Consider the following 91,736-nt stretch of genomic DNA (forward strand, 5'->3'; position numbering starts at 1 on the left):
CTCGAAACCTATACGGGCGAGGTGGGTTACAGTCTTCAGCTATTGGGCGATGCAAGAAAGACCATCACGCTGAATGCAGGGCTAACAGCCGTTGCAGGTTATGAAACGATTAACCGGAGCGAAGCCATGCTACCGGACGGCTCGACCATCCTCGACAGAGACAATTTTGTTTACGGCACAGGCGGACGGCTCACGCTCGAAACGTACCTGTCCGACCGCTTTGTGTTGCTCCTGCAAGGACGTACCAAAGTGCTTTGGGGTACGGATTTAAAACAGTTCCGTCCATCGGCAGGGATTGGACTAAGGTTTAACTTTTAAATTGATTTACGATGAAAATATCAATCAGAAAATACCGCCTACATTTACAGGCGATGTTCATGCTCTTGGCAATGTTGGTCTGCGCCGTGGTGCTGACCTCCTGCGAAAAAGACGAAATCGACATACAACAAAATTACCCTTTTGAGGTACAGGTAATGCCTGTACCCAAAGAGGTGACGAACGGGCAGACCGTTGAAATACGGATTACCATTGAACGGTCGGCCAATTTCAGCGATGCGAAATACTTTATCCGCTATTTCCAGTTTGACGGACAGGGAGCATTGCGGTATTACAGCGAACCGCCGTATATGCCCAATGACCTGTACCTCTTGCCACAGACACAATTTAGGTTGTATTACACCTCGCAATCCACCGTATCACAGGCGTTTGATATTTGGATTTCGGACAATTTCGGAAACGAAAAGCAAGTCAGTTTCCAGTTTAACAGCCGTGATTAAAGACAGAAAAATCCTGCCCGATGTGGCGGGATTTTTTAGTAGACTTAAAATGTAGTGTACTTTGCTCTTAAAGGACACGATTATAATATTGTGTATAATAAATCGCTTCGTTATCTTTGCTAATAGAAAATATTAAAATACTTAAAGTGTTTTTGCTTTAAGTCTCGATACTGAAAACTGGTAATTTTTAAGACAACGAGACAATAAGTAGGAATACTCACGCCATAGGCGTGGGTGCTCGCTTATTCGTTGTCAGGCATACCAGTGCCCCAGTATCGGTAAGTGTAGTTGCCTGCGCTTTTTTTATTGCAGGTCGCTACTTTTAAAACAGATATTATGAATACTGGAAAAGACAACAAAAACAATGTCTATGTAGCGGTCATAGATGACAATCCAAAGCTTCGGGATATGTCTGTAAAGCAACTTGAAAATTCGGGATATACGGTATTGTTCCAATCGGGTTACGGGCAGGATGCCCTACAAAAAATAAAAGAGGGTGGCAAGTTGCCGGATGTCTGTCTCATAGAGGAAGACTTTGCTACTGCTAAACTTTTTCTCGAAAAGTACCCCGATTTAAAAGTTCTAATTTCCAGTACGGACGATAACGAGGAAAGTGTAACGAGTATGCTAAAGGCAGGTGTTTCGGGCTATATACTGAAATTCGCTGACCCCGATGGAATGCTAACCGCCGTTAAAGCATTGAGTGAAAATAAAAAATATTTCAGCATGGGGATTAGGGGGGTAGCAATGGAATACTTTAAAAGTCAATCATAAACGTAGGTTTCTTTGCTACTTTCTTTTTCGTCTCAACTCACGAAAGAAAGTAGTCTGTTTCAAGCACAGCTCTTTTGAAAAATGCAATGGAGGAAACTGCGGGATGCGAGCATTTGACCAAGGGGGTGTTCCACTTTTCGCAAAAAAGACTGTTCCGACCTGGGGAGGATCTGTCTTTTTTGCCCGAACAGATTTTAATAAAAATGGGAACGGCGCACCGTTCCCTAAAATTCACGAATTACAAAATACATGACCACCATCGCTCCAATAATCACCACAAAACAGGTCACGGGCAAAAGCTTCATAATCGAAGTACCTTTTTGCAAATTCGGGTAAGTCCATTTGCTCAACCTGTTCATAGGCAAAATCTTCCTCGTCCTTGTATTCGCCTATATAGTCATCGTCAAAGTCGCTTATTAGGTCGCTTATATCCCCCTCGGATAGCTTACGGTGTCCGTTGTCGCACCATATTAGGAATGCTTCTTTTCGGGTTTCGTCCATATCTTCCAAAGCCTCCAAAACTTCAAATATGTTATCACTTATCCAACACTCACCGATTAAGCCCTTAGGTATGTTTTCGTAGTCTTGAAACATAAATTCGGGGTCTTCCTCGTTATCGTGTAGCTTCTTGCAAGCGGTGTAAAATTCCTCGCTGTTCGCATAATCGGAAAGGTCAAGCCATTTCCCGAAGATTGAACCGTCATTGTATTTTCTGTATGTGCCGACATATACCCTTGCTTCCGATGTGTTTATTTGTTGTATCATTTCTTTACCGTTTTAAATTGTTTTTGATTTATTCGGCAATGAGAGGTGGTGCTGTTGTTTTGTTTCAATACCATTTCCAATGCTTTTAATTCTCATGTCTGACATTTTTTTTATTCGTGTAAAGAGCCGGAGTATGCTGTGTTTCGTTTCGGGAGCAGTTTAGGTTAGTGTTTAGGAGGCACAAGGTTTTGGAAAACAAATACTACCCAACGGGTGGAGATTTTTTTTCAAACTTGCATGACCTTTTGCCTCCGTTAAGAACACGTCCAACCTTTGCTCCATGAAACGTGAACAACAGGCATACTCGCTTTTTACATTAAAACCAATTGTGGAAGTAAGGAGGATAGTGTGTGGAAAATGGTTCAGAAAGAATTTAATATCTGTTAGTACGGCTACAGGTGATTGAAGTTTGGAGTGGAACAGCCCAACCTGTGGAACGACATCTTCAATTTCCTATTCCCAATCATAGCCCTAAGCTCTTTTGCGGTCAGTAGTGAAGCGAATGCCGTAAATGTGCTTTGGCTATTGTAATGCCACGCGCCAATCTAAGCCAAGTAATCCAGTAAGAAGACATATTCTAATGCTCGTTCCATCAACTCGATAAGTTTGTTTATGCGGATTAATCTGCACGGTTAGCAGGCAAAAATGAGTTGAGATGGAGAAAGAAAAAACGAACGATTTAACTCCCGAAAGAGTTGTGCAAATCTTGAAAAAGAAAGGAACAGAGGTCGATTTAGAGGAAGCAAAAACCATCTTGGAGTTTGTCAAGAAGATAGCTGACATTGCAGTTAACCAATATCTAAGAGGAAAACTTTAATCTAATGAACAAAGAAAACTGTTGTGATGAGAAAGGCAGATTTATACATACGTGTATCGACAGACGAGCAAGCGGACAAGGGATATTCGCAACGTGACCAAGAAGACCGATTAAGAAAATATTGTGAGATAAAAGGCATTCCGGTAAGGGATGTTTACATAGAAGACCATTCGGCAAAATCTTTCAAACGTCCGGAATGGCAGAAATACTTATCCAACCTACGCAAAACAAAGAACAATAAAGCGGGGTCGATAATACTATTTACCAAATGGGATAGGTTTAGTAGAAACGCAGGGGATGCCTACCAAATGATTAACCAGTTACGTACACATGGCGTTGAACCTGTGGCAATCGAACAGCCCTTAGACCTTACCATTCCCGAAAATAAAATCATGCTTGCGTTCTATCTTGCTTCACCCGAAGTGGAAAACGACAGGCGTGCGTTAAATGTTTTTCACGGAATGCGCAGGGCGAAAAAAGAAGGGCGGTATATGGGAACAGCGCCTTTGGGGTATGTCAATAAGATAACAGAGGGCAAAAAGAAATTCATTGCACCCCATGAATTTGAAGCACCGCTTTTAAAGTGGGCGTTTGAACAAATCGTTTCCAATAACTTCAATACGGAACAGATATGGAAAATGGTTCGGGAGAAAGCCGATGGAAAAGGTCGGTTCAGCAAAAATAACTTTTGGGTAGCCGTCCGAAACCCCTTGTACTGTGGCAAAATATTCATTCCTCCCTACAAAGAGGAAAAGGGATATTTTGTCAAAGGACAACACGAGCCATTAATCAGCGAAAAGACGTTTGCCGATGTCCAGGATATTCTCGATGGGAGAAAAAGGGAAGTAAAGCCTAAAGTTGTAGCTATGGAGAACCTACCGCTTCGAGGCTTTCTCAAATGCCCTAAATGCACACGTATGCTGACTGGAAGTGCTTCAAAAGGAAAGATGGGCAACTACTATAACTATTATCATTGTACTTCCTCATGCGGTGTACGGTTTAGGGCAGAACCTGCAAATGAAGCTTTTCTTAAACAGTTACAGTATATGTCGCCAAAAGAAGGTATGGTCGATGTCTTTATTGAAGCTTTTATAAAAGACTTCAATAACAAAACCAAAGCCCAAAACACGGAAAGGACAAATATCATAAGCGAGATTGATGCGTTGAACAAACGCTATCAAAACGCACTTTTAAAGAATGCCGATGGAGAAATGGCAGATGACGATTTCCAAGAAGTAAAGAGATTGACCAAAGGCAAGATTGAAGTTTTCGAAAGAAGATTAAACGACTTGGCGGTTGTGGGAACAGAGATTAAAGACTTAGTGGCTTCCACCTTAAAAAAGGTCGCAAACATTGATAGACGCTATGAAAACGGCGATATTGAAGAAAAAAGGCTTATAGTGAGTTCGATGTTCCCCGAATTTTTGGAATTTGACGGAACACGACATCGAACTCCAAGGCTAAATTCTGCAATTGCTCTTATTTATCAGAATAACAGCAAGTTACAAGGCAAAAAAAATGGGACAAGTCTATCTTTTCTAGACTTGTCCCAAGAAGTGATCCCGCTGGGATTCGAACCCAGGACCCATACATTAAAAGTGTATTGCTCTACCAGCTGAGCTACGGAATCCTTTCTGTTTTTGAAAGTGATGCAAAGGTATGGAAATAAATTTCTTATACCAATTTTTTTTACCCTTTTTTTTGAAATAATGATAACTGTTTAAAAACTAAAGAATTAATTTTTATTTATTATTTCACTTCGAGAATTGACTAAAGGGCTGATGGCCGTGAAAGCTTATTTTATATATAAAAATACCTGTTCTAGGGGTAGAATAATCAAAAAAAAGCCAGTGGTCAGCTGGCTTTATATGATTAGATACATGTTAAGGGATGTTATTCGGTTACAACACCCATTTTACTAAACTTATCGATTCTTTCAGAAACTAATGTATCGCTATCTTTAGCCGTCAATTCGGCAAGATCTTTTAACAACTGATTTTTTAGGTTAACAGCAGCTGCGGCTGGGTCTTGGTGAGCACCACCAAGAGGTTCGGGAATAATGCCGTCGATCAGTCCATTGCCAAGCATATCTGTTGATGTCAATTTTAAAGCCTCAGCAGCTTTTTCTTTGTGATCCCAGCTTCTCCAGAGGATAGAAGAGCAAGATTCCGGGGAAATAACCGAATACCACGTATGTTCCATCATGTAGACTCTGTTTCCAACACCAATGCCCAAAGCTCCACCTGAAGCTCCTTCGCCAATAACAACGCATATAATTGGCACTTTCAATACAGCCATTTCCATCAGGTTACGTGCGATCGCTTCTCCTTGTCCGCGTTCTTCAGCTTCCAATCCTGGATAGGCTCCCATTGTATCAATTAATGTGATAACGGGTTTATTGAACTTTTCAGCCATTTTCATCAAACGCAATGCCTTTCGGTAGCCTTCCGGATTGGCCATTCCAAAATTGTGGTATTGACGCTCTTTTGTATTCTTGCCTTTTTGATGACCAATGATCATAACCGCATTACCATCTATAGAGGCCATCCCACCGACAATCGCTTTATCGTCTTTAACAGTCCTGTCGCCGTGCAATTCGATGAATTCATCACAGATCGCTTCTATGTAATCATAAGTCTGCGGGCGATCAGGGTGGCGTGACATCTGTACATTTTGCCATCCGGTTAAATTGCCGTATATTTCTTTCTCTGTCGAAGCAAGCTTTTCCTCCAGTTCACGAACGGTTGCGCTCATGTCAACTTGAGTCTTTTCGGCAACTTGAGTTACCTTCTCAATTTGCAATTGCAAGTCCGCAATTGGCTTTTCAAAATCAAACGTGGTTTTCATATATCTATTTTATGAAAATATTCAGAGGGCTAATTTAGCGCATTTTTTCTGAAATTAAAATTAGGGAGGATAATATCTTTGGAATTCCTTTGTTACATTTGCGTTATAAACGTAGTGGTGGCTTAGTTTTTGATTGTAGCCCTGTGAAAAATGTTGACTTATGCTGAAAAAATATTTTTACTTTATTTTGTTATTGATCTTGCCTTCTTTGGCCAGATCCGAAAGTTATCCTGAAGTTTTATTTGACAATAGCGTTATCAACGGGAGCTACGCTAAAAGTATTGCACATTATACAGGTGAGTCATGGATACAGAATGTAAGTTATAGCTTACCTGTCTCGGACAGCTTGTTTTTTACGCCGGGCAATTCACTTTCACTGCGGTACGTTTCTTCTCCCAATGGGAAATGGGAAGCAAGTATTTTAAACGACAAGCAGAAATTTCCTTACTTAATTACTAAAGACGATCATCTGACGTTCAAACTATTTATTCAAAGCAATACTGAGAAGGGACAACTCCCTAAAGTTACGTTGCAACAAAATGATACACGGACAAATGCTGTGGATATTGCCAGCTATATCGATGGGTTTGATTATGATACCTGGCTTAACGTATCTATTCCGGTGTCTAAATTTGCTGGAATTTCAATCGGCAAATCTGTATCGGCCTTAATCCTTGAACAAAATGGAAGTTCTTTGCAGACCAATCAATTATTTATAGATCAAATAGAATTTTTGCCCAAGAACTTTCCGAAAGTAAAACTATCATCAGCTGCCATTTTGTCCAAAATAAGTTCGGTAGATAAGCAAGTTGAGCTGGTATGGCAATTGCCTCTGACACCAAGTATTCGCTACGTGAAAATTTATCGCTCAGAAGACAAGCTTAATTATCAGCCAATAGCAATTTTGCCCATCTATGTACAGAAATCGCTGGATCGGGTGGACGAATACAACAAACCATATTATTACAAAATAGCATGGGTAGACTATAATTATGTTGAATCGCCTTTCTCTGAAGTTAGAGAGGTACAGACAAAAAAGGGAACGGATGCGGAGATGTTAAATTTTATCCGGAATGCCCATGTCAATTATTTTATAGACAACTATGATGTAAACAGTGGTATGTTTCTGTCTGATCGAGGAAATCGGCAAGCAATTGTATCCACCAATGAAACGGGCTATGCCATACTGGGATTGCTTGTTGCAGGAGAGAATAACTTAATATCGAGGCAGGCTCTATTGGGCAGGTTGACGCGGATTGTCAAATTTCTGAGTGGTGCTCAACAACACCAAGGTGTTTTTACAGCGCTTTACGATGGTCGGTCAGGGGTGCCTTACTATCGCGATTCAATTCCAAATTATGACTTACGCGGGACTTCTCATATCATGGAGTCGCTCTTAATCGCTCGACAATATTTTGCTAAAGATAATCCTGAGGAGCAGACCTTAAGAACTAATATTACAAAACTTTGGGAGCGTATAAATTGGGGCTACTTTACTGATGCAAAGAATGCCGATGTACTATGGGATAAGTGGTCTCCAGTGGATAGTACTGCTCGATCCAGGCCGATGGGTGGATTTAATGAGAGTTTGGGTACCTACTTGCTTGCAATGTCTTCACCTACTCATCCCTTACCGATTTCAGCTTATACCAATGGATTTGCAACCAAACATAAAGGGAATGAACTGTATTTTGGGGATGAGTCAAGTGATTTGGCCCCAGAGCTTAAAATGAAGTTAGATGACTCATTAGCACACTCGATAAGCACCAATCCATTAATTAGTGATCTAGGAAATACGGCAGCTTCGATCTATTCCGATGATAAGGTTATTTTTGCCAAGAATATTGCTGGCGGGAGTTTAAATGAATCATTAATGGCTGTTTATCGCCCTTTCTTGATTATGGATCCAAAAGGTAAAGTAGATGATTTTGTAGATTATAAAAAATATTTGTCAGACTATATCCTCGCTTATAAACGCAGAGACAATGAAATGAGCATAGGAACGCGATTTACAGATATTTGGGGGGTAGAAAAAGTTGAAGATTCATATCAAGGTTATTTGGTGAATCCAGCGATATCAATTGCAGCTTACCCATTTGAAAAAGAGATTGGTCTAAAAGCATTGCGTAAATTTTATGAAGAATATGCCGATGTGTTATTTACACAGTATGGCTTCAGAAGCTGGATTGATATTAAAAACAACGATGTTTCTGAAAGCTACCGTGCAAGAAATCAGGCTACAATCGCGGTGATGATTGAGAACGCAAATTCAGGTATGATCTGGAAATTGTATGAGAATATCCCTGAGGTCAAAAAGACCTTGGAAAAAGTATATGCCAAGAAATAGATTTGTTACTTTAGATTTGGAAGAAACGGGTAGTCTTATTGACTTTTTTCGCTATATTTACTTGCTTAAATGGATATTAAATACGTAAGAAACGACATGCTTAGAAAAATCAATTTGGGAATTTTAACCTTATGCGCAAGTTTATCGTTATTTTCTTGTAAACAACAAGCTATTGTAGTCAATCCAGGTGCAGTTATAACAAAAGATGGCACTGATGACGGTTTGAAAAATGTGAAAAAAGATTTTAATGATGCAAAAAGAACGGATGAAGGAATTAAATTTAGTATATCTTCCGATCTATTATTCCCAACAAACTCTTCTTATTTATCTGAAAAGGCAAAAACTGAAGTAAGCAAGTTGGCTTTGATTTTGAAAGAAAGCAATAATAAAATCAAAGTTGACGGATATACGGATGCCACAGGCACTGTGGAGTATAATCAGTGGCTTTCTGATAAAAGAGCTGCGTCAGTAAAGAAATTCTTGGTAGATTCAGGTGTTGCGGAGTCTCGTATCACGGCAAAAGGCTTCGGCCAGTCAAATCCAGTTGGAGATAACAAAACTCCTGATGGACGTCAAAAAAATAGAAGGGTAGAAGTTACTATTTTGGATAAAAAATATTAGTTCGAGCCTGTTCATTGTATTGAAAGCGGAATATCCTATATATTCCGCTTTTTTATGCCTATACATTTTATATATTCCTAGATCATTTCCATGAACGAAATGTGTTAAGCAATAGGGATCGGAATACTTTTTTTTGGGATCAATTTCTAGTTATACTAGAAATCTCTTGGAAGCATTGCATTTATAACAAGAAAAGCCCATCGTTAGATGAGCTTTCTTGTACCTAGGGCGGGAATCGAACCCGCACTCCCTTAACGGGAACAGGATTTTAAGTCCTGCGTGTCTACCAGTTCCACCACCTAGGCAGGTGAGCGAAAAACGAGATTCGAACTCGCGACCCCAACCTTGGCAAGGTTGTGCTCTACCAGCTGAGCTATTTTCGCATTGGAATTTTATTTCAATTTTAAAGGATCATTGCGTTCCTTTTTGGTGATGCAAATATAGAGCGAAAAATCAATATTGCAAAATATTTATTTACTTTCTTGTAGTGTTTTTTATAACTCCTTTGAATTCAGTATAGAAAAAATTAAATCACTTTCAAAACCACGAGATAATGCAAATTGATAAAGTTTATTTTTTACAGTATAAAAATCTTTGCTACCTATTTCACGCCGTTTCTTATCGATTAGGTCACTTAATATTTGCTCATATTCATCTAGGTCGATCTGTCTAAATGCAATTTTTATTAATGGTTCGGATACTCTTTTTAATTTCAGCGCCTGTTTGATCTTTATTTTACCCCAACCTTTCATACGGAGTTTTCCGTTGCAATATGCAATGGCGAATCGTTCCTCGTTGAGGAAGTTTTCAGCAATTAAATCGGCAAGCACATTCTCAACTTCTTCTTCGCTCAGTCCCCAACTATAGAGTTTATCGCGAACTTCCTGTTGGGCACGTTCCTGATACGCACAATAGCTCTCAGCTTTTAACTGAGCCTGGCGCTGTGTCAATATCTTTTTGTTTCTCTTCTCTTTATCAAACATAATGTCAAAATTTCAAAAATAATATGAAATAACTAAAAAAATGTTCAGTTTTGACACAATTAAAGAAATATCAAAAGAATGTACAAAATATCCGAAATCGTTCAGATTTTTCATCCTAATCGCACATTTATAACGGATCCCAATTCTTTTGTCCAACATTTATTTTACGATAGCCGTAAGATCGTTCAGGCTGATAATGGGATTTTCTTCGCATTGCAGAAAAATAGAGACGGTCACCATTATTTGAAAGAGGCCTATGCTAGAGGTGTTCGGAATTTCGTATTGCAAGTTGACGAACAGCAGGAGGTAGAGTTATCGGGAGCAAATATTGTTTGGGTTGAAGATAGTTTGGTCGCCATGCAAGCATTAGTGACCTTTCATCGACAAAAATTTCATTATCCCGTCATAGGAATTACAGGTAGCAATGGTAAAACAATTGTCAAGGAATGGCTTTTCCAGTTGATGTCGCCAGAATACAAAATCTATCGAAGCCCCAAGAGCTACAATTCGCAACTTGGCGTGGCGTTGTCACTTTGGGGATTATCTGATGAATATAATCTCGCTATTATCGAAGCTGGAATTTCAGAAAAAGGTGAGATGACACGTCTCGAGCAGATGATCAAACCTTCCATTGGTTTATTGACCAATATAGGTGTGGCACATAAGACAGGTTTTGAATCGAAGGCGGAGAAGATTGATGAAAAGCTTCAGCTTTTTACACATGTGGAAACCATGATCTTTCCATATAGTTATCTCGAAAATGTTCAGCTGCCTTATCGACCGCGTAAGTTTTCTTGGGGACTTGAGGAAGGACTTTCTTTAGAGGTTTATTCTATCAAGCAGATGAATGATCGATTTACAATGGTTACCTTCTATTATATGAGTCGTACGTTCGCTGTTGAAGTGCCATTTGTGGACAAAGGGAATGTAGAAAATGCAATTAACTGTGTCGCGGTGATGTTGCGGTTCGGATACGAGAGTGCGGTAATTGCTGCTCGAATTAAAAACCTACAACCCGTGGCTATGCGTCTCGAGTTAAAAAAGGGAAAAAATAATAGTTCAATTATCGATGACTCCTATAGTAATGATTTGGATGCACTGCAGATCGCGCTCGAGTTTTTGAATCAGCAGGGCCAACATCCATTGAAGATGTTGATTTTATCAGATATCTCAGGTGTCAGTATAGATGATGTAAAAAGTTTGGCCAAGCTTAAACGTTTGCTTAGCGAGTACCGCTTGGATCAATTAATATTGATTGGTAAAGTTTTGCCAAAAGTGGCGTCGCAGTTCGATGTACCTTCTATTTCTTATGTGGACACAACTGCTTTTTTAGCTGATATTAGATCCGTTTCTTTTGAGAATGCCACCGTGTTGTTGAAAGGAGGTCGGGAATTTCATTTTGAGCGTATCAGTCGGCAATTAGTGGCTAAATCACACGATACGGTACTTGAAATTAATCTGAATGCACTGGAAAATAATTTGAATGTATACAGACAATTACTGCCCAAGCATGTCAAGCTGATGACCATGGTAAAAGCTTTTTCTTATGGGAGTGGCAGCTTTGAAATTGCCAATCTTTTGCAATTTAATCGTGTGGATTATCTTACCGTTGCTTTTGCCGATGAAGGAGTTGATTTGCGGGGCGCTGGTATTACACTACCGATTGTTGTGATGAGTCCCGACGAAAGTTCTTTCGATTCCATCGTGCAATATAATCTTGAACCGGAGATTTATAGTTTTAGGATCTTGTTCTCCTTTTTGAATTTTTTGAAGGGTAAACAGGTAACCTCCTTCCCAATTCATATTAAAATTGATACAGGTATGCACCGCCTCGGATTTATGCCTGATGAGGTCGATCAATTGATAACTTTTCTCAACACTGCATCCATTTTAAAAGTAAAGTCGGCATTTTCCCATTTGGCGTCTGCAGGAAATGAAAAAGATAGCGAATTTACTCAGCGACAAATTGATCTGCTTAATGAGTGCACAAGACGTTTGCAGGATGGTATAGGATATTCTTTCCTCCGTCATATTGCTGCAACTTCAGGTATCGAATTGTGGCCAAATGCTTATTTTGATATGGTCAGGTTGGGGATCGGTCTCTATGGAGTTGATATTGAGCGTCATGATTTGCCAATCCGTGAGGCAAGCATACTAAAAACCAATGTAACACAGATAAAATACCTTGCAGCCACTGAGACCGTTGGATATAATCGTCATGGTGTCCTGCACAGAGATAGTAAGATTGCAACGATAAAAATTGGTTATGCAGACGGGTACGACAGGCGTTTTGGGAATGGGGTAGGTCAAATGATGGTCAACGGTGTTTTGGTTCCTACGATAGGAGATATTTGTATGGATATGTGTATGCTTGATGTAACTGATGTCGAGGTAGGTGAGGAAGACGAAGTTATCGTATATCCCGATATAAAGTCGTCGGCCAAGGCAATCGGGACGATTCCCTATGAATTGCTCACGAGTATTTCTCAGCGAGTAAAAAGAGTATATTTTTATGAATAATAAAGGATATTCTGCATTTTTGAATAGTATTTTATTTTGAGATCATGTTTAGAAAATTAATTAGGGGATTCATTAATTATTTGATTCGCGGGATTTTGGTTGTTGTCCCATTGGCGGGTGCGATCTTTCTAATTGTCTGGATTGTGGCATCAATTGATTCTTCGTTAAATCTGACCGAGCATTTTTTAGAGGATGAAAAGGGACATCCGCTCTATATTCCGGGTATAGGTATTTTGACGGTCATTTTGGTACTGGTTTTGGCCGGTGTTATATTTACAAATTTTGTGACCGATCCAATTAAAGTTTGGATTAACCACCAAATCAAACGGATACCACTCTTAAACACATTGTACACCTCCATAAAAGACTTTACTGAGGCATTTGTTGGTGATGCGAAGAAATTTAATGAGCCTGTATTGGTGACTGTCAATGAATTTGGTCTGAAGAAGATCGGTTTTTTGACGCAGCATGATTTGAAAAGTATAGGTCTTGAGGAGGAAGTGATGGTCTATTTTCCATACTCGTATTCTTTTGCAGGACAGGTGGTCATTATCAGTGCGGATAAGGTGAAAAAATTGGATATGTCTCCCACAGACGCGATGAAGTTGGTCGTTTCTGGTGGCGTCAGTGGGATCGACCATTAGTTGTTTATTCAGTTTATATTGGGATGCCCACCAGAAAAGGCTGCAAGTGATTCATGATTTTAAGCCTTTTCTGGTAAATATTTGTTGTGTCAGCATGTTAAACTGCTCTCCTTCAATTTGATGATATTTTGATTTTCAGTATGATTTTACTGATCCTTTTTTTTGCTCAAGGTTGGATTTGCTGGTGGGATGGGAATATAGCCATTATCGCCTGGAACTTTTGGGAATTCATGATTTTCCCATTTGGCTCTTGCTTCCCGAAGTGTTTCTATATCTGAGGCGACAAAGTTCCAGTCAATATAACGTTGCTCAGGAAATGGAGTTCCTCCAAAAATGTATACCGAAGTACCTGCTTTCATTTCGAATTCGCATAGTTTTGCGTCTTTAGCGACCAAAATTTGTTTTGGTCCGAATTCCTGACCTTCAGCTTTTACAGTTCCATCCAAGATGTATAAGCCACTTTCGCCGTAGAGATTATCGCCCAGTTTAACCGTCGCGTCTTCTTCCGCTTTCATTTCGATCAGATACAACGGACTGTAAACGGGGACTTCGGAGCGATGCTCCTTAATTTCTCCGGCAATTAACCGATAGGACACACCATCCTCAGTCCAGTGGGGAAGCTGGGGTTCTTCGATGTGTACAAAATTAGGCTCCATTTTTTCGAGCTCTTTAGGTAGAGCAACCCAAATTTGCAGTCCATGCAAATTATGGGATGTGGATCGCAATTGTTGCGGCGTTCTTTCAGAGTGTGTAACACCTTTTCCTGCCGTCATCCAGTTTACTGCGCCAGGTTTGATTTCCACGGCATTTCCCAGGCTGTCACGGTGCATAATATTGCCTTCGAACAGATAAGTCAGCGTTGATAAGCCGATATGTGGATGTGGGGCAATGTCCATGAAGTGCGGTTCGGTAATCGTATCAGGTCCCATATGGTCGATAAAGATAAAAGGGCCTACCATACGTTTTTGCCTGAAGGGAAGAAGGCGTCCAACCAAGAAATTGCCTATATCGGCCGCCCTTTCTTCAATAACTATTGCAATATTTGACATAATGTTTTTCTATTTTTGTATTTGGAATCTATAGCAATTTAACAAATGTCTGGTATAATAAATCGTTTTTTTGGTAAAAAGGTCTTAATAAATGAGGAGCTTTTGGCACTTGCGGATCGCTTGTCTTTTAGGAACAGTCAGCTCGATAGTTTTTTGATGGGGCATTTTTTAAAAGGTGATAAAACAAGTCTGGATGAATATTTTGCTTTTCAAAAGCAGGTGCTTGAGCTGCAGGTCGACCGGTTTGAATCGATCCAGATCGAGCTTGACTTGTTGAAGCAGTATTTGAAGCTAATAGAACATGTTGTCGCGGACGGTTTTTCGGTAAAATGGGAAAATAAACTTCCATGCCACGAGGAGATTATGTTGCCACCACTCATTTTTTTCCCTATGATACAGCATGCCGTTAAAAATGGTTATAATACGATGTCCTCCCATCCTGTCCATATTCGACTATCGGGTTCACCAAAGGTGCTAATATGGGAAGTTAGCTATCGCGTAAACCATTATTTGGAAGATCAGTTTAGTGACACATTATTAGTTGATTTCCAAAAGCGATTAGCCTATCTCTTCCCACAAAAGCATAATTTATTGTTAAATAGTAACAGCAATACCGCTCGAATAACATTGTCGGTCCAGCTGTTTTAGATGATGTTGAAGTGTTTTAGTGCATTCCAGATACCATTATCATCGACGCTGTCTGTTATATAATCTGCAATTTCCTTGACCTCGGGATTTGCATTGCCCATAGCAACTCCAATATGTGTGTGTGCTAGCATGGTGATATCATTGCCTCCATCGCCAAATGACATGGTTTCTTCCGGGGTGAAGTTGAAATGATTTAAAAAAACATCTATTCCTATTTTTTTGCTCTGCCCCATGGGGTTAACATCGGCGAAAATTGGTGTCCATCTTGATGCGACTGAGTTTGGCATCACGTTTCTCATAAATTCGGCTTCTTCTTCCGGACTGATGAAAACATTAATCTGCATCACCGTGTCCAGATCAAAATCCCGTTCGTAATCGCGAATAGGCGGAGTAGGGACATTAACCTGCTGGTACATCGCTAATACCTCTGGTGTAGCCCGATTTAACGAAATTTCTTTTTCTGACATAAATGAAAAAGTCAAGTCTTCACGTTTTTTGGCATAGTGCAATAAGGAGCGGATATCTTTTTCCGGAATATTATTTTTATAGATAACTTCCTGTTCCTTTGTGACGCAATATCCGCCATTGAAAGTTATGTAACCATCAAAATTAAGATAATGAATATGCTCCAGCTGATTGTATGATCTTCCTGTTGAAACAAATACCTTAATATTTTTTTCTTTTAATAATTGAAATGCACGTTGAGTAGATTCAGGAACTTGATGTGTTTTGAAACTTAGTAAAGTTCCATCGATGTCAAAAAAGATAGCTTTAATCATGAACTTTTGGGTCAAAGTCAAATATACTAAATACCTAGGATAGTGTAACTATTACAGTATTGAATTTGATGTATTTATCCCTATAGGAAGATTGTTTTTTAGACGATTTGAGCAAGGATATGTTTGCATCCCTCCTTAGCGAAAAATTTATGACGACAGACTGTTGATGTACGATAGGTAGGTCTCAATTCAGCTTTCTGTTAGCGTTAGTTTAAGAGATCTTCTTCTGTAATGTGCTATCTCGATAGTTTATTTTCGCAAAAATCTGACACAATCTTCTCTAATAATTTCGTAAATTTCAAATCCAAAAAAATAAAAATTGTATTGTGTTTAATGTGTTGGATTAAAAGGGTTTAGAATTTTATGTATATTATTTTCGATACGGAGACGACAGGTTTACCTAAGCGTTGGGACGCGCCAATTACGGATACGGACAATTGGCCTCGCTGTATTCAATTAGCTTGGCAGATTCATGATGAGATGGGGAATTTGGTCGAACATCAAGATTTCTTAATTAAGCCAGATGGATTTGATATACCCTATGACTCTGAAAAAATACACGGTATATCCACTGCATTGGCGGAAGAGCAAGGGTTGCCAATTCAAGAGGTGCTGGAGAAATTCAATATCGCATTAAATAAAGCTAAGTTTGTCGTTGGGCAGAATATTGGTTTTGATTTGAATATCATGGGCTGCGAATTTTATCGCTATGGTGTCACATCCGATATGGCGAATATGCCTGTTTTAGATACCTGTACGGAAGTAACCGCTGAACTACTGAAGATTCCTGGTGGTCGTGGCGGGCGGTTTAAGTTGCCCAATTTGACCGAGCTACATTCCTATTTATTTGGAGTGCCATTTGCCGAAGCACATAATGCCACTGCCGACGTAGAGGCGACAGCACGTTGTTTTCTGGAGCTGGTGAGAAGAGAAGTGTTTACGGCCGAAGAACTTCAGGTAGATACTGGTTACTTCGTTGATTTTAAAATCAATAATCCGGGTCCGATACCTACTGTAGGGCTGAAGCATGTAAACTTAAAAGCCGCCTCTGATGAAATTAGACGGCAGTCTGAGCCTGAGGAGGCTAGGGTTGTTGTGGATGCTGAAGCGCTGGCTGCCCTAAAGGATGCTAAATTTACCCATTTACATAACCATTCTCAGTTTTCGATCCTTCAGTCCACGATGTCGTACGATAGGTTGGTTTCGGCAGCGATCAAGGATAATATGCCGGCTGTTGCATTAACGGATCATGGCAATATGATGGGGGCTTTTGAGTTTGTTTCTCGCGTTATAGGTCATAATAAGGAAATTGAAGCTCAAAATGCGGAAGCTATTGAGAATGGACAAGAACCTACTGGTCAGCTCTTAAAGCCCATTGTGGGGTGTGAGTTTTTTGTCTGTGAAAACCACAAAGATAAGTCCAGAAAAGATAATGGTTATCAGATTGTCTTGTTGGCAAAAAATAAGCGCGGTTACCATAATCTGGCGAAGCTAGCTTCTTTCGCCTACACTGCAGGATTCTATTATGTGCCGCGGATTGATAAAGATCTTATTCTTCAATATAAGGAGGATGTTATCGCTTTGTCAGGAAACCTGCAAGGAGAAGTTCCCAATAAAATACTGAATATAGGGGAGAGCCAGGCCGAGGAGGCATTGCTATGGTGGAAGGAGCACTTTGGTGATGATTTTTATCTCGAGTTAATGCGCCACGGCCAGGAAGATGAGGACCGTGTGAACCAAACCTTGCTTAAATTTTCCCGCAAATATCAGGTTAAAATTGTCGCGACCAACAATACATATTACGAGAAGAAAGGTGACGCTCATGCGCACGATATTTTATTATGTGTGAAAGACGGGGAGAAGCTTTCGACTCCAAAAGGTAGGGGCCGGGGATTCCGTTTTGGTTTGCCGAATCAGGAATATTATTTCAAGTCTTCTGACGAAATGAAGGCGCTGTTTAAGGATCTTCCCGAAGCAATTTTGAATATTCAGGAGATAGTTGACAAAGTTGAGATTTTTAAACTAAATCGCGATGTTCTCCTGCCTAAATTTGATATACCCGAAGAGTTTCAGGTTGAAGCGGATCTTGAGGATGGCGGAAAACGAGGCGAGAATAAATACCTCGCGCACCTCTGTTATGAAGGTGCTAAAAAACGTTACGGAGAAATCACGGATGATATTCGTGAGCGGCTAGACTTTGAGTTGGCTACTATCGAGAAAACCGGCTATCCTGGTTACTTTTTGATTGTGCAGGATTTTATTGCAGCCGCACGAGCGATGGGAGTGTCGGTGGGGCCTGGACGGGGATCTGCTGCTGGTTCAGCTGTGGCCTATTGTCTTGGCATTACCAATATCGATCCGATTAAGTACGATTTGCTTTTTGAGCGTTTCCTAAATCCCGACCGTGTATCTATGCCCGATATTGATATCGATTTTGATGACGAGGGGCGTGGACGCGTCATGCAATATGTAATCAATAAATATGGTGCAAGTCAAGTTGCTCAGATTATTACCTACGGTACAATGGCTGCTAAATCATCCATTAAAGATACAGCCCGTGTACTTGATTTACCTTTAGGTGATGCTAATGAAATTGCTAAGCTGATTCCAAATCTTAAATTATCCAAAATTTTTACGCTAGATGACGCTGGTTTAAAGGAGAAGCTAAGGACAGAGGAAATTGAAGCCGTCAATAGATTGAAATCTATTGCCGATGGTGCTGGGCTCGAAGCTGAAACAATTCGGCAAGCCCGGGTATTGGAAGGTTCTGTACGAAATACCGGTATTCATGCCTGCGGCGTTATTATCACACCCGACGATATTACTAACTTTGTTCCTGTTTCTTTAGCAAAAGACTCTGACCTTTATGTAACCCAGTTTGATAACCACGTGGTGGAAAGTGCTGGTTTGCTAAAAATGGACTTCTTAGGTTTAAAGACGCTGACTTTGATTAAAGATACCGTCGAGAATGTCAAATTAAGTCATGGTATTGTACTGGATCCAGATCAGTTTCCAATTGATGATGAACTTACGTATGAGCTCTTTCAACGTGGGGAAACGATTGGTGTATTTCAGTATGAATCTCCAGGGATGCAGAAGTACATGCGTGACCTTAAACCTACGGTATTCGCAGATTTGATTGCTATGAATGCACTCTATCGTCCAGGGCCAATTGAATATATCCCCAGTTTCATTAAGCGTAAGCATGGTATAGATCCGATTGTTTACGATTTGGATGCCTGTGAGGAGTATTTGAAAGAAACCTATGGTATTACAGTATATCAAGAGCAGGTAATGCTTTTATCTCAAAAGTTAGCTGGATTTTCGAAAGGTGATGCCGATGTACTGCGGAAGGCCATGGGTAAGAAGCAAAAGGCTGTACTTGACAAGATGAAACCTAAGTTTATTTCGCAGGCCGAGGAGAAGGGACATAATGCCAAAGTCTTGGAGAAGATATGGACCGATTGGGAAGCTTTTGCGAGTTATGCATTTAATAAATCCCATTCCACATGTTATGCGTGGGTGGCCTATCAGACAGCTTATTTGAAAGCACATTTTCCTGCTGAATATATGGCGGCTGTACTTTCTAACAATATGAATGATATCAAGCAAGTAACATTCTTTATGGAGGAATGTAAGCGTATGGGGTTGGAAGTACTTGGACCTGATGTGAATGAATCCTATTATAAATTTACAGTGAATGAACGAGGTGCTATTCGTTTTGGAATAGGCGCTGTAAAGGGTGTTGGAGCAGGGGCCGTGGATGCTATTGTTCAGACAAGGCAATCGGGTTTATATAAATCCGTTTTTGATATGGCTAAGCGTATTGATCTACGTGCTGTCAATAAAAAGGCATTTGAGAGCTTAGCTTATGCTGGGGGATTCGATAGCTTCGAAAATACACATCGTGCACAATATTTCCACTCCGATGAAAATTCAACCGGCATGGAAAAGGCGATACGTTTTGGACAGCGTTATAAGGAAAATGAAAGTTCAGCCCAGGCAAGTCTTTTTGGTGTTGATGGAGGAGCCGAATTGCCAGAGCCCGTGTTGGCGCCATGTCCACAATGGGGGTTAATTGAGAAGCTTAAATATGAGAAAGAGGTCATTGGTATTTATCTAACTAGTCATCCATTGGATACCTATCGTTTTGAGATCGAGCATTTTTGCCAGAATTCGGTTTCAGACTTAGCATTGATCAATAAGGTTAAGGCGGCGGAGGTTGATGAAGAGACTTTACTTGAGTTTAATCGAATCAAAAATAAGGAATTAGTAATAGGGGGTATTATAGCTTCTGCAAATCATCGATTGACTAAGAATGGTAAGCCCTTTGCTTCTTTTATCATTGAAGATTATAGTGATTCCTATGATATGGCTGTATTTGGGGAAGAGTATGTGAAGTTAAAAGGATATTTGCAGGAAGGATACTTTGTGCAGTTAAGAGGCTTGGTGCAGGAGCGTTTTAGACAAGTCGGAAATTGGGGCTTTGAGCTACGCAGTGTACAATTGCTTTCTGATCTTCGTGAAAAGATGGCTAAAAGTTTTACGATCAATATTCCTTTGCCTAAATTGGACGAAGCATTTTTAGATGGAATTAAGGATATACTTGCGCAAAACGAGATTGAAGGTGTTGTGCCAAGTTGTCAATTGAAGTTTAAAATTTGGGATCCGCAGGATGAGATATCTGTCGAAATGCCAGCTAAAAGTCTGAAAATAAACCTTACAAATGAATTTTTGGAATGCATTGATAAGTTTGAAGGTATAAATTATAGATTGAACTAGTTTGGATTGGAATTTGTGTAATTAAGATTACAATTACATTAATAGTTGTTATTATCTTTGTTTATAGATTTTAGCAATTAAAAAATATAAATATAACTTCGGTTTATAAAAATTAAAAGATTATGGCATTAGAAATTACAGATAGCAACTTTGAAGAAGTTGTTTTAAAATCAGACAAACCAGTATTAATCGATTTTTGGGCAGAATGGTGTGGACCATGTCGGATGGTAGGTCCTGTAGTGGAGGAATTGGCTAAGGATTATGAAGGAAAAGCGGTTATAGGGAAAGTGAACGTGGATGAGAATCCAGAGATTTCAGTACGTTATGGAATTCGTAACATCCCTGCTTTGTTATTCTTCAAAAATGGAGAAATTGTTGATAAACAAATCGGCGCTGTTCCAAAGTCTGTTTTGAACGAGAAATTAGAAAAGCAACTGGCTTAGCGAGTTATAAAAATCAAAAAGGCCTGAAACATATGTTTCAGGCCTTTTTTTTTGGGGGTCTTGTATTTTTTTTAGTTCTTTTTGTGAAAATGTATGCTTTTTATATTATTTTTTTTTAAATTAATCCTTTTTGCTTTTGATAAGCAGTAGTTTTATATGTTTTTTTTTGTTTTATTGATTTAATCATTCTTTTTATGTTGATTTATATCTATTTTTTGTTATTATAGCTATGTTTTTGATCTTTTTGTTTGATTTTTTTTGTTTTTTTATCAAAAAAATCAATTTTATTTGTAAAAATGGATATTTTTCACTTTCTTTGAATATGAAAAATGAGTAAATATTGATTTTTTAGTTATTACTTTCTTTTTTAGATTTTTTACTCCTTTTTGGGTGGTTTTTTAGATAAAAATGAATTAGATAAAGATTTTCCCTTTCAAATACCCTAGATTATGCCTCGCGTTGCTCTCCGTAACGCGAGTTTTTTTTTTTTTTGAGGTATGCATAAGGTTAGAAACAAAAAAACGGCTATCCCCTGGGATAGCCGTTTTTATATTGTTTACTAAATAAATAGGATTACTCAGCAATAACTTCGAAAGGAACTTGAACTTTTACTTCCTTGTGTAAGTTTAAGTTAGCGATGTATTCACCTACTTCTTTAGGTTCTACTTCGAAAGTGATACGACGACGATCAACGTCAAAACCTTTTGCTTTCAATGCATCAGCAATCTGAATACTATTTACTTTACCAAAGATTTTACCAGATTCACCTGCTTTCGCACCAATTGAAAGTTTGATAGCTTCTAATTTACCAGCTAATTCAGTTGCGTCTTTTTTGATTTTGTCTTGTTTGAACTGAGCTTGTTTAATGTTCTCAGCTAAAACTTTTTTTGCAGATTCAGTCGCTTGGATTGCAAATCCTTGAGGGATTAAGTAGTTACGACCGAAACCTGGTTTTACGTTAACGATATCATTTTGCTCACCTAAGCCTTTGATATCTTGTTTTAAAATTACTTCCATTTTCTATCGTCCTCCTTATTTAATTGCATCAGCTAAGTAAGGTAACAAGCCGATGTGACGAGCACGTTTAACAGCTTGAGCTACTTTACGTTGAAATTTCAAAGATGTACCAGTTAAACGACGAGGTAAGATTTTACCTTGATCATTTACAAATTTCATCAAGAAGTTAGCATCTTTATAATCGATATATTTGATACCATTCTTTTTGAAACGACAGTATTTTTTACGGTTGTCCTCTACTTTAGGAGCAGTTACGTATTGGATATTTTCGTTAGCCATTAGTTTGCGCCCTCCTCAGTTTTAGTTTCAGCTTTTTTGTTGAATGCACCGCTACGTTTTTTCTCGTTGTAAGCTTTAGCATGTTTGTCTAAACTTACAGTCAAGAAACGCATAATGCGCTCATCACGTTTGTATTCAACCTCTAATTTATTGATTAATTCACCTGGAGCCTTGAATTCAGTTAAGTGATAAAATCCAGTAGTTTTTTTCTGGATTGGATACGCTAATTTTTTCAAACCCCAATTGTCTTCAGCGACAATCTCGGCTCCGCCTTCTGTTAAGATGTTTTTGAATTTTGCGATTACTTCTTTCGCAGCATCATCAGAAAGCAACGGGGTAAGAACGATTACAGATTCGTACTGTTGCATTGTGTTAATTAATTTTGTTGTTTAAAAACCCACTTTTGTGGAAGTGCAAATGTAGGTATTATATTGTTATGTTGCAAAGCATTAAAACAAAAAAGTTTAGATCTTTTGAGGATCTAAACTTTTCTTAAGTGTATGCTACGGTATTTACTTTATTTTTTTTAATTCTTCTTTTATCGCAGCCCGTGTATTTGTGCTTATACTCACTAAGGGAAGCCGTAATATATCTTTTCCAATACCCAATTCCTGAAGTATATATTTTACGCCAGCGGGATTTCCTTCAATAAAACATAGTTCGGTAATCTCCAATAGTTCTTGATGTATCGATCTAGCGTCGATATAATTCCCCTCGGCACACAGTTTTGTTAAGGTTGCTACTTTTTTCGGTAAAGCATTTCCGATTACTGAAATGATGCCGGCAGCACCAAGAGCCATCATCGGCAACGTAACAGGATCATCACCAGAAATCAGTAGAAAATCTTTTGGTTTATCCCGTAAGATTTCACTGAACTGAGCAAAGTTACCCGAAGCTTCTTTGATAGCAACGATATTTGAAAAATCATTCGCTAATCGTAATGTTGTCTGTGCAGAGATATTGCTCCCCGTACGTCCAGGTACATTGTATAAAATAATAGGCAGGGGAGATGCCGCTGCAACAGCTTTATAATGTTGATAAATTCCCTCTTGAGTCGGTTTGTTGTAATATGGAGAAACGGATAGGATTGCACAAAATCCAGTTGAATCAAAATTTTTAATTTGCTCCACAATCTCAGCAGTATTGTTTCCACCGATACCAGCAACCAAAGGTAATCTACCGTTCACGCGCTTGACAGTAAAATCCCAGATGCGCTTTCGTTCATCATTGGTCAATGTGGCAACTTCTCCAGTTGTACCTAAAGAAACCAAATAGTCCATACCTTCGTTGATCTGCAAGTCAATAAGCTGACCCAATGCTTCGAAATCAACAGATTCATCTGAGTTAAAAGGAGTGACTAATGCTACTCCTGCGCCGTGAAGCTCGTTCATCTTGTCTTTGTGTTTATATTAATTTAATTAAAAAACTTATTTGGGATTAATGAGTTGGAATAGTTCTGTGTCATTAATCATCGGGATACCTAATTTTTCTGCTTTCGCAAGTTTAGAAGGTCCCATTTTATCTCCTGCCACGAGATAACTTAATTTAGCAGAAATCGCTGAAACCATCTTTCCGCCATGACTCTCAATCATTGCCGCTAATTCTTCCCGCGAATGGTTTACGAAGACACCGGATATTAAAAAAGTCTTCCCTTCCAGTGAGTTGCTGGTCAAAACGATTTCTTTTTCCTTAATTTCAAAATTTAAGCCGTAATTTCTTAAAGCCTTAATCTGTTCTTGATGAATCGGATTGTCCAAGTATTCTCTAACGCTTTCGGCAATGCGACGTCCAATATCCTGTACGCTTTCGATTTCTTCTGCTGATGCTTGTGCCAAGGCATCAATATTTTTAAAGTGCAGCGCTAATTTCTTTGCGATCGTTTCACCAACGTGACGTATGCCCAAAGAGAATAGTACTTTTTCAAACGGTTTTTCTTTAGACTTCTCAATGCCTTTCAGCATATTTTCTATGGATTTCTGACCGAAACGTTCCAGCTGCTGTAAGCCTTCCTGATGGTCTTTTAGTCCATAAATATCAACGATATTATGTAATAAACCTTTTTTGAAGAAGTTGTCAACCGTTTCGTCGCCCATACCTTCGATGTCCATCATTTTGCGTCCGATAAAATGCTGCATTTTACCAATAATTTGGGGGGGACACCCTGTTTCATTAGGGCAGTAGTGTACCGCTTCGCCAGCTTGGCGTATGAGTTCGGAGCCACATTCGGGACATGATGTTGGGTAGACAAAGCTTGTTGATCCAGGCAATCTCTTGGTGTAATTAACGCCAATAACTTTGGGTATGATTTCGCCCCCCTTTTCCACGAATACTGTATCATGTTCATGCAGATCCAGGCGAGCAATTTCATTTGCATTGTGCAGGGATGCACGTTTGACGGTAGTCCCTGCCAATAGTACAGGTTGGAGATTGGCAACTGGAGTAACAGCACCTGTACGGCCAACTTGATAACTGATGGAGTTCAATCCGGTTTCTACACGTTCAGCTTTGAATTTATAGGATATTGCCCACCTTGGATTTTTGGCCGTAAAGCCAAGTTCTTCCTGTTGTGCATAATCATTTACTTTAATAACAATTCCATCGATTTCATAGCCAAGATTATGGCGTTCGACCTCCCAATAATAGATAAATGCAAATACATCGCTTATATTGCTACATTTTCTACTATGTTCGCTGACATGGAATCCCCATTCTTTTACATGGTTCAAGCTATTCCAATGGTCGTGAAAAAGATTTGTTCTGTTGTCGCAGTACAAAAAGTAAAGGAAACAGTCTAACGGTCGCTTTGCAACCTCAGCAGAGTCTTGCAGTTTAATCGTTCCGGAAGCGAAATTTCTCGGATTGGCATACGTTGGCTCCGCATTATCTTCGCGCTCTTTGTTCAAACGCAGAAAAGCTGATTTATGCATAAATATTTCGCCGCGTATTTCGAATTGCGCTGGATAAGCTCCTTCTTTGAGTTTGATCGGAATTGATCGGATTGTCTTAACATTGTTGGTAACCACATCGCCCTGCGTGCCATCGCCACGTGTAACAGCCTTACTTAGCTTGCCATTTTCATACGTCAAGCTGATGGATAAACCATCGAATTTTAATTCACAGACGTACTCAAACTGATCGCCGATGATTTTGCGGATACGCTGGTCGAAATCAAGCAATTCCTCCTGACTGTATGTATTACCTAAAGAGAGCATGGGCCAGCGATGTCGTTCCGTTTGAAATCGGGCAGTTATATCCCCGCCAACACGCTGTGTAGGAGAATTGGGATCGGCAAACGCTGGATATTGAGCTTCCAGGGCTTCGAGCTCCTTTAGTTTAAGGTCGAAGTCGTAGTCAGAAATAACACTGTTCGCCAATACATAGTATTGGTAGTTATACTGATTAAGTTCTGCGGTTAAGTCTTTTATCTTTTTTTCAATATCCATCGCCAACATTTTGCAAAATTACAAATAAAAAGTACGTTTAAATAAAATAAATAAAGAATCTTGTTGTAATGACTGCTTTATTTTTAAAATGCGTTTTTCTGCATTTTGTATTTTGGGAAAATAAGATGCTATTTGAAATCACTTGGATTTAGCTGAGAAAATTTATGTTTGCTATTCGTGTAGAAATCCACAATGATTGACTTCTTGTACTGTCCTTTTGTATTTCCCCTGTGGTTGTATTTTTTACGTTTTTTAGCATTTTTAAAAATGTTTAAGAAGAAATACTGATGCGCACGGCTGATTGCCCAGGCATCTTTGGGTTTTCGATCGATAAGGAATTTGGCAAGCGCAGCAAAATCAAACCATAGTCGAATGAAAATAATAAATATCGCTTTGCCTATGGGCAGGTTCTTTTGCAGCATAACCATATTATTCCTAAAATTAAGATAGGTTTTTTTGGGATTGCTAGCGTTGAGCGTTCCGCCTCCAACGTGGTAAACGATAGATTTGGGGCAATAGCCAATTCCATAGCCCATCTTTTTCAATCGCCAGCACAAGTCAATTTCTTCCATATGCGCAAAGAAATCTTCATCAAGACCCTCCGCCTCCTTCCAGGCTTCCGAACGGATAAAAAGTGCAGCTCCAGAGGCCCAAAAGATCTCTGATTCCTCCTCGTACTGTCCTTCGTCGTCTTCTACTTCATGTAGAATCCTTCCTCTGCAGAAAGGAAATCCAAAGTAATCCAAATATCCCCCAGCTGCTCCAGCATGTTCAAACTTCTGCTTATCATGGAATGAACGTATTTTAGGCTGTGCAGCTGCCAAAGAAGGGTTCCTTTCCAAGTATTCTATGACAGGTTCGATCCAATTTTGACTCACTTCAACATCCGAATTGAGCAACACATAATAATCTGCTTTTACACGCTGCAATATCTTGTTATAGCCGCCTGCAAAGCCATAGTTTTGATCATTTTCGAGAATTGTAATGGTAGGATAATACTGTCTCACAAATGAAATTGAATCATCATCGGAGGCATTGTCACCAATTACAAATTCGACATTTGGGTATGAGCTATTATAAACAGATGGTAAAAATTTTTCTAAAAAAAATCGACCATTCCAATTGAGGATAACAACAGCTACTTTTGGTAATTTACTCATTTTCTACGTTTTCTTTTCCAGCGGTTATGTGACCATAACCAATATTCTGGGGTTTCACGGATAAGCTGCTCAGCGAGCTGATTATGTAAATTGGTTATCTCATGTTCTCCAAAGCCGCTTGGCTCTTCGAGTAAAGTGAAAAATTTACAGGAATAATGACCTCTTTTAGGTTTTCTGTTGATTGAACAATAAACGACCGGCGCTTTACTAATTCGAGAAAGCCTTTCGGCTCCGGTATAGACCAATGTCTCTTGATTTAGCCAATTAATAAAGTAATCGGAATCCGAATATAAAGGGGTTTGATCGGCGACCAGTATGCTAACATTGGGTTGGCCCTTTAATTTTACGATATGACGGAGTATCTGTTTCATAGGTACCATTTCGGCACCAAACCGGCCCCGCATGCCATTGTAAACCGTGTCAATATCTTTGTTATTGAGTGGTTTGTATACAATCAACGTTGGAAAGTTTGTGATTAAACTCAAACGATGTATACCGAGCTCCCAGTTGGCATAATGCGATGTTACCCCTATGACATTCTTGCCGGCCTCAAGGTGTCTTGTCAATTCCTCCTCATTTTCCAACATCATTCTTTTCTTCACTTCCTCAGCGGTAATTGTTTTCAATTTGATCGACTCGACAATGAGGTCCGGAAAAAAACGGTAAAACTTTTTAGCAATAACAAGTCGCTCTTTATCCGTTTTTTCAGGAAAAGCATTTTTTAAATTCTGAAATACAATATTCTTTCTATATTCTATGATATAATAAAGTATGTAATAAAGCCCATCGGAGATCAAATATAGAAACCAATAGGGGAGAAGAGATATAATATAGATTAATGCGTTTAACGCTCTTTGTTTCATGCTATAGCTAAAATTCCCAGTTGTTCTTTACAAATATCCTTAATTTAAGTTATTTTTGCGTCACTTATAACAAAAATCATCAGTTTTTATGGAATCGCAGTTATTACTTCCGGCATGTTATCTTCCACCGATATCTTACTTTCATACGATACAAGAGCATAATCTTCCTTTAATCATCGAGAAATATGAGCATTTTCAAAAGCAAAGTTATCGTACAAGGGCACGTATTGCTTCTGCGAATGGTGTGCAGGATTTGATTGTACCGATTCAACATGGCAATAAAGATCGTGTTCCGATGAAAGATATTCGTATAAGTTATGAGTTTGACTGGCAGCGTCTACATTGGCTAAGTATTCAGACTGCTTATCGTAGTTCTGCTTATTTTGAGTACTATGAAGATGATTTTATACAGTTTTACGAAGCAAAATTCGACTACCTCGTGGATTTTAATGTGGCGCAGTTGGAACTTCTTCTTAAATCTATCAAGCTTAAGCACGCTGTGAATTTTACCCAAGAGTACGTGGCAGCTCCAGCGGATACGATCGATTATCGTAATGCTATACATCCCAAAAAGGAAAGTATATTGGCTAATCCAAAAGAGTATTATCAAGTTTTTTCAGATAAGAATGGATTTTACCCGGATTTGAGTATAATCGATTTGCTCTTCAATCAAGGGCCGCAATCAAAAAGTTATCTATAATCAGCCATATTTTTTGAACAAAATACGTTTTATATTGTTGTTATTCAGTATAAAACGTATTTGAATGAAACGAATCCTATTAAGTTTTATTTTGCTAAGTGCTATTTGTGCCAGTGTTTTCGCTCAAGGGGGCGTTGACACGATACATTATAGAAAAGTATACTATTGGGGAACGACTGGCATGGGGTTTCCGATCGGAAAAACCAAAGAGATACTTTCGCCAAAATTTTCTGGAAGTATTGGCTTGGATATTTCCCTGAAAGATCCAAAGTTTTTTGTGTCTCCCACACTTTATACCCTTTCATTTAAGTACAAACAACCCTTGATTGATCCCGATTTCGAATATCGCATAGAAGATGCCAATACTAATTTCTATACTTTATCATTTTCTGGAGGTATTAGGAAACAGATGCGCCGACTAAACATGTATGGTTTTGCTGGGCCTGGTATTGGTCTGACAAGTGAGCCGAGAGCACGTGTGCTTGCGGATCAGAAGCTTGTTAAGACGGAGAGTAAAAATCACCTGAATTTCTCCAGTAAAATAGGCGCTGGCGCAGACTACAAGTTTAATGGATTCTTTTTAGGTTTGGAGCTCGGCTATCTTCATAATTTTAGAAAAATACAGAATATACCTGTCAATATCTTCACCGTCATGGTAGGATTAAAATCCGATATTACACAGATTGGAGACAAAGTCATTGATGTCATCGGTATAGATGGTTCCATCAGCGGAAAAAAAGACAAAAAGTAAATTATTGTTTTAAGATCTGAATGGTATCTCCGACGTGTGCTTCAGCATCGCTTCCTATTTTTTTAACTTTTTCTGTTTGTTCGACCGCTACTGCAAATGCGGAAGGTACAATTCCTGAGCCAAATTTAATGGCATAAAATTTAGTGAATTCTGCGCCAAAGTACAATATAGCAGCGGAATAGTAGATCCATAATAGCATGACTATAATGGATCCTGCAGCTCCATAAAAACTAGCCGTGGATGAAACGTTGAGATAGATTGAAATACCATATCTACCCAACATAAAAAGTAATCCTGTAAAGATGGCGCCGCCGAGCATATCTCTGAATTTTACTTTAGCATCGGGAAGGAAGGAAAAGATATATCCAAATAAGATGACAATGACTGAAAAGGTGATGCCTGTATTTACCCAAGAAATAAGGGAAATTGGAATGAAGGGGAAATACGTCATCACTAAATTGGTCACTGCGACAATAAGCCCATTGATCATCAGTGAGGCAATGAGTAAAAATCCCAAGGCAATAACAATAGAAAAAGATATCAATCTGTTGATGATCAGTTTCAGCCATCCCTTTTTCGGCTTGGGTTTTACTTTCCAGATATTATTGATCGAATCCTGTATATCAACGAATAAGGTCGTGGAAGATAGGATCAATGTAACTATACCTATCGTGATTCCCATATTGGATTTATTTTCGAATGTGATCTTCTGGAGATAAGACTGGATCTGGCTGGTAACATCCTGGCCAAAAAGTACCATGACCTCTTCCAACACCTGATCTTGAGCCGAAGATCCGCTTTGAAGATGTTCACCGTAAAAGAACCCTATACACCAGATCACGATCATAAGAAGTGGTCCAATGGAGAAAACCGTATAATAAGCAAGTGAAGCACTCTTTTTCATGCATTTGTCATCATTAAATCCATTAAATGCATCCACTAAAACATGCCAAATGTCTTTCCAATAAACGAGTGTAAATAAATCTCTCAGTGTAACGTGCTTCATAATACGATGATCAATCCCAATAATCGTGCAAATTGTTATTCTTGGTTCTGTTCCTGATACAATTTGTCGATTGCAGTTTCGTTCTCTTTTAAAATAATCTTTCGTTTTAAACTCAATTTTGGGGTTAATTGACCGTCATTAATTGTCCATTCCTTTGGAAGTATAATGAATTTCTTAACAATTTCCCAATGTCCAAAATTAGTGGATAGCCGGTTAATTTCATCCTGATATTTTTGGATTACTTCTGAGTTTTTAATGAGTTCTTCATTTGATGATAGGTTAATCCCTTTTTGGCTTGCCCATTTGGACAGCACATCAAATGCCGGAACGATTAAAGCTCCGGGAAATTTTCTGTTTTCGCCAAAAACCATCACTTGTCCTATTAAAGTGGATTCCATGAGCTTATTTTCAATGGATTGTGGAGCGATATATTTGCCGCCGGCAGTTTTGAACATTTCCTTCTTGCGATCGGTGATTTTAAGAAAACCATCTGCTGTGATTTCTCCAATATCACCTGTTTTGAAAAATCCTTGATCGTCAAAAGTTTCTTTGGTAGCATCTTCATTTTTGTAATAGCCTATGGTAATACTCGGGCCTTTCACTAGAATTTCTCCGTCTTCAGCGATCTTTACCTCTAAATTTTTAAGAGGTTTACCCACAGTTCCAAATTTTAATCCATTTGGTAAGTAAGAATTGACAGCGATTACGGGAGATGTTTCAGTCAGCCCATATCCTTCAAGTACTTTAAGTCCAGCCGCCCAAAATACACGCGCTAACCGTTCTTGAAGGGCAGCGCCGCCGGACACGATAATTTTAATATTTCCTCCAAGCGCTTCTTGCCATTTTGAGAATATCAATTTTCTTGCAATCGCAAGTTTAAGATTATAAAGCACTCCATTATGTTCAGGTTCTTGGAATTTCAAACCTAAATTAACAGCCCAGAAGAAGATTTTCTTTTTTACACCTGTTAGCGCTTTCCCCTTTTCGATGATCTTGTCATATACTTTTTCCAGTACTCGAGGTACGGTGGTGAATAAATCTGGTTTAACATCGTTGATGTCCGCAACAACATTGTCTAGGTTTTCCGAAAAATAAATCTGAATCCCTTTGGAATAGTACATGTAGACTACCATCCGTTCAAAAATATGGCATAAAGGCAGGAAGCTTAATGCCGTTTTGAAGTCGGCCCGGATCAGGTGGTTGCAAGCCAAGACATTACTGTACACATTTTTGTGTGAGAGATAGACTCCCTTGGGACGCCCAGTGGTTCCTGAAGTATAGATCAAAGTTAACAGATCATCTTCCGTTACAGCATCGCGAAATGGAGTTAAATCGGTGATGTCATCTTTGGTAGTTTCGATGAATGCTCTTAGGTGCGTATAATTTTCGATAGCATCAAATGTATACAATTGTGGGCGAATTCCATGCTCGTTGATCGCTTGTTCAATACGGTCTGTTAACTCCCTGTTGCTAACAAATAGGATGTTTACATCTGAATCATTTACAATGAATGAAAGGTCCTGCGCAGATAGGGTAGGATACAGGGGCACGGTTGCAAGGCCTATTTGGTTGCAGGCAAAATCAACTAAATTCCATTCAGGTCTGTTGCCGGACATAATTCCTACCCGGTCACCTTTCTTGAGCCCGAGCTTCAGTAGCGCCCTGCTTAAGGAGTCAATAGCATCTGTGTATTCTTTGGTAGAATACGTTTTCCATTGGCCATTTCCATCGCGACCCGCTACCATAATGTCCTTTGCGTAATTTTCTTTATATAAGGTTATAAAGTCAAAAATTCTGCCCATATCACTTGAGTTTATTGGTTATTACTACATGCTGTATTGTCTTAAATATAAAAAAAATATCAGAAATAAAGTTGGAGAATTTGGGATTAATGTCATAACAATTCAAACATTATGTCGTTATAGCTGTGATGTAATATTTATTTTACTTAAAATGTCTTTCTAATAGAAGGTTTGATAAATAGTCTTCAGGATATGCAATTGTATTGCATATAAAAAGCATTTTATCTATGTTTGGAAAAAAGGTAAAGCAAAAAAGCGTACGATTTTTATGAAGAAAATATTTTTAGCCGTTAGTGGAATGCTGATGTTTGGTGCATTATCCAATAGAGCGTTAGCTCAATTGGACAATAGAGGCGCTATTGGTGGACGATTTGGGTCCGCTCAGGGAATTACTTATCGTCATACGCTTAATTCGGATCATGCATTGGAAGGTATCATGAGTATTCAGAGCAATTCTGACTTCCGCCGTTTCCGTGTCGTAGGCTTATATGAAATATATAAACCGCTGGCTGCCGGATTCAATTGGTATTATGGTTTTGGCGGTAGCGTCGGTTCTTTTAAAGAGAAAGATAAAATTTTCGATGGTAAACGTCAGTCATTTGATTCACAGCTCAACCTGAGTATTGATGGTATTGTTGGAATTGAATTTAACGTTCCACAATCACCATTTCAGATCTCATTGGATGTAAAACCTTACTTTGATTTTCTAAATGAATCGAGTATCAAATTATTTGACCCGGTCGGTTTTTCAGTAAGGTATAAATTTTAATAAAAAAATAATAGCGGAAAACTCCGCTATTATTTTTTTACAGCAATATTTCAGTTTTAAGCCATCCAGATTTTACCCAATAATTCCTGTAGAAAGGTTTGATCTTTGAGCGGACGGATCTCATAAATCTTTTTAGTATTTTTTCTGATTTGAACCGGTATCTCGCGCACCAAACCATCCCGGGCCACCAAAAAGTTTAATAGTTCTCCCTCTTTGGCATGCTGAACAATGAAATCAATTTCTTTATCTTTAACATCGAGTCTGTTGTTGTTAATTGCAATGAGTTCATCTCTGACATTCAATCCGGCCTCGTATGCACCAGAATCTTTTTCCACGGTCGCTACTGAAATTAACCCGTCTACTTTATTTGTGGTAATCCCTAATGTTAAGGTGCTGTTATTAACATTTGTGTCAATAATTTCATAACCAACTAGATTGAAATAATCGTTATAGTCCAGTTCGCCATCCTGATGCGCCGCGTCGAAAATATCATCCAACGAAGTGCCAGCGATGCGTTCGGCGAGACTTTTAAATTCATTTTCTTCAAATCCGCGATCGAGTTTTAGGAAAAACTCTTCATAAGCCTCCCGAATAACATCATCCAGTTTTAGTTTACCTTCTGTAGCTGCGATAATTTTAATATCCAGCAATGCCGTCAGCATCGCACCTTTATTATAGTAAGATATACCTGAATTTATTGAATTTTCATCCGGTCTATAATATTTAATCCAGGTATCGAAACTTGAGGCAGCTGCAGACTGTATCGCATGCCCGGGACGATTCAATACAATATTAAAATCGTTAGCTAACAAAGAGAGGTATTCTTTTTCGCTATAGAATCCACATCGTTTAATAATGAGGTTATCATAATACGAAGTGAATCCTTCCATAATCCATAGTCCCGTGGTATAGTTTTCGGCATCGTAATTAAACGGTCCTAAAGCTTTTGGACGTAAGCGTTTCACATTCCAAAGATGAAAATACTCATGCGCCACAAGGCTCAGGTAATTTTTGTAACTGGTCTCGTTAAGATAGGCATTTCTTGACGCCCCCAAAACTGTGGAATTGAGATGTTCTAACCCACCACCTCCAGACTGATAATTATGTGTAATAATAACATAACGCTTATTTGGGTTAGAACCCCAAATACGGGTTTCTTCTTCAACAATACGGGTGATATCTTTTGTCAATCGTGCTTTATCATAACTTCCCCCTCCGACCATGGCACACTCATGTTCTACACCTGCAGCCTGGAATTTCCAGATATCCTGATTACCGGCTTCGATGGGACTATCGTACAAGATATCAAAATTTGGCGCATAAAATTTATGCTCCTCAATTTGCTCAAGCCCGGTTGATATGCTCGTCCAAGTATCTTTTAAATCTATGCTGACTGTAGTCGGATGGTCGATCTGGTTATCAATATAGAAGAACGTCGCTGTGGGTACAATAAAAGCATGGTCGCTATCAAAAAAATTAGTGCGTACTGAAGTTTCAAACCCATAGACGGCATAAACTACTTCAATTTGATCCAACGATTCTGTAGGTATTCGCCAGGTGTTTTTAGAAATTTTTTGATAGGTGATTGTATTTCCCGTTTTATCAAGTGATCGGAATCGTTCTACATTTTTAGCGTATTCGCGAATCAAATAGGATCCAGGAGACCATACCGGCATTTTTAGGTCGACATAAGGCTGGTTGAGATTTGTTACGCTCATTTTCACCTCAATGTAATGAGCTTGCACTTCGGGAAATGATACTTCAAAATGTATTTTGGGTATGTTTAAATGGTCACTATCCATGAAAAATAAATTTAGTATGAGCTCACAAAGCTAGAAAGTATCGTATGATTAATCAAACAAAAAATATATTATTGGTTCTTTAATAACTGTAATAGGTATAAAATAGTGCGCTATAGGGAGATATTTAAGTTCTCTCCAATATACTATTTTTCAGTAAGAAATATAATATAAATTGAACAATTATTATTGTTGCTTTCGACTGAAACCCTATTTATGAGGTTTGTTGAAAGACATAAAAAATCTGTTTTTTTATCAGAATTTTTGCTAAGTTTGATACAATAGTTTATTGGGGAAAATAATCAAGAATTTGTATGATCTTAGTTGTTGATAGCGGCTCTTCAAAGTCGGATTGGAAGTTGGAATTGCCAGATAGTGCGCCTATCTCATTCAGTACAAATGGACTTAATCCTTTTTTTGTCAATGAAAAGGAAATTACACGTGTTATTAAGGAAATACCCGAAATTATTCCATACGCTGATGAGGTTACAGAATTGTATTTCTTTGGTGCGGGGTGTATCACCCCTGATCGTAGGGAAATGGTATCGAATGCATTGACCCCCTTATTTGAAAATGCCTATATTTCGGTTGAAAATGATCTTTTTGGAAGTGCGTTAGCGACATGCGGTAATAAAAAAGGTTATGTAGCAACCTTAGGAACTGGGTCGGATCTCAGTTTCTTTGATGGAGAGGAGTTGATGCCTTCACACAATGGAAATGGCTATGTATTGGGTGATGAAGGTTCGGGAGCTTACTTCGGGAAAAATTTAGTCAGACTTTTTCTGTATGGACGTATGCCCAAGGATCTGAATGAAAAATTTGCGAATAAGTATAGAATCAATAAAGAGATTGTTATCAAAAATGTGTATCAAAAGGAGCGCCCAAATGCATTCCTAGCATCTTTTGCACCCTTCATGTCAGATAATATTACCCATCCATTTATCATTGATCTGGTAAAGAGCGGATTTGAGGAATTTGTTCAGGCATCAATTTTGACCTATCCGGATTATAATAAATATGAATGTCACTTTGTGGGGTCTATTGCATATAGTTTTGATCTAATTTTACGGGAAGTCTGTGATACACATCAGATCAAGGTAGGCACCATTTTAAAATCTCCTATTAACGAGCTGTTCGACGCAGTATTGGAAAGAGAGAGTAATTCATTACTAAGTCTTTAAACTAATTAAATATGATTATCGCTACTATTATGGTGTATATGTCAATGTTATTTGGCAATCCCAATTTTTATGATTTTAAGTTTACATCGCTTGACGGTAAGGAAGTCAAAATGTCTGATTTCAAAGGTAAAAAAGTATTGATTGTTAATACTGCATCTAAGTGTGGTTTTACAAAACAATATAAAGACCTCCAAGAATTGCACAAAACTTTTGGTGATAAGCTGGTCATTATAGGATTTCCGGCAAATAATTTCGGACAACAAGAGCCAGGTTCAAATGCGCAAATTCAAGAGTTTTGTGAACAAAATTATGGTGTTGATTTTCTAATGGCAGAGAAAGTAGATGTGAAGGGTGATCAAATTGATCCATTATTTAAGTATCTAACCGCACAGGAAAATCCCGATTTTAAAGGAGAGATTAAGTGGAATTTTGAAAAATTCCTAATCGATGAGCATGGTAAGCTTGTACACCGTTTCCGTTCAGCGACCAATCCACTCGATCCAGCAATTGTAAACTGGGTTAAAAACTAAAAGTAATACAATGAGCTAATAAAAAAANNTTTTTTTATTAGCTCATTGTAATTGATATGTTTATTTTGCCTTTATATAGACGTTGTAAAGCACATTTATACAATCTTTCAGTAAGGGATTGAATTCTTCACTATCGGGAATATTGCAGCCATTTGTGATGACTATAAAACCATATTTCTGCTTTGGGTGAAAGAACATGGCACTATAGAGCCCGTAAGCCGACCCAGTATGTCCGGTTAAAGTAACTCCCGGTACAATTTTGGTGTCATTCATAATAGCCAATCCATAGCCGGATTCTTTATTTACAGGTGTCTGCATAATCCTTGCATACTTTTTTCTGATGATGGTTTTTCCCTGGCTACGCCCATAGTTCATATGCATCATCATATAATTTGCTAAATCTAATGCTGATATTTTCATTCCACCTGTTGGGGAGAGTATGGGCGTACTATATCCCATCTTATACTGGATAAGTTCTTCGTGGCGAGGGTGATAGGCGCTAAGCTCCTCATGTGGTTTTCCTGTCTGATCATATGAATACAACGGGACAAATCTTGTTTTATCCAAAGAGTCGACACAGTATCCACCATAGAGGTTGAGCGGTCTAAGGATATGACGAACAACATAGTTGTCGAAACGATTATTGGTCAGTTTCTCAAGAACGGCCCCGGCCATATTAAAATTGAGATTACAATACTGGTACTGTGAACCAGGGGCATACAGATTATATGATTTTTGCCAATTTGGGTTCTTGACAGGGTTAATAACATCGAGATTAAAATAACCGTTCTTATCGTTGATACTGGAGGTATGGGAAAGAATCATCCGGAGTGTGATTGCTCTGTCTGGATAGTTTGGATTTCTGACAGGGAAACCTATGAGATCACCAATGTCGTCGTCTAGCCTACAACGACCATCTGCCAATAATTGCATAAAGGATGTTGCGGTGAAAGACTTTGAAATAGAAGCGATTCTAAAGATGTCATTTTCTAAGAGTGGAGTTTCTGTTTCCAAATTTTTGTATCCATAATTTTTGTGGTACTCAATCTGATTGTTTTTGACAACGACGACGCTGAGGCCAATCGCTTTATACCGACGCATCACTTCTGTAAGATCCAGATCCACCGATGCGGACTGTGCAGATAAAAATGTTGGAAGCAATTGAGTAATCAAGAAAAGGAGTAAGAGAAGATGCTTTCTCATGAATTGATTTGTTGAGATTTTAGTAATCGTATAAATGTAAGGAAATCCTATCTAATTAACTGCAATAATCATTGATTCAATGCTGTGAAAACCTTATCCATAGGTAGCGGATAAACAACATGGCGATTGATGCAACTGATTATTCAGCAGAGATACTGATGTAAATAATCAGTCCAACAATTCTTTAGGAGGCGTTGAATTTGCGGTATTCTTTTTGGATACAATCCATAAATTCGCCTAAAGCGCTGTTTTTACTTTTTTTATTGGAGACAAGTATAATTTCTGTTTTGCTATCTATGTCTTCAATTTCCATGGTTTTTAGTTTTAAATGTGGATACTGTTTGATAGTGGAAGCGGGGACTATTGCTAATCCCAGCCCTTGTGAAACCAATTCGAGAATAGAAGACATCGAGTTGCTCTGATGTACAATCTTAGGTTCGAACCCCATGCGATTACACGTGTTAATAACATGGCGATGGTATTCGGACGCATATTTTTGATTAAAAGAAATAAAACTTTCATTAAAGAAATTAATATCACTAAACGCTATATGTGTCGGGCCTACAATGACCATGGGGTCTTCGAAAAGAGGAGTGGTCAATAATTCGCTCGAATAAATTGGAGAACGCATTATACCTAGATCCAGTTTACCGTTTTCTAGTGCCAATTTCTGTTTGTGTGTCGAGGTTTCAAAAAGACTCACTCTTAAGTATGGAAATTTCTGTTGAATGTGTTTCAATACTGTGGCGAGCATTTTCTTAGGCGTTGAACTAACGTAACCCAATTTGAATTCTCCAGAAATATTGTTGTGGATCTGCTTCGTGATTGTTTTGCTGTGTTCTAAATTCTGAAGGATTTCCAAAACCTCCTCCAAAAAGTATTTACCCGCTTCTGTTAGTTCGACGCGTTTGTTGGTTCTGAAAAAAAGGATGACACCCAACTCGTCTTCAAGGTCTTTAATCTGCCGACTTAACGGCGGCTGGGACATAAATAGACGTTCTGCTGCTCGGCCAAAATGAAGCTCCTCGGCTACTGTTTTAAAATAAATAAGATGTCGTATTTCCATCGATACTTTTTTGGTATGAATTCTTGACAAAATAAATATTTTTAATGAATTCCAGTTAGTCTTACATTTAAATTATTAAAAAATAACGGGTGGGCCACAATACAATCAGTCTGCATATGGTCATGCCGTATGAGACTCGTCCGAATTAAAAAAAAAATAATTTACAGATGAATAAAGCAACTTTACAGGAAATTGAAGCACGGTTTGACAATGATGTAGAACGTTTTTCAAATTTAGAAACAGGCCAGGCCACCACACTTGATGCGGTTTGGAACATGGAGCTAATTACAGATGCCATTGCAAGTGTTTATTCAAATGCAAAAAATATATTGGATATTGGATGTGGCGCTGGAAATTACGATGTTAAGTTATTGCAAAAACTGAAATCTAATCCAAATTTTAGTCTTGTAGACTTAAGTCAACCCATGTTAAATAGAGCACAAGAGCGTGTAAGTGCTCTGACAAAAGGAGAAATTCAGTTGATAAAGGGAGACTTTAGGGAAGTTTCCTTGGAAGAGGAAAAATTCGATGTCATTATTGCTACTTCGGTTTTACATCACTTACGGGATGACGAGGATTGGTTAAGCACTTTTAAAAAGTTATTCCGTCTGCTAAAATCAGGTGGAAGTGTATGGATTTTTGATTTGATAGAACAGAATAATGTTCATCTTCAAAAGCTAATTTATAAGGAGAAATATGGCGCATACTTAACTAAATTGAAGGATGAGGAATATCGCGATCATGTTTTTGGCTATATTGAACATGAGGATACGCCTAGATCTCTAGTTTACCAGCTCAATTTATTGACCGATGTTGGTTTTAACAATGTGGATGTTTTGCACAAGAATTTATGTTTCGCCTCGTATGTAGCCTTTAAATAACGGGCTGGAGCAATAGAGTTAAATAAATAAGGCGATACGGGGAGTATCGCCATAAAATCACACTAACTATTAAAAAACCTATAGGACTAGGATTTTACATATTCAATAAACCAATTTCCGTCTTATCCCACGCTCTTCCAACATTATTCCCAGTCACATGTGAGATGTTAAATAAATAATAAAATGTAATTATTGAGGTCAATACTTTAAAAAAAAACAAGCATTTCCATTGGTTTACGTAAAGATATATCTTTATTTTTTAAATACAAATAAAAATCATGAAAATTGAAAAATTATTATTATCTAATCGTTTTCAAGAATTCCTTCCAAGCGATTTGATCTGTTTTGAAAGTTAGATCATCAATGAGTACCGATTCGATTGGCAACCATCGAAACGATTGAAGTTTATTGTCTTCCGGTTTTTGATCTGGATCAAAATCGAAAGCTCTGTTCGTAGTTCTGATTTGAATTGGTGAAGTGTTCTTGACCTGATAGTAAATGGATATTATTTGACTATCATTAAAGCTTGATTTCTCATAAAAGTCAGTGGTATAAATGTGCTTAACGACAGCAACTTCAAAATTACACTCTTCCTGATACTCCCGGATCAAGGCATTCAATAAACCTTCTCCATATTCTAAGCCCCCGCCGGGGAATTTGGTAAATGAAACATTTTCCGTCCTTTCGTCACTGATCAACACCTCCTGTTTTTCATTGATCAATATTCCGTACACTCTTACGTTAAATGGAAACATGAGTTAATTATGTTTGTATATATTTAAGTCTTTTTTATTTATAGTGGCATAAAGCCGTTGTCAATAGCAAGTTCGTCCAATCCAATATAAGAATAATGTCTAGGAAGGAACCAGCCTATCGCTTCCATAATGTTCGTAAACTCTTTTTCTGTGCTGAATTGGTTGGCAACGATATTGAATGCTAAATCTTGTGTAGCATTTTCTTCATCTTTATAATTGCGTGCAAGCAGCATAATTTTAGCATTCTTTACCCCATAGTAATCCAAAAATTCACGCAGTTGTGTACGTACTGTTTGCGGAAGAATAGTTTCAGCTGGCTGCCCAACTAATATTTCTTCATCTTCGCCAATAATTGTTGGTGTATTTTTCTTCGAAAAAATACTCTCATCCGTGTAAAATTCCTCATTCAGAAAGAAGTTGACCAAATCGCCATAGGTGAACACCCAATCTGGATTTTCATGCTGTGTATTAATTGCAATACCAAATCCCCTTGGTAACACAAAATCTTTCAGTCGATTTTTGATGACGAATGCTTGAAAGTTCTGATCTTTTGGAGCGCTTTCAAGTTGGAAATAAGGAAATCCGTCCGGACCAACAACTACTTCTGTCTCGGCTAATTTTAAGGTACATTCAGCAATATTTGTTAAAAATGCATCCCGCCATTCCTCATCCCGATCTTCAAAAGGAATCTCCATCAGACTATTCACGATGATTGTTTTTTCCAGGTCTCCTAGACGGTTATCATCGCCGTTATTACTATCATCAAATAAATGTATTGTATTCATCTCGAATTGTGATTTTATGATTTGCAGGTAAAAGTAAAAGAATATTTATTAATTAACGACGTTTTCTCGATTTTGAAGAGCCTTTCCGAGGATTGGTTTGACTACTGGAAAGCATTTTCTCCCAGCTTAGCAAGTAAGGGTGCTGATCGTCAATTCTAATTTGCCGTTTTAAGGCGAGTTGCAATTTGATCCATTTTTCGTTGTCTTCCGCGTCGCAAAATGTAAAGGCTTTTCCATCAGCCTCAGAACGACCAGTCCGGCCGATCCGATGGGTATATAGCTCTGGCGAATCTGGAACTTCGTAGTTGATGATTGCCTCCAGATCCGGAAAATCTACTCCACGTGCCAACAGGTCTGTTGCAATTAAAATACGTTCTTCTTTTCGTCTAAACTGAGCAATGATCTCTTCTCGTTTTTGCTGCGACTTATCGCCATACAAAGCCAAACAAGAAACACCACTTCGGTTTAATGCTTTTTCAATCCGTTCGACTCCTTGCACTGTTCGCGTGAAAACGATGGCCTGCCGTGAAATCCTGTTTTCAAGCAGATGGCCCAATAGGCTCTTTTTATCATTCTTGTCGACATACATTACAGATTCCACTATCCGGCCCTTTTTTAAGGCTCTATCAATAATGATCTCGACAGGGTTGTTTAACTTTTTTCGAACAATTTTTTCGATTTCGGCGGTTTTTGTGGCCGAACTAAAAATAGATTGTCTCTCAGCGGGTAATTTATTGATGATTTTGTTGATATCCGCCGCAAAGCCGAGATCAAGCAATTGATCGAATTCATCGACCACCAAGGTATCTATCGTCTTCAAATCAATACTCCCCCGATCCAGAAAATCCAGCAAACGACCCGGAGTGGCAAGGATCATATGCGCGTTCGGATAAACCTCCAATTGACTTTCATAAGTTCCACCGCCATAGAAGCTGGCGATGATCAAATCCATACCTTCGATAAGATTCGTTATGCGCTGTTGGGTTTGAATACAAAGTTCCCGGGTCGGGAGCAGTACAAGTACCGATAGACGGTCAGCGGTAATTTTAGTTCGTAAACGCTGAATAATTGGAATCGCGTAAGCCTCAGTTTTCCCCGTTCCGGTCGGTGCAATCGCTAAACAATCCCTGCCCTCTAAAATGGCAGGGATAGCTCTTTCTTGAACAGGTGTAAGCGAAGAAAGCTTTCGTTTTTCAAGATTAGCGCTAAGGGATTTATCGAGTTTTAGTATTGAAAAATTCAAAATAATGAATATAAAATCCAAAAATAGAAATTAAAAAGGACAAAGCTGGTTTTACGTCGTTATAGGTATAAAAAAGTCTATGTAAATTAGGATTTTTTATCAAAAAGTACTAATTTGATAAATTAGAATATTCTATTTCAAATGAGGACTGTCGATTGTCAATTTATTTGACAAACACCAATTATATAGAATAATATTTTTGTTAAATTTGTTGAAACAAAAAAGAATATGTTTGATACTGCATTTGACCAAAACAATGAATCTATTTCCACTTTGAGCTTTGATGAGTTCAAGAAGATTATTGTGAATGATTATCGAACTGCCTTGGAAAGTCGTTACGTGAGTTTATTGGGACGTAAAGAAGTACTTACAGGTAAGGCTAAGTTTGGTATTTTTGGCGATGGAAAAGAATTGGCACAAATCGCGATGGCCAAAGTTTTCAGAAACGGAGATTGGCGATCGGGATATTACCGTGACCAAACATTTATATTTGCTTCAGGCATCAGTAATGTCTACCATTTTTTCTCTCAACTGTATGCCCATCCCGATGTAGAGGCAGATCCTTCTTCTGCAGGAAGACAAATGAATTGCCATTTTTCGACACGCGTTGTGGATGATCAGGGAAACTGGTTGAATCAAATGGCTCAAAAAAATTCGTTTTCAGATATTTCGACAACAGGAGGGCAGATGGCAAGGCTGCTAGGCTTGGGCTTGGCTTCCAAACTGTATAAGCAGAATAGAAATTTAGATTACCTATCTTATTTTTCAAATAAAGGAAGCGAAGTTGCCTTTTGTTCTATCGGCAATGCTGCTACTTCTGAAGGTGTATTTTTTGAAGTCATTAACGCAGTAGGGGTTCACCAGATTCCGACCGTGATTTCCATTTGGGATGACGGATATGGCATATCTGTACCGAACGAAATTCAAACAACGAAAGGAGATATTTCAGAAGTGCTTCAAGGATTTCAGAAGGAAGAATTGACCAACGGGATTGAAATATTCAAAGTGAGAGGATGGGATTATGCAGGATTATGTGAAACTTATGAACAGGCTGCCCATATTGCCCGTGAGAAACATATTCCTTGTTTGATCCACGTGACCGAACTGACACAGCCCCAAGGGCATTCTTCTTCAGGTTCACATGAGCGTTATAAATCTCAGGAAAGATTACAATGGGAGACTGACTTCGATTGCATCGCAAAAATGAAAGAGTGGATAATAAGTTCGGGAATCGCCACCTTAGAAGAGCTGGAGCAACTGGATCAACAGGCTAAAGATCATGTTCGTCAAGAACAAAAGCGAGCTTGGACCGATTATATCAAAACGTTGAGCATAGAGGCAAAGGAAGCCATAGATTTACTTCAGGGTATTCCGAACGAACGCGCCGATTTTGCTTCCAAAAAATTGCAATCGATGGTTGAACCTTCTTTAAAAGAGGTGTACGGTCAGGTTCGCAAGGTGCTGCATGAGCTGAAAGGACAGCATAGTGAAGAACGTCAGCAATTATTAAGTTGGTACAAAGAAAAGCATGCGGTTAATGAGAAACGTTATAACTCGAAGTTGTTTACAGCTGGTGTCGATTCTCCTGCCCATGTAAAGATTGTTCCTGCTTTGTACAGTGAAGAGGCTAAAGTTGTCGACGGCCGTGAAGTCCTGAATTTATGCTTTGAGGAGAACTTTAGACGTGACGAAAGGCTGTTGGCTTTCGGAGAAGATGTGGGTAAAATTGGAGATGTGAATCAGGGTTTTGCGGGATTACAGGAGAAACTTGGTGTACATCGTGTATTTGATACCGGTATTCGGGAGAATTCAATTATAGGTAAAGGGCTTGGTTTGGCGATCCGCGGCTTCCGTCCGATAGCCGAAATCCAATATTTAGACTACCTAATTTACGGCATTACAGTAGCAAGTGACGATTTGGCAACTTTAAGTTACCGTACCTTTGCTGGACAGAAAGCACCCGTAATTATTCGTACGCGCGGCCATCGATTAGAAGGTATATGGCACTCCGGATCGCCGATGTCGGTAATTTTAGGCGCCCTGAGAGGTTTACATGTATGCGTGCCGCGTAATATGACCCAGGCAGCAGGTATGTATAATACCTTGTTTCGCTCAGATGAGCCAGCTATTGTCATTGAATGTCTGAATGGTTATCGTCTGAAGGAACGCTTACCAGAAAACGTCGGTGAATTTACAGTGCCAATCGGTTATGCGGAATGCGTGAAAGAGGGGGAGGATATTACTGTGGTATCCTATGGCTCAACTTTACGTGTCGTTGAGGAAGCGGCCGTTGAATTGGAACGCTTGGGAATATTTATTGAAATAATTGATGCACAAACATTACAACCTTTTGACAAAGGAAAACTTTGTGCGGAATCTTTGAAAAAAACAAATAAACTGTTAATTGTGGATGAGGATGTCCCTGGTGGCGCTTCTGCTTTTATCTTACAAGAGATATTAGAGAAGCAAAATGGCTACTATTTGTTGGATAGTCAACCACGAACACTAACTGCAAAGGCACATCGCCCGCCATATGGTTCAGATGGAGACTATTTCTCCAAGCCATCCTCCGACGATGTTGTTGAGACAGTTTATGCGATTATGCATGAAGCTAATCCAGAAAAATACCCATCTATGTTTTAATAGATGGGTATTTTTCTGAATGACCAATGCCAATATGCTAAGCGTTGGATTGATTTCTTAGCTGAATATACTTGCAGCACCGATCATTGCCGCTTTTTCGCCGAGTATGGCCGTGTAAATTTGGAATCTTTCAAATTCTTTTCGATCCGCGATGAAAATAGGCAGTGCTTTTGCAATATTGCCACCTACAATAAATAGTTCAGATGAATGTTTGTCCGAGAAAAACTGCATAAAATCAAATAGATGTTTAGCATATTCATCTTTGATGATTTGAAACTCCGCAGTTTCCCTATAATGATCTAAAATTTCTTTCAGTCCTGTCACATCCTTACCTGCTATTTCTTTGAAACGTTTTACGAACCATCGCGTAACCAGGAACTCCTCAAAGATACAATCTTCATAAGGGCTATTCCATAAGGCCGCATCAAAAGCCTTCTCGCCTTTATTCCAAACCGCAGACCCAAGCCCAGTGCCCAATGTAATTCCTAGTATCCGCTTATTCGTTTGCAGTTGTTGTACGAATATTTCGCCTTGTAAGAAAGCAGCTGCATCATTGATAAAGTGAATAGACATAGGAGAAAGTCCCAGTTCCTTAGCTAACAGAGTTTTGATATCTTGGTTGTAAAGATGGTCATATTTGCTTTGTCCTTGTATCTTGGATATTCCATTTTCGTAGTCAAATGGTCCTGGCATGGCAATTCCGATGAACTGAATAGGAGCAGGAGAGGTGGCTATGATATCACTAATAGCTGACGCCCAGGTTTGTAAAATCGTTTTAGCATCTCCTTGAGAAAAAACGTGGTTTCTGGCCACGTTTTCTAGGTATATATTCCATTGTTTTGTGTCAATGATACAGGCAGAAATATGTGTGCCTCCAATATCAACACCTACGACATAATTATCTTGCAGCATGTTTGTAACTTTGATTTTTAAGTAGATGATCCGCGATTACAAGTGCTGCCATGGCTTCCACAATAATTACTGCTCTCGAAACAACGCAAGGGTCATGTCTTCCCTTGCCACTAGCAATAGCAGGGTTGCCATGGACATCTACCGTCTCTTGATCTCTCATGATAGTGGCAACAGGCTTAAATGCTACTTTGAACGTAATATCCATACCATTTGAAATCCCGCCCTGAATACCTCCAGAGAAGTTGGTATGCGTGTGCACTCGAGTTAAATCATGGTCATCTGCTACAAATATATCATTATGTTCGGAACCTCGCAACTCTGATCCAGCAAAACCTGAACCATATTCAAAACCATGTACAGCATTGATGCTCATCATTGCCTTGGCCAGATCCGCATGTAGTTTATCAAAGACGGGTTCGCCTAAGCCTACGGGGACATGTCTGATGACAGCCGATATACGTCCACCAACAGTATCACCAGCTTTTCTGATAGAATCGATAAATTCAACCATTTCATTTGCTGTTGCTGGATCCGCGCAACGTGCGATGTTGGATTCCCGTAAATCAAGAAGGCTCTTTAGATCTTTTGTATCCACATTTTGTGCTTCAATAGTACCAACTCCAGAAACGTGGGCAAAGATTTCTATACCAAATTGTTTTAGAAAGCTCTTCGCAACAGCACCAGCAGCAACACGAGCAGCAGTCTCCCTTGCAGAAGAACGCCCTCCACCGCGATAGTCACGGATGCCATATTTCATCTGATAGGTGAAATCAGCATGAGAAGGTCTGAAAATATCTTTGATATGTGTGTAATCTTTCGAACGCTGATCTTCATTTGGAATGACAATCGCAATAGGTGTACCTGTTGATTTTCCTTCGAATACACCGGATAATATTTGCGCTGTATCACTCTCTTTCCTTTGCGTCGTGATTTTGGATTGACCTGGTTTTCGTTTGTCGAGCTCGGATTGGATAAAATCCTCGTCTATTATTATATTTGAAGGGCAACCATCAATAATTACACCGATAGCTTTGCCATGTGATTCGCCAAAAGTGCTTATTCTGAATAAGTCGCCAAATGAATTTCCTGCCATAAAAATTAAATTTCAATAAACTTAAATAAATTTGCCTTTATATGCAATTGTAAAGCTTGAGAAGGAATACAAATTTATGGATTTGCCACCTGTCCTAAACCTTAAGGATTGTATTGCATGATTTTGTCCCAGGCGAAAAGCCTGTTGGGGTACAATAGGTGGAAACAGGGATTAATGTTGATTTAATCCCTGTTTTAATCTACTAGTCAATGACAAAAGCTTGCGCTTGTAAATGATTCCAAAAATCAGGATATGATTTTTCTACAACTTGAGGTTCAGCGATCTTAATCTGGTCAAAAACTAATGCCAGTGGTGCGAACGCCATCGCCATGCGGTGATCTTCGTAAGTATCGAAGGTGACCTCTTCAGGCTGATATACCCGTGCTGTTTTCAGGTGGTAGGTATCGCCATCTTCAATCAGCTCGGCTCCAAATTTCGCAATTTCCTTCTGCAGTGCTGCAATACGGTCAGTCTCCTTGATTTTTAAAGTTTCCAAGCCCGTAAAGGATACATCGCGTTTTAACGCAGCCGCGACAACAACCACAGTTTGTGCGAGATCGGGACATTCTTTAAAGTTGAATAAGCTTATGTCCGAATCGATTAACTTTTTATTTAAATGTAATCCGTCTGATTCAAAGCTTGACTGTACACCGAAATGCTCCATAATGCTTATAATCGCAATATCACCCTGTAAGCTATTTTTTCTTAATCCAGGCAATACGATCGATGCATTCGCATCTGCCAGTGCGACGATAGCGTACCAATAGGAAGCAGCGCTCCAATCTGGCTCGACATATATTGTTTGTTTATCAAATGTCTGCGGCGCAATTTTAATCGCGTTGTTCGTCCACTCATGTTGAATTCCTACACTTTTTAACATATCCAACGTCATGGATACGTAAGGTTTGGAGGTTAATTCACCCTCAATCTCTAAAGTAAGCCCTTTTTTTAATGCTGGTGCAATTAATAAGAGGGCTGATATATATTGGCTGCTGATATCTCCCTTAATCTTGACACGGTCTTTTCCTTGAAACAGCCCGCCCTCAATCTTCAAAGGAGGGTATCCGACTTTCTTTTCATAGTGGATGTCAGCGCCAATCTCTTTCATGGCATCAACCAATATACCTATAGGACGCTGTTGCATGCGTTCCGTACCTGTAAGGATAAAATTTCCTTTGACAAGGTTGAGGTAAGCCGTTAAGAATCGCATGGCCGTTCCTGCGGGACCGATGTCAATCGTGTTGAATCCTGGTTTCGGATCGGAAGCAATCTGCAGCACATGGTTTAACGTTACCGTATCTGCAGCTTCAGAAAGGTTGGCTATTTCAACTTGTCCTTTGCTCAATGATTGGATAATAAGAGCACGGTTGCTCTCAGATTTTGAACCTGTGAGTTGAACCGTACCCTGTATTTTTTTTGAAGGATGCGTCAGCGTGATGACTTGTTGATTCATTATGCTTCTGCTGTTGGTTGTTCCTGAGTGTTCATGACCACATTTTGTTTGCGAATAGATTCGTTGTGAATTAATTCGAGGAATTTTGTCGCAAATTCACTTCCCAACGAAAGCGCCTCTGCTAATTTGGTGCGTTTTTGAACAATCTCATCCCAACGGTTTACTTGTAAGATAGTAACATTGTTATCCCTTTTGTATTCTCCGATTTTCTCTGCAATTTTCATGCGTTCCCCAATTTTTTGGATGATTAAGTCATCTAATTTATCGATGTTGCTACGCAATTCAGCTAATTTGTCTTCGAATGAAGGATTGTCGGACGCCGCCTTACGTAAAGTTAAGTGATCGATCAAATCGGCTAATGCAGCAGGAGTAACTTGTTGTTTAGCATCAGTCCATGCAACAGATGGGTCGATATGCGATTCGATAATCAATCCTTGCATATCCATATCCATTGCTTTTTGTGCGATATACGGTAGCAATTCGCGGTTTCCACAGATGTGACTTGGATCGTTAATGATTGGTAAGTTAGGACAAGCGGTTTTTAATTGGATTGCTAAATCCCACATCGGTTCATTACGAAATGCGGTTTTTTCGTACGAAGAGAAGCCTCTATGGATAGCACCCAATTTTTTAATACCAGCACGATTGATACGTTCCAATGCACCGATCCATAAAGATAAATCTGGGTTTACAGGATTTTTAACGAATACCGGAATATCTATACCTTGTAAAGCATCAGCGATTTCTTGGACAGTAAATGGATTCGCTGTTGAACGTGCACCTACCCATAGCACATCCACACCAGCAGCTAAAGCTTCTTCCACATGTTTCGCTGTAGCAACTTCAGTCGCTGTTAATAGACCAGTCTCCTCTTTTGCTCTTTTTAGCCATTCTAGGCCAATTGAACCAATACCCTCAAATTCTCCAGGACGAGTGCGTGGTTTCCAGATGCCGGCACGTAAAATATTTACTTTTCCTGTATTTGCCAACAAATGTGCTGTTGATACCAACTGCTCTTCTGTTTCAGCACTACAAGGGCCTGCAATGATTAAAGGTTTGTCTCCTGTGTCCAACCAAGATTTTAAAGGAGTGATGTCTAATGTATTTTTCATGTTAAGTTTGATTATCTATGTTATATATGCTATTGTTAATTATAATTTTTCGTTTTTGACATATTCGCCCATAATATTGAAATTGATACTATGTTTGAGAACTTTCCGGATAGCTGCTTCGTAGTCCGTCTGCTTTTTCCATTCCACGTCGACGAAAAAGTCATACTCATTGCGCTTCCCAATGACGGGCATCGACTGAATTTTGCTCAGATTGATATTTTGGTCTGCAAAACATTGTAAAATGGTTGCTAGAGATCCGACCGTATTGCCTGTTTGGAAAGATAATGATGCTTTATTTGCATTTTTATGTTCTACTACCTCATTCGATAATACCAAAAAGCGGGTAGCATTCTTTTTATTGGTTTCGATTCTCTTCTCCAGGATTTCAAGCCCGTAAACCTCAGCGGCCAGTGTGCCTGCGATTGCAGCTGTGTCAGTTAATTTGCGCTCAGCAATCATTTTTGCAGTCGCCGCAGTGTCAGAACCCTCCGTTATACGTACTCCTTCCAGCTCTGAAAGAAATTCTTCACATTGGCGAATAGCAATCGGATGCGATTCGATATGTTTGATATCTTTTAATTTCACTCCAGGCAATACCATGAGATTCTGCTGAATGTTTAGGTAGACTTCGCCAGTAATATGAAACTTGTAATCTCTTAGCAAATTATAGTTTGGTAATAGGCTTCCGGCAATTGAATTTTCGATCGCCATAACGATATAGTCGACTTTTCTCTGCTTCAGCAATTCACAAGTTTTCTTAAACGAATCACATTCGACAATTTCAACTTCTCTTCCGAAAAATTTAAATGCAGCTTCTTCATGAAATGATGCCTTTGCGCCTTGTATTGCAATTTTTAAACTCATTGTTTTTTTGTTTGCTGTTTTGTCTCCAAACAAAAAGAGTCCCGATCATTCGAACCGGGACTCTTTTGTTTGTGTTCTTATGACTTATACACAATCTAATCCCGGCTCTTATGGTTAAAATAAAAGAAGCTAAAATAGAAATATGTATATGTTTTGTTCATCCTGCTATTGTTTGATATTTCAAATGTACGAATGTTTTTTATATATCAAAGAAAAAATAAATTTTATTCTATTTTTACCTCTATATTATTGTGTTTTTTTTAAGCTTTTTAAAGTCTCATTTTTAATCATTTTTATAACATTATTTGTTGATTCAAATTTTTTTTATATTATTGATTTTTAATATTTTATGTGTTTTTTTAATTTATTTTAAGCTTTTTTTTGATTGATTTTATCGTTTAATATTTCATATAAATTATGTTTTTTTTATTATGTTTTTTTGTTTAAAAAATGTGTTTTTTATGCTAATATTTACAGTTTTTTATCCTTGTTTTTTGCGAAGAAGAAACTCATTTCCTTGGATCAATTTCTGAGTTGTATGTCAAGCGAATTCATTTTTATGGAATAAATAGGTTATTAAGGGTAGGGGTACGCCAATATTTCAATTCGATCAAAGGCAGATATCATGCGAAATTGATATTTAATCTAAGAAAGCACGATCGGTATGGAAGATTTATTGCTTATGTGTATCTTGGGGAAAAATTTATCAATCGGGATTTGGTCGGACAGGGCTATCTAATATCTTACACATCAACACAGCATATGCTGTGTGCATATTTATTTTTGAAATTGGAATATCAGCTCGTTCGGGGGAAATCGTGGACGCTGGAAATAAATAGATTTTGAATAATGATTTTTGTCTTATTAAGTGTTATTTGTAGTGTGACCGTAGCGGTTTTATTGAAATTGGGAAGACAAAATGGAGTCGAAACCAAACAAGTTATTGTTTGGAATTACCCTATGGCCGTTGCACTGACCTATTTCGTGCTGAAACCTGACTTAAAATCGCTAGCATGGGACGATATGCCGGTTACTTTGTATACATTCCTTGCGGTACTACTCCCGGGAATGTTTGTTTTTATAGCTTTATCCATTCGGTACAGCGGTTTGGTCAAGACAGAAGTCGCACAGCGTTTGTCGTTATTTATACCACTTTTGGCTTCTTTTTTTTTGTTTCATGAAAAAATGGAAGGCCATAAAATGCTTGGAATAGCGACTGGTTTATTGGCAATTTTATGTTCGATTGGTTGGCAGAGAAATAAGCCTAGTAGATTGGCAACAGATAGCCGTTATAAAGCACGTTATCCCATGTTGGTATTCATTGGTATGGGTATCATTGATATTCTTTTTAAGCAAGTCGCGCTACATGTCAGTATACCCTATATCAGCTCCATGTTTATTATCTTTGTAATGGCGATGTTTATTGCAATGTTACTGTTGCTCTATTTTCTTTTCGTGGAAAGGCAAGGTTTTTCGAAAAAAGCTGTGGGATATGGACTGGTTTTGGGAGTATTCAATTTTTGTAATATTCTATTTTATATGAAAGCACATCGGGCTTTGCCAGAAAACCCTTCTGTTGTATTTACCGGTATGAACATCGGCGTGATTTCCTTGGGCGCTTTAATTGGCGTCTTATTTTTTAAAGAAAGGTTATCGCTATTAAATTATCTTGGTATAGCGCTTTCTATTGTTTCAGTTTTAATCATAGCATATCTATGAGTTTATTTGAAGATACTTATCGGACTATTGGTGCAAAATATGAGGGGATTTTTAGGGATAAAGGTAGTAAGTTTATTGCCTACGCCTTTCCTTTTAAATCGGAAGATCAACTCAAAGAGTTGCTCTTGGAAGTGAAAGCAATCCATCCCAAAGCGAGACATCATTGTTGGGCTTATCGTTTAACACCAGACCGAGCTGTCTTTCGAGTGAATGATGATGGCGAACCGTCGGGAACGGCAGGACGCCCTATTTTAAATGTGCTATTGTCTATGGATGTCACCAACATTATCGTGATTGTTGTACGGTATTTTGGCGGTACATTGTTGGGGGTACCAGGTTTGATTAATGCCTACAAGTCGGCCACCCAGGACGCTTTAATTCGAGCAGAAATTAGCGAACGCACAGTCAATGACCATTATGGTGTCACCTTCGATTACCTCCATATGAATGATGTCATGCGGATAATTAAAGAAGAGGGGATCGACGTTGATAAGCAGGAATTTGACAATCAGTGTTATCTGGAGTTTGAAGTCCGAAAAATGCAGGTCAATCGAATTGTTGATCGGTTCGCTAAAATCGAGGGTTGTCAGTTAACTTATTTATATACGCTATGATTAACGAATCGGAATTAGTTTTAAACGCAGATGGCAGTATTTACCATCTGAATTTGTTGCCAGAAGACCTGGCCAATACCGTAATTACCGTAGGTGATCCAGACCGCGTGGCGAAAGTTTCGGCACACTTTGATCGCATTGAACTCAAAAAAGGAAAGCGTGAATTTATTACACATACCGGGTATTTGGGGAATAAACGGCTAACCGTAATATCCACTGGTATAGGTACGGATAATATAGACATCGTATTGAATGAACTGGATGCGCTTGCAAATATTGATTTTGCCAGTAGAACCGTGAAGTCCGCGTTGACCTCGCTGGATATAATACGCATTGGAACTTCAGGGGCTGTACAACAAGATGTTGAAATGGGAACTATTTTGGCCTCTTCTTACGGTATAGGTCTTGATGCCTTGATGAACTATTATAAGGCTGCTTATGACGATGAAGAGAAAGGGCTTCAGGCGGAATTAGATAAGTATTTTTCAGCATTGAACTTACAGCCTTACGTTGCCAAAGGCAGTAGGAGTCTTCAGGAGCAGATCGCTTTTGACCTACCCAAGGGGATCACATTAACTGCACCGGGTTTTTATGCACCCCAGGGGCGCCATTTGAGGGCAAATAATAGCATTCCTAATTTTGTGAGTTTAGTAAATTCTTTTCAATATAAAGCGCTACGCTTAACTAACCTGGAGATGGAAACTGCTGGTATTTACGCATTGGCCAAAATGTTTGGACATCAAGCTTTATCCATCAATGCTATTTTGGCAAACAGGGTAGATGGTCATTTTTCTTCCACGCCCGAACAAGTTGTCGACAAGGCTATACAGCTCGTTTTAGCGCGCATTTAATTTTTTTGGAGAACAACTTGTGTAATAGCCGCTTCGCGGCGGATGCGATAAAGGAGTTGATGCTGTGGACAAGATTCAAATAGAAAAGGAATTGTTTTAAACAATTCCTTTTCTATTTGAATCAAATTTAAGCATGATAAACAGCAAAATCGTAAAACTCCACAAAGACGAGCCCCCGTAGCTGATAAAAGGTAGTGGTATCCCGATAACGGGTACAATACCTATTGTCATGCCGATATTAATAAACAAGTGAAAAAATAGAATGGAGGCTACACCATATGCATAGATTCTGGCGAAGGCCGAACGCTGTCGTTCGGCAATGTGAATAATGCGTAACAGTAGCGTGAGATAGATCAGTAATAAGGTAACCGATCCGACAAAGCCCCATTCCTCTCCAACCGTGCAGAAAATAAAATCTGTACTTTGCTCAGGTACGAAGTTATATTTTGTCTGGGTTCCCTGTAAATAACCTTTTCCCAAAAGCTGTCCCGATCCAATTGCAATTTTAGACTGGTTCAAATTATAGCCCTTTCCCTTAGGATCTTCCATTTTGCCTAAAATGATGTCAATACGATCACGTTGATGCGATTGTAAGACATGGTCATACACGAGGTCCACACAGAGAATAAATACTGCACACGCCGCAAAAAGTATACTGAGATTAATAATGTATTTCCTTCTCTTGCGGTAGTTCCACATCACAAGGCCAATGAGTAATGCCAAAACCAAAATAAGTATCCATGGATTGACCAATAAAGCAAGGACGAAAAGCAAAATGCAGAGACCTCCAAATATCAGAAGCTCATTATTCACATAGCCCTCTCGGTAGAATACAAAAATCAACGAAAAGAATGCGAGCGCAGATCCAGTATCGGGTTGTAACATCACCAGAAATACAGGGAATAATACAATACCGGCTCCCATAGCCAAAGTCTGCATGGTTGGAGCCTTATTGCTTTGAGAACTTAAAAAGTTGGCCAGCAACAGGCAGGTCGAAAGTTTCGCAAACTCCGAAGGTTGTAAGCGGAAAAAACCGAGGTCGATCCAGGCCTGATTTCCACCAACATTTCGTCCTACGACCAATACGATCACAAGCAGTACAGCAGTTATACCGTAAAATATTGGTGAAGCCGAGCTGAAAAATTTAGCGTCTATGATCAAAATGGATACCCCCAAGATAATAGCGGAAACAAGATATAAAGACTGTTTTCCATAATTCGTACCCAATGTAAAGAAATTGGGCAGTTCGGGGTTAAACACAGCAGCACGGATATTGAATAAGCCAATTAAGCATAGCGCGAGCCAAAGGGTTATGGTCAGCCAGTCTATCTTCCCAAAGAAACTAGTTTTTTGATTATTCATATCTTCTCTTTATCTCGCTATGGTGAACAATTGTTTCTTTTGGTTTCGTCACAGCGGCCAGTTGCCGTTTAGATTTTAACGTGTCCGTTTTGGATTTGACTGAGTCTGTTTTTTTTACATCCTTAGTAGCCTTTGGATCCACCACTTTTTTAGGCGCAGGAAGAAAATTTGCATTATAGATGCGATCCTGGATATACTTAGGAGCAGTGATGGTGTCTTTGAGGTATTTCTCGACCATCATACTTGCAATAGGTCCCGCCCATGTTCCACCGTAACCTGCATTTTCAACAAAGACAGCAATGGCGATTTTAGGATTTTCCCGCGGTGCAAAAGCAAAGAAAACAGCATGGTTTTCCCCATGCGGGTTCTGAGCTGTACCTGTTTTACCACACATTTCGATCCCCGGAATACGATTGGACCAAGCTGTTCCCTCAGGTGTATTAACAGCATCGCTCATGCCCTGAATAACTACAGGATAGTATTTTTCATCGACACCGGCACTTATTTTTTCCGTGAATTCCTTCTTGGCAATTTTCTTTTCTCCAATTCCTTTAATCAAATGCGGTCTGTAGTAAAACCCTTTATTAGCAACGATAGCCATGATATTGGCCATTTGCAATGGCGTTATTCCCATTTCCCCTTGCCCGATGGATAAGGAAATGTTGAAACTTGAACGCCATTTATCGTTACCGTATCGTTTGGTATAAAAATCTGATGTCGGCAATAAACCTGGTTTCTCCCCGGGTAGATCAATGCCCAGTTTATGGCCAATCCCAAACTGGGTTACTGCATTGCGCCATAAATCATAAGCTTTAGGTCCCGAAAGGCCACGTCCATCAATCATTTTGGCATACGTAAAACCATAATAAGTATTGCATGATACGGCTACCGATCGCTGTAAAGTAGTCGATCCATGATAGTGCGTACAGCCCATCCATCCACGTCCACCGCCATAACTGTACCCATGCGGGCAGAAGAATACCGTGTTGCGATCAATCACACCCGCCTGTTGCGCTGTCAATGCAGATACCACCTTAAATACAGATCCTGGCGGGTAAGAAGCTTGAATAGGACGGTTAAACAGCGGTTTCGTTTCATCCTTCAATAATTTCATATAATTATTGCCAGATTGTCGTCCCACCATCATGTTTGGATTATAGCTCGGACTACTGACATAGGCCAAGATTTCACCCGTTGAAGGTTCGATAGCAACAATGGACCCCAATTTATTTTTCATCAGGTTTTCCCCTAGGATTTGAAGGTCTTTATCTAAAGAGGAAACCAGTCCTTCCCCTGCAACGGCGAGTGTGTCGTATTTCCCCTCCATAAATACACCTTTGGGGCGATTCAGCGCGTCGACCATCAGGTTATTAACACCGCGTTTCCCACGAATGAGGTCTTCATAGGAACGCTCTACACCGCTGCGGCCAATATAGTCACCACTTCGATAAAATCCATTGGAGCGTTCAATGTCCTTGTCATTTACCTCACTGACATAACCCAAAAATTGAGCCGCTATGCTATCGGGATAACTTCTGATTGTTCTCTTCTGCACATAGAAACCACGAAATTGATATTGATACTCCTGATATTGGGCCCATGTCCGTACAGAAAGCTGTTTTTCAAAGATAGATGCACGATAAGGCGAGTGTATTCTAGCCTTTTCCATCCGTTTGATAAAGCCTTCTTTATCGATATCTATCAATTTGCAAAACAGTGCCGTATCAATTTCTTTTACTTCACGTGGGGTGACCATAAGGTCATATACCGGTTCGTTCTGAACCAGCACCTTTCCTTTTCGATCCAGTATAACCCCCCTGGCAGGGTAAACAATGACCTTGCGCATCACATTACTGTTGGCAGAATGTATGTAGGAATCGTCTATGATCTGCAAATAAAATAAGCGGGCCATCAGAGTCAGTGTGATGGCGATAAAGATTCCGGAAACGACGTACTTGCGCGCAAAAAAACTGTTCATAGAAATGAATTTCTATCCATCGATCTACTATAACCGATCTTTCTTTTTGTAGAATAATATGCTAAATAATAGCATGATAATTACTGTAAATATACAACTTAAAACGATACTCAATAAGGTGTATTGGATGTGTTGGAAGGAAAAAGATTCCAATAAATACAAAAATGTATGATGAATCAATGTTCCGAAGAAGATATAAGAAAAGAACCAACGGATATTCATGAATCCCAACATTGGGGTGAAAAAAGATTCGCGTTCTTCCACTTCGAGTGTAATTTTCATGAAGAAAATGCGGAAAGCAGCTAATGCAACACAGGCCGCAGTATTGACACCTAAAGTATCATAAAAAGAATCTACGGTGAGTCCAGTTAGAAATGCGATCAAATAAACCAGAAAATTAGGCGTTCCCGTTGGAAGCAAAAAAACAAACAAAATGTAAGGAAATGCCGCGACCAGATTGTAGTAACCGATGTTTTGAAATAGGAAAACTTGCATGCCTATCAACACGATAAATCGAATAATATTAAATATTAAAATCCTAGCCATTGTCCTTTGTCGATTCTTCTAGTGTTTTTAATTCGTTATTTAACAGGTCTTTTACAACATACACATGCTGTAAGTTGGAGAAGTTGGTACTTAACAGTATTCTAAGATCTAAAAAAGCATCTCCGGAGGAGATACCCGTCTGAATGACAGTTCCAACAAAAATCCCTTTTGGAAAATGGCCCGAATATCCTGAGGTATATACTTTGTCCCCCTTGTTGACTTTAATGTGATTTGGGATTTCCTTGACCATTGCCGCGCGATAGTCCATGCTATTGCCCCACACCAACGAACCAAATACTTCAGTATGACCGAGCGTAACCGATATTCTCGTGTCAGGATGCAACAATGATTGAACCGTCGAGAAATGGGGTGAGACATTTAAGACAATACCTACTACACCATTGGGGGCGATCACACCCATTCCGCGCTCGATACCATCCTTACTCCCTTTATCAAGTGTAATTGTATTTGCTTTTTGGTGAATGCTGTTGTTGATGACATTCGCAATAATAAATTCATAACGCCCAAATTCGCTGCTATCAATAGCTGGTACAGGACCAATGTTGATGCTGTCAGTTGACCGATAGGCCTGTAAGTCCTTTCTCAATTGCGCATTTTCTCTTGCGAGCGCATCGTTAGTTTCATCGAGGTGAAGATAGCTTTTCCAGGAATTGACTTTTGCATAAAGGCCTCCGATGATACTATTCGAAGAATTTAAGACCGAATTACGTTGGAAAGAATTATTGGTGATGACCAAAAATAAAGAGAATCCAAAAAAGAGGATAAACCAAAAGAATGCATTATATCGTCTTAGGAATAACCAAAGGTTTCTCATTTTTTAATGTGGGTATTTAATAAGCAAGCGATATAATAGTTTTGCATATTATATCGCTCTTTAATAAAATATTGTTATTAATTATCGAACGGTTAGGATTGCATCAAAAATTTAAATCGTCCGATATTTTTAAGTGCAATACCAGTTCCTCTTACGACAGCGCGTAATGGGTCTTCAGCAATGTGCACTGGAAGTTTAGTCTTAGCTTGTATACGACGGTCCAGACCGCGTAATAACGCACCACCGCCAGTCAGGTAAATACCTGTTTGATAAATATCTGCTGATAATTCTGGGGGAGTAATTTCTAAAGCTTTTAAGATCGCCTCTTCAATTTTTGAGATGGATTTATCCAGACAATGGGCTATTTCGGTATAAGAAACAGTGATTTGTTTAGGAACACCAGTCATCAAATCACGCCCTTGAACAGCAAAATCTGCGGGTGGTTCCTGCAATTCCGGAAGAGCAGCACCCACTTCAATTTTTATTTTTTCAGCCGTACGTTCACCAATCATGATGTTGTGTTGTCGTCTGATGTATTGAACGATATCGGAGTCAAAGTTATCACCCGCAACGCGAATAGACTGGTCACATACGATACCCGACAAAGCAATGACTGCTATTTCGGTAGTACCACCACCGATATCAATAATCATATTACCCATCGGTTCTTCCACATCAATCCCTATACCTACAGCAGCGGCCATGGGCTCGTGAATCAAATAGACTTCCTTAGCACCAGCAATTTCAGCGGAGTCGCGTACCGCTCTTTTTTCCACCTCTGTAATACCAGAAGGAATACAAACAACCATACGAAGCGAAGGGAAAAACCAGCTCTTGCCATTGTTTACTAATTTTACCATTCCTCTGATCAAATGCTCAGCAGCCGTAAAATCAGCAATTACTCCATCACGTAAAGGACGTACTGTCTTTATATTGTCGTGTGTCTTACCCTCCATTTGCATGGCTTGGCGGCCAATGGCGATCACTTTATTTGTGGTGCGGTCAAATGCAACAATAGAAGGTTCATCAACTACTACTTTGTCATTATGAATTATTAGGGTATTTGCAGTACCCAAGTCAATCGCAACTTCTTGCGTAAACCAATTAAATAAGCCCATCTGCTAATCCTTAAGCTATTTTAGAATAATATGCAAACCTACCAAAAAAAATTAATCTTTTTGAGGTTATACATCAAAAAAAGATATTATGAAAGTAAATTCTATCTGGAAAAAACTGTCTTTAAATTTAACGAATATAATCTGTAAATGTTACGTGCTAGGCGAAGTTATTTTAAATTGGATGACCCTGTAGACAAGGATGAAACATTTGTTTTTGAAATCAATGACAGTCGAAACAAAGAATCCAATAAATAGAGGTTGGAGTTGACAAGTCAGTGGAACGCTAATGTTGTGATGTGGATTAGATATTCAGCGAGTACAACCTTATCTCCAGTGATAAGCAGATAAGAGGGGGATAAAAAAGACAGCGCCATGATCTTGCTATCATGGCGCTGTCGGGGTAATGATTAATTTCAGGTTGAAAATACTATCAAAAGACTAGTGCACTGTTTCTGCCTGATTTTTTTCCGGAACTGGTTCATCATACTTGTGGAATATTAAACGTACACCACTGTTTTTTGTGAAAAATTTAATTGACCAGTTTACAAAAGTGATTAGTTTATTTCTGAATCCATAAATGGACATCAAGTGGACAAACATCCACGTCATCCAGCCAAAGAATCCATTAAAATGAATTTTTCCCATATCAACTACCGCTTTATTACGGCCTATAGTAGCCATTGAGCCTTTGTCAAAATAATTGAATTTCTCAGTTGGTTGATTGGAAATCGTTTGGAGGAGGTGTTTAGCGACATATGCTCCCTGTTGTTGAGCTACCGGTGCAACACCAGGTAAGCCACGAGGAAGATCATCTGTAATAAACGCCGAAACATCACCAATGGCATAAACACCTGGCATATCGATAACGCGACATTGATCGTCAGTCTGTATACGGTTACCACGCTGGATAATTTCTTTCTTGAAGCCATCAGGATATTGGCCAGCTACGCCGGCACCCCAGATCACAGTTTTTGTTTCAATGCTTCTGCCGTCGGCGAAAGTAATCGAATTACCATCATATCCTGTTACCTGAACATTCAATAACACTTCTACACCTAGATCTTTCAGGTATCTTTCCGAATCTTTGGAAGATTTTTCAGACAGATTGGCCAATACTTTTGGAAGTCCTTCGACTAAGTAAACCGACATCTCAGATTTTTTTAATTCTGGATAGTCTTTTTCAAGAACGTTGTTTTTGATTTCTGCGATTGCACCCGAAAGTTCTACACCTGTCGGACCACCTCCAACAATAACAAAGTTCAGATTGGCTTTACGATCAGCCGGGTTTTCTATCCGTACCGCCTCTTCCAGGTTCTGTAAAACATAGCTACGAATGTTTAATGCTTCTTGTATGTTTTTCATTGGCAAAGCATATTTCGTGATTTGTTGATTGCCGAAGAAGTTCGTTGTGGCACCTGTAGCAACAATCAAATAATCATAGTCAAAATCACCAACGTCTGTTCTTACAATTTTGGCCTCATTATCTACACTCTTTACGTCAGCAAGTCTAAAGCGGAAGTTGTCTTGGCCTTTGAACATTTTGCGGACAGGGAAAGAAATAGAATCCGCCGAAAGAGTACCCGTGGCTACCTGATACATCAAAGGTTGAAAAGTATGAAAGTTATTTCTGTCCAGCAACAGAACTTCAACTTCCTTATTTTTAAGCTTTTTAGCAACTTCAATTCCTCCAAATCCAGCACCAATAATGATTACTCTTGGGAATTTTCTATTTGAACTATTGCTTGGCATATTTTTAATAGTTTGTTGTAAAAATTCGGTACAATCGAATTAAGCTGCAAATATCTTAAATTTTGCTTCAAAAAACTAAAAAATATTTATTTATTGCGCCGATATGTTGTGAAATTTATTGTGAAAAGGCTAAATCTTTCAATCATATGTTTTGTAGGTGTTTGATTTTTAGTCTTTTATGTCGACCTGTTACTGTCTAAAAAAAAAGATGTTGGTCGTGATCTCATGGTGTATAAAATACACCATGAGATCACGACTGCAATGCACCTTTTATCTTGATTTTCATACCGTTGTTGCAATTCTGTAGATAAAGCTGACAGGCGAGCCGACTTTGATCATCAGCATCGGGGAGCGTGTCTAACATATCGAGCTCCTGATCGCTCGCTGGAGCAAGCGATTCTAGACCTTCAATAACCTCAACATGGCAGGTAGCACATAAAGCCATCCCACCGCAGGTTGCCAATATTTCATATTCTGATGCTCTTAAAATTTCCATCAGTGAAAGGTTGATGTCTGTGGGTATCTCCAGTATATTTTCGCTCCCGTCGCGGTCAACAACACCAATTTTAATTAAATTATCTTCCATAACTAAAATGTATTTATTCCGTTTACTGTTGTGTATTTGAATGTAAGTTTCTGGTCTGGATAGACAAATTTAAAAGCGCTTTGACACATCAGGGCTGCCTCATGGTATCCACAAAGAATGAGTTTCAGCTTGCCGGGATACGTATTGATGTCTCCGATTGCGTAAACACGCTCTACGTTGGTGGAGTAATCAAAAGTATTGACCTCAATGGCATTTTTATCAATTTGCAATCCCCAATCAGCAATTGGACCAAGTTTAGGTGTCAGGCCAAATAAAGGGATAAAATAGTCTGCCTCTATAGCGATAACTTCTTTGTTTTTACTTGTTGTTTCAACATGTGATAAACTGCCATTGCCGTGAATATTGGTCAGACTGTGGGAAAGCAATAAATTGATTTTCCCCTGTTGGGCCAATTTGAATACTTTCTCTGCCGAATCGGGGGCACCTCGGAAGGAATCGCTCCGATGTATTAAAGTTACCTGCTGCGCAATATCTGCGAGGTGAAAGGTCCAGTCTAGAGCTGAGTCGCCTCCACCCGCAATAACAATGTTTTTATCCCGGTACTTGGCGGGATCTTTTACCATATAGTCTACCCCTTTTCCTTCAAAGAGATGAAGATTCGGAATCTCCGGTTTGCGCGGCTCAAAACAGCCCAAGCCTCCGGCGATAACAATAACCTGTGTGTGAACAGTTGTATGTTCATTAGTTGTCACGATAAAAGAGCCATCGTCCTGTCTGGATATTTGTTCTACACGCTCACCTAAGGTGAAAGTAGGGTCGAAAGGTTTAATTTGTTCAAGCTGCTTATCGATCAGCTCCTGTGCGGTTATACTTGGATAACCAGGTATATCATAGATAGGTTTGTGCGGGTAAATCTCCGAAAGCTGTCCGCCTACCTGAGGTAACACATCAATCAAATGGCAGCGCATTTTTAAAAGCCCAGCTTCGAAAACAGCGAATAGGCCAACAGGTCCTGCTCCAATGATACAGATATCCGTATTTATCATAGCTATTCTATATTTAAGTTGTTATATATTGTGTTCAAAATCCTTGTAAAAGCGTCAAAATCTTCCGCTGTCAAATTTTTCCAGGCCTTCATACGAATCTCCGCAACAATTGGTGAAAGCGATGCTACTTTTAATTTTCCTTCTTCCGTCAAGTGCAAATAAAGGCTCCGACGGTCTGTTTCGTCAATGACCCGTTCAGCCAGATTTTTTTTAAGAAGGATATCAACGATCCGTGTCAATGTGGGTTGGTCTTTTCCGCAGCGTTTCGCCAATTCTTTTTGCGAAAGCTGATCTGTTTCATACAAAGCCTTTAAAATGGTCCACTGATCCACAGTGATATCAAATCCTTTCTCCGCAAAAGAGGATTGGGCAAATTGCTTTACTTTCTTGGCCGTTTGGTCGAGAATAAAAGAATAGCGGTCGAATTTTTCGTTTAGCATACAAATATTTAGCACAACAAATATATTTAAAATATTTAGTGTGACAAGTAATTTGAATGCAATAAAAAATGCCCCCAGAAAGTAGCTAACTTTTTGGGGGCACTCCAATACTCAATGCGTTTTTTTGCTGCAAAGAGCTTTATTATGGTCTTACGACCTCAGCTTTTTTAGCCGTATTACCTTCAGCCAAATGTTTTCCTTTACGCAAGTCATATACCGAAGGTGCCGCTAAAATAATCGATGAGTATGTACCTACGATTACACCGATTAAGATTGCGAATGAGAATCCACGGATAACTTCACCACCGAAAATAAACAGGACTGCAAGAACAAATACAATCGTTAATGAGGTAATGATCGTTCTACTTAACGTCGAGTTGATCGCATGGTTGACGACATCGCCAAGATCTTCATTATGTGCATTTGGTTTTGATACGAATTCACGTAAACGGTCAAATACAACCACTGTATCATTCACCGAGTAAGCAATGACCGTTAATATCGCTGCCACAAAGTGTTGGTCAATATCAAGCGAGAATGGTACGATGCCATCCAAGAGAGAGAATAAGCCCAATAAAATAATCGCATCGTGGATTGTTGCAATAGCTGCTCCAACTGAATATTCCCATTTGTGGAAACGAATCAAAATGTAAGCAGCAACAATGATGATAGAGAAAATTGCCGAACTGGTCGCTCTAGACTTGATATCAGTAGCAATACTTGGCCCAACTTTTTGAGACGAAAGGATTTCATGTTTATTGGAAGCGTCTACTTTTGATAGACCTTGGTTTAATTTATCCAATACTTCTTTGTCAGCAGTGTCCGAAGTTTCTTCGATATGGTAAGTTGTTGTTATACGCAGTTGGTTGGATGCACCGAAGACTTTTACTTCTGTTGTTTTCTGGAAGATATCATCCAAGTTTGTACGTACAGCTTCCAAGTCCACAGGTTTATCATAACGGACAGTATACGTACGACCACCTTGGAAATCCACACCTAAACTGAATCCTTTTGTGAAAATTGATGCCGCAGAAATTAACACGGCAACGATTGAAATCGCATAAAAGATTTTACGTTTCTGAACGAATTTAAAGTTTGCATTATGCAAGGTATTTGCAGACCAAGGGAAAGAGACTTTGATTTTGAAATCTTTCGCCAACATCCATTCAAAGATAACACGAGTAACAAGGATCGCAGTAAACAATGAAGTAATGATACCCACCATTAATGTTGTCGCGAAACCTAAGATCGGGCCACTACCAAATAAGAATAAGATAATACCGATCAAAAACGTTGTGATCTGCGAATCCAAGATGGAAGGTAAAGCGTGTTTGTAACCATCTGCAACAGCCTGACGGATCGATTTTCCTAAGCCCAGTTCTTCACGGATACGTTCATAAATCAAGACGTTCGCATCGACCGCAGTACCCATTGTTAATACGATACCCGCGATACCCGGTAAGGTGAGTACAGCATTTAAGGATGCCAATACCCCCATAATGATAAATACGTTTAACAATACCGCAATGTTTGCCACGATACCTGCAGTATTGTAGTAAGCGATCATAAAGATCATTACTACGATAATACCGATAACAGCAGAGTTAACACCCGCATCAATGGCAGCCTGACCCAAAGTAGGTCCCACAATAGCTTCTTCAACAATTTTAGCAGTCGTTGGAAGACGACCTGCCTTCAATACGTTTGCTAAATCTTTGGTGTCTTCTACCGTAAAGGATCCAGAGATTGATGAACTACCATTTGGGATTTCACCGTTTACAGAAGGAGCAGAATAAACCACATTATCAAGAACGATCGCAATTGCATCTCTGTTTTGAGCCGCTTTTGCAGTAATTTTCTTCCATTCACGTGCACCTTCGCTGTTCATTTGCATACCAACCACAGGTTGATTTTTCTCATCAAAGTTTGCTGTTGCATCCGTAATGACATCTCCTGTCAATACAGCACCATTATCTTGTCCAGCCCCTTTAATTGCATATAATGATAGTTGCTCAGGTGTCTTTTGTTCAGGTTTAACAGCCCATAAAAGTTTTAAGTTTCCCGGGAGAATTGATTTTACCTCCGGACGTTGCAAGTATGCATTTACTTTTGCTGTATCTTTTAATGAAGCAATACCCACCATTGAACCTGGCATTAGTGCCATCTGTTGGTTTTCACCCATATAAACTGCTGGGCGCAACACTTCAAACAGTGGATTTTTCTGACCAAGATTTACAGCAGCACTGTCTTTTATCGCATCTTTTTTACCACCGGTTAGGTTGGACAACAAATCATCTGATTTTTTGCTTGTGTCTGCTACGGAAGTACCTGTTGTAGCAGGGGCTGCTTTTAACGTAGAAGCTAAAGTTTTGTCGATATTTTCCAGTAATGGATAAACTTCTTGATTGGTATAGGTCTCGTAAAACTCCAGTTTAGCGGAGCCTTGAAGCAGGTTACGCACACGGCTTTCGTCTTTGACACCAGGTAATTCGATTAAAATACGGTTTGTACCTTGTTGAATTTGAATGTTTGGAGATGCAACACCAAACTTATCAATACGTGTACGAAGTACTTTGTAGGAATTTTGGATGGCGTTGTCCGCTTCTTTTTGAAGGAATGATTCAACTTTTGAGTCTGAATCCCCAGGTTTAATTAGTGCAGCATTATCTTTTGTTGAAAAGAAGGTTGAAAGTGGAGTTGTAGCACCGATGGATTTGTATTCTTCCATAAATAGCGCAACGACTGTTTTAGCACTCGTTTTGCTTCTTGCTACAGCCTGTTCCAACGCTTTGTTGAATTTCTCATCTTTTGGATTGTTTGCCAAATTGCGGATCAATTCGTCCAACGAGATTTCCATGGTTACGTTCATACCACCTTTCAAATCCAATCCCAAAGCGAGTTCATTTGCTTTGGCTTCCCGATAGGTGTATTTTGCAAACCCTAAATTGTACACTACTTCACCTGCCATTGAGTCTAGATAGCTCTTCTCTTTCGCCAAGTCTCCCTTGGCAAAATTCTCAGCATCGCGCTCCACATTGCGGGTCACCCAAGTAAATGATAGGGAGTATAGACACGCTAATGACACCACTATCACTAAAAGTTTAATCAGCCCTTTACCTTGCATCGTCTGTTATTAATTGTATTAATTATAATGTTAAATACTGTTTATGTAATTGATAATTAGTTCTTGTTTAATCACATTTTACCAAGAATGGCAAAGGTATAAAATTTTTGTAGAATGAAAAGTTTTATTTATGCCAATTAGGTCAACGGCATAAAAATAGGAGAATTGAATAAAAAAAGAAATACTTATGCATTTTATTTCATAAAAAAAGGTCCTCCTCATGATGAGAAGAACCTTTTTTTTAAGCTATTTGAGCTGCTTCTATTATCTCAACGTATATTTGATACCAAATGAAAATGTTGAAGCGTCAAAATCAGAACCATGGTTTAAAGTCCAATTTGGTTTCCAGTCAGCGTGAAGACCGATAGGAGCCGATGGAATTTTAAATTCAAGACCCAATTGCGGTCTCAATCCCACATAAGTAATGTTGTCGCCAACGTCTACAAACGTTAATTGTGCACCAACACCTGCGTACCAACCTAAACCTGGAGCGCCACGGAAAGGTCTTGCATGTTGCCAATCAGCACCAACTGCTACCACATGGTCATCAAACATTACCTGCGCTTGACCATTGTTTGCGCCACCCATTGACTGTTTGTATTGAACCCCCCAAAGGTCACCGATCGATCCGTCGAAAACCACACCGATTGCAGCGCGTTGAGGAGATTGAGCTTTTACTTCTTGTGTGCCAAATGCTAATGCTGCGACAGCAGCTAATGAAAGTAGTGTCTTTTTCATAATTATCTTATCTTTATATTTTCATTAATTAAAATAACTTTTCGTGTTACCGAAAGCAAATAGCTTGCCAAAAAATAATCGCGTCTGAAATAAAGGAAATGGAATGTTTAATTCATAATGGTTCTAATTTGTCTTTCGATTGTAATTTCTATATTTTATTTTTTAATATTACTTATTTTTCTTAAATTTGCCTGGCAAATAGAAAACCCAATACATATTTGCCATGCAATTAGATCCACAAAAATTCGTAGCAGAAGGTCTCACTTACGATGACGTCTTATTAATTCCAGCTTATTCTGAAATTTTACCCCGTGACGTTGATACGAGTACTTCGCTAACAAAAAAAATCAAATTAAATATCCCATTGGTTTCTGCAGCAATGGATACGGTAACTGGTGCTGATTTAGCCATAGCGATTGCACAAGCTGGCGGTATTGGTATGTTGCACAAAAACATGACTATTGCAGAACAGGCTGCTGAAGTACGCAAAGTTAAGCGCTCCGAGAGCGGGATGATTCAGGATCCTGTTACTTTATTGGCAACAGCAACAGTGGGAGACGCCTTTAATATCATGAAGGAGCACAAGATCGGTGGCATTCCCGTTGTGAATGAAAATGGGCAGTTAGTCGGTATTGTAACCAATCGTGACCTTCGTTTTCAAAAAGATATGCTTCGACCAATCAATGAATTGATGACGAAAGAAAATCTTGTCGTGGCACCCGAAGGAACAGATTTGGTGAAAGCTGAGGAGATTCTTCAAAACGAAAAGATCGAAAAACTTCCAGTAGTCAATAGGGAAGGAATTTTGAAAGGTTTGATCACATTTAAAGATATTCAAAAATATAAGCATTATCCAAATGCCGCTAAAGATAGCCATGGACGTTTATTGGTGGGCGCTGCAGTAGGCGTTACGCCAGATACAATGGACCGCGTTGAAGCGTTGGTGAAGGCGGGAGTAGATGTAGTCACCATTGACACGGCACATGGGCATTCAAAAGGGGTGATCGATAAACTGAAATTAGTAAAAGCCCAATTTCCTGAACTTCAGGTCATCGTTGGAAATATTGCTACAGGTGCGGCTGCAACCGCTTTGGCTGAAGCAGGTGCAGACGCGGTAAAAGTTGGTATCGGACCCGGATCAATCTGTACAACACGTATTATTGCAGGTGTCGGTGTTCCTCAGCTTTATGCGATATATGAAGTAGCGAAAGCACTGAAAGGAACTGGCGTACCATTGATTGCAGATGGTGGTATCAAACAGACAGGCGATATTGCAAAAGCAATTGCCGCTGGGGCAAGCACGATTATGGCCGGCTCATTATTCGCAGGAGTGGAAGAAGCCCCAGGTGAAACCATTATCTACGAAGGACGTAAGTTTAAGTCTTACCGCGGTATGGGTTCAATTGAAGCGATGGAAAAAGGGTCTAAAGACCGTTATTTCCAAGACGTGGAAGATGATATTAAAAAACTGGTTCCTGAAGGTATTGTTGGTCGTGTTCCTTATAAAGGTACACTGGCTGAAGTCGTTTATCAATATGTCGGTGGACTGCGCGCTTCCATGGGTTACTGTGGTGCTGCCACAATTGAGAAGTTGCAGGAAGCTCAGTTTGTCCGTATTACAGGAGCAGGCTTGAGAGAGTCTCACCCACATAATATTTCCATTACGAAGGAAGCACCAAATTATAATAGCAGAGGCTAAATACTGCTTATTTGATATAAAAGCCGATAATCTTTATTATCGGTTTTTTTTGTGTAAAAATATTAGCAGGATAGCCCGAGGGATCGACAGGAAATTTGTACTTTTATACCCTATTCTCAGGTTTTAAAATTTAAGGAGTTAATTTGGATTATTTAGCGGGTTTAAACCCTTCACAACGAGGAGCCGTAGAGCAAACAGAAGGTCCTGTGATGATTGTTGCAGGAGCTGGTTCAGGAAAAACACGGGTGATTACCTATCGTGTAGCACACTTGATTCGAAAAGGTGTTGATCCATTCAATATCTTGGTGTTGACATTTACCAACAAGGCAGCCAAAGAGATGCGCGCGCGTATCGTTTCTGTCGTTGGGAGCGAAGCGAAAAATATTTGGATGGGAACATTTCACTCCGTATTTGCAAAAATACTCCGGGTAGAAGCTGAATTGATCGGGTATCCCAGAAACTTTACAATCTACGATACCGACGATACCAAAAGCTTGTTGCGTGCCATCCTAAAAGAAATGAATCTCGATGATAAGCTATATAATGTCAATCATGTATACGGGCGTATTTCGCAGGCAAAAAACAACCTGATATCACCGCAGGAATATAATAAGAATGAAGCCATCTTGGCCGAAGATATTTCAAATGGTCGTGGGCAATTGGGACAAATTTATATGACCTATGCCCAACGCTGCTACCGTGCAGGGGCCATGGATTTTGACGATTTGCTGTTTAAGACAAATGTCTTGCTCAATAAGCATCCAGAGGTACTGCATAAATATCAGCACCAGTTTCGTTATCTGATGGTCGACGAGTATCAGGATACGAACTTTTCACAATACCTTATTGTCAAGCGTCTGGCAGCAGTAAATGAAAATATCTGTGTCGTAGGGGATGATGCGCAGTCCATCTACGCGTTCCGTGGCGCAAATATTCAGAACATCCTGAATTTCCAAAAGGATTATCCAGATGTAAAGATCTTTAAACTGGAACAGAATTATCGATCCACTAAAATGATCGTAAATGCGGCCAATTCGGTGATCGCCAACAATCAGAATCAATTGGAGAAAAATGTCTTTTCTGATAACGAAGAAGGCGAGAAAATCAAGGTTTCACGTGCGTTCTCTGACAATGAGGAAGGTAAAATCGTAGCCGATCTGATCATTGAAGAGAAATCGATAAAGGGTCTTAATTATAAAGATTTTGCTATTCTTTACCGTACCAATGCCCAATCCAGAGCAATGGAGGAGGCTTTGCGCAAAATTAACATACCCTATAAAATATATGGTGGTACTTCTTTCTATCAACGGAAAGAAATCAAAGACTTAATCGCCTATTTCAGGCTCACCTTTAATCCAAACGACGAGGAAGCATTAAAGCGCGTTATCAATTATCCGCGTCGCGGGATCGGAGATACGACAATCGAGAAGATTATGATCGCAGCAGATCAGAATCAATACCGAATTTGGGATGTTGTTGCCAATGCGGCTCAGTTTCTTGATGGACGTAGTGCAACCTCTGTTGGTGGTTTTGCACAGATGATACAGAGTTTTCAGGCTTTGGCTAAGAACAATAGCGCTTTTGATACGGCCATGCACATTGCTCAGCACTGTGGTATTCTAAAGGAATTGTATGAAGATAAGTCCGTAGAAGGATTGGCGCGCTACGAAAATATCCAGGAACTCCTCAATGGTATTAAGGAATTTTCGGAGCGAGAGGATATTGAAGAGCGCGGACTGGACGTTTATATGCAGGATATCGCTTTGTTGACCAACGACGATAACGATAAAGATCCAAATGCTGATACCGTGTCTTTAATGACCATACACTCTTCTAAAGGGCTGGAGTTTCCGATTGTCTTTATTGTTGGTTTGGAGGAAAACTTATTTCCGTCGCAGTTATCTTTGAATTCCAGGTCGGAATTGGAGGAAGAACGAAGACTTTTTTATGTCGCTGTTACGAGAGCTGAAAAAAAATTACTACTTTCGTATGCTACTTCGCGATATCGTTGGGGAACGCTCAATAATTGCGAACCCAGTCGCTTCTTGGATGAATTGAATCCGGCATGTCTCGCATTGGATTTTAAACCACGACAAACTTCTGCCTCAGCCGGAAGTTTTCAAGGCGAACGAATTGCATGGCAACAAAAGGACAGTGATGACACATTTTCTAAACCTAAGCCTAAGCCGATGGTGAAGACGACGTCAATACTGCCAAAAGCCCACAAACCTACTGCGGGTTTTGCTCCTTCAGATACATCAAACCTTCAAGTCGGCATGGAAGTTGAACATGAACGCTTCGGATTTGGGAAAGTTGTCAATCTCGAAGGAAACAAAGGAGATATAAAAGCAACTATTTTCTTTAAAGAGTTGGGACAGAAACAATTGTTGCTTAAATTTGCAAAACTTAGAATAATTCAATAATAAAATACCAAAACGACATCTTGATCGTTTACTTAGGTACTTATATTAGCTATATGAACTTTGACTACAACAGCACTAGACCAAAATTGATCCTTGCAGAATATGGTCGCAATGTGCAAAATATGGTAGATTACATCTGTACTTTACCCACAAAGGAAGAAAGAAATAAACACGCACAAATTGTAATCGATATGATGGGGGTATTAAACCCACATCTGAGAGATGTGTCTGATTTTAAACATAAGCTGTGGGACCACCTACAGATTATTTCTGATTTTAAATTGGATATCGACTCGCCTTATCCAATTGCTACTGCCAAAAGCGTGAAACACGAAGTGGAGCACCTCGGCTATCCGCAGCATTCCATCCGATTCAAACATTACGGTTTTACCGTAGAGAAAATGATTGAAAAGGCACTGTTGGCCAATGACGAAGCCAAAAGGGAGCAGATGGTTATCGGTATTGCCAATTTTATGAAAATGGCTTACCTGACCTGGAATAAAGATTCTGTTTCGGATGAATTGATCATTCAGGATCTCAAAGAGCTGTCGGGTTACCAATTGACCTTACCAGAAGGTACTGTTTTGACGAAACTTGACTTTAAAACACCGCCTCCAGGAAATCGTGTTAAAGGTCCGGCCAATAGTAACTCGGGCGGAAATAACAACAACAACAATAATAACAATAATTCCGGCCATCAGTCGAAAGGTGGTGGTAAGCCTCGTATGGCAAACAACAACAACAATAACAATAATACCAAGCGCAACAACTACGGAAGCAACAGTAATAGCTACGGAAGTAACAATAACAATAGTTACGGAAGTAATAATAATAACAGAAACAGAAAGCCACAGGGTAACTATAATAACAAACGAGGCTAGTTCTTAAAGATTGTTCAAGGAAGCAGGCAATTGCGAAGTGATTAATAGATTTCTTTACAATTGCCTGCTTTTTTTAAAAAACGCGCTGTTTTGGAACAATAAACCAAATACCCAAGGGAAATACAAGTGGAGAGTATGTATTAAGAAGATATCACTTATAGAATAAATGAACGCATTTGAAATAATCGGTGGAAAACCGTTAAAGGGAGAGATTATTCCTCAAGGAGCAAAAAATGAGGCCTTACAGATTCTTTCTGCAGTTTTACTGACAGAAGAACCCATGACCATCAGTAATATTCCAGATATTAAAGATGTCAATAAGTTGATTGATCTGTTAGGAGCGTTAGGTGTTAAAATCAATCGCATTGATAAGGATACCTATGTTTTTGAAGCTAAAGATATAAATATAGACTATTTTCAATCGCCCGAATTTAAAGAAAAAGGGGGGGGGTTGCGGGGTTCTATCATGATTGTTGGCCCTTTGTTAGCTCGATTCGGCAAGGCAGCTATCCCAAAACCGGGTGGCGATAAAATTGGCCGTAGACGATTGGATACACATTTTTTGGGCTTTGAAAAATTGGGGGCTAAATTCATTTACGATCCTACCAATCATTTTTTTAATGTTGATGCAACAGCGCTAAAAGGCAGCTATATCCTATTGGACGAGGCTTCAGTGACCGGTACTGCCAACATTGTAATGGCTGCTGTATTGGCCAAAGGCACAACAACGATATACAATGCAGCTTGTGAGCCTTATTTACAGCAATTATGTAAGATGCTAAACCGCATGGGAGCAAAAATATCCGGTATTGGATCTAATTTGTTGACCATAGAAGGTGTAGAACGTCTTGGCGGTACTTCACACCGTATGTTGCCCGATATGATTGAAATAGGTTCCTTCATCGGATTGGCAGCAATGACAGGTTCGGAAATTACAATTAAGGACGTCTGTTTTGAAGAACTTGGTGTTATCCCATCTGTATTTTCGCGCTTGGGTATCAAGTTTGAATTACGTGGTGACGATATTTTTATTCCCGCACAAGACTCCTATGAGATTGATACATTTATAGATGGATCTATTCTGACCATTTCGGATGCACCCTGGCCAGGTTTTACGCCAGATTTATTGAGTATAGTGCTCGTGGTAGCAACGCAGGCAAAAGGAAATGTATTGATCCACCAAAAAATGTTCGAGAGCCGTTTGTTCTTCGTGGACAAATTGATTGATATGGGGGCTCAGATTATTTTGTGTGACCCACATCGCGCCACGGTTATTGGATTGAACAAATCACATTACCTGAGAGGTATTGAAATGACTTCCCCTGATATCCGTGCCGGAGTATCCCTACTCATTGCAGCCTTATCTGCAAAAGGAAAGTCTGTGATCCACAACATCGAACAAATTGAACGCGGCTATCAAGATATCGAAGAGCGCTTACGGAAATTAGGTGCAGATATTAAACGTATCGACGCCGAACCAAAAGGACATTAAATAACCTGATGAGCCCGAGTGGCAAATCGAAGAAAAAAAGCTCCAGATATTATTTCTGGAGCTTTTTTGTGATATATGCAGCAAATAAGGTAAATTTGTACAAAACACATTTAAACAAAAATAGATATGAAAAAATATCTAATAAAGTACGCCCTATCTCTCCCTTTATTTGGCCTATCACTAATTTTTTATAATTGTCAATCTTCCACACCCAAAGAAGTTAAATTACACGAAGAATCAAATACAACAACTGACATCCGTTCTTCAAAACGTATCGATGCTGCGGTAATCGAACAAAAAGTTACCTTTCCGAATATGCCTTTTGCTGAACTCCTCAGGTTGATGAATCTGAATAAAGAGAGCTCACCTGCCGTTCTGTGGAAAACGATATCCACATTGCCCGAATCCCAAAAAAAGGAGGCAGATAGCTTTGATATAGGAAATCCCCTCCAACGCATGGAACTTATGCTTGTTCCCTTACGCAAGATGGAAATTAGATTTGATCAACAACAAGCAAAATCCATTGCTGAAGGTTTAACCTATCAGTTGCAAAATTATGTGAATTACAGTAAAGGTACAGGAGAAGGCTTTTTAGCAAATCGAGAAAATGAGGATATTAATATTTCCCTTAACTTTCCAGGGGGAATTTCCCATGGGTTTGCCAAAGTGCAGATACGAATAAATCCCAAAGACTATATGATCGACAAAACGGGGAAAACAAAAGTAATTGCCGGCATTACCTGCCAACAGGCCATTTACAATAAAATTGATCCGAAGGATAAAGCACTTCCTAAATTTGTCATTTGGAAAAGTCCACGGATTCCAAAAGGAATTAATAGGCTGCATCCTTATGTGTTTGATGAAAACGAAGGGATTCTCGAAATTGATGCCTATCTTAAGGATGACGAGAATTCATTACTGCGTTTTACAACAACAGCTGTCGTTGAAAAGCAATTTGGACCCAAAGAATTTGAAGTTACAAAAATGCGTACCAGGGCTGATGGTCCCAGTGATCAAAATAGCGTCGAACAAAGGGTGCTTGATGTCGTGTTTCATTAGTACGTCAAATAAAAAAACGGAGTTGATCAATAATCAACTCCGTTTTTTTATTTGATTTAGGTAAAATCTACATTAAAGGAGCAGGAGCTTCTTCTTCAAATAAAGGAAATTCTTTGATAATATTATACCAAGTAATCACCTTTTTAATATCCGATGAATAGACACGTGATTCATCATGGCCGGGAGCTACTTCACGGAAGAAATTTCTCAACGTTTCGCCATCTGATTTCGTATCCGGTAAAGCAATTCCTTTCTCTTTGATTGTTTCAAAAATATTCAATAACCGAATTTCTTCTTCTTCACCATAAATTGTGATGTCTTCCAAAGTAGCCATTTTTGTCGAAGATAAACTGACTACCGTTTTAATTTTTGCCTGATCAAGGGTTTCTAAAATAAAACCTCCTTTATTTTGTCCAACCAATTTGAACAATCCTGGCTTACCAGTTACGGATACTAATGCTCTTAAATTCATTTTAACTATATTTAAATCTCCAAGAATTAATCTTCGATAACTTCAATTGATAAGATACGGTCACCCTGTCTGATATCGTCAACAATATCCACATTCTCAGTTACCTTTCCAAAACAGGTATGGTTACGATCCAGGTGAGCAGTGTTGTTACGGCTATGGCAGATGAAAAATTGAGAACCTCCTGTATTACGGCCAGCGTGAGCCATGGATAATACACCTCTATCGTGATATTGGTTTTCGCCAGTCAGTTCACAGTCAATTTTATAACCAGGACCACCTGTTCCCGGTGTGCCTGCGGCACCTTCTCGTGAATTTGGACAACCACCCTGGATCACGAAATCAGGAATCACGCGGTGAAATGCTAATCCATCATAATATCCTGATTTAGCAAGTTTAATAAAATTGGCTACTGTATTTGGAGCATCAGCTGTGTAGAACTCCACAGTCATGTCGCCTTTTTCTGTTTTAATGATCGCTTTACTCATATTCAAAAAATTTTTATGAAGTACAAAGATAACGTTTCAGAGTGAAATGTGAAGTAAATCCCTATTGCCAATTTTTTTTAATTGATAGATTGTTTATTTCTCAGGATATTAAGTAGCTTTTTTTGTATATTTATGTACGCTAGCCTTTTATAACTTAACTGCAAATGTCAAACTCGTACAAACTAGTCATTCGGGATTGGGCTGAGGCCGATCGCCCGAGGGAGAAACTTTTGAAGCAAGGTCGTAGGGCACTTACAGATGCCGAATTATTAGCGATCTTGATTGGCTCTGGATCCAAAAATGAAAGTGCCGTCGAATTGTGTCGGCGTATATTAGCTGATGCCAATAACAGCCTGCAGACACTTTCCACAATGGATGTCGCAGAACTGAGCAGGTATAGAGGCATAGGAGAAGCAAAAGCCATTTCCATTCTTGCCGCCTTGGAGCTCGCTCGTCGCAAAAACGAACTGCCCGCCGAAGAGCGTAAACAGGTGACCAGCAGTCGCTATGTATATACCCTTATGAAACCAATATTACAAGACCTCCCGCATGAGGAATTTTGGACAATGTATTTGAATACCGCATATAAAATATTGGACAAGCAGCTCATTGGCCGTGGCGGTAATGATTTTACGCCAGTTGATGTCCGAATAATCTTACGAACGGCAATCAGCCTCAAAGCACACGCCATTATACTTATTCACAACCATCCTTCAGGTACTTTGTATCCGAGCAATGCTGACAAAATCCTGACGCAAAAAATTGTCGAAGCCTCTAAAATTATGGATATTAGAGTTGCCGATCATTTAATCTTTACCGATAACGGATATTACAGTTTTAAAGATGAGGGTATCATCGACTAGTTATAGTATGCTTAGTATGGACAAAAATAGTATTGATAGATTCACAGACAGGGTTGTCGATTATGAAAAATTTAGACCTAATTACCCCAAGGAGATTATTCAGGTGCTAAAAGAACAGATCGGGTTACATAAGAAATGGTTGGTTGCCGATATTGGCAGCGGCACCGGGCTCTCTACCCAACTCTTTCTCGAAAATGGAAATGACGTTTTTGCCGTAGAACCCAATCGTGAAATGCGTGAATCCTTGTTGCATCATTTTAAAACCTATAGGAATCTAATTGCAGTGAATGCCACCGCCGAAGACACGACCATTGAGTCCGGATGTGTTGATCTTATTTTTGCCGGACAATCGTTCCATTGGTTCGACCGGCAGGCCTGTCGAAAAGAGTTTGACCGTATTCTTACTGAAAATGGACATATGGTAATCGTCTGGAATCAGCGCGATCCCACGGATGCCTTTCAGCAAGAGTATGAACATTTTTTACGCAGTCATATCCCCAGTTATCAGCCGGTCAGCCACAAAAATATTAGTGATAACGATCTTAAACACTTTTTTGGAACGCGGGCAATGAAAAAGATAACTTTGCCAAATCAACAGATCTTAGACCTCCGATCTTTTTTGGGAAGAGTGCGTTCATCCTCCTATTTCCCAAAAGAACAATACAAAAATAAAACGTTGTACGATGATCTCCGTATTCTTTTTGATAAGTACGCAATCTTCGATCGTATCGTATTCAAGTATATAACTGAAATATATATCAGTTAACTCCGACACCAGAATCTGTAAGGCCTTTTTAATTACATAGGAACCGAAAAGTGAAATTTGCTTTAGTTAAAAATGTGTTAAACATGAGGCGCTAAGGAGGGGATGGCATTTTATTTGGACGTAATTCAACGAAAGAAAAAAGAGATATGTTAGGAGTTGAATTAATAATCTTTAGACGTTGCTTACTGTTGGTGCTGATTGTAGTAGGTGGAATCCATAGTGTAATAGCGCAACAGATGCATGCTTTTTATAACTCAGTACCTGAATTTCATAGAGTATATCGCTGGTTAGATCCATTCTTTCCTTTAAACCCACAAGTCGACAGGGGGAATCTTAATGTAATTCACGAGGATGATACTGAAAATCACGATAAAACAATAAGTGCAACCGACAAAAAGCGTTTTAAAGGTAGGGTGAGTGACCAAGTATATGAAGGTTCGGAAGTAATCAGTAGCCCAGCAAAATCAGTTGGAAATATCACCTATAGTTCTTCCAGCTCAACCACTAGGTATCGCGTCGCTATCGATCGACGTATAGACGAGCAATACCTCGGCAAACCTGTATTTGTAGATGCCAGAGGAGTAAAATATATAATCGATTCGAAGTACAGAAAACAGATCGTAGAATGATGGCTAAGGCGCGTTAATAGCTAGTACGCTGCTGTGTGATATACGATAAAGAAAGCGGATAAATTAACAAAATCGTTTAAGATAACACATGAAAGCCAAAGTTATCTTAGCAACTCCATTAAATAGCTTTTATCCAGATAAAAGGTATCCAAGCTGCCGCCTTCATCCAGAATACTTTTGCTTATTTCCTTTTTATGCTGCTGTAAGGTCTGAATTTTATCTTCAACGGTATTCGGGCTGATTAACCGAACTGCAGTTACCGTTTTTTGCTGCCCCATGCGATAAATCCTGTCAATGGCCTGTTGTTCGACTGCAGGATTCCACCAAGGGTCTACCAGATACACCACATCGGCAGCGACAAGATTGAGTCCAGTGCCCCCTGCTTTCAGGCTCACCAGGAAAACAGGTATATCCTTATTGTACTGGAAATCGCTCACCAGCTGACCTCGATTTTTGGATTTCCCTGTGAGCATCAATGAACGGATACCCCGTTTATCCAAAGCCTCTTTAATCAGGTTAAGCATCGTTACGAATTGTGAAAATACGATCATTTTATGCTGCTCTTTTTTATGCACAATCTGCTCCATAAGCATTTCAATTTTGGCAGAGTCCTCCGTGGATGTCAGCTCTTCATTTTGGAGCAGTTTGCTCGAGTTACATATCTGGCGCAATCTGGTTAAACCTTTCAATACATGCATAGGGCTTTTTCTGATTTCATCCCCATCTTTGGCCGAGATAAATTCGCGAAACTCCTTTTCATAAAGATCATAAATTCGCCGTTGAGCACTTTTCATTTCACAGTAAAGAACCAGTTCATTCTTCGCTGGAAGATCACGTAATACATCCTGCTTTGTTCGGCGCAGAATAAAAGGCTTTACTTTTTCTTTCAGCATTTCTTTTCTCTTGCGGTCGTGGAAGGCGTCTATAGGGGTGGTGTAAACATCTTTGAAGTACTTTTTACTTCCTAGTAAACCGGGCACAATAAAGGAAATCTGTGCATAGAGATCCATTGTGTTATTTTCGATAGGGGTTCCTGTCAAAATAATACGATTTCTTGATTTTAGTAAGTTTACTGTTTTATAACGCTGAGAATCTGGATTTTTTATTTGCTGCGATTCATCCAATATAACATAATTGAACTTTATTTTTTTCAGCATATTGATCGCTGTCAACAGGTTGTGATAAGAAATTAAAATCAGGTCATAGGATTCAGGCTGCCGCGCTTTTTGTAGGCTATTTGGACCATCGACAACGAGCGTTTCAAAAGACGGAAGAAATTGCTGAATTTCGTGCTGCCAGTTGAAGATTAAGGTCGTGGGAAGTACCAGTAAAGTTGCTGCAGTTTGTCCCCGTCCTTTTTGAGTAGCCAAGAAAGCTAAAATTTGGATGGTTTTGCCGAGCCCCATATCATCGGCAAGACAGCCTCCAAAGTTAAGCCCATCCAAAAAATGCAACCATTGTACTCCCTCTTGCTGATAGGGGCGTAGATTTCCAACAAAGGATGATGGAATCTGAAGTTTGGAGAATGAAGAAAAATTAGTGAGTCTATTTCTCAGCATGCTAAGCTCTGCCACTACGGTAGGATCTATCTCAGACTGCTCAAAAAGATGGTCAATCTCATTAAATTTATATTTTGGAATTTCAATGAAATCATCCGTGATCGTTTCGGCGGCATTAAAATAAACTTCAAATTTATCGAGCCACTCCTGCGGTAAAATTCCCTGGGTGCCATCGTCTAACGTGATAAACTGCGAACGATTCCGTACGGCTTTTTCGAGTTTTTTAAGGGAAACGCTCTTAGGACCAAATTTAACCTGTATATGGGCATTGAACCAGTTTTGACCACTCAGTACCTCGATATGTATTTTACCTTTAAAACGACTTAATTTATTCCCCCGAAGGGCATTAAATCCAATGATCTGTATACCGTGATGCTGCCATTCATCAAAAGCATCTAAAAACCAGTCTTTATCTAGAAAATAGCGGCGATGGAGATAAAAATGCTGGAAGCTTCCATCGTGCATCTGTTCCTCAAAATACGGATGTTGCTTCAGTAAAAGCGAAATTATGTTAGTTTCTGATTCGCGCTTCCGATCGACCAAAAACTGGTTGCCCTTACTATCTGTTCCAAATATGTTTCGTTTGCTTAAAATAGGAATTTCGACCTCTCCATAACGCATCACTGGAATAAGGTTGACAAAATCGGCTGACTCTTCAAGAAATAGGATCGGTTGCATGTCTTGATAATACAGATTTTCCTTTAACTGCGGCCTGCTCGCTTTAGGAATATCCCGGAAATGCAAATCCACCGAATGTGCGAGCGGTTCCAAAAATAAGCTGTTGAATTCTTTGAATTTCCGCTGATGAATCAACAACTGCTCACCCTTGTTGCCAAACAAACGTATCAACTTGAGGTGAAGCTTATTTTCAATCAGAAAAAGCTGATTTCTGATGAAGATGAAATGATCCAAAAGAATAACTAAATCCTGTAAACTGTAGGCTATGGTATGGATATGAATTTCTCCCTGAATAGCATAAAATGAGCCTTTTTTTGTAATAAAAAGCTTAATATCACCTTTCTTCAGACTAAGCTGAACTGCTGATAGGGAGGAGGTTGTTATATTTTCATATTGTTCATAATCATGTAGGTAAAAATCCATGCGTAGCGGGTTTTTTGCAATTGCCTTCAGGCTGGACATAATTTCCAAATCTTGTTGCACTACCTGCGAAAGCTGAAGCACAGCCGTGTAAAATTGCATTTCCTCTATTGAGCGGCTCCGCCAGACACATGTTTGGATATCACCATCAGAAATCGGGTTTTTGAGCATTCCGGATTTCGTTAATGAAGCCTGGCAGAGGAGCACCTGCAGATTTTTGTAATACCGATTGCGTGTTAATACAACAAAATGATGCAGCTGTTCGATAGGAGTTTTGCTTTTCGGGGTAAGAGATTCCGCCACCAGATCGAAGTCATCAATGGATATTAAATGTTTGTCTTTCAGTGAGAAGTCTAGTTTGCCCGCTTTGATATGCGCAGAAAAATAATTTTCTAGAGCCGGTTCATCTTCCAGTCCATATTGTGCCGCAATTTTTTTCAGGAGATCTTTGTACCGATTGGCGTCAAAGAATGCCAGCCAATTTTCCTGCATAAATAATTTACTTAAAGCCGCCTTTTGATGACGACAAAATCCTGTATGGAGACAGTTGCAGAATACGGCTGTCGCCGGAGCGGTATGGATAATCATCACCTCAAAGTCGTTATAATTTTCCTGTACACGAAACGTTGCCTGATTGATCTCCATCTCCAGTGCATTCACCTGGAAATGAGAGAGTGTCAAGTCCATCCAAGGAAAATAAGAATGCCGGCTTACTTTGTTGAAATCAATATCGGTCAATACATGCTGATGAAACTCCATACGACTTGATTAAAAGTTAAAACTCATACCCCCATAATAATTACGCAAGGGGGCAGGATTAAAATAGCGGCCCCCAAAGGCATTGATATCGTTTCCAAGACTATATTTTTCATTCAGCAGATTGTCTGCACCTCCAAAAAGTCTGATTTGATAACGGGATCCGACAGATTTTGTCCAAGATAATTTGCCCTGCAAAAGATGATACCGTTTGGCATAAACAGAATTTGCATCATCCAACGGCATTGCTGCGGTTAGATTAGACAGAAGGTCGAATCGAAATTGATTCGGAAAAAGTATATTCAATGAATTCACCCATACTGTTTTCGGAACCGCAGGAAGCTTATTACCCTGATAATTTTTGTCGCCCACCTGATAGGTTCTAAAACTGTAATCATTGAAGGAAAAATTACTGGCGAACTGTAGGCTACGGACAACACCGGACACTTGCGGTGTGATCAAATAGAGCAGTATTGATGCTTCTAACCCCTTTTGGTCTATTTTACCCGCATTTTGGAAATATTCAGCACCATTTTCCCTGAGCTGTCTGATAATGGCGTTGTCCATTTGATACGTGTAGGCCGCAGCATCTAAAACAACCCGGCGATTCCACAAATGCAAGCGCAACCCCAATTCATGATTCGTACCGGTTTCAGGCTTGAGTAGCGTATTAATTGAATTATCCGATGAACGGACCTCCGCAACAGTTGGTGTAGAGAACCCTTTGGAGATTGACGCTCTCAGTGCAAACATGGGGGTAATTAAATAGGATAAAGCTGCTCTAGGCATCCATGTACTCCCAAAATCAATGTTTGCTTTGTCTTCCTGTTCAACAGGAAAATATTGTCGGTAGCCAATTTTACTCTCATTTAATCCGAGCGAAAGCTCTAATTGAAGACGCTCGAGCCATTCCAGTTGAGTGCGGGCAAAAAATGATTGTTGGCTGTTATCCAACTTGTCCTTAGCCTGCGGGTTGGTGGCGACACCTTTTTCATTATCATAGTTGTCAACAGCATACCAGCCTTTTTGTGCTTCCAGGCCGAGCTGCAGCTCATATTTTAAATCCCTGCCCAATAGATCGGCATAAGATAAATATAAGCGCGTTCCCAGGTTTTTCTCGTCTCTTTTCTCGTAATTGGTAATGAACGGATTTTTGATCTGATTTGACGAACCAAATATACTGGCAAATAAGGTCATTTTAGAGCTGAGACGCGTTTGGTTGCTGAGTCCACCAAAGAACGTTTTATCGTAGATAGCCGCTTTTTGCTCAACAGACCCAGGATTTGGCCCGCCCTTCGGCCTAGCCTGCCTGCGGTCAGTTTCCATTTGTACGGCGGTGAGACCCCCAGGAGTCTGATAGCCAAGATCCGAATAAAACCCGGTGAATTTTAATTCGGAAGTTTTGGCGTACAGCCAATTGTAATTGAGCTGAATATTCTTTTTGTTTAAAGCCGAATTTTGTCTATATCCATCACTTCGGGTCCAGCTCTGATTGATGGCTAACTGCTGTGTCTGGCTAAAGGGTAATATGGTGTTAAGCTGTTCTTGAAAAAGACCATAAGAGCCGCCGGTGAGTTGCAGGTTGACTTCCGGTTCGGAAGACTGGTCAAATCCCTTACTGTATAAGGAGACTACACCACCCGAATTAGCACCGTAGATCGATCCATCTGGACCTTTTAAGATATTGATCTGGCCCAATGCATACGGATCGATCAAATTAAGATAGGTATTTCCACCAGCATCAGTAAGAGGAAAGTCGTCCAAGTAGATTTTGACATTACGAACACCAAACGGTGAACGGATCATACTGCCGCGGAGTGCAAGTCGATAACTTCCAGGAGAGCGTTCTTCCATCCGCAATCCTGGTACCCTGTTCAATGCCGATACAAGGCTGGGAGACTGCTGGGATTGGATCATTTGGCGGCTCAGCACAGCGGCCGAGGAGGTCAGTCGTAGTAGCGGTTGTTTATTGAAGTAGGCTTTAACCTCTACCTGTTCTAGCCTATTCGTCGCTGTATCTACTTCCTGAGCATATAATTTTCCGCATAAACCAAGGGCGGCGAACATGTAATATCTTTTCATCGTTGTTAGATCGGCTTAGTCTGCAAATTCCTGACTGAAATAAATTTCAAAAATCTGGTTTTTCTTATTGTATTTTAGGCATTGAAAATTGGCATAAACAGCGCTTGTTGGTACACAAACACTATTGGCCATCGTGGCTTTTGTAAAATCTTTGTTGAGACAGCCCCGCCGCAAATCAAAATTTTTATTCGTAGAAACATCAGTTACCGCAAAGGAATTATCGTCTATCAGGTAATTGGAATTGTTTAATCGAATATACTCCTCTTGATAAATCAGTTCTGAAGCAACGAGATAATCGAGCGATGCCAAGCTGGATGAACAATCCAGGTGTTTAAGGGTATTGACAACTTTTAATTCCTTATAAAATGTACCGAATGATTTATTCTTGTGATTAAAAAGGACTATTTCGATACGATGACTGTCTTTGTTGTACAATATATAGCCAAAGTCACCGGGGCCATTATCGAAAATATTCCCTTTAGCGATTGCTAAAACAACCAAGTTAGGATGCCCAAGAAAATAATCCTTTTGATCCGCCTTTAGTGTCGCCGATAACTTCCGATGCAATTTATCAAATAAGCCGTCGTCGTTCATTTTTAATAACTGCTGCGTTTGTTCTTTTATTCTATCTGAAAAAAGTGGGCTATCGTAACTTGAAGTATCCAATGGAAGTGTTGGAGATACAACAGGTGCTACTTGTTCTTTCTTTCCTTCATCGCTTTTTAGTGTTGTTGGCCTATTTACCGGATGACACGAAACAAGGCCCAATAATAATAGAATGTATAGAAAAAAGATTTTTAAATTCATGATGGAGTACCGTCAAAGCCTATTCAGTCACTCTTTGCGAAGGGAAAGAATAAAAACATCGGCTAATTTAGTTATTTTATGGTAAATGAGGATACCCCTCATGGTCGGATTAGAAGGCTTCATTTAGCCCTAAAAAGAATCCTCGGGAGCCATATTTTCCAAAGGCATAATCCAGACATAGATTTGTGCGTGTTGCTTTATTAAACAGCACCCGCAATCCGGCACCGCCACCAGGCTGCCACCGTTCAAAAAGTTTGGTGCCCAGTTCATCGCTGGCTGTCTGTAGGTTAAAAAATGCAGCTCCGCTTAGAAAGCGATTCTTGAGAATTGGAAACCGGTATTCTGTTTCAGCATAACCGAAAGAAATTCCTTTGAAGTAACCAATGGTATAACCGCGGCCACTTCTAACAGCAACGTCCCTTCCTGTTCCAGGTAGGTCAAAGTAGGGAAGTGTGCCACCAAGTCTGTACGAACCCCAATACCAAAAAGCCAGGACATGGGCAGGGTCGGACGGAGATAAGCTAAAGTACTTTCTGAAGTCGGTAGTAAGCTGCACAGCACTTTTGCTACTGCCCAGCAGCGTTGTATTCCATCGCACACCTATATCGGAATAGATTCCTTTATAAGGCCTATTGGGGTTGTCCCTTGTCATATATTGCATATTGAGCAGGAGTCCATTGGAATTGTAACTGTCGGGTTCGAAGCCGTGTTTTTCAGTATAGATTGTATTGGGTGTAACGTTGCCATTAGGACCGCTACTGGTTATTTTACGGCGTAGGTCAAAAGCCAGTCCTGCCCCGACAAAGAGATTGTCGGCAATGCGCTTATAGACTTTTTCATTAAATGTAAATGCATTATATTTTGCCCCATACTTCTTATGCTCGGGGTTGGCAAGGATCTCCTCATCTGCATTGTTCCATTTGCCCTGGGGAGTCATACCCAATCCAGCGTCTAAAGCGACCATTTTAACAAGTGCAAAAGCACCCTGGAAATTTAACTTATTGTTCGGTGTAAACACATTGTGACTGATATAGAACACCATGATATTTTTTGTGGTGATTGAGGCCGATGTCGCGGCAATTGACATGGTCGTTGTTTTTGGATCTCCGAGTATCTTCCCGGCGACAGCCTTGACGCCAATCTGACCACCAATGGTCGGATTGTATGCAATATTGGGCATTAAGGTAATAGGCGAACGTTTGCTGGCATGGGTCTTCTTTCGTTTGGGATGGATAATTCTTCCGATTAGATCAGAAATATCATATTGACGCGCCAGAGCTGAGTCGCGCTGATGTTTATACTGCGCAATAGAATCTGTATTTGTATCGGTTTGAGCACAAAGCAGTGTCGGGATTAAGATTAAAAGCATACCTAAAAAAGCGTGTCGGAGGAAGTCGTTATAACGTAGAAGTTGATGCATACCTTTGAATTTATCTTAAAAATAAACGTTAAAAAAAATAAAAAGTTTTCCAGCGGCTGAAAGCTGTCTTCTTTTTGCCATGTGAACGATGGTCAATAGCAACGGGGCAATAGGGATATTTTTGTTGTCAAGCTGGAATATTAAACTTGCAAATCACAACAAATTTATCTTAGTTTGATTATTTAAATTAGGATATGATAGGACGCACGATATTTAATTACGGATTGTCCCTGCTTTTATTGACAGGGGCGGCTCATGCCCAAGAGTTGTATACACCAAGAAATATTCAGCAAGCGATTGAAAAGGGAACCCGAACCACGACGGGTCTACCCGGAAAAAATTATTGGCAAAATTTTGGGAAATATGACGTGCGGGTAAAATTGGACCCGGACACAAAGATAGTAAGTGGAACAGAGACCATCTTGTACAGCAATAATAGTCCGGATACACTGAAAAGCATAGCGATTCGATTTGTCAATAATGTTCATAAACCCAATGCAGTACGTGCGGCGTACGCTTCGGACGATTACCTGACTTCGGGGCTGGAGATTAAGTCGTTTAAATTGAATGGTCAAGTTTATGAAGTGAATAGCAAAGATTGGAAAACCGTAAAGTTAGCCGATTTTGGACAGAAAATCCTTCCGGGAACTACTGCAACATTGGATATCAGCTGGGAATATCCGCTTTCTATAGAGAGTGACCGGGAAGGGCTGCTGAATGCCTCTACCTTCTATTGCGCTTATTCCTATCCACGTGTGTCTGTATATGACGATTACAATGGCTGGGATCTCCTGGAACACAATGGGCGGCAGGAATTCTACAATGGGTTCAACGATTACCAATTTAAGATATCCGTTCCTAAGAACTTTGTCGTTTGGGCGACAGGTGAATTGACAAATGCTGCCGATGTACTACAAAAACCAGTTTTGGAACGTTTCGAAAAATCTAAACTCAGCGATACCCCGATACATATCGCGACAGATGCGGAAATGAAATCGGGGAAAGTGACAGCACAACAAGCGTGGAATACGTGGAAATTCAAAGCAACCTATGTCCCTGATTTTTGTTTCAGCGTGAGTGACAATTACATCTGGGATGGGGGAAGTGTAGATCTGGGGAGTAAACGCGTCAGTGTACAGTCCAGCTATGTTGCCGGTACGCCAGATTTTGAACATTATATTGGTTGGCAGCAATACTGTATCGACTGGTTCTCCAAAAACTGGCCCGGAGTCACCTATCCCTACCCAACGATGACGGCGGTTCAGGGATTTGCCGATATGGAATATCCGATGATGATCAACGATTCGAGCGTACCTGATAATCTTGTGGATGCACGACAAACGGCGGACCACGAAATTGCCCATACTTATTTCCCTTTTTACATGGGTATCAATGAGACGCGGTATGGTTATATGGACGAAGGCTGGGCTACGGCATTGGAATTCTGGATTGGGAATGCAGAGATAGGAGCCGAAAAAAACAAAGCGCTTTTTAAGGATGCCCGCGTAAAGCGCTATATTTTGGACCCCGCTACAGAAGAAGACCAACCCTTGATTACCATGACTTCTCAGTTAAGTGGTTTAGGCTACGGTAACAATGCCTATATTAAAGCGGCATTATCCTACATTGCACTACGGGATTATCTTGGGGATGAATTGTTTAAAAAGGCATTGCACCATTATATGGGGCTATGGCATGGAAAACATCCTACCCCTTGGGACTTCTTTTATAGCATCAATGCCGGAGCAGGACAGAATTTAAACTGGTATTGGAAAAATTGGTATTTCAGCAATCATTACATCGATCTTAAGGTAGATAGCTTTAAGCGACTGGGCAGCAAAAATACCCTCACCGTCTCCAATGTGGGCGGATTTGCAATTCCATTTGATGTAGTGATAACCTATACAGATGGATCTATAGAAACAAGACATCAAACGCCAGCGGTTTGGCAGCCCAATGAAAAGCAGGTAACGATATCCTGGTCCTCTGCTAAACAAGCCAAGCATATTACATTGGATGGAGGTATTTTTATGGATTATACCCCTAAAGATAATAGTTTGGACAACTTATAGTAGTCCAGTCGCTCGTGTCAGCTTTTATGTTTCAAAAAGGTTGACACGATTGATGCCTGATTCCCAATAGAAGAATCAGATTTTGTGCCCTATGTCCAATGTAACCAATAGGGGGGCGTGCTCACGTGTAACTGGTATGTACGATTACTAACGACGAGGGTTAGGGTTGATCGATGGTTCTAAATGTCAGATTAATCCGTGCGCCGAAAGCCTTTTTTGTAGGTGGAAGTCGATGCAGCCAATAGGTTTGCGTCAGATCTTTCATGACCAAAAGACTGCCATGTCCTAGAATGATATCTATTTTTTCCTTACTGGTCTTATGCTTAAAAGCAAATTTGCGTTCAGCACCAAAGCTTAGCGAAGCAATTGCTCCATTTTTTTTAAGATCTTTCTCCGCGTCACTGTGCCAGGCCATACCTTCGTCGCCATTGTGATAAAGATTCAACAGACAAGAATTATATGTCTCCAGTGTCTGTTTTTCCGCTATTTTTTTCAGCTCAAGAAGTTCCTTTGTCCACGGAAGCGCCTTTTTGGTGGTATTAGAATAACTATATTCGAACGCATCATCCCCATACCAGGCCACTTTTCGTTTGGTGATTATTTCATTTCCAAAAATAATGGCCCGATCGTTTACCCATTCAATTGACTCCATGAGTCTATCAAAATAGCGGTTTGCCTCCAGCACAGATAATATTTTGCCATAATAATTGACAGTACCGTCGTAAGGGAGTAAATTTCTATTGCCATCGAAGAGATTGTCGAAAAGTTCCATATTAGTATTTTTTTTTTCTAAACAGCTGTATGAAAGCTCTCCCATCCGATCATCGCTGTCTTTCGCATCGGATCCCATCGGTAGCCACCAAACATACCGCTGTTTTGTATCACACGGTGGCAGGGGATAAGGTAAGCAATAGGATTACTTCCAATAGCAGTACCAACGGCGCGGGAGGCTTTTGGGTTACCTATTTGAGAAGCAATAGCACCATAAGTGCTCAAGTTACCCATCGGAATTTTTAACAAAGATTCCCAAACTTTCAATTGAAAATCAGTTCCTTTTAAATGTAATTTTACCTGGCGGATATCTTTATTTTGAGGGTTTAATGCCTTAAGGGCACTATCGTGCATGCCATTCCCCTGTTGAAAATAGGTTGCTTTGGGGAATCGTTGCTGGAGCGATACAAGGGCTTGAGTCTGATCATCTGCATAGGCAATATGGCAAACACCTTTTGGTGTGGACGCAATGAGCATGGTACCAAATAAGCTTTCATAATAATCGTACAATATAATTAGATTGGCGCCCTCATTTTTATATTCGGCCGGAGTCATTCCCTCGATATTGATAAATAGTTCATGAAGTCTGCTGCTACTGGACAGACCAAGCTGGAATGTCGTTTCGGCAATAGTACTTTCCTTGAGCAATGATTTCGCGTGATTTAAACTTACATATTGCAAGAATTTTTTGGGGCTCGTTCCTGCCCAAGCGGTAAACATGCGTTGAAAATGAGCTTCACTCATATAAACATGTGAAGCAATCTGACCCAATGTAGGCTGTATCTTAAAGTTCTCCTGTGAGAAATGTATCGCCTTGGCGATACGTTGAAAATCCACTTCTTGTTGAATAGTCATGATTGTTCATTTAATTTATACAAAGTTGCTAAAAAGAAGAAGCCTACAAAATCCGATTTATGCTAAATTACAGGTGGGATGAAGTCGATTTGTCTGAATGACCCAAGGACTTGTCCGGTGCGACAATGTCTCGGATCAGTTGTTTGAGCTCTTTTATTTCGGGGAAACGACCGGCTCTTTTTCGATCAAAGATCTCGTTGTCCGCCACGCGTACGGTATAACGTCCCGCAATTTCGCTGGGAACGAGCATTACCCCGTGGATATCTTCCGTAAACGAACTCAGCAACTCCTGCGCCATATAGGCGGCGCGAAGCATCCAATTGCATTTTGGACAATATTCAATTTCGATAACAGGTTTTGTTGCCATGCGTTAAGTTGAGGTACATTGTTTTGTTTCAAACAAATTTATTGATCCTACTGTTGGAATCAAAGCTATTTTTGTCATAGAAATTTCGAGATTGTCGTAATTCCAGCTTTTTAATATACCTACAGGCCATTCCATTATCCAGACAAAGCGCTCAACAGAATGGCTTGTAGGTATATGGAATAGCCTGTATTTGTTTGGTATTGTTACGCTGTCATTTGGTAGTTTAGCCAATTTTCAGTGACGTCATCGTTAGCGATCCTGCCACAGAATTGTCGTTGAAAAGAAAGAGTTCTTCATTTTTATCCTGTAAGCCCAACGTATAGATTAATGGCAGGTAATGTTCAGGCGTTGGAATTGCCAAGTCAAACTCTTTACCCTGTTTTCTAAAATCAATTAAAGCCTGGTGATTGCCGTCCTGTATAAATTTTTTCATTTTTTCATTGGCTATTGTAGCCCACTCAAAGGCATAACCAGTTGTATTCAGCTTGTCCCAGGCCACCATCCGCAGATTGTGCACCATATTTCCGCTGCCGATAATCAGAACACCTTTTTTCCGTAGCTCGGTTAATTGCTGTGCAATCTCATAATGGTATGCAGCCGGCTTCGTATAATCGATGCTCATTTGAATAATGGGTACATCTGCATTGGGATAAAGATGTTTAACAACTGACCAAGATCCATGATCCAGTCCCCATTTATCGTCTAGGTGAATATCCGCTTTGCTGACAATACGCTGCGTTTCTGCAGCGAGTGCCGGACTTCCGGGGGCTGGATATTGCACATCAAATAAAGCTTGAGGAAAGCCGCCAAAATCATGTATGGTGGCCGGATGTTCCATCGCTGTGACAAATGTTCCACGTGTTTCCCAGTGTGCAGAGACCACGAGAATTGCCTTAGGCTTCTCGAAAGTCTGGCCTATTTTTTTGAATCCCTGCACAAATTCGTTGTCTTCGATGGCATTCATCGGACTTCCATGGCCTAGAAATAGTACCGGATATTTTTCGGTTGCTTCGAGTTCGCTAGAAAATTTATATAAAGAGCTCACATGGTGTGCTGCACCAACTAAAGGTAATGTTGCCATAATTTTAATAAAATCCTTTCTACGCATTTAATATATTGTAATAGCGTCAATTTTCTGTACAAAGGTAAAAGCTGGGGGTGAGGCAGGGGTATAATAATCTGTTCAAACTGTTGTACTATTCGGAAATAAGCTTCTGAATTTCATTTCTGAATTCAGAAGGCGTCATGCCAGCTTTCTTTTTGAAGACATTGGTAAAGTAAGCTTTTTCTTGATAGCCCAGTTCAAAGCCAATTTCCGAAATCGTTTTATTCGTTGTCAACAGTAGATTTTTTGCTTCAATCAGTTTCCTAGTTTCAATAATCTCAGAAACGCTTTGTTGTAAGATGCTCTGACAAATTAAATTTAGGTTTCGGGCAGACATAAAAAGCTTCTCCGCATAAAAATTAACGCCTTCCGGTCGTCGATAATTCTCTTCTAAGATCGATAGAAAATTCTTGAAAGTTGTTCCCTGATTTTTTAATTGTTGCTGTGCATCTGGAAATTGCCTTTTCCGTTCAGATTCAATCATCGTAAAAATCGTACTCAACAGTTGCTTAATGACACCATAATCGATAGCCGTCTGCAGCGTTTCCTGCTGCATGAGCTGACACAAGATCGTTAACCTGTCGAAGCAGTAGGGGCTAGCGAAGCTCAATGTTGCGTTTTCATGAAAATGAGCGTAGAGTTGGAAGGTAGTTTCGGGAATAAATTCGCTCTTGAAACGAATCACCCAAAATTCAATACGATTATTATTTAAAAGAGGTTTTACGCGATGGTTTTTGCCCTGCGTAACAAAACTTATAAAAGGAGCAGTATACGTTTTCGTTTTAAAGTCAATAAAATGTTCGAGCCTTCCCGCTACGCCAATAATGAGTTCCTCGAAATCATGCTGGTGTATTTCGTTTTTGGATTGCTGAATACGTTGTGCCTCATCGGCTTCGATTTTATAGATTTTGAAAAGTTCGTTCAAAATGAGTAAGAAGATTAATCATCACTATACGAATATACGGTTTCGCTTGCAGATTTTTTACTTTCGTACGTGCAATCGAGTCGCTTGCGATGACCAATTATTCAAACTTCGATTATATGGCATAGTCGCTTCTTTTTCTGTTTCGGATAATGTCCTTTCGGTTTTGCTTTCATCGCTAGGCCATTGCGCTCCAAGTACGGTTGATTTCCGTTACTACTTTCTTATCCCTTAGTGTAGTTTTTGTTTACCTATAACTTAGCCTTAAGTTAGGTTTAGTATAGCTTTTACCTATATTAAACCTAAACTAACCCTAACTAAACCCTATACTAACGCATGATATGATGTAGCTTTAATTGACCTCCATTGGCCGCCCGACAC

At 39.5% G+C, this 91,736-nt stretch carries 78 protein-coding genes, 3 tRNA genes and 1 pseudogene (1 of these 82 only partly in view); 32 read left to right on the forward strand and 50 right to left on the reverse strand.

Annotated elements, in window-relative coordinates; genetic code table 11:
- From B3139_RS21045 to B3139_RS21055, 3 genes are all read left to right on the forward strand, one after another.
- Nucleotides 1-318, forward strand: partial view of a conjugal transfer protein TraO gene (locus tag B3139_RS21045; protein ID WP_293885579.1) — the 3' portion only. 240 nt of this gene lie to the left of the window's left edge; only the last 318 of its 558 coding nucleotides appear in the window; the start codon falls outside the window, past its left edge; it ends in the stop codon at nt 316-318.
- 53 nt (nt 319-371) lie between these two features.
- Nucleotides 372-776, forward strand: coding sequence for a DUF3872 domain-containing protein (locus tag B3139_RS21050; RefSeq protein ID WP_373604707.1), 405 nt, complete (start codon nt 372-374; stop codon nt 774-776).
- A gap of 336 nt (nt 777-1,112) precedes the next feature.
- The gene (locus B3139_RS21055; RefSeq protein WP_293885582.1) at nt 1,113-1,550 is read left to right on the forward strand and encodes a response regulator; all 438 of its coding nucleotides are present in this window, start codon (nt 1,113-1,115) and stop codon (nt 1,548-1,550) included.
- 231 nt (nt 1,551-1,781) lie between these two features.
- Here the strand turns inward: B3139_RS21055 and B3139_RS21060 are convergent, their stop codons facing one another.
- Nucleotides 1,782-2,315 (reverse strand): antirestriction protein ArdA, encoded by a 534-nt coding sequence (locus B3139_RS21060; protein ID WP_099372183.1) that lies wholly within the window; start codon nt 2,313-2,315, stop codon nt 1,782-1,784.
- 655 nt (nt 2,316-2,970) lie between these two features.
- On the opposite strand from B3139_RS21060, the gene B3139_RS21065 reads away from it, so the two are divergent.
- Together B3139_RS21065 and B3139_RS21070 are read left to right on the forward strand one after the other, a co-directional pair.
- Complete coding sequence (locus B3139_RS21065; protein ID WP_165438746.1) at nt 2,971-3,132, forward strand: hypothetical protein; 162 nt, start codon at nt 2,971-2,973, stop codon at nt 3,130-3,132.
- A 26-nt stretch (nt 3,133-3,158) separates the two neighbouring features.
- Nucleotides 3,159-3,956 (forward strand): annotated as a pseudogene (locus B3139_RS21070) (recombinase family protein); the annotation flags it as partial.
- Between the two features lie 733 nt (nt 3,957-4,689).
- Here B3139_RS21070 and B3139_RS21075 read toward each other — a convergent pair.
- A tRNA-Lys gene (locus B3139_RS21075) sits at nt 4,690-4,762 on the reverse strand.
- A gap of 263 nt (nt 4,763-5,025) precedes the next feature.
- Nucleotides 5,026-5,979: an acetyl-CoA carboxylase carboxyltransferase subunit alpha gene (locus B3139_RS21080; protein ID WP_209578836.1), complete on the reverse strand. Its 954-nt coding sequence runs from the start codon at nt 5,977-5,979 to the stop codon at nt 5,026-5,028.
- A gap of 160 nt (nt 5,980-6,139) precedes the next feature.
- Here B3139_RS21080 and B3139_RS21085 point away from each other — a divergent pair, with 160 nt between their 5' ends.
- Nucleotides 6,140-8,326: a glucoamylase family protein gene (locus B3139_RS21085; protein WP_293885587.1), complete on the forward strand. Its 2,187-nt coding sequence runs from the start codon at nt 6,140-6,142 to the stop codon at nt 8,324-8,326.
- 96 nt (nt 8,327-8,422) lie between these two features.
- Nucleotides 8,423-8,947 (forward strand): OmpA family protein, encoded by a 525-nt coding sequence (locus B3139_RS21090; RefSeq protein WP_293885589.1) that lies wholly within the window; start codon nt 8,423-8,425, stop codon nt 8,945-8,947.
- A gap of 220 nt (nt 8,948-9,167) precedes the next feature.
- Here B3139_RS21090 and B3139_RS21095 read toward each other — a convergent pair.
- The 3 genes from B3139_RS21095 to B3139_RS21105 all read right to left on the reverse strand — a co-directional run bounded on the left by B3139_RS21095 (nt 9,168) and on the right by B3139_RS21105 (nt 9,930).
- Nucleotides 9,168-9,252, reverse strand: a tRNA-Leu gene (locus tag B3139_RS21095).
- A gap of 5 nt (nt 9,253-9,257) precedes the next feature.
- Nucleotides 9,258-9,330 (reverse strand) — tRNA-Gly (locus tag B3139_RS21100).
- A 111-nt stretch (nt 9,331-9,441) separates the two neighbouring features.
- Entirely contained in the window at nt 9,442-9,930 is a 489-nt protein-coding gene (locus B3139_RS21105) for a regulatory protein RecX (RefSeq protein ID WP_293885591.1), read from the reverse strand.
- Nucleotides 9,931-10,008: 78 nt separating this feature from the next.
- Between B3139_RS21105 and B3139_RS21110 the strand changes: the two genes are divergently transcribed.
- On the forward strand, nt 10,009-12,450 hold the full coding sequence (locus B3139_RS21110; RefSeq protein WP_293885593.1) for a bifunctional UDP-N-acetylmuramoyl-tripeptide:D-alanyl-D-alanine ligase/alanine racemase: 2,442 nt from the start codon (nt 10,009-10,011) through the stop codon (nt 12,448-12,450).
- Between the two features lie 44 nt (nt 12,451-12,494).
- Nucleotides 12,495-13,094, forward strand: coding sequence for a DUF502 domain-containing protein (locus B3139_RS21115; RefSeq protein ID WP_209578831.1), 600 nt, complete (start codon nt 12,495-12,497; stop codon nt 13,092-13,094).
- 146 nt (nt 13,095-13,240) lie between these two features.
- Here B3139_RS21115 and B3139_RS21120 read toward each other — a convergent pair whose 3' ends face one another.
- Entirely contained in the window at nt 13,241-14,143 is a 903-nt protein-coding gene (locus B3139_RS21120) for a pirin family protein (protein WP_293885595.1), read from the reverse strand.
- Nucleotides 14,144-14,188: 45 nt separating this feature from the next.
- Here B3139_RS21120 and B3139_RS21125 point away from each other — a divergent pair, with 45 nt between their 5' ends.
- Nucleotides 14,189-14,791, forward strand: a complete 603-nt coding sequence (locus tag B3139_RS21125; protein WP_293885620.1) for a hypothetical protein — start codon at nt 14,189-14,191, stop codon at nt 14,789-14,791.
- On the opposite strand, the gene B3139_RS21130 is transcribed toward B3139_RS21125, so the two are convergent.
- Nucleotides 14,788-15,570: a Cof-type HAD-IIB family hydrolase gene (locus B3139_RS21130; RefSeq protein ID WP_293885622.1), complete on the reverse strand. Its 783-nt coding sequence runs from the start codon at nt 15,568-15,570 to the stop codon at nt 14,788-14,790. The two genes, B3139_RS21125 and B3139_RS21130, sit on opposite strands and share 4 nt — an antisense overlap.
- Before the next feature lie 363 nt (nt 15,571-15,933).
- Between B3139_RS21130 and dnaE the strand changes: the two genes are divergently transcribed.
- Both dnaE and trxA read left to right on the forward strand, forming a co-directional pair.
- Nucleotides 15,934-20,352 carry a DNA polymerase III subunit alpha gene (gene dnaE / locus B3139_RS21135; RefSeq protein ID WP_293885624.1) on the forward strand — a complete coding sequence of 1,473 codons (4,419 nt, stop codon included), beginning with the start codon at nt 15,934-15,936 and terminating at the stop codon, nt 20,350-20,352.
- Nucleotides 20,353-20,474: 122 nt separating this feature from the next.
- Nucleotides 20,475-20,795 carry a thioredoxin gene (gene trxA / locus B3139_RS21140; RefSeq protein WP_209578826.1) on the forward strand — a complete coding sequence of 107 codons (321 nt, stop codon included), beginning with the start codon at nt 20,475-20,477 and terminating at the stop codon, nt 20,793-20,795.
- Between the two features lie 573 nt (nt 20,796-21,368).
- Here trxA and rplI read toward each other — a convergent pair.
- From rplI to B3139_RS21175, 7 genes are all read right to left on the reverse strand, one after another.
- The gene (gene rplI / locus B3139_RS21145; RefSeq protein WP_209578825.1) at nt 21,369-21,812 is read right to left on the reverse strand and encodes a 50S ribosomal protein L9; all 444 of its coding nucleotides are present in this window, start codon (nt 21,810-21,812) and stop codon (nt 21,369-21,371) included.
- A 15-nt stretch (nt 21,813-21,827) separates the two neighbouring features.
- Nucleotides 21,828-22,091: a 30S ribosomal protein S18 gene (rpsR, locus tag B3139_RS21150; protein ID WP_028071347.1), complete on the reverse strand. Its 264-nt coding sequence runs from the start codon at nt 22,089-22,091 to the stop codon at nt 21,828-21,830.
- On the reverse strand, nt 22,091-22,459 hold the full coding sequence (gene rpsF / locus B3139_RS21155) for a 30S ribosomal protein S6 (protein ID WP_046671750.1): 369 nt from the start codon (nt 22,457-22,459) through the stop codon (nt 22,091-22,093). The genes rpsR and rpsF overlap by 1 nt, the downstream gene beginning before the upstream one ends.
- Nucleotides 22,460-22,603: 144 nt before the next feature.
- Nucleotides 22,604-23,482, reverse strand: coding sequence for a 4-hydroxy-tetrahydrodipicolinate synthase (dapA, locus tag B3139_RS21160; RefSeq protein WP_293885634.1), 879 nt, complete (start codon nt 23,480-23,482; stop codon nt 22,604-22,606).
- Between the two features lie 36 nt (nt 23,483-23,518).
- A complete protein-coding gene (ligA, locus tag B3139_RS21165; RefSeq protein ID WP_293885636.1) occupies nt 23,519-25,543 on the reverse strand; it encodes an NAD-dependent DNA ligase LigA in 2,025 nt (674 codons plus the stop codon).
- 119 nt (nt 25,544-25,662) lie between these two features.
- A complete protein-coding gene (locus B3139_RS21170) occupies nt 25,663-26,694 on the reverse strand; it encodes a glycosyltransferase family 2 protein (RefSeq protein ID WP_293885638.1) in 1,032 nt (343 codons plus the stop codon).
- Complete coding sequence (locus B3139_RS21175; protein WP_209578821.1) at nt 26,691-27,557, reverse strand: lysophospholipid acyltransferase family protein; 867 nt, start codon at nt 27,555-27,557, stop codon at nt 26,691-26,693. The genes B3139_RS21170 and B3139_RS21175 overlap by 4 nt, the downstream gene beginning before the upstream one ends.
- An 88-nt stretch (nt 27,558-27,645) precedes the next feature.
- Between B3139_RS21175 and B3139_RS21180 the strand changes: the two genes are divergently transcribed.
- Both B3139_RS21180 and B3139_RS21185 read left to right on the forward strand, forming a co-directional pair.
- Complete coding sequence (locus B3139_RS21180) at nt 27,646-28,257, forward strand: WbqC family protein (RefSeq protein ID WP_293885640.1); 612 nt, start codon at nt 27,646-27,648, stop codon at nt 28,255-28,257.
- A 64-nt stretch (nt 28,258-28,321) separates the two neighbouring features.
- Nucleotides 28,322-29,008 carry an outer membrane beta-barrel protein gene (locus B3139_RS21185; protein WP_293885642.1) on the forward strand — a complete coding sequence of 229 codons (687 nt, stop codon included), beginning with the start codon at nt 28,322-28,324 and terminating at the stop codon, nt 29,006-29,008.
- Nucleotide 29,009: 1 nt separating this feature from the next.
- Here the strand turns inward: B3139_RS21185 and B3139_RS21190 are convergent, their stop codons facing one another.
- A complete protein-coding gene (locus tag B3139_RS21190) occupies nt 29,010-30,014 on the reverse strand; it encodes a YihY/virulence factor BrkB family protein (protein ID WP_293885644.1) in 1,005 nt (334 codons plus the stop codon).
- Between the two features lie 35 nt (nt 30,015-30,049).
- A complete protein-coding gene (locus tag B3139_RS21195; RefSeq protein WP_293885646.1) occupies nt 30,050-31,816 on the reverse strand; it encodes an AMP-dependent synthetase/ligase in 1,767 nt (588 codons plus the stop codon).
- Between the two features lie 268 nt (nt 31,817-32,084).
- On the opposite strand from B3139_RS21195, the gene B3139_RS21200 reads away from it, so the two are divergent.
- Complete coding sequence (locus B3139_RS21200; RefSeq protein WP_293885648.1) at nt 32,085-32,585, forward strand: hypothetical protein; 501 nt, start codon at nt 32,085-32,087, stop codon at nt 32,583-32,585.
- 56 nt (nt 32,586-32,641) lie between these two features.
- Here the strand turns inward: B3139_RS21200 and B3139_RS21205 are convergent, their stop codons facing one another.
- The gene (locus B3139_RS21205; protein WP_293885650.1) at nt 32,642-34,387 is read right to left on the reverse strand and encodes a M61 family metallopeptidase; all 1,746 of its coding nucleotides are present in this window, start codon (nt 34,385-34,387) and stop codon (nt 32,642-32,644) included.
- 311 nt (nt 34,388-34,698) lie between these two features.
- Between B3139_RS21205 and B3139_RS21210 the strand changes: the two genes are divergently transcribed.
- Nucleotides 34,699-35,565 carry an N-acetylglucosamine kinase gene (locus B3139_RS21210; RefSeq protein WP_209578814.1) on the forward strand — a complete coding sequence of 289 codons (867 nt, stop codon included), beginning with the start codon at nt 34,699-34,701 and terminating at the stop codon, nt 35,563-35,565.
- Nucleotides 35,566-35,576: 11 nt separating this feature from the next.
- Nucleotides 35,577-36,095 carry a glutathione peroxidase gene (locus B3139_RS21215; protein WP_209578813.1) on the forward strand — a complete coding sequence of 173 codons (519 nt, stop codon included), beginning with the start codon at nt 35,577-35,579 and terminating at the stop codon, nt 36,093-36,095.
- Between the two features lie 60 nt (nt 36,096-36,155).
- On the opposite strand, the gene B3139_RS21220 is transcribed toward B3139_RS21215, so the two are convergent.
- Entirely contained in the window at nt 36,156-37,298 is a 1,143-nt protein-coding gene (locus B3139_RS21220) for a serine hydrolase domain-containing protein (protein ID WP_293885653.1), read from the reverse strand.
- A 184-nt stretch (nt 37,299-37,482) separates the two neighbouring features.
- Nucleotides 37,483-38,394: a LysR family transcriptional regulator gene (locus tag B3139_RS21225; RefSeq protein WP_293885655.1), complete on the reverse strand. Its 912-nt coding sequence runs from the start codon at nt 38,392-38,394 to the stop codon at nt 37,483-37,485.
- A 137-nt stretch (nt 38,395-38,531) separates the two neighbouring features.
- Between B3139_RS21225 and B3139_RS21230 the strand changes: the two genes are divergently transcribed.
- Nucleotides 38,532-39,245, forward strand: a complete 714-nt coding sequence (locus B3139_RS21230; protein WP_209578811.1) for a class I SAM-dependent methyltransferase — start codon at nt 38,532-38,534, stop codon at nt 39,243-39,245.
- 299 nt (nt 39,246-39,544) lie between these two features.
- On the opposite strand, the gene B3139_RS21235 is transcribed toward B3139_RS21230, so the two are convergent.
- The 3 genes from B3139_RS21235 to B3139_RS21245 are packed head-to-tail and all read right to left on the reverse strand — an operon-like array spanning nt 39,545 to nt 42,028.
- Nucleotides 39,545-40,000 (reverse strand): NUDIX domain-containing protein, encoded by a 456-nt coding sequence (locus tag B3139_RS21235; RefSeq protein WP_209578810.1) that lies wholly within the window; start codon nt 39,998-40,000, stop codon nt 39,545-39,547.
- A 38-nt stretch (nt 40,001-40,038) separates the two neighbouring features.
- Nucleotides 40,039-40,785 carry a hypothetical protein gene (locus B3139_RS21240; RefSeq protein ID WP_209578809.1) on the reverse strand — a complete coding sequence of 249 codons (747 nt, stop codon included), beginning with the start codon at nt 40,783-40,785 and terminating at the stop codon, nt 40,039-40,041.
- A gap of 52 nt (nt 40,786-40,837) precedes the next feature.
- Complete coding sequence (locus B3139_RS21245; RefSeq protein ID WP_209578808.1) at nt 40,838-42,028, reverse strand: DEAD/DEAH box helicase; 1,191 nt, start codon at nt 42,026-42,028, stop codon at nt 40,838-40,840.
- A 228-nt stretch (nt 42,029-42,256) separates the two neighbouring features.
- On the opposite strand from B3139_RS21245, the gene B3139_RS21250 reads away from it, so the two are divergent.
- The gene (locus tag B3139_RS21250; protein WP_209578807.1) at nt 42,257-44,671 is read left to right on the forward strand and encodes an alpha-ketoacid dehydrogenase subunit alpha/beta; all 2,415 of its coding nucleotides are present in this window, start codon (nt 42,257-42,259) and stop codon (nt 44,669-44,671) included.
- Between the two features lie 57 nt (nt 44,672-44,728).
- Here B3139_RS21250 and B3139_RS21255 read toward each other — a convergent pair whose 3' ends face one another.
- From B3139_RS21255 to B3139_RS21275, 5 genes are all read right to left on the reverse strand, one after another.
- Nucleotides 44,729-45,583, reverse strand: a complete 855-nt coding sequence (locus B3139_RS21255) for an ROK family protein (RefSeq protein ID WP_209578806.1) — start codon at nt 45,581-45,583, stop codon at nt 44,729-44,731.
- Entirely contained in the window at nt 45,570-46,676 is a 1,107-nt protein-coding gene (aroC, locus tag B3139_RS21260; protein WP_209578805.1) for a chorismate synthase, read from the reverse strand. The genes B3139_RS21255 and aroC overlap by 14 nt, the downstream gene beginning before the upstream one ends.
- Before the next feature lie 202 nt (nt 46,677-46,878).
- Entirely contained in the window at nt 46,879-48,129 is a 1,251-nt protein-coding gene (gene aroA / locus B3139_RS21265) for a 3-phosphoshikimate 1-carboxyvinyltransferase (protein WP_209578804.1), read from the reverse strand.
- Complete coding sequence (locus B3139_RS21270; protein ID WP_209578803.1) at nt 48,129-49,241, reverse strand: chorismate mutase; 1,113 nt, start codon at nt 49,239-49,241, stop codon at nt 48,129-48,131. Before B3139_RS21270 ends, aroA begins: the two co-directional genes overlap by 1 nt.
- A gap of 39 nt (nt 49,242-49,280) precedes the next feature.
- The gene (locus B3139_RS21275) at nt 49,281-50,105 is read right to left on the reverse strand and encodes a prephenate dehydratase (protein WP_209578802.1); all 825 of its coding nucleotides are present in this window, start codon (nt 50,103-50,105) and stop codon (nt 49,281-49,283) included.
- Nucleotides 50,106-50,738: 633 nt separating this feature from the next.
- On the opposite strand from B3139_RS21275, the gene B3139_RS21600 reads away from it, so the two are divergent.
- The 4 genes from B3139_RS21600 to B3139_RS21290 are packed head-to-tail and all read left to right on the forward strand — an operon-like array spanning nt 50,739 to nt 53,289.
- Entirely contained in the window at nt 50,739-50,951 is a 213-nt protein-coding gene (locus B3139_RS21600) for a thermonuclease family protein (protein ID WP_409530114.1), read from the forward strand.
- Nucleotides 50,952-50,954: 3 nt separating this feature from the next.
- Complete coding sequence (locus B3139_RS21280; RefSeq protein WP_293885661.1) at nt 50,955-51,824, forward strand: EamA family transporter; 870 nt, start codon at nt 50,955-50,957, stop codon at nt 51,822-51,824.
- Nucleotides 51,821-52,438 carry an IMPACT family protein gene (locus tag B3139_RS21285; protein ID WP_209578799.1) on the forward strand — a complete coding sequence of 206 codons (618 nt, stop codon included), beginning with the start codon at nt 51,821-51,823 and terminating at the stop codon, nt 52,436-52,438. Before B3139_RS21280 ends, B3139_RS21285 begins: the two co-directional genes overlap by 4 nt.
- Nucleotides 52,435-53,289: a nucleoside phosphorylase gene (locus B3139_RS21290; RefSeq protein ID WP_209578798.1), complete on the forward strand. Its 855-nt coding sequence runs from the start codon at nt 52,435-52,437 to the stop codon at nt 53,287-53,289. Before B3139_RS21285 ends, B3139_RS21290 begins: the two co-directional genes overlap by 4 nt.
- Nucleotides 53,290-53,385: 96 nt before the next feature.
- Here B3139_RS21290 and rodA read toward each other — a convergent pair whose 3' ends face one another.
- From rodA to B3139_RS21345, 11 genes are all read right to left on the reverse strand, one after another.
- Nucleotides 53,386-54,651 carry a rod shape-determining protein RodA gene (gene rodA, locus B3139_RS21295; protein ID WP_209578797.1) on the reverse strand — a complete coding sequence of 422 codons (1,266 nt, stop codon included), beginning with the start codon at nt 54,649-54,651 and terminating at the stop codon, nt 53,386-53,388.
- The gene (mrdA, locus tag B3139_RS21300; protein WP_209578796.1) at nt 54,644-56,629 is read right to left on the reverse strand and encodes a penicillin-binding protein 2; all 1,986 of its coding nucleotides are present in this window, start codon (nt 56,627-56,629) and stop codon (nt 54,644-54,646) included. The genes rodA and mrdA overlap by 8 nt, the downstream gene beginning before the upstream one ends.
- A 27-nt stretch (nt 56,630-56,656) precedes the next feature.
- Nucleotides 56,657-57,175, reverse strand: coding sequence for a rod shape-determining protein MreD (locus tag B3139_RS21305; protein ID WP_209578795.1), 519 nt, complete (start codon nt 57,173-57,175; stop codon nt 56,657-56,659).
- Nucleotides 57,168-58,010 (reverse strand): rod shape-determining protein MreC, encoded by an 843-nt coding sequence (gene mreC, locus B3139_RS21310; RefSeq protein ID WP_209578794.1) that lies wholly within the window; start codon nt 58,008-58,010, stop codon nt 57,168-57,170. The genes B3139_RS21305 and mreC overlap by 8 nt, the downstream gene beginning before the upstream one ends.
- Nucleotides 58,011-58,102: 92 nt before the next feature.
- Complete coding sequence (locus B3139_RS21315; RefSeq protein ID WP_046671815.1) at nt 58,103-59,128, reverse strand: rod shape-determining protein; 1,026 nt, start codon at nt 59,126-59,128, stop codon at nt 58,103-58,105.
- 438 nt (nt 59,129-59,566) lie between these two features.
- Nucleotides 59,567-60,877 (reverse strand): NAD(P)/FAD-dependent oxidoreductase, encoded by a 1,311-nt coding sequence (locus B3139_RS21320; protein WP_293885665.1) that lies wholly within the window; start codon nt 60,875-60,877, stop codon nt 59,567-59,569.
- Between the two features lie 250 nt (nt 60,878-61,127).
- The gene (locus B3139_RS21325; RefSeq protein WP_209578792.1) at nt 61,128-61,463 is read right to left on the reverse strand and encodes a 2Fe-2S iron-sulfur cluster-binding protein; all 336 of its coding nucleotides are present in this window, start codon (nt 61,461-61,463) and stop codon (nt 61,128-61,130) included.
- Between the two features lie 2 nt (nt 61,464-61,465).
- Entirely contained in the window at nt 61,466-62,470 is a 1,005-nt protein-coding gene (locus B3139_RS21330) for an NAD(P)/FAD-dependent oxidoreductase (RefSeq protein ID WP_293885667.1), read from the reverse strand.
- Between the two features lie 2 nt (nt 62,471-62,472).
- The gene (locus B3139_RS21335; protein WP_209578790.1) at nt 62,473-62,910 is read right to left on the reverse strand and encodes a MarR family winged helix-turn-helix transcriptional regulator; all 438 of its coding nucleotides are present in this window, start codon (nt 62,908-62,910) and stop codon (nt 62,473-62,475) included.
- Nucleotides 62,911-63,052: 142 nt separating this feature from the next.
- The gene (gene secDF / locus B3139_RS21340; protein WP_209578789.1) at nt 63,053-66,034 is read right to left on the reverse strand and encodes a protein translocase subunit SecDF; all 2,982 of its coding nucleotides are present in this window, start codon (nt 66,032-66,034) and stop codon (nt 63,053-63,055) included.
- A gap of 264 nt (nt 66,035-66,298) precedes the next feature.
- Nucleotides 66,299-66,772, reverse strand: a complete 474-nt coding sequence (locus tag B3139_RS21345) for a hypothetical protein (RefSeq protein ID WP_209578788.1) — start codon at nt 66,770-66,772, stop codon at nt 66,299-66,301.
- Between the two features lie 223 nt (nt 66,773-66,995).
- Between B3139_RS21345 and guaB the strand changes: the two genes are divergently transcribed.
- The 5 genes from guaB to B3139_RS21370 all read left to right on the forward strand — a co-directional run bounded on the left by guaB (nt 66,996) and on the right by B3139_RS21370 (nt 74,326).
- Entirely contained in the window at nt 66,996-68,471 is a 1,476-nt protein-coding gene (gene guaB / locus B3139_RS21350; RefSeq protein WP_209578787.1) for an IMP dehydrogenase, read from the forward strand.
- A gap of 143 nt (nt 68,472-68,614) precedes the next feature.
- Nucleotides 68,615-70,894 carry an ATP-dependent helicase gene (locus tag B3139_RS21355; RefSeq protein WP_209578786.1) on the forward strand — a complete coding sequence of 760 codons (2,280 nt, stop codon included), beginning with the start codon at nt 68,615-68,617 and terminating at the stop codon, nt 70,892-70,894.
- A 53-nt stretch (nt 70,895-70,947) separates the two neighbouring features.
- The gene (locus B3139_RS21360) at nt 70,948-71,775 is read left to right on the forward strand and encodes a DUF4290 domain-containing protein (protein WP_293885671.1); all 828 of its coding nucleotides are present in this window, start codon (nt 70,948-70,950) and stop codon (nt 71,773-71,775) included.
- Nucleotides 71,776-71,941: 166 nt separating this feature from the next.
- On the forward strand, nt 71,942-73,267 hold the full coding sequence (gene murA / locus B3139_RS21365) for a UDP-N-acetylglucosamine 1-carboxyvinyltransferase (RefSeq protein ID WP_209578784.1): 1,326 nt from the start codon (nt 71,942-71,944) through the stop codon (nt 73,265-73,267).
- A 126-nt stretch (nt 73,268-73,393) separates the two neighbouring features.
- Nucleotides 73,394-74,326: a hypothetical protein gene (locus B3139_RS21370; protein ID WP_293885673.1), complete on the forward strand. Its 933-nt coding sequence runs from the start codon at nt 73,394-73,396 to the stop codon at nt 74,324-74,326.
- A gap of 67 nt (nt 74,327-74,393) precedes the next feature.
- Here the strand turns inward: B3139_RS21370 and B3139_RS21375 are convergent, their stop codons facing one another.
- On the reverse strand, nt 74,394-74,798 hold the full coding sequence (locus tag B3139_RS21375) for a DUF5606 domain-containing protein (RefSeq protein WP_209578782.1): 405 nt from the start codon (nt 74,796-74,798) through the stop codon (nt 74,394-74,396).
- Between the two features lie 26 nt (nt 74,799-74,824).
- Nucleotides 74,825-75,283 carry a peptidylprolyl isomerase gene (locus tag B3139_RS21380; protein WP_209578781.1) on the reverse strand — a complete coding sequence of 153 codons (459 nt, stop codon included), beginning with the start codon at nt 75,281-75,283 and terminating at the stop codon, nt 74,825-74,827.
- A gap of 164 nt (nt 75,284-75,447) precedes the next feature.
- Between B3139_RS21380 and radC the strand changes: the two genes are divergently transcribed.
- From radC to B3139_RS21395, 3 genes are all read left to right on the forward strand, one after another.
- Nucleotides 75,448-76,146, forward strand: a complete 699-nt coding sequence (gene radC / locus B3139_RS21385) for a RadC family protein (RefSeq protein ID WP_293885676.1) — start codon at nt 75,448-75,450, stop codon at nt 76,144-76,146.
- Between the two features lie 16 nt (nt 76,147-76,162).
- Nucleotides 76,163-76,912 (forward strand): class I SAM-dependent methyltransferase, encoded by a 750-nt coding sequence (locus B3139_RS21390; protein ID WP_293885678.1) that lies wholly within the window; start codon nt 76,163-76,165, stop codon nt 76,910-76,912.
- 146 nt (nt 76,913-77,058) lie between these two features.
- Nucleotides 77,059-77,541 (forward strand): hypothetical protein, encoded by a 483-nt coding sequence (locus B3139_RS21395; protein ID WP_293885680.1) that lies wholly within the window; start codon nt 77,059-77,061, stop codon nt 77,539-77,541.
- A gap of 101 nt (nt 77,542-77,642) precedes the next feature.
- Here B3139_RS21395 and B3139_RS21400 read toward each other — a convergent pair whose 3' ends face one another.
- The 4 genes from B3139_RS21400 to B3139_RS21415 all read right to left on the reverse strand — a co-directional run bounded on the left by B3139_RS21400 (nt 77,643) and on the right by B3139_RS21415 (nt 85,263).
- Nucleotides 77,643-80,957, reverse strand: a complete 3,315-nt coding sequence (locus tag B3139_RS21400; protein WP_293885682.1) for a DEAD/DEAH box helicase — start codon at nt 80,955-80,957, stop codon at nt 77,643-77,645.
- Between the two features lie 9 nt (nt 80,958-80,966).
- On the reverse strand, nt 80,967-83,036 hold the full coding sequence (locus B3139_RS21405) for a TonB-dependent receptor (RefSeq protein ID WP_293885684.1): 2,070 nt from the start codon (nt 83,034-83,036) through the stop codon (nt 80,967-80,969).
- Nucleotides 83,037-83,051: 15 nt separating this feature from the next.
- Nucleotides 83,052-83,843, reverse strand: coding sequence for a hypothetical protein (locus B3139_RS21410; RefSeq protein ID WP_293885686.1), 792 nt, complete (start codon nt 83,841-83,843; stop codon nt 83,052-83,054).
- Between the two features lie 109 nt (nt 83,844-83,952).
- On the reverse strand, nt 83,953-85,263 hold the full coding sequence (locus tag B3139_RS21415) for a BamA/TamA family outer membrane protein (RefSeq protein WP_293885688.1): 1,311 nt from the start codon (nt 85,261-85,263) through the stop codon (nt 83,953-83,955).
- Nucleotides 85,264-85,457: 194 nt separating this feature from the next.
- Between B3139_RS21415 and B3139_RS21420 the strand changes: the two genes are divergently transcribed.
- On the forward strand, nt 85,458-87,335 hold the full coding sequence (locus B3139_RS21420) for a M1 family metallopeptidase (protein ID WP_293885690.1): 1,878 nt from the start codon (nt 85,458-85,460) through the stop codon (nt 87,333-87,335).
- A gap of 160 nt (nt 87,336-87,495) precedes the next feature.
- Here B3139_RS21420 and B3139_RS21425 read toward each other — a convergent pair whose 3' ends face one another.
- The 5 genes from B3139_RS21425 to B3139_RS21445 form a co-directional block, all read right to left on the reverse strand.
- On the reverse strand, nt 87,496-88,107 hold the full coding sequence (locus tag B3139_RS21425; protein ID WP_293885692.1) for an alpha-ketoglutarate-dependent dioxygenase AlkB family protein: 612 nt from the start codon (nt 88,105-88,107) through the stop codon (nt 87,496-87,498).
- Between the two features lie 17 nt (nt 88,108-88,124).
- Nucleotides 88,125-88,961, reverse strand: coding sequence for a methylated-DNA--[protein]-cysteine S-methyltransferase (locus B3139_RS21430; RefSeq protein WP_293885694.1), 837 nt, complete (start codon nt 88,959-88,961; stop codon nt 88,125-88,127).
- Nucleotides 88,962-89,028: 67 nt separating this feature from the next.
- Nucleotides 89,029-89,328, reverse strand: coding sequence for a SelT/SelW/SelH family protein (locus B3139_RS21435; protein ID WP_293885696.1), 300 nt, complete (start codon nt 89,326-89,328; stop codon nt 89,029-89,031).
- A 223-nt stretch (nt 89,329-89,551) separates the two neighbouring features.
- On the reverse strand, nt 89,552-90,409 hold the full coding sequence (gene ygiD, locus B3139_RS21440; RefSeq protein WP_293885698.1) for a 4,5-DOPA dioxygenase extradiol: 858 nt from the start codon (nt 90,407-90,409) through the stop codon (nt 89,552-89,554).
- 115 nt (nt 90,410-90,524) lie between these two features.
- Nucleotides 90,525-91,358, reverse strand: a complete 834-nt coding sequence (locus tag B3139_RS21445) for a helix-turn-helix transcriptional regulator (protein ID WP_293885700.1) — start codon at nt 91,356-91,358, stop codon at nt 90,525-90,527.
- Between the last annotated feature and the right edge of the window lie 378 nt (nt 91,359-91,736).

Origin of the sequence: Sphingobacterium sp. UBA1498 (assembly GCF_002325125.1) — a bacterium.
Lineage (GTDB): Bacteria > Bacteroidota > Bacteroidia > Sphingobacteriales > Sphingobacteriaceae > Sphingobacterium.

Excerpts from the sequence above, each read along its gene's own strand:
- B3139_RS21050 (WP_373604707.1), top strand. The coding sequence starts at position 372 with ATGTTCATGCTCTTGGCAATGTTGGTCTGCGCCGTGGTGCTGACCTCC.
- B3139_RS21055 (WP_293885582.1), top strand. The coding sequence starts at position 1,113 with ATGAATACTGGAAAAGACAACAAAAACAATGTCTATGTAGCGGTCATA.
- B3139_RS21060 (WP_099372183.1), bottom strand. The coding sequence starts at position 2,315 with ATGATACAACAAATAAACACATCGGAAGCAAGGGTATATGTCGGCACA.
- B3139_RS21065 (WP_165438746.1), top strand. The coding sequence starts at position 2,971 with ATGGAGAAAGAAAAAACGAACGATTTAACTCCCGAAAGAGTTGTGCAA.
- B3139_RS21080 (WP_209578836.1), bottom strand. The coding sequence starts at position 5,979 with ATGAAAACCACGTTTGATTTTGAAAAGCCAATTGCGGACTTGCAATTG.
- B3139_RS21085 (WP_293885587.1), top strand. The coding sequence starts at position 6,140 with ATGCTGAAAAAATATTTTTACTTTATTTTGTTATTGATCTTGCCTTCT.
- B3139_RS21090 (WP_293885589.1), top strand. The coding sequence starts at position 8,423 with ATGCTTAGAAAAATCAATTTGGGAATTTTAACCTTATGCGCAAGTTTA.
- B3139_RS21105 (WP_293885591.1), bottom strand. The coding sequence starts at position 9,930 with ATGTTTGATAAAGAGAAGAGAAACAAAAAGATATTGACACAGCGCCAG.
- B3139_RS21110 (WP_293885593.1), top strand. The coding sequence starts at position 10,009 with ATGTACAAAATATCCGAAATCGTTCAGATTTTTCATCCTAATCGCACA.
- B3139_RS21115 (WP_209578831.1), top strand. The coding sequence starts at position 12,495 with ATGTTTAGAAAATTAATTAGGGGATTCATTAATTATTTGATTCGCGGG.
- B3139_RS21120 (WP_293885595.1), bottom strand. The coding sequence starts at position 14,143 with ATGTCAAATATTGCAATAGTTATTGAAGAAAGGGCGGCCGATATAGGC.
- B3139_RS21125 (WP_293885620.1), top strand. The coding sequence starts at position 14,189 with ATGTCTGGTATAATAAATCGTTTTTTTGGTAAAAAGGTCTTAATAAAT.
- B3139_RS21130 (WP_293885622.1), bottom strand. The coding sequence starts at position 15,570 with ATGATTAAAGCTATCTTTTTTGACATCGATGGAACTTTACTAAGTTTC.
- dnaE (WP_293885624.1), top strand. The coding sequence starts at position 15,934 with ATGTATATTATTTTCGATACGGAGACGACAGGTTTACCTAAGCGTTGG.
- trxA (WP_209578826.1), top strand. The coding sequence starts at position 20,475 with ATGGCATTAGAAATTACAGATAGCAACTTTGAAGAAGTTGTTTTAAAA.
- rplI (WP_209578825.1), bottom strand. The coding sequence starts at position 21,812 with ATGGAAGTAATTTTAAAACAAGATATCAAAGGCTTAGGTGAGCAAAAT.
- rpsR (WP_028071347.1), bottom strand. The coding sequence starts at position 22,091 with ATGGCTAACGAAAATATCCAATACGTAACTGCTCCTAAAGTAGAGGAC.
- rpsF (WP_046671750.1), bottom strand. The coding sequence starts at position 22,459 with ATGCAACAGTACGAATCTGTAATCGTTCTTACCCCGTTGCTTTCTGAT.
- dapA (WP_293885634.1), bottom strand. The coding sequence starts at position 23,482 with ATGAACGAGCTTCACGGCGCAGGAGTAGCATTAGTCACTCCTTTTAAC.
- ligA (WP_293885636.1), bottom strand. The coding sequence starts at position 25,543 with ATGTTGGCGATGGATATTGAAAAAAAGATAAAAGACTTAACCGCAGAA.
- B3139_RS21170 (WP_293885638.1), bottom strand. The coding sequence starts at position 26,694 with ATGAGTAAATTACCAAAAGTAGCTGTTGTTATCCTCAATTGGAATGGT.
- B3139_RS21175 (WP_209578821.1), bottom strand. The coding sequence starts at position 27,557 with ATGAAACAAAGAGCGTTAAACGCATTAATCTATATTATATCTCTTCTC.
- B3139_RS21180 (WP_293885640.1), top strand. The coding sequence starts at position 27,646 with ATGGAATCGCAGTTATTACTTCCGGCATGTTATCTTCCACCGATATCT.
- B3139_RS21185 (WP_293885642.1), top strand. The coding sequence starts at position 28,322 with ATGAAACGAATCCTATTAAGTTTTATTTTGCTAAGTGCTATTTGTGCC.
- B3139_RS21190 (WP_293885644.1), bottom strand. The coding sequence starts at position 30,014 with ATGAAGCACGTTACACTGAGAGATTTATTTACACTCGTTTATTGGAAA.
- B3139_RS21195 (WP_293885646.1), bottom strand. The coding sequence starts at position 31,816 with ATGGGCAGAATTTTTGACTTTATAACCTTATATAAAGAAAATTACGCA.
- B3139_RS21200 (WP_293885648.1), top strand. The coding sequence starts at position 32,085 with ATGAAGAAAATATTTTTAGCCGTTAGTGGAATGCTGATGTTTGGTGCA.
- B3139_RS21205 (WP_293885650.1), bottom strand. The coding sequence starts at position 34,387 with ATGGATAGTGACCATTTAAACATACCCAAAATACATTTTGAAGTATCA.
- B3139_RS21210 (WP_209578814.1), top strand. The coding sequence starts at position 34,699 with ATGATCTTAGTTGTTGATAGCGGCTCTTCAAAGTCGGATTGGAAGTTG.
- B3139_RS21215 (WP_209578813.1), top strand. The coding sequence starts at position 35,577 with ATGATTATCGCTACTATTATGGTGTATATGTCAATGTTATTTGGCAAT.
- B3139_RS21220 (WP_293885653.1), bottom strand. The coding sequence starts at position 37,298 with ATGAGAAAGCATCTTCTCTTACTCCTTTTCTTGATTACTCAATTGCTT.
- B3139_RS21230 (WP_209578811.1), top strand. The coding sequence starts at position 38,532 with ATGAATAAAGCAACTTTACAGGAAATTGAAGCACGGTTTGACAATGAT.
- B3139_RS21235 (WP_209578810.1), bottom strand. The coding sequence starts at position 40,000 with ATGTTTCCATTTAACGTAAGAGTGTACGGAATATTGATCAATGAAAAA.
- B3139_RS21240 (WP_209578809.1), bottom strand. The coding sequence starts at position 40,785 with ATGAATACAATACATTTATTTGATGATAGTAATAACGGCGATGATAAC.
- B3139_RS21250 (WP_209578807.1), top strand. The coding sequence starts at position 42,257 with ATGTTTGATACTGCATTTGACCAAAACAATGAATCTATTTCCACTTTG.
- B3139_RS21255 (WP_209578806.1), bottom strand. The coding sequence starts at position 45,583 with ATGCTGCAAGATAATTATGTCGTAGGTGTTGATATTGGAGGCACACAT.
- aroC (WP_209578805.1), bottom strand. The coding sequence starts at position 46,676 with ATGGCAGGAAATTCATTTGGCGACTTATTCAGAATAAGCACTTTTGGC.
- aroA (WP_209578804.1), bottom strand. The coding sequence starts at position 48,129 with ATGAATCAACAAGTCATCACGCTGACGCATCCTTCAAAAAAAATACAG.
- B3139_RS21270 (WP_209578803.1), bottom strand. The coding sequence starts at position 49,241 with ATGAAAAATACATTAGACATCACTCCTTTAAAATCTTGGTTGGACACA.
- B3139_RS21275 (WP_209578802.1), bottom strand. The coding sequence starts at position 50,105 with ATGAGTTTAAAAATTGCAATACAAGGCGCAAAGGCATCATTTCATGAA.
- B3139_RS21280 (WP_293885661.1), top strand. The coding sequence starts at position 50,955 with ATGATTTTTGTCTTATTAAGTGTTATTTGTAGTGTGACCGTAGCGGTT.
- B3139_RS21285 (WP_209578799.1), top strand. The coding sequence starts at position 51,821 with ATGAGTTTATTTGAAGATACTTATCGGACTATTGGTGCAAAATATGAG.
- B3139_RS21290 (WP_209578798.1), top strand. The coding sequence starts at position 52,435 with ATGATTAACGAATCGGAATTAGTTTTAAACGCAGATGGCAGTATTTAC.
- rodA (WP_209578797.1), bottom strand. The coding sequence starts at position 54,651 with ATGAATAATCAAAAAACTAGTTTCTTTGGGAAGATAGACTGGCTGACC.
- mrdA (WP_209578796.1), bottom strand. The coding sequence starts at position 56,629 with ATGAACAGTTTTTTTGCGCGCAAGTACGTCGTTTCCGGAATCTTTATC.
- B3139_RS21305 (WP_209578795.1), bottom strand. The coding sequence starts at position 57,175 with ATGGCTAGGATTTTAATATTTAATATTATTCGATTTATCGTGTTGATA.
- mreC (WP_209578794.1), bottom strand. The coding sequence starts at position 58,010 with ATGAGAAACCTTTGGTTATTCCTAAGACGATATAATGCATTCTTTTGG.
- B3139_RS21315 (WP_046671815.1), bottom strand. The coding sequence starts at position 59,128 with ATGGGCTTATTTAATTGGTTTACGCAAGAAGTTGCGATTGACTTGGGT.
- B3139_RS21320 (WP_293885665.1), bottom strand. The coding sequence starts at position 60,877 with ATGCCAAGCAATAGTTCAAATAGAAAATTCCCAAGAGTAATCATTATT.
- B3139_RS21325 (WP_209578792.1), bottom strand. The coding sequence starts at position 61,463 with ATGGAAGATAATTTAATTAAAATTGGTGTTGTTGACCGCGACGGGAGC.
- B3139_RS21330 (WP_293885667.1), bottom strand. The coding sequence starts at position 62,470 with ATGATAAATACGGATATCTGTATCATTGGAGCAGGACCTGTTGGCCTA.
- B3139_RS21335 (WP_209578790.1), bottom strand. The coding sequence starts at position 62,910 with ATGCTAAACGAAAAATTCGACCGCTATTCTTTTATTCTCGACCAAACG.
- secDF (WP_209578789.1), bottom strand. The coding sequence starts at position 66,034 with ATGCAAGGTAAAGGGCTGATTAAACTTTTAGTGATAGTGGTGTCATTA.
- B3139_RS21345 (WP_209578788.1), bottom strand. The coding sequence starts at position 66,772 with ATGAAAAAGACACTACTTTCATTAGCTGCTGTCGCAGCATTAGCATTT.
- guaB (WP_209578787.1), top strand. The coding sequence starts at position 66,996 with ATGCAATTAGATCCACAAAAATTCGTAGCAGAAGGTCTCACTTACGAT.
- B3139_RS21360 (WP_293885671.1), top strand. The coding sequence starts at position 70,948 with ATGAACTTTGACTACAACAGCACTAGACCAAAATTGATCCTTGCAGAA.
- murA (WP_209578784.1), top strand. The coding sequence starts at position 71,942 with ATGAACGCATTTGAAATAATCGGTGGAAAACCGTTAAAGGGAGAGATT.
- B3139_RS21370 (WP_293885673.1), top strand. The coding sequence starts at position 73,394 with ATGAAAAAATATCTAATAAAGTACGCCCTATCTCTCCCTTTATTTGGC.
- B3139_RS21375 (WP_209578782.1), bottom strand. The coding sequence starts at position 74,798 with ATGAATTTAAGAGCATTAGTATCCGTAACTGGTAAGCCAGGATTGTTC.
- B3139_RS21380 (WP_209578781.1), bottom strand. The coding sequence starts at position 75,283 with ATGAGTAAAGCGATCATTAAAACAGAAAAAGGCGACATGACTGTGGAG.
- radC (WP_293885676.1), top strand. The coding sequence starts at position 75,448 with ATGTCAAACTCGTACAAACTAGTCATTCGGGATTGGGCTGAGGCCGAT.
- B3139_RS21390 (WP_293885678.1), top strand. The coding sequence starts at position 76,163 with ATGGACAAAAATAGTATTGATAGATTCACAGACAGGGTTGTCGATTAT.
- B3139_RS21395 (WP_293885680.1), top strand. The coding sequence starts at position 77,059 with ATGTTAGGAGTTGAATTAATAATCTTTAGACGTTGCTTACTGTTGGTG.
- B3139_RS21400 (WP_293885682.1), bottom strand. The coding sequence starts at position 80,957 with ATGGAGTTTCATCAGCATGTATTGACCGATATTGATTTCAACAAAGTA.
- B3139_RS21405 (WP_293885684.1), bottom strand. The coding sequence starts at position 83,036 with ATGAAAAGATATTACATGTTCGCCGCCCTTGGTTTATGCGGAAAATTA.
- B3139_RS21410 (WP_293885686.1), bottom strand. The coding sequence starts at position 83,843 with ATGAATTTAAAAATCTTTTTTCTATACATTCTATTATTATTGGGCCTT.
- B3139_RS21415 (WP_293885688.1), bottom strand. The coding sequence starts at position 85,263 with ATGCATCAACTTCTACGTTATAACGACTTCCTCCGACACGCTTTTTTA.
- B3139_RS21420 (WP_293885690.1), top strand. The coding sequence starts at position 85,458 with ATGATAGGACGCACGATATTTAATTACGGATTGTCCCTGCTTTTATTG.
- B3139_RS21425 (WP_293885692.1), bottom strand. The coding sequence starts at position 88,107 with ATGGAACTTTTCGACAATCTCTTCGATGGCAATAGAAATTTACTCCCT.
- B3139_RS21430 (WP_293885694.1), bottom strand. The coding sequence starts at position 88,961 with ATGACTATTCAACAAGAAGTGGATTTTCAACGTATCGCCAAGGCGATA.
- B3139_RS21435 (WP_293885696.1), bottom strand. The coding sequence starts at position 89,328 with ATGGCAACAAAACCTGTTATCGAAATTGAATATTGTCCAAAATGCAAT.
- ygiD (WP_293885698.1), bottom strand. The coding sequence starts at position 90,409 with ATGGCAACATTACCTTTAGTTGGTGCAGCACACCATGTGAGCTCTTTA.